Genomic DNA, 84,632 nt, shown 5'->3' with positions numbered 1-84,632 from the left:
CGTCGGCTGCGGCACCCCCGCTCCTCCCCCCCGGCCCGCGTCCGTACCCGGGGGGTACGCCCCCGTGGGGCCCCCCCCGGCGGCCGCGGGGGGGGCCACCTTTCGTCACGGAGCGATCAGGCCGGAGCGGGCGGCGTACCAGGCCAGCTGCATGCGGCTGTCGGTGCCGGACAGCTCCATCAGTCGCCGGATCCGGCGCTGGACAGTCCGCTCGCTGGTGCCGAGTCGGCCGGCTGCGGTCTTGTCCGGCATTCCGGACAGCAGGTAGGTCAGTAGTTTGATGTCGAAGTCGTCCCAGGCCGGACCGCCCTCGACCAGGCTGGCAGCGCTCAGCCGAAGCGGCGTCGCGACCTGCCAGACCCGTTCGAACAGGTCGACCAGCAAGCGGACCAGTGACTGGCCACGGACCAGCAGGAAGCCGGGGTCGATCCCGGTCTGGTCCGGCAGCATCGGCAGCAGCACGATTGTCCGGTCCATGATGATCATCTTGCTCGGCAGTTCGTTGACGATCCGGATCTGGTAGCCGCCGTCCAGGAACCGGCCGATCTCGGCCGGTGTCCGCGGATCGTCCAGAGCGGCCCGTTCGTACACATACCGGTACGACGGCACGTCGGTGGTGACCTCCAAGTCACCGTCCAGCACGTACGGCGGCCGGAAGAACGCCAGCAACTCGTGCTGGGCGCCCCGCTCGATGTTGTCCACCCAGGTGGCGAGCTCCTCCGGTGTCGTGAGCGCCTCCACCTCACTCATCGTCGACGCCGCGCCGGTGCGGTACACGTCCACCAGTTCGGTCAGCCGGTGCTGCACCTGTTGCAGCGTCGTCTGGTGCTGAACGATCAGCGTCCCGAGCCCGACGTCCGGAGGTACGGCGTTGTACTGGCCCGTCTCGTCACCCGTGACCAACCCGAACCCGGCGAGCCTGACGAGCGCACCGGTCACGGTCTCGGACGGTAACTGCACAGCCACGGTCAGATCGGTCACGGTAGCCCTGCGTCGGCGCAGCAGTTCCACGTAGACCATTTCGTCCTGCTGACCTATTCCGAGACCATGCAGCATCGCCACCCCTGCCCCTTGCCCTCACGAAGTCGTGGCTGGACGCTACCCCGGCCGGCGGGGGTGGTGACGAGTTGTCTCAGGCGTACGCACGGAGTCCGCTGAGCAGACCGCCATGGAACGGGTTGGCGTCGACCGCGTCGAACCATGCGGAGCCGGTGGTGAGTGGTTCGAGTGGCGGGATGGTGACCGGGATCGGGGTGGCGCCGGCAGTGCCGCGGCGGCGGACTTCGTCGTCGAGTTCGGGCGCCGGCATGTCCGGCAGCAGGACGAACGCGCCGGGCTGCGAGGCGGCGGCCGCGAAGCCGTCCGCGGTCCCAGCGGGGTCAGGGGTGAAAGCGGCGGGGAAAGCGGCGGCGAGCCTCGCGAAGGTCGCCGTGACGCGCGCCGAGGCGCCGGGCGGATCGGCGCGGACGTCTTCCAGGGCGGCGACGACGGAGTCCCACGTGACGGCCGGATCACCGTAGTCGATCACGCGGGACAGCCGGCCGACCTTGATTGGGGTGGCCAACGGAGCGAGTGGCTTCATCAAGGAGCGCACGCCGTAGCGGGCCTTGCCGCCGACGACGACCAGGCGTACGTCGGACTCGGTGGCGGTGATGATGCTCCGATAGACGTCCACGTCGGTGCGACGCAGTACGAGAAGGTCGGCGAGGGCACCGGGCTCCAGCCGGCCGACGGGACGCGGCCAGACCTCGGTCAATGCGTCGCCCGGGTTCGACGTCACCATCCGCACGAGTTCGGAGTCAGTGAAGACCGATTCCGTCCGGTTCCAGAGATCCGCGACCTTCAGTTCCCACAACACATTCCTGGTGCCGGACGGACCCCAGTCCGACCCGAGGCACAAGCGCACCCCGGTGGCCTGCGCGGTTTTCACGTCCGCGGTCGCGCCGTACAACCACAGGTTCGAGAACGGCGACCACACCAGCGTCGAATTCCCGGCCTTCATCGTCGCGAAATCGTCGGCATTCAGCGCCGCCCCGTGAATCGCGACGAGTTGCGGCGTCACCACTCCGACGTCGGCGAGCAACCGGAACTCGGCGCGCAGTCTCGGATCCGATCCTTCCGCCGAGTGCGCGATGAATCCCCGTCCGGCGGCAACCGCCGCCACATAAGGCGCCAGCGTATCCTTGCTATCGGCAACGAGTGTGCTGACCCGGATGAAATCCTCGGGCGTCCCGAGTTTCTCCGAGTCGACGTTCCGGATCAGCTCGTTGTCCGGCGGTACGGCGCCCCGCGGGTTGCCCTGGATGGACGTCGTACCGCCGACGATCGCCCGCGTCTCGACGTACCTCAGGAGTGCTCGTCCCGCGGCGGCGCCGAGGAGGCGGGCCGGTTGACTGATCTGCGCGCTGTACGTCGGTGCGCGTCCCCACTGGTTGTGCGACGTCCACGGAACGGCGCGCGAAGGCTCCGTCCACAACGGCAGGCTGTTGTACATCAAATGATTGTGTAGATCGATCAGCCCGGGACAGATCAATCCGCCGGCGGAGATGCGCGGCGCGTTCTCGAATCCCGGCGGTACGGCGTCCAGCGGGGTGACCGCGGCGATCAACCCGTCGTCGCCGACATAGACCGCGGCGCCCGGAAGAATCTCCCCACCCGGTCGCATCGTGACCACGGTTCCACGCAGTACAAACATGGCATTGCCTCCCGTAGAATTCCCCGTGCCGCCCCTGGTCACGAGCGTAAGGTCGTGGATCGTCGAGGGGGAGGACTTCGATGGCCGATTTCGATCCCGGTCCGCCGGCCACGGTGGCGCGGCACTTCGCGAAAGTGCCGAGTTACGTGGAGCTGAAGGAATTGTTCTGGTACGACTGGGGTCCGGTGTTCTACCGCGGCCGGCTGAACCGCACGGCCCGGCTGCTCGCGGTCGCGTCCGACCCCGGACCGACCGAACGCATCGCCGGCCGCACGCTGGTCGGCGACGCCGGTCAACGGGTGCAGGGCTTCCTGACGAAGCTCGGCCTGACGCGCAGCTACGCGCTCGTCAACGCATACGCCTACGGACTCATCCCGGCCTGCGCCCAGCAGGCGGTTCCGTTGCTCTCCAGGCCCGATCAACTGACCTGGCGCAACACGCTGCTCGAATTGATCACCGGTCCGCCGTTGCAGGCGATCGTGGCGTTCGGCGTCCAGGCACGGTCCGCCGTCGAGCTGTGGACGGGCAAGCCGAACGTGCCGGTGTTCGAGGTGCCGCATCCGTCGAGCCACCAGCCGAAGGTGCTGATCGACAGCTGGCGCGCCGCGATCACCGAGTTGCGGGCGATCGTGACTCCGGACCCGGACGGTGACGCGACGGGGCCCAACTACGGCCCGAAGTTCCTCGAGACCGATTACGCGCCGATCCCGCCGCGCGACCTGCCGTTCGGCGTACCGGCGTGGCTGGGTGACGACGCGTGGGGGCGGCATGACAAACCCCGCCACAATAACAGCGTCGACCGCCCGGACACCGACGTCCTGAACACTCTGGTCTGGCGGGCACCCAAGCTCGGCTGAAATGGTCCCCGGCGGGGGCTACCTTGGTCGGATGCGAGTGGCGACGTGGAATGTGAACTCGGTCAAGCAGCGGATGCCGCGGTTGCTCGACTGGCTCGACGAGCGGCAGCCGGATGTCGTGTGCCTGCAGGAGACCAAGCTCGCCGACGACGCGTTCACCACGCTGCTCGGCGCCGAGTTGACCGGCCGCGGCTACGAGATCGGCCTGTACGGCGAACCGCAGTGGAACGGGGTGGCCCTGCTCTCGAAGGTCGGCCTCGAGGACGTGGTGACCGGCGTCGCCGGCGCGCCCGGCTTCCCGAATCCGGAGGCGCGCGCGGTGGCCGCGACCTGTGGCGGCATCCGGATCCATTCGCTCTACGTGCCGAACGGCCGCACTCCCGACTCCGATCACTACCACTACAAGCTCGCCTGGCTTGCGGCGCTCACGAAGGTCGTCGCAGACGGGCCGGCCGACCAGATCGTCTGCGGTGACATGAACATCGCCCCGACCGACGCCGACGTCTTCGACCCGGCGGCGTACGTCGGTCAGACGCACGTGACCCCACCGGAACGGCAGGCGCTGGCCGAGCTGATGGCCGCGAAGGGCCTGCACGACGTGGTCCGCGACCGCTGGCCGGACAACCGCGTCTTCAGCTACTGGGACTACCGCGCCGGCATGTTCCATCAGGACCTCGGCATGCGCATCGACCTGATGCTCGCGACCGACTCGGTCGCAGAGCGCGTCAAGGCCGCGTGGATCGACCGCAAGGCGCGCAAGGGCACCGGACCGAGTGACCACGCGCCGGTGATGATCGATCTCGACACCGCACCGGACGGCGACATCGGTCCGATGGTCCCACCGCCCTCCGCGCCGCGGACCGGGCGGAAGAAGACGACCAAGCTCCCGCAGAGCCGCTGAGATGCGCCGCCGCACTGCGATCGCGATCCTCTTGCTCGCGACCCTCGCCGCCTGCAGTGACGACGCCAAGCCGCAAACGGTCGCGTGGACCAAGGTCGACACCCCGGCCGAGCCCGTCACCTTGACCGCGCACGACGACCAGCTGCTGATCGGCCTTCGCCATCGCGGCGCCAAGGTCGTGCCGGAGCTGCAGCTCCTCGACGGCAGCGGCAAGCGCACCTCGATCACCGTCAAGCCCAACCCCGCCAGCCCGTACGCGTTCGAAGCCATCTGGTACTCGATCGCGTACGACGGCAAGCAACTGCTTGCTCTCGGCGGCGCCGCCGGTGGCGCGCACTCGAACACCCGCTGGACGGTCTGGAGCGGCACCCCGCAGACCGGTCTGATCGAACGCCCGCAGGACTTCTTCACGTTCGGCGGCCAAACCGCCGGCGACCTCTACAGCGCCGTCATCACGCCGAGCGGCCGGGCGCTGCTCGGTTCATGGGGCGGTGTGCAGACCGGCAACGACGCGATGGTCTGGCTGCCCGAAGGCAACAAGTGGACCCGTCAGGACCCGACCAAGACCGTCCTGCAGAGTACGCCGTCCCTCCTCGTCGGCCCCGGCTTCGGTACGACGCTCGGCGAGCGCATCGTGATCGTCGGTTCGCAGGTGCGGCTCGCACCCAACGTGGTCGCCCAGGAGGCCGCCGTCTGGCGCTCCACCAAGCTCAACTCGGGCTGGACCCGGATCGTCCTGCCCGAGCCGGGCAACCGCAGCCAGGCCAACACTGCCACCTGCGCCAAGGACTGCGTGATCTCCGGGTACGTCGACGGCCAACTCGCGATGTGGCAGCTCGACGCCGACGGGACGGCGAAACGCCTGCACGGACTCCCGTCGGTCCCGGTGGGGGACAAGGACAAACTGCCACCGCCCGTGCGCGACGGTGACACGATCGTCCAGGTCGTTGCTCAGGACAACAAGGTGAAGGTGATCAGCGGTCAGGACGGTCACTGGACCGTCCGCGACTCCCAGGGGCCGGAGGGATCACCAACGGCCGCCGTGCTGATGCCGGACCACAAGCTCTACCTGATCGCCGGCACGTCCCTCTGGCAGACGACGCTCAGCTGAGCAGCCCCTTCACGTACGCCGCCTGGCCGGAGTGCTGGGCGCAGTCGTCGATGACGCTGACCAGCCGGACGCCGAGCGTGACCGGCGGTGTCCACCGGCGGTCGACGATCCGGTCCAGGCCCTCGTCGGTCACGGTGCTCAGGAACTCCGCGGTCCGCGCGTGCACGGCGTCGTAGTACCCGAGGAGTTGGTCTGCCGAGAGCTTGACCTGCGCGACCTGCTCCGACGTGTGCGCATACCCGGTGTCGGCCGCGTCGAGCGGCAGCGCGAGCCGCTCGAACCATCCGTCGGCCGTGTACACCTGCTCGTACCCACCCGCGTCGGCGAGGTGGTCGTCCTGGACCCGGGTCAGGTGCCAGACCAGCCAGGCGATGGAGTTGGCGGAATCACCCGGCCGGGTTGCGAGCGTCTTCTCGTCGAGCCCCTCTACGACGTCGTGCAGGACCTCGTGGACCCGGCTGTGTGCGTCGATCAGCAGTTCACTCGTCTTCATGACAGCCACCGTAGTCTGCCGTGGAGACAGTTCTGAGAAGGGACCAATGGTGGAATATCGCACTCTCGGCGCGAGCGGCGCCGTCGTCTCGACGTACGCGCTCGGCACCATGACGTTCGGCAACGAGACCGACGAGGCCGGTTCGCACGCGCAACTGGACCGGTACGTCGAGGCCGGCGGCAACTTCGTCGACACCGCGGACGTGTACACGGCCGGCGTGTCCGAGGAGATCGTCGGCCGCTGGCTGGCGAGGAGCTCCGCGCGCGACGGCGTCGTACTCGCGACCAAGGGCCGGTTCCCGACCGGTGACGGCCCGAACGACGTCGGCACCTCCCGCCGGCACCTGCGGCGCGCGCTCGACGCGTCGCTGCAGCGCCTCGGCGTCGATCACATCGACCTGTACCAACTGCACGCTTGGGACCCGGTCACCCCGCTCGAGGAGACCCTGAGCTTCCTCGAGGACGCCGTCCGGTCCGGCAAGATCGGGTACGGCGGCCTGTCGAACTTCACGGGATGGCAGCTGCAGAAGGCCTGTGACCTGATCGACCGGCGCGGCTGGTCGCGGCTCGTCACGCTGCAACCGCAGTACAACCTGCTGGTTCGCGAGATCGAGTGGGAGATCGTCCCGGCCGCCCAGGAGAACGGGCTCGGTCTGCTGCCGTGGTCGCCGCTCGGTGGCGGCTGGCTGACCGGGAAGTACTCGTTTGAAGACGAGCCGACCGGCAGCACCAGGCTCGGTGAGAACCCGGATCGCGGCGTCGAGTCGTGGTACCGGCGCAGTACGAACCAGCGGGTCCGGGACGTCGTCGGCGCGGTCCGGGAGATCGCCGAGGCCCGCGGGATCTCGATGGCCCAGGTCGCGCTCGCCTGGCTGGTCGACCGGCCGGCGATCACGTCGGTGATCCTCGGCGCCCGCACGCTCGAGCAGCTCGACGACAACCTCGCCGCGGCGGACCTGCACCTCACCGCGGACGAGACGGCGAAGCTCGACGAAGCGAGCGACCCAGGGGCGGCCGACTATCCGTACGGCGGTCCCGGCGTGGCGCAACGCGGGCGCCCGATCGCCGGCGGACGCGCCTAGAGCTCCACGGCGGCGCGGAGGGCGGTGTACGAGGCGACCAGGGCCTGTCGTTCCGCCGCCAGCAGTGGGTCGTCGCGATCGCAACCGGCCTGGACCCACTGGTCCGAAAGGTTCATCGCGTCGACCCGCTTCTGCGCGGCCGGCTCGAGCGCGCCGCGGTCCGCGCAGAACACGTACGCGTACAGGTCGACGAGTGCGGAGACCAGCTGCGGCTCGGTGACATCGTCCGAATGCTGATGCACTCGGTGAACGCGCCACCACTCGACCTCCAGCCGGGCGGCCTCGACCGGCTCGAAGGCCAGCGCGCCGGACAGGACGACGAGTTCGTAGAAGCGGCGCATGTAGGCGCGGGCCGCGTCCGGCTGGTTGTCCGGGTAGGGCGACCACACCTGGTTCGCTCGGAGTACACACCATGCTCCGAGGAGTGTTCGATGCGGTGGCATACCGAAGCCGGCCGACACCATGCCGACGGCGGCCGTGAGAAACGTGCGCCATTCGTGGCGGTAATACGCGGCCCAGGCATCGGCCTCACGGTTGCCGACGAGCACCGGGTCGAAGGACAGTGGTCCTGATCTGGCGTACATGATCCCTCCCCCTGCGGAGATCCGATGAAAGATGGTAGACCGATCGCGGACGTGGTTTCTCGGATGCGGCTGCGCCTCGACGACGTGCCGCCCGAGCTTGCGCACCGGAAATACTTCCTCGGGACCTATCTGCGGACCACCGAGGCAGTCGGGCGAGCGATCGACCAGGCGCGGTTCGAGGACCCCCGCTGGGTCGAGGTGTGGGACGTGAGATTCGCCGAGCTCTACCTGCAGGCGCACGACGGCGACCGGGTGGCGCGGCCCTGGCGGCTGGCGTTCGATGCGCCGGAGAATCTGCCGCCGCTGGTACACGTCCTGCTCGGGATCAACGCGCATGTGAACTACGACCTGCCGCAGGCCCTGCTCGCGGTGATCAGCGACGACGACTTCCTCGACCGGCACCTGATGGATCGGCGGCGCCGGGATCACGAACGGATCGACGGTGTGCTCGCGGAGCGGGTCGGGGCCGAGGACGACGAACTCGCGGCGACCGGTCCGCGCAGTCTGGTCGATCGCGTCCTCACACCGTTCAACCGGTTGGCCTCACAACGCTTCCTGCGCGAGTCGCGGCAGAAGGTCTGGCACAACACCGCCGAGCTGCAGCAGGCGCGCCTCGACGGCAGCTATGAGAAGCGGCTGGCCGAGCTGGAGGTGCTGAGTGCGGCCAAGGTGGCTGACCTGCTGCGGCCGGGACAAGTACTGCTACGGCTCGCAGTGACCGGCTTCGGCGTCATGCTGCCGCCGCCTGCCTAGCTCGGCAGTACGCCGGACCACACGACACCGATCGCCAGACAGCCGAGGGTCACCAGCCCGAACACGCCGACCCACATCAGTGCCGGCACGCCAGTGAGGCGGCGCAGTTGGTCGGCGTCCGACGTACGACCTTGGCCGCGGCGGCGCGAGTGCTGGAGTTCGATGACCGCTCGCGGCGCGGCGAGCAGCAGGAACCACGTGAGCAGGTGTGCGAACGCGGACTGTACCGACGGCGAGCCCCACCACGACACGCCGAAGACGAGGGCACCGAACACCAGCACCGACCAGAGACCGTAGAGGTTGCGGATCTGCAGCAGCAGGATCACCAGCGCGAGCAGCAGTCCCCACAGCAGCGCGACGGCGTACCCGCGGCTCAGGACGAACGCGGCGGCGAGGCCGAACAGAGCGGGGCCCGGGTAACCAGCCAGCAGTACGGCGATCATGCCCGCGCCGGTCGGGCGTCCGCGGGACACCGTCACGCCAGAAGTGTCCGAGTGCAGGCGGATCCCGGACAGCTTCCGTCCGACCAGTGCGGCGATCAGACCGTGCGCGCCTTCGTGCGCGATCGTCACGACCTGCCGGGTGAACTGCCAGAACGGCCGCCACGCGATCAGCAGCAGCGCGACCACACCGGTCCCGATCACCAACCGCAGGGACGGCTCGGGCTGGACGGACGTGACGCTGTCCCAGAACTCACTCACCCGCCCATCCTTGCAGGCGGGTGGTCAACCCTCAGGGAAACGGGATGTGGACGGTCACCCGCTCCCTGAGTTGCTCGCTGATCAGCCACAGCTCCTTGGTCGCCGGCCAGTAGGACAGGTTCTCGGTGTTCTTCGGCGCTTGGGTCCACGCCGTTGTCGACTCGCCGCCGATGCCACGGTGCAGACAGCTCGGGTAGTCGACGCCGTCGCCGATGTTCCCGGCGTACTCCGGACACACGCCGGAGATCACGAAGTTGTTGTTGTCGGAGACAGCGCCCTGCATGCCCCACACGGGCGAGTCGAACGCCTCGACCGCATGGACGACGCCGTCGGCGCCCGCGCGCGGCAATCCGGTCGACTCGTCGAGCGGCCAGCGCACGATGCGGCCACCGCCGCGCTCGGTGTGCTCGGCCGCGACGAAGGAGCCCGCCCCGCCGTGGTCGATACCGAGCGACGCGAAGCACGGCTTGGTCCCGGTCGTGTTCGCGCAGCCGCCACCGGCGTACCAGTAGGCGCCGATCTGGGGGAGCGCGAACGCGTGCCAGAGTGCGTGATATTTGCCGTCGACACCTAGCCCCACCTCTCCGGTGGAGGTGTCGGTGCGCCAGATGTGCCGGAGGTCGAACACCCGCAGTACCGATCCGCTGGTCGCCACCACCAACAGGTTGCCCGACCAGAACAGCCCGTGGCCGTGTCCGGCGATCGCCTGGAAGTTCCCGTCCGCGGTCGGCTCGACGAGCAGCACGTGCCGGTACTTGTTCGTCGCCAGGTCGAGGAACGACACGCGGATCGCCGTGTCGTCGGTGTTGTGCCAGCTCGCGACCGCGACCCGCCGCGCGCCCCCGGCCGGCTGCGCGTCGCCGGAGCCACTGACGCCTTGCGGGATCCACACGTTCTCGTCGTCGTCCTCCCCGTCCTGCCAGCAGAACCCCTGTGGATTCAGGGCAGCGTTGAGGTACGTCGAGTGGCACAGCGCCCGCCCGGTCCGGTTGGACGCCGCGAGTACTTCGGTGACGCCGACCGGTGCGAGCTGGGGTTTCGTCTCGAGCTGCGCGACACGTTCGCCGTACGTCGTGAACGTGTCGCCGGAGACCAGCTGGAAGCCGGTCGCGTCGATGCGTGGGAACGCGGCCGCGGCCTGGGCGGACGGCGCGGGCAGGACGCCGATCAGGAGGGCCGCCGTTAACAACAAACGACTGATCCGCATAACTTCGATAGTGATTGACAACGCGTCCGGCTGTCCTGGCGGAACGGCGTGGCGGGCCCGTTGACATCGTTCGGGGCGCGGACGACCGTGGAGGGATTCGTGGCCCTGGGGAGGGTCCGCCGCAATGGGGGAACCATGTCGCAACCACGCACGATGAAGAGCACGGGGAAGCTGACCGCTGCGCAGAAGACCGCAGCGAAGAAGGCCACGGCGAAGAAGCTCGCAGCACGGAAGACCGCAGTACGGCGGAGCACTTCTGCCGCTGTGCACGAGGCGGCGGCGCCGCGGCCGACCGCCGCGGTGCCGGTCGCCGCTGTTCCGCTCGCCGACTTTCTCGACTCGGCCGGAACGCTGACCCTCGACCAGCGCCGGCTCCTGGTGGACCAGGCGCTGCTGCTGTTGAGCGAGAACTACGTGCACCTGCCGCTGAAGATCGCGATGCACGCCGTCAACCCGCTGCAACGGCTGCGCGTCATGCGCGCCCGATTGGCCCGCCAGACGCCCGACACGATGGAGGCCGAGTGGCTGTTCCATCGCGAGATGTCGAGCACCTTCCACTCGGTCCGCGACCTGCACACCAACTACCTGCTGCCGGTCCCGTTCGCCGGCATGGTCGCCTACCTGCCGTTCCTGATCGAGAAGTGCTACGACGAGACCGGCGGCGAGCACTACCTCGTCACGCGTACGGTCACCGGTTACCAGGCGCCGCACTTCGGAGCGGGCGCCGAGGTGACGCACTGGAACGGTACGCCGATCGCTCGCGCGGTCGCCCTCAACGGCGCCGTCTTCGCGGGCAGCAACCAGGCGGCCAACCTCGCCCGCGGTCTGGAGTCGCTCACGCTCCGGCCGCTGATCATCCAGTCCCCGCCCGACGAGGACTGGGTGACACTGACGTACGTCGGCCTCGACGGCTCGAACCAGGAGCTCCGCGAGCAGTGGAAGGTCACCGCGAACCTGCCACCGATGACGGACCTGGACGCGGTCAGCGTGGCCTCGGCGTCGATGGGTCTCGACCTCGACTCCGACGAGAAGTCCCGCGCGAAGAAGGCGCTGTACGTCCGGGACGTCGTCGACCTCGAACGCGGCCGGAGCTCGGTCGAACTCGCCACGCCGGCCGCGGTCGAGGGCGCGGACCTGCCGACCACGATGCCCGGCGTGTTCCGGGCGCGCGAGGTCTCCACGCCGTACGGGACCTTCGGGCATCTGCGGATCTTCACGTTCAGCGTCCAGGACCCGGTCGCGTTCCGGGACGAGTTCGTCCGGCTGACCACCGCGCTGCCGCAGAACGGCCTGATCGTCGACGTCCGCGACAACGGCGGCGGGCACATCTACGCCAGCGAGTTCACCCTGCAGACGATGACGCCGCGGCGCGTCGCGCCGGAGCCGGTCCAGTTCATCAGTACGCCGCTCAACCTGCGGATCTGCCGGCGGCACAAGGACAACCCGTCCGGGATCGACCTCGGCCCATGGTTCGACTCGCTCGACCTCGCGATCGAGACCGGCGCGCAGTACTCAGCTGCGAAGCCGATCACGCCCGAGGACGGCGCGAACGACCTCGGTCAGACCTACCACGGCCCGGTGGTGCTGATCACCGACGCCCGCGTCTACTCGGCCACCGACATCTTCTGCGCCGGCTTCGCCGACCACGAGATCGGGACCATCCTCGGCGTCGACGACAACACCGGAGCGGGCGGCGCGAACGTCTGGACGCATGGTCTGCTCGCGCAGTTGCTGAACGAACCGCCGCCACCCGACGAGACCTCGCCGTACGTCGCGCTGCCGAACGGCGCGAACCTGCGGGTCGCGATCCGGCGTACCCTGCGGGTCGGCAAGCTGGCCGGGACGCCGGTCGAGGACCTCGGCGTCAAACCGCAGGAGACCCACCGGATGACCAGGGCCGACCTGCTCGAGGGCAATGTCGACCTGCTGAACAAGGCCGGCGCGCTGCTCGCGGCGATGCCGGTCGGCCGGCTCGACCTAAAGACCTCGCTCGACGGTACGACGCTCACCGTCGCGATCGATGTGCAGGGCATCAATCGCGTCGACGTCTACCTCGACGACCGGCCGATCAGCTCCGAGGACCTCGGCGCGCCGGTCAGCATCGACATCCTGGACGTCACCCCGGGCCAACTCCTGCGCGCCGACGGCTATCAATCGGGCGTCCTGGTCGCGTCGCGACGGCAGACGGTCTAGGACCGCGGACCGCCAGCACTCACCAACCTCGCCAATCGCGCCGGTCGTCAGCGGTGCTGTGCGTGACGGTGCCGCGCCCAGCGTGGTTGATGAGTGCTGCAGGTCCGCTAGTTTCGAGGTATGCAGAGTCTCCACCTGACCGCCGACGAGCAGGCGATGCTCGGCGGTCGGGACGGGGACGGCGTGGCGCTCGCGATGCGGGTGATCGTCGGTCAGGCGCGGATCTCGGAGGCGCCGCGGCTCGTCGAGATCACTTCGGCGCACGTCGACTCCTGCCTGTACCACGGTCAGGTCAGTCTCGACTTCGCGCAGCGTCTGGTCGAGCTGGGCGCGACGGTGCGCGTCCCGACCACGTTGAACGTCGGCTCGATGGACCTCATCCATCCAGGGCTCGTTCGCGATCAGGAGCTCGCCGCGGCGGGCCGGGAACTGATGGCGGCGTACGTCGCACTCGGCTGCACGCCGACGTTCACCTGCGCGCCGTACCAGCTGCCGAATCGCCCAGCGTTCGGCGAGCACATCGCCTGGGCGGAGTCCAACGCGATCGTGTTCGCGAACTCGGTGCTCGGCGCGCGGACGGATCGGTACGGCGACTTTCTCGACGTCTGCGCGGCGATCACCGGACGAGCGCCGTACGCCGGGTTGCAGACGACCGAGGCGCGCCGCGGGACCGTGGTGTTCGACTGCCGACGGCTCGGTGACTTCCTGCGGTCCGAACTCGCGTACCCGCTGCTCGGACACCACATCGGGTCGGTGGTCGGGGCCGAGATCCCCGTACTGGTTGGCATCCCCAACGATGTCGGCGAGGACGCGTTGAAGGCCCTCGGCGCGGCCGCCGCGTCGGCCGGGGGAGTCGCGCTGTTCCATGTGGTCGGGGTGACGCCGGAAGCGCCGGCGTCTGTTGATGGGCTGCCGGTGCGCGTGGTGTCGGTGGAGACGTTGCAGCGCGTACGGCGAGAGTTGTCGGCGGTCGGAACCGAGCTCGATGCGGTGAGTGTCGGCACGCCACATGCGTCGTACGACGAGTGCGTTCGGCTGGCCGAGTTGGTGGTGGGGCCACCGTTGAAGGTGCCGTTCTACTTGTCGACTTCTCGCGTGACGCGGGACCGTCTGATCGCGGACGGCGTACTGCGGGTGCTGGAGAGTGCCGGCGTGACAGTGGTCGTCGACACCTGCACCTATGTCACCGCGATTCTGTCGCCCGACTGGAAGCACGTGATGACGAACTCGGCGAAGTGGGCGCACTACGCTCCCGGGAACATCAACGTGTCCGCGGTGCTCGGATCGCTGACCGAGTGCGTCGCTTCGGCTCGCGCCGGCCGCGTGGTGCTCGCATGATCGTTGGTCGCACCCTGCACCCCGGCACCGCGACCGGCGTTCCCATCCGACTCACCGCCCCGCTGTCGTTCTGGGGCGGCACCGACAACCAGGGCCGCATCGTCGACGCGCATCATCCGCAGTGCGGCGCGATCCTCACCGGACGCGTTCTGCTGATGGAGTCCGGCCGCGGTTCAAGCTCCGCCTCCAGCGTCCTCGCCGAACAGATCCGTGCGCACACGGCCCCCGCCGCCATCATCCTGACCCGCCCGGACACGATCATCCCGCTCGGGGCCCTGATCGCCGCCGAACTCTACGACCTGCACCTGCCGGTCGCGGTCGCGTCGTACGACGCAATTCCCGACGGCGCGCAAGTGGACGTCACCGCCGACCCGGCCCGGACCACCATCACCTGGTGACAGCCTCTTCCCGGGTCGGGAACCGCATGAGTACGGCGGTCGCCGCGAAGAGGACCGCGCACCCCGTGAGGGCCAACGACACCGAGGTGAGTCCGGCGAGCGTGGAGATCGTGACGCCGCAGACGATCTCGCCCAAGTACTCGAGTTGCGCGAGGAACGAGTGCGTCGTGGCTCGGATGTCCGCCGTGACGACCAGGCCGGTGGCGGCACCGGTCAGTTGGGCCCGGGCGGCGCGGGCCAGCACACCGTTGATCCGGTCCGGCCCGTCGAGTTCGTCGGTGATCAGCGCGACGTCGGAGCCGCTTGCGAAAGTCCACGAGATTCCCCAGAGCACCTGGGTCGCGAGCAACGCCGGGAACGACTCGAAGAGCCCGGTCGCGAGCATCGCCGTACCCATCAGGACCTGGGAGATCACCAGTGACCACTTGCGGCTGATGGTGTCCGCGACGACGCCCGCCGGGATCTCGAAGACCAGCGCGAACGCGCTCTGCACCGACCCGATCAGCACCAGTTGGGCGGGGGACAGGCCGGCGTCGACGACCAGGTAGACGCTGGTGACCAGCCACCATCCGTTGTGCAGGACCGCGCGCATCCAGGTCCACCGGATGAACACGCTCACCATGCCCGCACCACGCCACCTCCGTCTTGATCGGTACGCCGATCCTTCCGGCCGCGGGACGACCATCGCCACCGAGTTTTCTCGCGATGTGAGTAGCTTCATATTCTTCGCAACTATCAGCATATTGCGATAATTTGAAATGGTGCCAAGGGTCACATCGGAAAACGAATGACCGTTCTTGATCTGCGGGCGATCCCAGGCGCAGGGTGGATTTTCAGAGAACGAGCGTTCGGTTTGAGCTGGGGGTCGGCATGGCGCAGGTGACTCTGGACCGGGTGGGGCAACCCACGCTCCCGGAACTGGGCCAGAGACAAGGTGGGCACAACGGGTTCTGGCGGATCGTCCGTGAGATCGCGCTGCTCGCACTGCTCTTCGGCGTCTACAACCTGGGCCGGTTCCTGTCGGCAGAGCATTCGGGTACGGCGTTCAAGCACGCGCACGAACTGATCCGGTGGGAAGCCTGGCTGGGATTGCCGAGCGAGGCGACGATCCAGCACCACGCGTTGCAGGTCGACGGACTCGCCCGGGTCGCCAACGTGTTCTACGCGAGCGTGCACTTCCCGCTGACCGCTGCGGTGTTGCTGTGGTTGATGATCCGACGCCCGGCCGCGTACGGGAAGGCGCGCTGGGCGCTCGCGTCACTCACCGGGCTGGCGTTGATCGGGCACATGTTCTTCCCGCTCGCCCCGCCGCGGATGATGCCGGGCTGGGTCGACACCGGCGTGCTGCTCGGTCAGTCGGTCTACGGACCGAGCACGCACTCCGGTGTCGCGAATCAGTTCGCCGCGATGCCGAGCCTGCACGTCGGCTGGTCGCTGATGATCGCGGTGTTCCTGATCCGGGCGACCAGGTCACGGTGGCGCTGGCTGTGGGTCGCACATCCGCTGCTCACCTTCACGGTCGTCGTGGTCACCGCCAACCACTACTGGCTGGACGGATTGGTGGCGATCGCGCTCGCCGTACCGTTGCTCCTGATCTTCGACAGTTCGTCGTCGGCGCGGACCAGGAAGGGCGGCCGGTCGACGACCAGCCGGGCCGCGGCGGCGCCGATGTCGAACCAGAGCCCGATCAGCTCGAGCCGGCCTTGATCCTCGGCCTTGCGGACACACTCGAAACTCCGCAGGTTCTCCAGCTGTACGGCGACATTCGCGACCGACAGCTTGTCCGCGGGCGACAGCTTCACGCCGCTCGCGGGGTCGACGACATCGGGCAGGGTGAAGGCTCGGCGTACCGATGGTTCGAGGTGCCGGAGCCAGCTCTGCAGACCCGAGCCCTCGGGAACGTCCGCCGCCAGCGCGGCCGCGGCGGCGCCACACGCGGAGTGCCCGCAGACCACGATCGATTTCACCCCGAGGACGTCGACGGCGTACTCGATCGCGGCGTCGACGGAACTGCTGTTCGAGCCCTTGGCCGGCACCAGGTTGCCGATGTTCCGCACGCAGAACTGGTCACCCGGACCGCTGGTGGTGATCATCGTCGGCACGATCCGGGAGTCCGCGCAGGTGATGAACAGGTGCTCCGGTTGCTGTCCGTCGGCCGCGAGCTTCGCCAGCAGCGGGCGGATCTGATCAGCCGTCGCCTCGAACTCGCGGACGCCGTCCAGCATCGACACCTGCTGGCCCGAACCCGGCCGGTGCATCTCGACCGAACCGCCGCGCGCGATGTGCCCGCGTTGCCAGTCCTCGATCGCCTCGTGCGCCGCGTGGTCGAGATGATCGACGGTGAGCACCACCCGGACGTGCGCCCCGGCGGGGATCGACCGCAACGTGCGCACGAGCGATGCGACCCCGAGGAACACGAGCGCGCCACGGATCCGCACTGTCCACACGCCGTTCGACTCGGTCGCCGTGACGGTGGCTCGCGCGAGTCGGTAGAGCAGGCGGACGAGCGCCAGTACGAGGCCGAGCAGTACACCTTCGGCCAGTCCCAGCGCGGCGACGCCGACTGCGGTCACGACGTACACGAGTAGCTCGTCGTGGCGGCGGAGCGTGCGGATGTGGGCGAGCTGCACCAGTCGCAGACCGGTGACCAGCAGTACGCCGGCCAGCGCGGCCATCGGGATGAGTTCGAGCATCGATCCGGCCGCGAGTACGAAGGCCGCGATCCACAGACCGTGCATGATCGAGGAGGCCCGGGTGCGCGCGCCGGCCGCGACGTTGGTCGACGAGCGAACGATGACGCCGGTGACCGGCATCCCGCCGAGCGCGCCGGACACCGCGTTCGCGGCGCCCTGGCCGATCAGCTCGCGATCGAGGTTGCTCCGGTTGCCGCGATGAAGCTTGTCAACGGCAACGGCCGACAGTAGCGACTCGACGCTGGCGACCAGCGCCACGGTGAGCACCGCGGTGATGATCTCGACCGGAGTGCCCTCGGGCATCGCCGGCATGATCAGACTCTGCAACGGGTTGTCCGGCAGGTCGACGCGCGTCACATCAGGCATCGCGACCGCGGCCAGCGCGGTCACCGCGACGACGGCGACGAGTGGTGCGGGAACCGCTTTGACCTTGGGGATCCGCGGCCAGGCGAGCACGATCGCGACCGTCAGCACGCCGACCACGACCGAGTGCCCGTGGTGGGTGATCAGCTGTGCCGGGAGTTCGGCGACGTTCGCGATCAGGGAGCTCTGGGCCTTGCCGCCGAGGACGACGTGCAGTTGCTGGACGGCGATCGTGACGCCGATCCCGGCGAGCATGCCGTGCACGACGGCGGGTGAGAGGGAGAGCGCCAGCCGCCCGATGCGGGTGACGCCCAGCAGGATCTGCAGGAGGCCGGCGGCGCACGTGATGGCAGCGGTCGCGGCCCAGCCGAACTGGCTGACCAGTCCGGCGACGACGACCGTCAGACCGGCGGCCGGGCCGCTGACCTGGAGTGGGGAGCCGCCGAGCGCGCCGGCGACGACACCGCCGACGACAGCGGCCACCAGGCCGGCGATCAGCGGGGCGCCGGACGCGGCGGCGATCCCCAGCGACAGCGGTATCGCGATGAGAAACACCACCAGCGAAGCCGGCAGGTCGTGGTGGAGAATTGCCAAAGAATTCGTACGCAGCCAGGACGAACGTTCACTGGAAGCAGGTGGGGAATGGGTGGTCGGCACGGGAAAGTCCTCCGGCGTCGGTGCTCTGGGCAACAGCTCGGGCATCAGGCGTCGAAACAAAGAGTGTCGATCTGGTTACCCATCGTACTGATTCGTTCAAGGCCGGAACAGCGACAATTCCAATTCGTTGCCCGGGACATCGACGTCGAGGAGAAGTGAGTGGACCTGCAACTCTCGGGCAAGACGGCCGTGGTCACCGGTGCCAGCAAAGGCATCGGCCTCGCCTGTGTGGCGGCGCTCGCGCGGGAAGGCGCGATGGTGACCGGGCTCTCCCGTGACCCGGCCAACCTTGCGAAAGCGCAGCAGCAACTGCCGGACCTGACGTTCCAGGTCGAGGCGGTCGACCTGACCGACGCCGACGCCACCACGGCCGCTTTCGAGCGCATCGGCGTACCGGACATCCTGATCAACTGCGCCGGGGCGGCGCGACGGACGCCGGTCGACGAGCTGGACAGTACGGCGCTGCACGCGGCGATGGAGGCGAAGTACTTCACGTACATGCACGCGACCGAGGCCGTCATCCGTGGAATGGCGGAGCGCGGGAGCGGCGCGATCGTGAACGTCGTCGGCCAGGGTGGTCGCGCCGCGAACCCGTTGCACATCGGCGGCGGCGCGGCGAACGCGGCGCTGATGCTGGCGTCGGTCGGCTACGCGAAGGCGTACGCCGGGCAGGGCGTCCGGGTGAACGTGATCAACCCCGGCACGACCCGGACGACGCGCGTGGACGAAGGGCTCGAGGCCGCGGTCCGGGCGACCGGCCGGCCGAAGGAGGAGCTGCTCGCGGAGATGGTTCGCGACATCCCGATGGGTCGCGTCGGCGAACCCGAGGAGGTCGCGAACGTCGCGATCTTCCTCGCATCCCCACTCGCGAGCTACGTCACCGCGTCGATCATCACCATGGACGGCGCCACCACCGCGGGCATCTGATGCTCACGATCGGCGAGCTCGCCGCCCGCTGCGGGCTCGCCACCCACGTCCTGCGGCACTGGGAGGACGTGGGTCTGCTCGCTCCGTCCCGCGTCGCGGGTCGCCGGCAGTACGACGATTCGCAGGTCGCGCGCGTGGTGATGATCCAGCGCGCGAAGGCCGCCGGCCCGGGGCTCGCGCAGATCCGCCGGATGCTTGACGCGTCCGGCGGCGCGGAACGCCGGGCCGTGCTCGTCGAGCAGGACGCCTTGCTCGACGAGCAGATCCGGCAGGCACAGGAATCCAAGCGACTGCTCGATCACGCGTTGAGATGTGAGGCCCCGGACTTCACCGAGTGTCCACATTTCCATCGGTTGGTCGCTGACCTGGGTTCGAGAACGGTGTGACCGGCCGTTCCTGCGGTACGCCGTCCACGGTGATGTCGACGTTCTCGTTGAAGAACGCGATGTGGTTGGCGATCGGCAACAGGTTCGCGGTCGGGAAGTCGTACGACCAGGCGACATCGGGCACCGACGGCACCGACCAGTAGCCGGAGGTCCGGCCCTTGTACGGACACGCGGTGACGGTCTCGGTCTCGGTGAGGTGTTCGAGGTGGACGGCCGTCCGCGGGAAGTAGTAGCGCGGCGGCAGCCCGGTCTCGAAGACGATGACGACGGACGAGGAATCAGCCAGCAGTACGCCGTCGGAGGAGACCTGGTACTGCCGCGTCGACTTGATCGCGTCGACCCGCGAGTACGGGTTGCGGGGATGGACGAAGACTTCCTCGTCTTCCTCGAACCAGCTGTCGAGCGCGTCCCATTGGAACCGGACCCGGTCCTTTGCGACGCCGTCGTCGTACACCCAGGCCTTTCCCGTACCGGCCGTGTGGACGCGCGCGACGCCGTGCTCGAAGGTCCTGGTCTCGCCGGTGTCGGTCAGCACCCCGTCGGCGACGTCCGCGAGCGGGACGTAGTACTGCGGGTACGGCGGGAACTCCCAGAGGTAGATCGCGTCGGTGGTGTCCAGGACGACGCGGTCGTCGAGCAGTGCGCGGATCCGCCGGGGGACCGGTGCGGTGCCACCGGGCGGGATCAGTGGTTCGGGATAGGCGCTCATACGTCCAGTAAAACGCGGGACCGGCCCTGGTGGAGCCGGTCCCGCGGTCAGGTGGTTACACGGTGATCCAGTCGATGTCGGCGATGTAGCCGTTCGGGTTGCTGATCTTGAGGGAGTTGGATCCCGCGGTCAGCTTCACCGGGAGGTAGGTGACTTGCGGCGTACCCCAGTCGTTGTCGCCGAGGCCGTGGTAGTTCACCCAGTAGCTGTCGGCGCCGTTGACCGTCAGCATGCTCTGCCGGCTGGTGTCGCCGTCGGTGTACGCGATCTTCACCAGGTACGTGCCGGTCGCCGGCACCGTGATGCCGTTCAGCGTCACCGTCGATCCGTACCCGATGTTGCCGATCTTCGCGCCACCCGAACACAGGCTGCAGTCCGAGACGCCCGCGTCCCCGGTCCGGGTACTCGTCGGTGCCTCCGCTTCGTACCGCACCGGTCCGCCTGCCTTCGCGGTGTACTTCGTCACGCCGGCACTCGGCTCCGACGTACGACCGCCCTTCACACCCTTGACCGTGAAGGTGTACTGCGTCTGCGCCGCGAGACCACCGACCACTGCGTTCGGCTTCGTGGTCGTCGCCACCTGCTTGCCATTGGCAAACACCTGGTACGACGTGGCGCCCGCGCTCGGCCGCCAGTTCAGCGACACCGTCGTCCGGCTTGCATCGGTCGCCGTCACGTCCGCCGGGATGCTCACCGGAACGTTGCCCGGCGTGATCTTGTACAGCTTCGACCCGTGCGCGGGCAGCTCGGCGCTCACCGAACCGCTGACGTCCCGCGTGTTCTGGTTCGCCCAGATGTCGCGCACGGTCGCCTTGCCGCCGATCCCGAGCTGGTCGAAGTTGCCGGTCACCGTGGCGGGGGAGTCCGCCAGGTTGAACAGCGCGACCGTGGTGCTGCCGTCGGCGTTCTGCGCGTACCAGACCTGCTGCAGCTGGTCCTGGTTCAGCGGTCGCGCCGGGTTGCCGGACTGGTTGATCGCGATGACCTCGCGGTTCGTGAGCAGCTTGAGGCCGTACGCGTCGAGCTTGGTCAGGTCGTCACCGGCGAACAGCGGTGCCGAGTTGATCGCCCAGAACGTCATGTAGCTCTGGCGTTCCGCGTCGGTCAAGCCGTCCATCGCGCCGACACCGACGTTCAGGGCGTCGAGGTTGTTCCAGTGGCCGGGGCCGGCGTCGTCGATCCACTGCGGTAGATCCCACCAGCGGGCCTTCACCGAGCTGTCCCACTTGACGATCGTGTCGCAGTAGCACTCGACGTCGGTGTCGATCCGCCAGCCGTTCGAGTTCGCCTTCCACACGTCGGCGTACCGGTGGCTGAGTGACCAGGACAGCGTGTACATCATCGGGCGGCCGGCGTTCTGGACCGCGCGCCACCACGCCTCGATGTCCTCGGTGTTGTTGTGGTTGGGGTCGTCCGGCGCGCCCTTCCAGGAGCCGGGGCCGACACCGTCCATCTTGATGAAGTCGACGCCCCAGGACGCGAACAGCTTGGCGATCGAGTCGGCGTACTTCTGGGCGCAGGGGCTCGCGTAGTTGATCTTGTACGCCGCGTCCCAGCCGTTGGTCTTGCGCAGGTCCGGGTAGACGATGTCGCGGGTGAAGCAGCCGGGCGCGTCGAAGATCGGGGTGTTGCCGTCGCGGTACACATCCGTGCCGAGGCCGACGACGGTGTAGATGCCGAACTTCAGGCCGAGCTTGTGGATGTCGTCGCCGACCGCCTTCATCCCGCGCGGGAACCGCTTCGCGTTGGCGACCGGACGGCCGTACTCGTCGCCGCCGTCCTGCCAGCCGGCGTCGACGTTGATGTACTCGTAGCCGTACGGCTTGAGCTTCGTGGCCAGGGCGTTCGCCTGGGTGAGGATGTTCTTCTCGCTGATGAAGCTGCCCGGGCCGTCGGGGTTCACACCCGGGTAGTTGGTCGACTGCAGACTCCAGCTGCTCCAGCCCATGTAGGGCTTGGCAGCGATTTGCTGGTTGATCTGTGGGGCGGATGGCGGGGTCTTGGCCTGGACCGCATCGGCCGGGGCGGTGGCGGCTGCGGTCGACACCAGGGCGACGGCGGCCAGCACGAACGTGGTGCGGCGTCTCAAGGACATGTGATGGTCCTCCGGGGGAGGAGTGAGCGGACCTCGCCGAGCCTAGGTGTGCTTAATTTACGCAGTCAAGTATTCAGCCACGGTGACTTTTTCCCTGACCTCCCGTGACAGGACTGCCATGGAACCTTGATCAACTTCGGTCCGCCGCCGAGTCGTCGTACCAGCAAGAGGCCGGCTCGTGAGGACGCCGGCGGGTGCAGGAGGGGGTTTCATCATCGTGAAGGCATACAGACTCGGCCGGACGGCGGTCGCCGTGGCAGGGGCAGCGGGACTGGTCGCACTCGCGGCCACCGGCGCATCGGCGGCCACCAGCGGCCGGTCGGGTACGACGGTCGCGCGGCCGCCACTGAAGTTGGTTGCCGGAAGCATCGACGTGACACTGACCGATGTCCAGGACTACGGCGTCGATCTTGATCTCGGTACCCATGTGGTGGCGGGTAATGCACCGATCGAGGTGCGCGCGACGCGGGCGTCGTACGCGTCGCCTGTGGTCGCGACGCAGTACGTGCACGGCAAGGCGGTGCGGCAGTTGCCGAAGGGGCTGGTCACGGACTTCTCCGGGCTCGGGAAGTTCCTGCACATCACGTTGACCAATGCGGCGGGCAAGAAGGTCGTGGACAAGGACCAGACGGTCTGCCTGAACGGTGACGGGTCCCGGACCCGCCCGGATGCGCCGGCGACGTCGCCGTACCCGGACGGCTGTACGGCGAATCCGTTCACGCAGGGGGCGGTCTGGGGGCTACAGACCGGTTGGTCGGCGCAGACTTTCACCGATGGGGCTCCGGCGAAGCTTGCTCTAGGCAAGTACAAGGCGGTCGTCTCGGTGAACAAGGCGTACCGGGACTTCTTCAAGATCTCTGCGAAGGACTCGACGGTCGCTCTGAACGTGACTGTGCAGAAGGGTGACAGCGTCGGCGGTCGGAAGGCGGCTGCTGCGACTTCGGTGGCGCTGAAGCCGAACGCGGCTCGACCGACGGGCAAGGCTGGTATACCGAACGGCCCGAAGCCGGACCTCCGGCCGGTGCCCGCGTGGGGGATCGAGGTCGCGCCGGGTGACGCCGGTACGCCGGATGCGAACAAGGACTTCCTGCAGTTCTCGGCGACCGTGTGGAACGCGGGCCCATCGCCGCTGGTGCTGGACGGGTTCCGGCGGCAGGGCAAGGACCTGATGGACGCGTACCAGTACTTCTACGACGCCCGCGGCAAGCAGGTCGGGTACCAGAACACCGGCACGCTGGAGTGGGACGGCCGGGAGGGCCACAATCACTGGCACTTCACCGACTTCGCCCGCTACAGCTTGCTGAACGCGCGGCAGACCGAGGTGGTCCGCAGCCAGAAGGAGGCGTTCTGTCTGGCCGCGACGGACTCGATCGACTACACGGTCAAGAACGCGAACTGGCACCCGGACAACACCGACCTGCACACCGCGTGCGGCGACCACAGCTCGCTGTCGGTCCGCGAAGTCCTGGACGTCGGCTCCGGCGACACCTACGTGCAGACCTTGCCGGGTCAGTCGTTCGACATCACCAACCTGGCCAACGGCACGTACTACGTCCAGGTGACCGCCAACCCCGAGCACCGGCTTTACGAGTCGAGCACGAAGAACAACGTCGCGCTCCGGCAGGTCGTACTCGGCGGCACCAAGCACCACCGCACCGTCAAGGTGCTCCCGGTCGGCGTCATCACCGCTCCCTGACGACGCTTCTCAGCCTGTTCCAAGCTCCGCCCTCCTACCCTCGAAATGGCGAGAGGAGGGGGCTGTGCGCGCAGGAATCCTTGCTGTCATGGTCTCGTTGTCGACGATTCTGGTGTCCGGGTGCCAGGCGACCCCGAAGCACTCGGCCGCCGCGGCGGCCGGCACCACCCCAGGTCCGGTCGAGATCAGCCGATCTGGCTCGACCAGCTGGGTCATCAGAACGAGCCGGATGGCCGGTCCCGCCGACCTGGCCGGCTACGCTGATCACACCAGCGTCCGGAGCGGTGAGCCCTTCAAACTCTTCGTCTCCTCGTCCGACGGCAACTTCACCGTCCAGTCCTACCGGCTCGGCTGGTACGGCGGAACGGGCGCGCGACTCGTCTGGACATCACCCGTCGTACGGGGCGTGAAGCAAGCGGCGCCGGCGCTGACGAAGCTGCGGATGGTGACGACGAACTGGCAGCCGTCCCTGACGGTCCGCACGACCGGCTGGGTGCCCGGCGCGTACCTGCTCCTGCTGCGCGCGGCCGACGGCAAGGAGAAGTACGTGCCGATCGTGGTGCGGTCGGACTCCGCCCGGGACGCGGTGCTGATCGTCGACGCGGTCAACACCGAGGAGGCGTACAACGCCTGGGGCGGCTACTCGCTCTACCACGGTCCGCACGAACTGTCCGCGCAGCGTTCGCTCGAGGTGACGTTCGACCGGCCGTACGACGACGGCGGCGCGCGCGGGTTGATGGACTTCGCGATGCCTGTGATCCAGCAGGCCGAGCAGAGCGGCGTACGACTGGCTTATGCGACAAGTGCGGATCTCGACGCGGATCCGGGGCTGCTCGCCGGGGCGCGCGGGATCGTGTTCGGTGGGCACGACGAGTACTGGACGCCCGGGATGCGGAACGCGGTGACGAAGGCGCGTGACGCTGGGACCAACCTGGCGTTCCTCGGCGCGAACTCGGTGTTCTGGCGGGTTCGGTACGCGGCCAGTCGGCTCGGTCCGCGGCGCGTGCTGATCGGGTACAAGGACGCGCGGCTGGATCCGTTGAAGAACCAGCCGGACACGACGGTGCGCTGGCGGAGCAACCCGTTCCCGGATCCGGAGAACAATCTGATCGGGATGCTGTACGAATGCTTCCCGGCGGTTGGTGCGTTCACGATCCGAGACCCGGGGTTCTTCCTGTTCGCGGGTACGGGAGCGCGGGCGGGGACGTCGTACCCCGGGCTGATCGGGGACGAGGCGGACCGGGCGTATCCGATCGCGGGGACGCCGGCGGACCTGCAGGTGGTCGCGCATTCGCCGACGACCTGTGGTCCCGCCCGGCACACGTTCTCGGACGCGTCGTACTACACCGCGAAGTCGGGGGCGGGCGTGTTCACCACCGGCTCGATCGAGTGGGTACGCGCGTTGGCGGGACCGGACCCGAAGGCGGGTGTGGGTCCGGCGGCGGTGGCGTTCGCGCGGAAGGTGACGGTCACCGTGTTCCGGGCGCTGGCGGGAGGCCCGCTGGGGCGGACGCATCCCGCGCTCGGCGACCTGTCGACGCTGCGCGAATCGCCGTCGCAGATGAGCGGAACCGGCGGGCCGGTGGGGTCTATGACGCAGCACCCGCCGTTGCATGCGAGAGACTGACCGTATGCGCCGATGGCTGGTGGTGGGGGTAGTCGTGCTGTTGACGGCGGCGGGGTGCCGCGCGAGCCCGCCTGCCGCGGACCCGTCACCAACCACCGACGGGCCGTCGACTAGCCAGCCATCGTCCGGTCAGCCATCCACGGGTAAGCCGTCGACCGCCGCGCCGGTGGCCGAGAACGCGAAGCCGGGGACGACGGCCTGGCGGATCCCGGTGAACCGGATCGCCGGGCCGATGGAGCTCGCCGGGTACGCCGACCACGTCAGCGTCCGCAGCGGACAACCCTTCCGCCTGTTCGTCACCTCGACTGCAGGCGCCTTCACGGTGCGGGCCTTCCGCGTTGGCTGGTACGGCGGAACCGGTGCGAGGCTGGTCTGGACGTCGTCAACGATCCCCGGTCGCGCGCAACCCGCCCCGACCGTGCGGCCGGCGGACCGGATGGTCAGTACGAAATGGCAACCGTCCCTCACCGTGGCGACGACCGGCTGGCCGGCCGGCGCGTACCTGCTGCTCGTCACCGGGGCGAACGGCAAGCAGAAGTACGTCCCGATGACCGTCCGCTCGGAGTCGACCCGCGGCGCGGTCGCGATCGTGAACGCGGTGAACACGTACCAGGCCTACAACCAGTGGGGCGGGTACTCGCTCTACAACGGGCCCGACAAGTCGTTCGCGAGTCGCGCCCATCGCGTCACGTTCGACCGCCCGTACGACGGGAACGGCGCGCGCACGTTGGTGCAGTCCGAGATGCCGCTGATCCAGTTGGCCGAGCGGAGCGGCGTACCCCTGGCTTATTTGACGAGTGTGGATCTTGCGACCGCGCCGGACGCGTTGGCCGGGGCGCGCGGGGTGGTGTCACTGGGGCATGACGAGTACTGGACCGTTGCCATGCGCGACGCGGTGACGAAGGCTCGGGACGCGGGGACGAACGTGGCGTTCCTCGGGGCGAACGCCGTCTACTGGCGGGTCCGGTACGAGAACAGTCCGCTCGGGGCGTCCCGGGTCGTGGTCGGGTACAAGGACGCGAATGCCGACCCGGTGAAGAACCGGCCGGACACGACCGCGAAATGGCGCAGCAAGCCGGATCCGCGCCCCGAGAACTCGTTGACCGGGATGCTCTACGAATGCTTCCCGGCGGTCGGTGCGTTCACGGTGCACGATCGCGACTTCTTCTTGTTCAGCGGGACGCGAGGTACGTCGTTCCCAGGGCTCACCTCGACCGAGGTCGACCGGGCGTATCCGGTCGCGGGAACGCCGGCCAACCTGCAGGTGGTGGCGCACTCGGCGGTGAGCTGCGGCGCGGGAGTGCACACGTTCTCGGACGCGACGTACTACACGGTCGCGTCCGGAGCCGGGGTCTTCGACACCGGTTCGATGGAGTGGGTCCCGGCACTGCGCGCGCCGAACTCGAAGCTCTCACTCACCGCGGCCGGGGTGGCGTTCACGCGGACGGTCACGCTGAACCTGCTCCGGGCGATGGCCGCAGGTCCGATGGGCCGCACCCATCCGGCCCGCGGAAACCTAGCCACCCTCGGCGCTTCCCCGTCCACCTCCACCGGCTCCGGCGGCAAGGTCGGCTGACTTTGTGCTCCCACCAACCATTGTGAGGCGGCCGAAATGGTTGGTGGGGGCTCAAGGTGTGGCCCGGGGCAGGGGCGAGGTGGAAGGCAGCCGCTCGGCCCTGCCCCGGGAACTCGGGAGTTGAACTCAGTGGTGTTGCGGGCGGCGGCGGGAGCGGACCCGGCCGACGTGTGAGTCCATCCGCGCGTGCTGCCGGCGGCCGAGGGCGAACGGGCGGGACGTGCGGTTCCAGAGCGGGGTGCTCTGCGGAGCCGCCAGGTGGATCTCGGTCTGCCGCAGGTTGAGCCGGAGCGGAACCTGGTGCCACGGGGACCGGGTCCGGACGAGGACCAGTCGGAACTTGCCGTCCCGGCGGAGCCGCAGACCGATCGCGATCGTCGCGATCGCCGGTACCAGCCCGGCGAGCGCCAGCGCCGAGCGCGCCCCGAAGTGCTGGGCGAGGTACCCGACCGTCGGCCCGCCGATCGCGCCGCCCCCGATGAAGACCAGGTTGTAGATCCCGGAGACCCGGCCGCGCAGGCCGTCCGGAGTGGTCAGCTGGACCATCGACTGGGCCGCGGTCAGGAACATCAGCGTCGCCATCCCCATCGTGGCCAGCACCGGGATGAACGTCCACAGCGACGGCTGGATCGCCGCGAGCACCTCGGTGATCGTCAGCAGGCAGGCGATCCCGATCAGGTTCCGCAGCCGGGTCGGCCGGACCCGGCGGGCCGAGAGCAGCGCACCACCGAGCGCTCCGAACGCGACGACCGAGTTCAGTACGCCGTACCCCGAGGCGCCGGTGTGGAAGACCCGGTCGGCGAACGCGGTCAGGGTCACCGGCAGGCTGATGCAGAACATGCCGTAGATGCCGACCAGCGCGATCGCCCAGCGGACGGCCGGCTCGTGGAACGCGTACCGGACGCCGTCGCGCAGCCCGTCGCGGATCCGCAGTCCCGCGCTCGCCTTGCGGGCGGCGTGGAACCCGGGCATCTCGCTCTCGCGCATCCGCAGCAGCGCGCTGATCGAGGCGAAGAAGGTCAGGCCGTTGAGCGCGAAGGCCCAGCCGGCGCCGATCGTGCCGAGCAGGACGCCGCCGAGCGCGGGACCGATCAGGCTGCCGAGCTGGAACGTCGACGACACCATGCTGATCGCGTTCCGCACCGTCTCGCGGGGGACCAGTTCGGTGACGAACGACTGCCGGGTCGGGTTGTCGACGGCGGTGGCCAGGCCGAGTACGAACGCCATCGTGTAGACGTGCCAGACCTGCACCGAACCGGTGAAGGCGGTCAGCGCGAGGATGCCGGCGCAGGTACCCATCGTGATCTGGGTGACGAGCAGGATCTTCCGCTTCGGGAAGCGGTCCGCGATCACGCCGCCGAACAGGCCGAGCACGAGGGTGGGGAGGAACTGCAGCGCGGTCGTGATGCCGACCGCGGTGGCGCTGCCGGTGAGCGTGAGCACCAGCCAGTCCTGGGCGATGCGCTGGATCCAGCCGCCGGTCGAACTGACCAGCAGACCGCTGACCAGGAGGCGGAAGTTACGGACCCGCAGCGCGCTGAAGGTGTCCTTGAAACCGGGCCGGCGCGCCTGCGTTTCCCGGAGTTTCGTCGAGTCGGTGGTGCGGTGGAGGTGGAAGTCGGTGGACGGGACAGTACCGGTGGCCCGGGAGGTCAAGAGCGATCCCTACGCGATTGGACTGGTCAGGGGAGGACCCCTCCATCCTCAGGGGTGGACGCTGGATTCCCCCAACGAATTACTCCTATTAGTCTTATTGCGTGACGTAATGGGAGGTGCATCGATGTACGACCCGGACCAGCTCCGGACGTTCCTCGCGGTCGCGCAGTCGCTCAGCTTCACCCAGGCAGCAGAGCGGCTGGGCATCCGGCAACCGACGGTGAGTCAACATGTCCGCAAACTCGAGACGGCGGTTGGGCGACCCTTGTTCGTCCGTGACACCCGCACTGTCACGCTGACCGCGGACGGCGAGGCGATGGCCGGTTTCGCCCGCACCATCCTGGCCGCGCACGAGGAGGCCGCCGGCTACTTCACCGGCTCGGAGCTCCGCGGCCGGCTGCGGTTCGGCGTCACCGACGACCTGGCGCTGACGCCGCTGCCGAAGATCTTGCGGGACTTCCGGCAGCTGTACCCGCGGATCGACCTCGAGCTGACCGTCGCCCAGAGCCCCAACCTGCTCCGCCGGGTCGAGTCCGGTCACCTCGACCTCGCCTACGTCAAGCACGGCGCCGGCGGCGGCTACGAGCCGAACGGCCGGCTGGTACGCCGTGACTCGCTCGTCTGGGCCGGCATCTCGGGCACCCGGATCGCGGCCGACGGGCCAGTCCCGCTGGTCACGTACCAGGCGCCGTCGCTGAGCCGCTCGCTCGGTGTGCAGTCGCTCGAGCAGGCCGGTCGCACCTGCCGGATCACGTGCATCGTGCGCGGCGTCAACGGCGTACTGGCTGCGGTTCGGGCCGGGCTCGGGATCGCGATCTTCGCTCGGTCGCTGATGCCCGCGGACCTGGTCGAGCCGCCGCCGAGCGCCGGGCTGCCGGAGCTGCCGCCGATCGACCTGGTGCTGATCACCAACCCGCGCGCCGCCAAGGAGCCGGCCGAGGCGCTGACGGCCGCGATCCTCGGCAGCAACGCCCCGCTGAAGCCCGACGCGGCCTAGGCGCCGGCCTTCCAGCAGGCCGCTCCGCCCTTGCACGCCTTGAGCGCCTTGACCTTGGCGTGCAGTGCGGCGCGCTGGCTGGTGGAGAGCGAGGACGCCGTGTTGTTCAGCTGGAGCGGGTCCTTCGAGCGGTCGTAGTACTCGATGGTCCCGTCCGAGTACTCGACGTACGTCGCGGTCGCGGTGCGCAGGGCCTCGTACGACGTGGGGTTGCCGCTGCCCTTTTCCGGGTGATCAGGGTCCTTCGGGTCGGTGTCCGGGCCGTGGTGCTCGACGAGGCTCGTCGTACGCCAGTCCTTGGGCGCCGTACCGCCGAGCAGCGGGGTCAGCGTGTGGCCGTCGACGTCCGGTGCGGGGGTGAGTCCGCCGAGGGTCTCGAAGGTCGGCGCGAGGTCGATGTTCTGCGCGGGCTGTTGCACCGTGCTGCCGGCCTTGAGCCCCGGACCGGCCATCACCAGCGGCACGTGGATGTCGGTCTCGAACGCGGTCTGCTTGCCCGCGGTCAGGCTGTGCTCGCCGAGGTGGTACCCGTTGTCGGAGCTGAATACGACGACGGTGTTGTCGGCGACACCCTTCTTCTCCAGCGTGTCCCGCAGCGAGCCGATCATCCGGTCCACCGACTGCACGGCCTGCGCCCGCTTGCGGAACGCCTGGTCCAGCGCGGTCTGCTGCTTCGGGGTCAGCGGCGGGTGCTTCGCGAGCCACGGCGGCGCGTTCGCGGGCAGCTTGCCGTACGAACCGTCGCGCGGAGCCTTCAGCCCGGGGAACTTGTCCTTGTCCTGCGGCGCGGGCGTGTACGGACCGTGCGGCGAGAAGGTCGACACCTCGAGGAAGAACGGCTGCTTCGCGTCGGCCGACGTACTGATCACGTCCCGCGCCTTTCCGGCGAGTACGTCGGTCAGGTAGTCGCTCGGCTCCTTGCCATGCTTCTCGAGCTTGTGGTTCACGTTCAGCGTGTAGTTGTACTCGTTGTACCCGGCACCTGCGACCGCCCAGTCGTCCCAGCCCGGGGGCACGTAGTTGTCCTGTCCGTCGACCTTGCCGTCCGGCTGGTAGCCGTTCAGGTACTTGCCCATCATCGCGGTGTGGTAGCCGGCCTTCTGCAACGCGGTCGCGAACGTCGAGTCCTCGTTCTCGCGCTTGTGGAAGGTCTTGAACCCGCCGTCCTTGCCGCCGTTGGTGAACACCCCGGTGTCGTGCGGGAACTTGCCGGTGAAGATCGACGACCGCGACGGGCAGCACAGCGAGTCCGTGACGGAGTAGTTCGCGAACGACGCGCCGTCCTTGGCCAGCTTCTGTACCTGGGGAATATACGGCAACAGGTTCATCGACAGGTCGTCGGTGAGTACGAACACCATGTTGGGGTGGTCGGGCTCACCGGCGCTGGTGTTGACCGAGGTCGGCTGTTGATCGGCCCGGGAACATCCGGCCAGCGCGACCACGAGAGCTAGCACGACAGCGAACGTTCGTCGGAAGAGCATGTGTTCCACCGTAAACACGAAGCGACGATCCGCACCTGAAGAGTCGCTGAAGGTCAGACGAGGGCGTCTCCGCGCAGGACCAGCGAGATCACGCCGACCGCGGCGATCGCGATCGTGATCAGGAACGGGGCGTCCCGCCAGAGCAGGATCGTGGCGAGCAGCGCGGCGACCAGTGCCAGCGCGATCCAGCCGATCACACCGATCGGGCCGGCCGGGGCGATCACCAGCAGCCCGGTCGCGAGGGCGAGCGGGAGCGGGGCGAGCAGGCGGGCGTAGCGGCCCAGTCGCTGCGGCCAGCCGCGGACGCCGGTCGCGAGATCGTCGTCCAGATCGGGTACGACATTCGCCAAATGGGCACCGATACCCAGGAGAGCACCCGCCGCGGTGGCCCACCACGGTGCCCAGACGTCCGCGGTGCCGAGCGTTACGAACGAGGGCAGTGCGCCGAACGCGACGGCGTACGGGAGCCAGGAGATCGCGGTGGATTTGAGACCCAAGTTGTACGCCCAGGCACAGCCGACGAACAGCAGATGAACCAGTCCGGCCGCGATTCCGTTGGCCAAGGAGACGGGGATGGTGACCACCAGCATGACGCCGGCAGCGATCGCGAGTGTCCGCCGACTCACCAGTCCACGGACCACGGGCTTGTCCTGGCGGTTCACAATGGTGTCGCGGGCGGCATCTATCGCGTCATTGCTCCAGCCGATCGAGAGGTGGCCGGTGAGGATCGTTGCTGCGACGAGGAGACACCCGGCCGGACTGCGCCCGGCCGACCATGCGACGGCCGTGACCAGTGCGGTGACGGCAACGGTGGGACCGGGGTGGCAGGCGAGTGCCAGTCCGCGAAGCGTCTTGAGGATCCCCACCCACGTAACGATGCCACGATGACGCGGGTCGCAGCGGTCCGGCCCGCGCTCCCGCCGTACCGCTATCCGCAGTCGGAGCTGACCGAGGCGTTCGCCTCGATGTGTCTTCCGGACGGAGCGGGTACGGCGTTGTTGCGCCGGCTGCACGCCAACGCGGGGGTGTCGTACCGGCATCTGGCCCTGCCGCTGGAGGAGTACGCCGTCCTCAAGGACTTCGGTGCGGCGAACGACGCGTGGATCGAGACGGCCGTGGACCTCGGCGCCGAGGCGGTCGCGGGAGCGGTGCGCGACGCCGGGCTGACGCTGGCCGATGTCGACGTACTGATGTTCACGACGGTGACCGGAGTGGCGGCGCCGTCGATCGACGCGCGGGTGGCGTTGCGGCTCGGACTGCGCGAGGACGTGAAACGGCTGCCGCTGTTCGGACTCGGGTGTGTCGGTGGAGCGGCGGGGATCGCTCGGCTGCACGACTATCTGACGGCGTGGCCGACGCAGGTCGCCGTACTGCTGTCGGTCGAGTTGTGTTCGCTGACACTGCAGCGGGACGACGCTTCGTTGCCGAATCTGGTGGGTGGGGCGCTGTTCGGGGACGGCGCGGCGGCAGTGGTGCTGACCGGGTCCGAGCATCCGCTGGCGTCGGGTCCTTCGGTGGTGGCGACGCGCAGCCGGTTGTATCCGGACTCGGAGCGGGTGATGGGGTGGGACGTCGGGTCCGGCGGGTTCCGGATCGTGCTCGGGGCCGACGTACCCGACGTGGTGCGGACCTATCTGGGCGGCGATGTCCGCGGGTTCCTGGGGGAGCACGCGTTGACAGTGCCGGACATCGGGACCTGGGTGAGTCATCCGGGTGGGCCGAAGGTGCTCGAGGCGGTCGCGGAGACGCTGGCGCTGCGGCCCGGCGCGCTGGACCTGACGTGGCAGTCGCTCGATGCGGTCGGCAACCTGTCGTCGTCCTCGGTGCTGCACGTGCTCGGTGACACTCTCGAGTTGGATCCTGCTCCCCAGGGACCTGGTGTGTTGCTGGCGATGGGGCCTGGGTTCTGTTCCGAGCTTGTGCTGATGGAGTGGTGATGTACGGCTGGTATGTGGGACTGGTGCTGCTCGTCGCTGCAGAGCGCGTGGCGGAGCTCGTGGTGTCGTTGCGCAACGCGAAGTGGAGCTTCGCGCACGGCGGCGTGGAGTCGGGGCGGGGGCACTACCCGTTCATGGTCGCGCTGCACACCGGGCTGCTCGCGGCGTGCCTGATCGAGGCGATGCATCGGCCGTTCATCCCGTGGTTGGGGTGGACGATGTTCGCGGTCGTGCTGCTCGCGCAGGGGCTGCGGTGGTGGTGCATCACGGTGCTCGGGCATCAGTGGAACACCCGCGTGATCGTCGTACCCGGGCTCAAGCTGGTTGCTCGGGGCCCGTATCGGTTCCTGCGGCATCCGAACTACGTGGCGGTCGTCGCGGAGGGGATCGCGCTGCCGCTCGTGCACACCGCGTGGATCACCGCGCTGGTCTTCACCGTCCTGAACATTCCGCTGCTGGCCGTCCGGATCCGGTGCGAAGAGACGGCACTGAAGTCGGCGCTGGTGACGTGATCGACCTGCTGGTCGCCGGAGCGGGACCGGCCGGTTCCGCCACTGCCATCCGGGCTGCCATGGCCGGTCTGTCGGTCGTGGTGGTCGAGCCGCGCTCCGCTCCGATCGACAAGGCGTGTGGTGAGGGCATCGCCCACAGCGCGGCGTCGTACCTCTCCCGCCTGGGCGTGGAACTCACCGGCCGTCCGTTCCACGGCATCCGGTACCTCGACGGGACGCACTCCGTTGACGCCCGTTTCGCCGCGGGCCCTGGGCTTGGAGTACGCCGCACCACTCTGCAGGCAGGTCTGGTCTCGCGCTTGGCTGCTCTCGACATCCCTGTCATCCGTGATCGGGTCGGGCCGATCACTCAGAACACGACCTCGGTCACCGCTGCCGGCATCACTGCGCGGTATCTGGCGGCAGCCGACGGCCTTCATTCACCGATCCGTCGCCAACTCGGTCTCTGCTCCGAGAACCCCAGCGAAGTCCGCCGCGGTCTGCGACAGCATTTCCACGTCGCACCGTGGACCGATCTCGTAGAGGTCTACTGGTCTCCTCTCGGCGAGGCCTACGTCACCCCGGTCGCCGACGATCTGGTCGGCGTCGCCGTCCTCACCTCGGCTCGCGGCACCTTCGACTCGCACCTCGACGCCTTCCCGCTACTGAAACGCCGCCTCCGCGACGCTGAAACGGCCAGTGCCGTAATGGGCGCCGGACCGCTGCGTCAACGCGTCCGCGCCCGTACCGCCGGCCGCGTCCTGCTCGTCGGCGACGCCGCCGGGTACGTCGACGCGCTGACCGGCGAAGGCATCGCGGTAGCACTTCGTACGTCGGCCGAACTCGTCGACTGCGTCCGCGCCGACCGCCCGCAGGACTACGAGGCCGCCTGGCGCCGGGTCTCCTGGGAGTGCCGCCTGCTGACCGCGACATTGCTCTGGGCCCGCAACCGCTCCGTGCTCGCGCCGCGGATCGTGCCTGCGGCGACACGGCTGCCGGGCGTGTACTCGGCCATCGTCAACCGGTTGTCGTAGGCAACATCGGCCCGGAAATGCCGTTGGCCCGGCGATCGCTCAGACAATCGCCGGGCCCACGGTGGGCCGAGCTTCCTGGTGAAAAGCTCGGACCTTGGTCCGCCGTTCCGGCCTCCTGGTGAAAGGCCGGACCGGCTGACAAGGAAGACTCTGTCAGCCGGATGTTGCTCAACAGTTGCCGGAATGTGAAGCCTTGTTACATGGGGCTGTGGCGAAGATCTCAGTGCCGGTTTCAGTGCTCGGTGCGGACCGCCGCGATCTGTAGTTGCAGGGCCAGACGCTGCCGCGGATCGGACAGGTCGAGGTGCGCGATCTCGCCGATTCGCTTCATCCGGTGCCGCAACGTGTTCGTGTGCAGGTGCAGTGCGCGCGCCGCCCGCTGCGGTTGCCCCGGATAGTCGAGCCAGGCCTGCAACGTCTCCACGAATCCCGTGTCGTGCTCGATGTCGTGCCGCAGCAGCGTTGCGAGCGGACCATCCATCTTGGTGGTATCAAGCGAGGTGACGGCCCGATGCACCGTCAGCAGGTGCCAGGCGTCCTCCACCCGAAGTGCGGGGCCGGGCGCGAGTCCCCGACGTACCAGACCGAGGAGTTCGACGGCCTCGGCTCGGGACATCGGGAGATCGGCTGGTCCGCGGGCCGGACCACCGGCCGCGGCGTACGTGCCGGGTGCTTGCTCGATGACGAGTTTCTGCAGCCAGATCCACGACCCTGGTCCGTCCGTGTCGGTGACCACGGCCAGCACCGTTCCGTCGAGGTCCGCGAGCTGCGGTTCGCTCCAGCCGTGCCGACGACCGGTCGACTCCCACAGGTCGAGCTGCTGAGGTACGTCGTACCCCTCGGGTGAGCCGAGCGCCACCACGCGCCAGGGCTGACGTGGAAGCCGTACGTCGACCGGGTTGTCCGGAGAGAACTGCCGCAGGATCGTCCGCAGCCGGTCGATCGCACTCCGCCGCGCTACGTCGGCCTGAGCCCGCAGCCGCAACAGGTGCAACGCTAGGACCGACGCGGCGTTGCTGAGCTCCGCAGTGACCGCATCACTCACCGGACCGTCGACAACAGCCCAGATAGACCCCAGCCACTCACCGCCGGCCCGCACTGGTACGACGAGACGCGGGCGGATGCCGTTCGGTCCGGTAGGTACCAGGAACGGCTCACTGGACCGGGCCAGGCGCCGAAAGATGCCACGGGCCCTGAAGTGCGCGATCACCTCGGCCGGGACGCGGCGTCCGACAATCGTCGACACACGGGTCGGGTCGGTGAAGTCCTGACCGGAGGAGTACGCCAGAACCCTGGACTGGTTGTCCTCGATCGTCACTGGCGCGTCGACGATGGCAGCAGCGGCATCGGCCAGTGCGAACAGCTCCTGGTGCACACCGGCGTCTCCAGCGGCGGGCGAGTCCGGTGCGGCGGCTCGGTCGAGTACGCCGCGCAGCAGCCAGACGACGTGCGCCCAGGTGACGCTGGGCTGCAGTGCGACGAGTGCGAGCACCTCCCGCTCCGCTGCGGCCGCCACGGTCGGCTCGTGCGCCAGCGTCGTACGGAGAACGACTCCTGAGGCGTTGCCGGCCGCGCAGCGCTCGACCAGCTCGACAGCGTCCTCTGCGTCGCGCAGACCGAGTCCGAGCACCAGATCGCCGGGCTGACCGGTCGCAGGCTCCTGCGGATCGGCCAGGAAGACGTCCCGGACCTCACTGTCGCCCTTGCCCGCCGCCACCACCTCGAACAGCGCTGGGCCGACGGCAGCGGTCAGGTCAGACACGGAGATCATGAGGTTATTGTGCGCTGAGCACAGTCATTTGTCCCGTCAATGGTGTGATCGCACCATGACAGCGGCGCGGGGCGGCCGCACCATCGATACATGACCACAGCTGGTTCCGTACCTGGTGCAAGCCACATCGTCCCCGACCGCGTCGCCGTCGTCGGCGCGGGCATGGTCGGCCTGGCCACCGCCTGGTTCCTCCAGGAGGCCAGCGTCGAGGTGACGGTGCTCGATCGCGAAGGTGTCGCCGCAGGCGCGTCCTGGGGCAACGCGGGTTGGCTGACCCCCGGCCTGGCCACCCCGCTGCCCGAACCAGCGGTCCTCAAGTACGGCGTCCGCGCGGTGCTGAGCCCTGCCTCACCGGTGTACGTTCCACCGACCGCGAGCCCGCGGCTCCTCAAGTTCCTCACCCGCTTCGCTCGCAACAGCACCGCCGGACGCTGGAAGACCGCCATGGAGGCGCTGGTTCCGATCAACCGGCAGTCCCTGAGCGCGTTCGACTTCCTGGCCAAGGCCGGCGTCGAGGCGCAGACCTACGAGGCCAAGTCGTTCCTGGCCGCGTACCGCACCGTCGAGGAGCGCAAGGTGCTGCTCGAGGAGATCGAGCAGATCCACGCCGCCGGTCAGGGCATCGAGTTCGAGGCGATCAGCGGCGACGACGCCCGTGAGATCGAGCCGTCGCTGTCCGACGAGATCGGCGCGGCGATCCGGCTGCACGGGCAGCGCTTCATCAACCCCGGTGAGTACGTCCGGCTGCTCGCCGACTCCGTGATCGCCCGCGGCGGGCAGATCATCAGTGGCGTGGTGGTCAAGGACATCGTCGACGAAATCCGCGGCGTCCGGCTGATCACCGGGGACGGCGAGACCGACCCGTTCGACGCGGTGGTGATGGCAACCGGCGCGTGGCTCGGCGACCTGGCGCGGCAGTTCGGCGTGAAGACCGTCGTACAGGCCGGGCGTGGGTACAGCTTCAGCGTGCCGATGGCGCACGTGCCGGCCGGCCCGGTGTACTTCCCGGCGCAGCGGATCGCCTGCACGCCGCTGGGGGACCGGCTCCGGGTCGCCGGGATGATGGAGTTCCGCAAGCCCGACGCGAAGCTCGACCCGCGGCGGATCGACGCGATCGTCGACGCCGCCCGGCCGCTGCTGCGGGACGCCGACCTGGACGCCCGGACGTTCGAGTGGGTCGGCCCGCGGCCGTGCACCCCGGACGGGCTGCCGCTGATCGGCGCGACCGCGTCGCCGCGGGTGTACGCCGCCGGTGGGCACGGGATGTGGGGGATCACGCTCGGCCCGGTCACCGGCCAGTTGCTCGCGGAGACCATCACCACCGGCCGTGCGCCCGCGGAGCTGCGTCCGTTCAACCCACTTCGCTGACGACGGCTTGGAGGGGCTCCAACGACGTGGCCCCTCCATCCCGCTGACCGTCATCTCGAGCAGCCCTTTCGGTGACCCTCCTCGGGCAGCGCCTCATCTGCCCGCGCCTCCTCAGGCCACCACGTTGCCGCTCCGGTCAGCACCGAGAGCGGGCCCTGGCTGACATCCCCTGCCCAGGGCCCGCTCTCTGTTTTGTCGGTGTCGCGTGCAACCATCTGCTCTCCGACGTTCTGGGGAGGATCTGTCATGGTGCTGCGCTGGTACACGGTCGTGATCGACTGTCACGACGTCCGAAAGCAGGCGGCCTGGTGGGCCGAGGCCTTCGGCTGGAAGACGATCCACGAGAGCGACGACGAGTGCGTGAACGTCCCCGCCTGGGTCGAGCTCGAGACCGTCGAGGACACCCCCTGGGAGCGCATCGGCCCCGGCATGGTCTTCGTCCCGGTCCCGGAGGGCAAGTCGGTCAAGAACCGCCTGCACCTCGACTTCGCACCACACACCAGCCAGGACCGCGACGCCGAGATCGCCCGCCTGGAAGCCCTCGGCGCCCGCCGCGCCGACATCGGCCAGCCCACCGACGCGACCTTCACCGTCCTCACCGACCCCGAAGGCAACGAATTCTGCGTCCTCAGCTCCAGAGACTCCTAGATCCACGAGCTGACGGCCGGTGTGCCGGGTGCATCGGCTGACCGCTTGCTGATTGCTGATCAAGGCGGGCACGATCAGGACACCGGGTTGCGACGGACGGAGGCGGGGCGTGATGTCGAACGTGAACGGACCACCGCCACCACCTGCGCCGCGGCGTGTGGGCGGCACGGGTGCGCCCGCGTGGGCGGCGAAGGCTCGGCCGGTGGTGGACGTGGTGGCGCGGATTCTGTGCCTGCTGCTGGGTGGCGCCTTGCTTGTCGCCGGCATCGTCGGGCTGTTCACCGGCGTCAGCGAAGGGCAGTTGGTGACGGTGCTCGCTGCCGGCCTGCTGCTCCTGGTGATGCCGTCGATCGTCGACCGGATCCGGACGATGAAACTCGGCTCGTTCGAAGTGGATCTGCTGCGCCAGATGGCGGAGACCGCGAAGAAGACGGCCGAAACGCTGGAGCGGCTCGGGATGGGGCCCGAGCTCTCGGCGTACGCGACGATCTACTCCGAGCTTCGTGAGGAGCAGCTCACCCCGTTGCGCGGCCTGATCATGGACCGGATTCTCCAGCGGGTCGCGAACGCGGCCGCGGTGGAGAAGTTCGACAAGGACGAAGTACGGGACTTGTTCGTCACCGGCTCACCGGTGGTCCGGGTGCTCGCCCTCGGTCTGATGGAGGGCGACCGTTCGCTGATCGACAGCGACGTACTGCTCGAGGCGATCCGCGGACCGCTGACCGCCAACGAGCAGTACCACGCGTTGAAGCTGGTGCAGAGCGGCTGGGGACGGCTCACGCCCGGCGAGCGCAATCAGCTGCTGGCCGCGCTCGACCACAACCCGAAGCTCCAGATGGGCCCGGACCGGATCGCCCTGGCACAACAGATCCGGGAGCTCGATGCGAACTCCCGGATCCGTTGAAGCGTTTGACCTGCTTGTAGATCAGTGCGTGTGCGGCTCGGTGCCGTGCTCCGCCTCGTGGGCGGCGATCTGGGCCTTGACCTCTTCCATGTCCACCGCGCGCAGCTGCCCGATCAGGTCCTCCAGGCTCGCCGCCGGCAGCGCACCGGCCTGCGAGTACAGGACGACGCCGTCGCGAACCGCCATCAGGGTCGGAATGGACGCGATCTGGAAGGCCTGCGCCAGCTCGGCCTGAGCCTCGGTGTCGACCTTGCCGAAGGTGATGTCCTCGTGCGTCTCGGACGACTTCTCGAAAACCGGTCCGAACATCTTGCACGGGCCACACCACTCGGCCCAGAAATCCACGAGTACGAGACCGTCGCCACCGACCACCTCGTTGAAGTTGTCCTGGGTCAGCTCGACCGTTGCCACTACGACCTCCGAAAGTAGATGAGTACACCGCAGTCAACACCGAGCGGGGTCTCGGTTGTTCCCGGACCCCGCACGTGTCTCATCCGGGCATGCCGACAGAAAGTCGTACGCCGTACGACCTGACCGGAATCCGGAGTCTCGAATGTGACCTGGGCCACTCTCCTAGATCGGAATGTCCACGAAGGGTGACGCGTAGTCCTGGACCTCTTGCAGGATCGATGCGGCCGCTTCCGGAGAGAGATCGGCCCGCTCGCGTTCCGCGACGATCATCTGCTGCAGTAGCCGGGTCTCACCTGCGGTAGCCAGGCCGGTGATCTCCGGATGCCCGTTCAGCAGCCAGGCGGTGGCGGCCGTGATGTAACGCTGCTCGTCGAACGGTCGGTACCAGGTGTCGTACGTCTTCTGCTCGCCGTCGGCCCAGTTCCGCCGGGCGATCATCTTGATCGTCATCAGGGCCGCGTCCGAGGCCTTCACGGCCTCGACCAGGGCCGCGTAGTCGGCGGCGTACTGCGGGTCCGTGGACAGCTTGTAGTTGAGCGGCGTCAGCACGCTGTCGAAGTCGAACCGGCGCAGGCCCTCGGTGTGCACCGACGGCGCCTGCGCGGTGTGGCCGGTGATGCCGATCGCCCGGACCATGCCCTCGTCCTTGGCCCGGACCGCCGCCTCCAGCGAACCGCCCTTGCCGGTGACGAGATCCAGGTTCTCCAGATCGCAGACCGCGTGCATCTGAATCAGATCGACGTGGTCGGTCTGCAGCCGCTCCAGGGACCGGTTGATCTCGCTCCAGGCCTCCTCGAAGGTCCGGCGACCGGTCTTGGTGGCGAGGAAGATGCGGTCCCTGATCTCCGGCATCCGGGGCCCGAGCCGCAGCTCGGCGTCGCCGTAGTCGGCGGCGACGTCGAAATGGTTGATGCCGGCATCGAGGGCCTCCTGGATCGAGGCGTCGGCGCGGTCCTGGTCGACACCGCCGAGCGATGCGGCGCCGTAGATGAGTACCGAGCTCTCGTGGCCGAGACGGCCCAGTCGGCGAGTTTCCATCCTGGTCCTCCAGGGGGTAGCAGGGGTCACTCCGACCTTATGCCCGGAAGTCCTGCTGGCAAGCGGTTGTCCGAAGCCGATTTTGACCCCTCGCCACGGGAGAGTTTTCCACAGGCGGGCCCGCTCGATCGGTTACTATGCGTGATCAGGTGATGCGTTCTTTCACCCTGTTCTTCGCACGGATTTTCGAACCTGTCCGCGGCGTGTGGCATGGTGTGCGCTGCTTGCTCGGACCCCGAGTAGGCATGAGAGAGGAGCTATGACGACGGTACCGAAGGTGTCGCGGCTTGCCGTTCAGGGTGACACCGCCCGCGAGTCGGGTAACAGTATGGCTGCGGGGAGCGATGGAGCATCCGGATGCCGGGCTCAGGCCTCCCGGAGGATGGTTGCGTGCCGTATCCTCGCGGCTACTGTCCGCGTAACTGCTGTCTGAGGGGCGGGTAGGGATGAGTTGGTGGCGAACGTTACTGAACCTGCCGCCACAAGGTGAGCACTGGTCGGACCAGCGCCGGACGAAGAAACCGGGCAAGGGACGCCCGCAGAGCACCGCGCCGGAGTGGTGGGACCACCCCGGTGGTCCGGTGTCACCCGGTCCTCGCCAGGCGCAGGGCGTGGCCGCGCAGTACTCCGCTCCGCAGGGCAAGACCCCGCCGCCACCCGGCGGTGTGATGGCTCCGCCCCGTCGTCCCGCCGCTCGCGGCCAGGACGGCGCGCCGCAGGACCCTGAACACCGCTCACCCGAGCGTTTGAAGCAGCGTTCTCCGCATGGCGCACAGGGCGCCCACGCCGCGCCGGGCCAGGCCCGCGAGGTGATGGGGCCCGGACAGGCGCCTTGGTCGACCGAGCCGGAGTCGTCGTTCTCCACCTGGGCCCGGCGGTTCTTTCGCGGGCTCGTGGTCGTCGTACTGCTGCTGGCCGCGATCAGCGGTATCCGCTCCTGGGTCAGCCCGAACCGGACGCAGCAACCGGTGGTCAGTGGGCAGAGCAGCTTCCCGGCCGACGAGGCCCGCGCGGTCGCGACGCGGTACGCCGTCTCGTACCTGACCTGGGACGAGAACGCACCCGACGCCCGCCCGGCCCAGATCGGCCTCGACCTCGCGGCCGGCCTGGACAGCCGCGCGGGCTGGAACGGTCGCGGCAAGCAGACTGCCGACGTGGCCTACCCGGGGGAGGTCAAGACCGACTCCAACGGCCTCACAGGCACCGTCGACGTACGAGTGCGCGTGCACTCCTTCACCAAACAAGGCAGGGGCTGGGCGGCCGGTCCGGTCTCCTGGGACCGCGTATCGGTCCCAGTGGTCCGGACGGCGGCGCGCGTGGTGGTCAGCGGACCGCCGACGTTCGTGCCGGACGTCCGGGCTCCGCTGCCGGACAACATGCCGGGCGCGGGGGCGCCCGACGACGACCTGACCGCGGCGACGCTGAAGGACGCGGAAGCGTTCTTCAGCGCGTACGCCGAGTCGGACAACAAGGTGTCGGCCGTGACCTCGCCCGGCTCGACGATCCGCAGCCTGAACGGTGCGGTGAAGTTCGGGGCGCTGAAGGACTGGCAGGTCTACACCGGCAACGACGACGAACGGCGGGCGACCGCCGCCGTCACCTGGGACGGCGTGGGTGACACCACGTTGGACCAGACCTACACGCTCACGCTGAGGCGTACTGTCGCCACGGACGGAGCACAGCGATGGCAAGTGGCTGCCGTCGGATGAATCCAGCGACTGGCCATCGGATGACCGAGGCAACAAGGGAGACACCTCAATGACGACGCACGAACTGGCTGCGAGCGTGGTTCAGCTTGCCGTGCCGATGGCCGACCCGAACGTCCCCACCGGTGCGGACTTCAAGGACTGGGTCCTTGTCATCGCGGGGAACATCTTCATCGCCATCCTCGTACTGCGGGCCATCGGCCACTACTTCAAGCGCGAGTGGGGCGAACTGTTCGGCCACATCGCGGCCGGGGTGCTGGTCGGCGGGCTGATCTACGCCAACAACCAGACCATCAACGTGCTCAAGGGCTTTTGGGGATTGCTGTCCGGGGGTAATTGATGCGCGTCGGCCGTACCCTTACCCACCACTTCGAGATCGAGACCCGGCAGTACGACCTGCTCGGTATCGACCTCGGAGAAGGCGCCCGGCGCCGGATGATCATCTTCGGTGCGGTGATCATCGTGCTCTGGGTCGCGCTGCTGTTCCCGTTCATCGGCGTACCGCAGAAACCCACCGTCAGTCTGTACGTCGTGCCGCCGTTCGTGATCACCGCGTTCGGCTGGCGACCGGGCAAGTTCCACGAACGCCGCCGCCGGGTGACCGAGTGGGCGCTCGCCGTGCGCTACGCGTTGCGGGCGCACCGGCCGATCATCGGTCTCGGTGCCCGGGCGGCCGACAAGTCGGAGTACCTGCCCTGGCGTGAGCGCGTCTCGACCCGGAAGGTCGCGGACCTGGCCAAGGCGCGGGTCACGCCGGAGTGGGAGCGCGAGGTCGTGGTGGAGCTCGACCCGATGGTCCGCGCGGGTGCGGACATCACCGTCAACCAGCGGGCCCGCCTGCTGGGTTCGGATCACGTACAACGGGTCAGTCGCAGGACGTCATCAGGGAAGAGGCCTGGATGAAGATCGCTGACAAGCTCCTGAACCTGGTGGGGGTCGGTCGCGAGCGCGGCCTGCCTCCACCTCGTCTGGTGGCCATCGCCGACGGTCTGCTGGTCACCGAGCGAAGTGCCGAGGCGTGGTTCCTGATCTCGGTGGCGAACACCGACCTCGCCACCGAGGCCGAACAGGACGCCGCCCTCGACGCGGCGGTCAGCGCGGCCGCGACGATCCTCGGTGACCGGCTCAGCCACCTCAAGGTGGTCTGGGGCCGTTCGACCGGTCAGGACTACATCGACTCCGTCTCCGGTCACTACCGGCTCGGCGACCACGAGGCGTGGGCGCAGACCCGGGCCGACCGCATCGACGAGATGCGGATGCCGGAGCGGTACGTCGCCCTCGGCGTACACCTCAGCGACCGGGACCCGCGGGCGACCGCGCAGGTCCGCGGCTCGATCAGTGACGCGTTGGGTACGACGTCGTGGCGGGTCAGTGCGCGAGAGCTCGCGCACCTCGACGAGCGGGTGCGCAAGCTCGCTCGCCAGCTCGGCTCGACGGTCTGGCGGGCGCACACCGCGCCGGCCGAGGTGATCTCGTGGCTGATCAGCCGTGAGATGCACCGTGGCGCCGTCGCGGCGCCGCGCCGTGGTCTCATCACCGGCGCCGCGCTGGCCCGGCTGACATCGGGCCGCGTGGTCCCGTACACCGACCATCTGCGCATCTACGACACCCGCGGCCAGATCGCGGCGTACACGACCGTGCTGGCGATGACGGACTTCCCCGAAGAGCTCGAGACGCCGGGCGCGGGGGAGTGGCTGCGGACGCTGTCCGAGATCAAGGCGATCGACGACGACGGCGACGAGATCGACGTCACCGTGGAGGCGTCGGTCCGCTTCCGGGTACTGACGAAGAAGACCGCGCGCCACCTGGTCGACGAGACCCGGAAGAGCGCGAAGGAACAACGCCGATCGGCCGCGAAGGGCACCGCGGAGGAGACCGCCGACGAGATCGTCGAGACCGAGCGCGTCATGCGCGAGGTCAAACGCGACATCAACCGGAGCGGTCTGACCCTGGTCGAGGATCACCCACGGCTGCTGGTCAGCGCGGACACCCGCGAGGACCTCGAGGCGTACGTCGACGCGGTCATCGCGCACTATGCGGATCGCGGCATCACGGTTGCCGCCGGCGCCGACGAGCAGCGCGACCTGTGGCTGGAGTCGTTGCCGGGCGACCAGTTGCGCGTGCCTGACCTCGGGCATGTGCGCGAGTCGACGGCGTTCTTCGGCTCCTGGTTCTGGGGCGGTGCGTCCATTGGTGACGCCACCGGTCCGGCGATTGGGTATCTGACGGGGTCGACGCCTGGTCTGGTGCGTTTCGACGCGGCCGCAGGTTCTGCGCTTGGTGACGCGACGACGACGCTCTTCCTGGGGCGGTCGGGTCGAGGGAAGACGACTGCCGCGATGATGGGCGGTCTCGATTCCGCGTTCGCCGGTGCATGGGTTCCGTTGCTGGACCTGAAGGGCGACGCCGCCGGTGTGTCCGCGGTCGCCGCCGAATACGGCGTACCCACTGCTGTCATCGAGATCACGGCACAGTTCTCCGGCGCCGCGGACCTGCTCCGCGTGCTGCCTGTCGACGATGCGTTGCTGCAGGCACCTTCGCAGCTGATGCTTCTGCTGCCGCCGCACCTGCGCGGCGCGGCTGAGGCGCCGGTCGTCGCCGCCACCCGTGCGGAGATCCAGTCACCGGATCCGTCCTCGTGGGGCGTGATCCAGCGACTGTGCAACTCCGAACAGGAAACCATCCGTACGGTCGGTTTCGCGTTGCGCGACCTGGTCGAGACCGGCCTCGGCTCGGTCGTCGCCGGACCGCCGTCCGGCCTCTCCTCGCTGACCACGAACCCAGGCCTCTGGGTCGTCCAGATGCCAGGCCTCACGCTGCCCTCACCCGAGGCGGCCCCCGAGTCCTGGTCCCCGATCGAACGTGTCGGCATGGCCTGCCTGCGCGGCTGCCTCGCCTGGATGGTCCGCACGACCGGCCGCCGCGAGTTCCGCGGCCGCTCGAAGGTCGTCATCGTCCCCGAGGTCCACCTGCTGACGAAGACCCCTGACGGCGCGTCCTTCCTCGACTACATCGCCCGCGTCGGCCGTGCCCTGGGCGCATCGCTGGTCCTCGACACCCAGGACCCCGCGTCGATCCTGAAGCTCCCGGGTCTGGTCGAGCAGATCACCACCCTGTTCGCGTTCAGCCTTCGCTCCCGCGAGCAGGTCGACTCCCTGCTGGAGCTCCTCGGTCGCCCGCAAACCCCGCCGTACCAGACCCTTGTCCGCGGCATCAACACCGCCGCCAACGGCAAATCCATCCGCCACGGCCACTGCATCATGCGCGACCGCTGGGACGAAGTAGCCACCGTCCAGATCGACATCCCCAGCCAACAGGTCGCCGCCCTCCTCCGCACCACCCCGGAGTCCGAACACTCCAAGGACACGAGCGACCCAGTGGCCACGGCGCCCGAGCCCGAAGACCCCTTCGCCGACGACGAAGAAGACCTCGAGCCCGCCGCCACCGCCCAAGCCCGCACACCCTCGGCACCGACCTCCAACGAGCCCACCGCGCCTCCGACCGCCTCGGCTCGGGCTGCCTCAGCTGGTTCGCCCACGCCCACCAACGGCACCCACGGGTCGACAACGCCTACCGCGTCCGCCCGCCCTCAGGGCGCCGCCCTGCCGCCGACCCAAAACGCCCCGCAGCCAGCTGTACAAGACCGTCCCCAGCCAGCTGCCAACAACGGCCAGGCGTTAGCCCCCCACAACAGCCAGCCGATCCCTCACGGCCAACCGTCAAACGGCCAGCCGACCTCTCACGGCCAACCGCCGAACGGCCAGCCGACCTCTCACGGCCAACCGCCGAACGGCCAGCCGACCTCTCACGGCCAACCGCCGAACGGCCAGCCAACCTCTCACGGCCAACCGCCGAACGGCCAGCCTGGCTACGCCCAGACCCCGCCGGCACCGACCGGAGACAACGGTAGGTCGACAGCCGCACAGCACGCATCGCAGGCAACAGCGGAGGCACCGGGCACACCGGTGGCCCAGCAAAACGGCCATCCCCCCACGCCCCCCAACGAGAACCACCACCCCCTCCGCCACGACTCCCCGATCGGCCCCGACGAGGTCTACGACCAAGAAGCCGACGAAGCGGCCTACAACGAGGCCATGTACCCGGCCTACGAAGACCCCGACAACCCCCAAAACGCCAACCGCCCCGGCGGCAAGGAGCAGGTCGCATGAGGTGGCAACGCCGCGCTCGCACGGCGTTGACCGTTCTCGCGATCTCGTTGATCGTCACCACTCAGATCGCGCTCGCAGCCGATCCGAAGCAGCCGACGGCTCCAGCAGGATTTGGTGATCTGCTGCCGACTCCTGACCTGACGCACGGTGACACCAGGACGCTCTTCGAGCAGTACAACCCGATGGCGTACAGCCTCGACTACGAAGGCAGCCTGAGAGATCCGCTCAGGCCGATTTTCAACTCGTTCGCACAGCTCCTGATGCTGTTCATCGTGGCTGCGACGCGTGCGGGGATCTCGATCGGGTGGTGGTTGTTCTCCTTCACTGACATCCAGCCTCTGATGAACGCGACGGCCGGAGCCATCGGCGGGATCAGCAGCCAGCTCACGGGGTGGTTGCTTCCATCGGCGCTTGCGTTCGGAGCTGTCGCGGCCTATGTCCACCGTCGATCCACCGGCACGGCCTTCGGGCAATTGGTCTGGGTCTTCGCTGCTGGCCTGCTCGCGGTCAGCTTGGCCTTTGGTGCCGCCACCTGGCTGAAGGGCGTGGATGGTGCCCGACAAGTTGGTGCGCAGACAGTGATGGGAGCCTCGGACCAGATCCTGGGCAAGCCGATGAAGACACCCATCGAGATGCCCGAGCCGGCCTTTCCCGGCTCTTCCAGAGACACGATGCTGCGCAAGTCCGGAGATGCCGCCTGGAGAGGCTTCGCTGCGACACCATGGTGTGTCGCGGAGTTCGGGTCGATCGAGGCGTGCAAGCGCTACGGCAAAGGCATGCTCGATACCGGCATCGATTCCGACAAGCGCCTCGACTACATCAAGAACCAGGTGGCCGAGGGCGAGGGCAGTGGCGACGCGCCGACCGTCAAGTGGGCCAAAGGCGAGAACCCGTTCGGTCGAGTCGGCGTTCTTGTCGTGGCGTCGGTAGCCGCCGGTATGTTCGCGTTCTTGATCATTGCGTTGGCAGCGACAGCCTTGATGGCGTTCGTCGGCTGTCTGCTGCTGCTGGTTGTCGGTGTGGTCTTCGCCTGCTTGTTCATCATTCCCGGTCGATCACGACAATGGGGGATGAACTGGCTGGAGTCGTTGCTGGGGCTGGTTCTGCAGTCGGTTGCGGCGATGTTGATCTTTGGCATCGCGCTGTCGATGTTGACGGCTGTCTTCACCCTGAGCGAGAGCCTGGGGTGGTTGCCCGTCACCTGCTTGGCCCTTGTCGTGCTCGTTGCCGCCTTCAGGCTCCGGAGACTGCTCGAGGGGTTGACCACGATGATGCGGCCGGGTGTCGGCAGCATGATGATGGGTTCGTTCGCGCGCCGTGGCGCCGTGCAAGCCGTTCGACGTGTCGTTACAGCTCTCCGCGGCCGCGGTGCGGCCCCCACCCCGGAGCGAGCGAAGGCGGGTGCCGGCGGCCGTACGTCGGGTAGTGCACCCGGGGAGGAGCGCGCGGAGAGCAGCCGCACGTACCGAACCATGCCGCCGGCGGGTACTCGGCAGCCTGCCGGTGCCGGTGACGAACGCGCGTCACAGGGCGACGAACCCTCCACCGAAGCCGGGCGCTCGCGGTTCGGCGGTTCCAAGCGGCGGCCGGATGCGATGCGCCCTGGCCTTGGCCGTCCGGGATCCGTCACGCCCAAGGCAGGTGGTGTCATTGCTGCATCGACGGGAGACGTCAAGCCCGGCAAGCGGGACGATGCGGGTTCACGTCGCCGTACGAAGGACACGATCTATCAAGGCGGCTCGGTCGAGCACAGCAAGTCGGTCAGCGGCGCAACTCGTGGATCCAGCGACCTGAGCTCCGGCCGTCATATGAAGCCGTCCGCCGCTGCTGCGCAGCTCAGGCACAGCGGGTACGAGCCGAGGCGAGTGATCGTGCAGTCGGCGAGCCTCCGTGAAGGCCCGCCGAAGGCCAGCCGCGTCGTCCGGAAGGCCTCGACGTCGTCGACACGGCACTTTCGTGAGTACTCGGCAGCGCGTGGCAGTGGCCCGACGAGCCGCCGCGTGGGTGGGCGGTGATCCACCGTGGCATTCCGTGGCAAGCGGGAGAACGAGAACTCCACCGTTGACAGGGCATGGGAATCTTCGGACTCGTCGGGTGAACCCCCGCCGACCGGAGGCCGACGTCAGCGCCGCCGGGAAGACATCGCCGCGCAGCGTGCCTTGCTGCGTGATCGGCGCCGTAACGAGCCCGCGAGCCCGGCCGGAGTCATTGCTGTCATCGTACTGCTCGCCGTCATCGTCCTCGGAGTTGGTGGTGGGCTTCCGCGTCTGTTCGGACGCTCGGACGAGCAAGGCCCCAGTGGATTGCTGACACCTGGTAACACATCGAGCGCCACCTCGGGATCGGATGAGACGACGGTGCCGGAATCCACGGTCGGGACGTCTACCAGCTTGTCGACCCCGCCGCCGCAAACGCAGCGCCCAGGCGCCGAGGTGACTGCGGCGGCAGACCAGGTGACAAGGAACTGGGCAAACCTGTTCTACAAGCGCACTCCGGTAACGGAGACCTATGCCCAACTGGTTGATCGGGCGGCGCAGTTCACGACGCCCGAACTGGCAGACAGCTTCACGAACGCGGGCGATGCGACGTACGACGCTCTGCGGACCAGCGGCGGCGCGTCGAAGGTTCTTTCCGTGACGGTTGCGAAGCCCATGCCCGACAGCGCCCCGGTCGACACACCGAGCAGAATCACCCGACTCGTGACGATCAATGTCGAGACGACCGGAAAGAACGCCGGGCGGTTCGCGGTGCCGTTGCTGGTGACCATAGTTCCCGACGGGACGCGGTGGCTCGTCAGCGCAGTTGACGGCGGGACCGGACCGTGATCGGGCACAAGGTCGGCCTCGATGTTTAGCGGCAAGGACCTCGCCGCGGCAGTTGGGATCGCCGGCGCGAAGAGCATTGGCCCGAAGCTTGCCGCTGCCGGTGCGGTGCTCGCCCTGACCGCGGTGGTGATCCTCATGCCGTTCAGTGCTGGAGGCAACCAGGTCAGCGCAGCTTGCCCGCCGGGTGCCCCTGGTGGCGCCGATGATCCGCAGGTTCGCGGACCGCTACGTGCAGTCCAGGTGGCGTACGCGAAGATCATCGATGGTGTAGCCGTCCGGCGCGGTTTGCCGGGTCAGGCAACTCTGGTCGCTCTCATGACCGCCTTGCAGGAGTCGCAGCTGCAAAATCTCACCTATGGTGACCGTGATTCGGTTGGCCTGTTCCAACAGCGACCGTCAGCAGGGTGGGGATCGATTCGGCAGATCATGAATCCCGTCTACTCAGCGGAAGCCTTCTTCGGCGGAGCGAGTCCCCCGAGCCCGCGTGGCCTGGTCGATATCAACGGTTGGGCGTCCTTGCCGTACACGGTCGCCGCTCAGTCAGTACAGGTCTCTGCCTTTCCCGACGCCTACGCGCGACAGGAGAACACGGCCCGAGCGATCGCGGAGGAGGCCGGCATCGACCTCAACCGTCCAGGCGACCCGTACGCCGGACGCGTCGGCATTCGGCCGGTGACATCGGGCACACCGTCGGCGGGCACCCAAGCCGATGACCAATGTGGTGGTGGACTGGTCAATGGCCGTCCGATCGCGGGACAGTGGCCGGCCGAGGTCCAAAGCGTTCCAGATCCCACCGGTACGGGCGGTCTCCTCACACCACGAATGGCCGCCTGGGTACAAGGAGCGCGTGCGGCGCTGAACAACCCGAGCATGTCCTGCTGGGACGCGCACGCTTGGAACCCCACAAGTGACCATCCAAAGGGAAAGGCGTGCGACGTCTTCGTTGGGGGCGACGCCCGGAAGTCACCGGCCGAGCGCACCAAGGGCGACGGATACGCGAACTGGACGATCCAAACCGCTGCGAAGACCGGGGTGCGGTATGTGATCTGGTACGGGAAGATTTGGAGTGCGCGGACTGGGCAGTGGCGCCCGTACAACGGTGGCGGTGTCTACAATCCGACCGACGCGACCGGCGGGCACTACGACCACGTCCATGTGTCGATGTATTGAGTCGGCCTGCCAGGCTGGATCACAGCGGTTGGACGCTTCGAAGGGATACTGAACGTGGATTGGTCGGTCAAGGTGGAGGTGCCCGATGAGTGGTCCTAACGACCACGATCGTCCGGGCTCGTTCTCTGCGGACGACTGGGAGCCCACGGGTCCGTCGAATCGCGGAGGCAAGGCGCCGGACGCACCCAAGAGCGCGCCAGGATCCTTCGGTCCTGGGAATCAGCTCCCACCCGCTGGGCCTGCATCGCAGCCGGTGCGGTTCTCGGTGCCCTCCGCGGCCGAGCTTCTGCTCGGACTCCCTTGGGCAATCTGGAGTCTCAGCGTCGTTTCGACAGTATCGGCCTGGATCTTCGATGGCTTCGTGGACGTTCTGGTCGTGACGTTCTGGGTTCTGTCCGGCGCACTGATCCTGTTGCCCGCGGCCGAGGACTACGTCGTCAAGTACCTCTGCCGATTGCGCAAGCCGACGCTCCTGGAGCAGCAGAAACTCGACATTGCCTGGCGGGCCGTCTGCACGCGCGCCGGCGTCGAACCTAGCTACTACAAGCTTTGGGTAGAGGAGTCCGACAGCGTCAATGGCGCATCGGTAGCCGGTCGGTCAGTCGCCGTGACCAGATGGGCATTGAACAACCTCCCACCGCGCCAGTTGCAGGCAGTCCTCGCTCATGAGTTGGGGCACCACCGCGGTGGTAACCCGTGGGCCACTTTGCTGGTCTTCTGGTACGCCCAGCCCGCCCGGTTGATGCTTGCCTTGATTCAGTCGATGACGCGGTTGGGATCGCAGATCACCGCGCTTGGTTGCTTGCTCACGGTCTTCGTCGCCCTGGCCCTGGGCGGCTTGCTGCTGCATTCGTTGATCTGGGGTGGATGGGGCTGGGCCTTCTACGCTCTCCTTCCCTTCCTCGTGCCGGTACCGCTCGCATGGTTCAGCCGTCGCTCCGAACTGATGGCCGACCGTGTGGCCGCGGACCTTGGATATGCCCGGGACACCATCGCGTTCTTCTACGATCTGCAGGCGCAAGGTGAAGACGTAGCGCGGCGTGCCGCTGGCTGGCGGGGTGCGGTCTATGCCACGCATCCACCAATCGCCGACCGGATCCGGACGCTCGAGCGGTATGTGCAGGTGACGGGCGCATGAACAAGCGACGCGAGCACCTTCAATCTCTCAAGGAGAAGTTGGCGGCCATCGCAGCAGCCGTCAGTGGCCCGCCTGCGCCTGCACCCCCGCGCGAGGAACCGCGGCCGAGCGTGCAGCCATGGGAGCCGATCCGCGAGTCACATGCGCAGCTTGCCAACCAGCTTGACGAATTGGCGCATTCTGCTGACTTCAGCGATGTGGATCGCGCTCGCATCGCGCACATCATCGAGCGTTCGGGAGCGAATCCGCAGGATCTCGACGAGCTGACCCTTGCCGTCGATCGTGACAGCAGCGCCGCGCTGGTGCACCCATCGCAGCAGCGAAATCTGCCCGGTGCGCGGTTCGCCCGGCACAACCTGCTGGCTGGACAGGTGAGGCTCGGCCAAGTCGTCGTCGATCATCGAAGCGACTTCGAGATCACAGGGGATTTCGGCATCGATCTGGACGTGTTGCGGACCTCCCTGCTGGTGATCGGTCCGCCCGGTTCCGGCAAGACGCGGGGTATCGCGACGCCGATTGTCGAGCATCTCTCGTTGGCAGCTCTGACCGGCAAGGCGAGCATGGTGGTCGTCGATCCGAAGTCGACAGACTTCGCGTACGACGGCTGGTTCGATGTCACGATCGATCCGCTCAATCCGACGTGCGGCTTCAGCCTCTTCGGTGGATCCCGTACGGCGGATGTCGCGGCCGATCGGTTGGCATCTGCGCTCCTCCCGCCACGAGTGAGTGACGACAAGGCCTACTTCATCGATGCGTCGAAGAACGCTCTGTACGCGTGTCTGGCGCCCTTCGAGGCGGCGTACCAGCGGTGGCCAACAGTGCCTGAGCTGCTTGGTCTTCTCCGGGCCGAGCAATCCTCGATGGACAGGGTGAAGGAGCGGCTCAAAGGTCCGGGATCGAAAGAACTGAAGGCGTTGCTCGACAGCCGCAAGGCGCAGACCCAGCGCACTGCTGATCCCGCTGCCAGTCTGGTCGAGCGCTTCGCCCTCCTCGACCGTCCCTCGTTGCGGAACCTGTTCGACCACCCCGGGCCGACATTCCAGATGCGAGATCTGAACCGCCCGGTGCGTGTACGTGTCGCCCTACCTGAAGCGGAGTACCCGGATGCTTCGCGGATTCTGGCCCGGTTGGTGGTCTCGCAGTTCGTACAGATCACCTCGTCGTCCGAGACCGACAGGTCGCTTTTCAAAGCGCTCGTGATCGACGAGGCGGGCAGATTCGTCGACGACTATGTGGCCAGAGGCGTACAGAAGCTGCGTTCGAACAACGCCGGCCTGGTGCTGTTGTCACAGACGATGTCGGATTTCCCGCCGGAGGTTCGCGCGACAGTCTTCGGCTCGACCGGTTGCAAGGCCGTTTTCGGCGGCATCGACCCTCACGACGCCGATGTCTTCTCCCGGTGGTTCGGCGAGCAGTACGTCACCGAGACGACGATCAACCGGAGCGCGACCTCTGGGGTTCAGTACGACCAGTTCGGCTCTGTTGGCGGGCGCTCGGAGAGCAGGACCTCCGGTTACAGCGCTCGTAGGGTCGAGCGTGCACGCTGGACGGTCTCAGACATCATCACGGGAGTCCCGACAGGTCACGCTCTGGTTTCCCTGGCGCGCTCGAACGGTGTTCGGGTTGGGCCAGTCCTGATCGACCTCCGCGCATAAGCAGACCGCGGCGCACGGAGTCGGATCCGATTGATGCGCCGCGGTCTGATCAGCATCAACGGTGTTAGCGCACCTCCGCCGACAGCAAGAACGATACCGGATGCTTCGTCGCTGCCCGCCACGGCTGTGGCGGTGGGAGGCTTCGGGTTGCTAACCTTTGAATCAAAGACAGAAGTGCCACGTGGTGCTTTCGTTCACTTTGTGATCGATTCGCCATGTGGTTGTTAGCGCAGCCTTGGCGATCTTTCACCTTATACAGGAGTCGGATCCTATGGCTGTCTCTAATGCCCGTCGCAAGTGCACAGCTTTCCAAAAGAAAGTTGAGCGTTGGAACGCTAATCTGGTTGCGTTGACCTCATTGATGGTGGCTCTGGCAAGTCTGCTTCGGCAGATCGCTCGAGTCGTCCTGATCGTGGTTGCCGTCGTCGCGGTGTTCTATCCGGGGCTTTTGCCGCTCGTGGCTGCGGTGCCGGCTCTGCTGATGCAGATTCGACGCTCGTAAGCGCGAGACACAACAACCTGACCCTTGTGGTCGGGTTGTTGTGCGTTATCGCTCGGTTCGTTTGATTTCGTGGGTTGCGTTGGGGTTGGTGAAGGCTAGGACGTTTTGGGCTTCGGATTCGATGGTGGTCCAGGCTTCGGGGGTGAGGGTGGTGAAGGGGGCTATTTCCAGGGTGGCCTGGGTTTTGGTTTTGGTTAGTTTCCAGAGGGCTTTGGGGTGGCCGTCGTGGAGGACTGAGCCTTTGGTCAGGACTTCTTGGAGGGTCAGGCGTTGACGGGTGGCGGTGTCAAGCCAGCGGGTGCGGTCGGCGTGGGATAGGAGGAGGTTGTCGTATTCGGGGAGGAAGCGGGTGGGGGCTTCGGTGTCTTCGGCGGGGAGGGCGAGGTCGGGGAGGTCGTAGAGGGTGCGGCCGGAGTCGAGGTCGGTGTAGGTGCGGAGGTCGAGGCGGTCGAAGATCTCGTTGAGGCGGGTGAGGCCGGACCAGGTTTGGGCGTCGGCGACGGAGGCGGGGCCGTAGGCGGCGAGGTAGCGGAGGACCATGGTGTCGACCGATGGGGTGGCGTCGACGGGGGAGTCGAGCCAGAGTTCGGCGGTGGACATGGTGGGGTTGCCGCCCTTGTTCCAAATGCCGCGCGGCGGCACCTGGATGGTGGGGAGTAGGCAGCGGACGGCGTGCGCCAGGGCGGCGGGCTCGCGGTCGGGGTAGAGCTTGGCCAGGTGGTCGCGGAGTTGGACGGCGGTGGCGGGGCTCTCGGTCATGCGGGCGATGCCGGCGGCCAGTACGGCGTCCATGTCCAGGCCCTCGAGGCGATGCCGGCCGTACGTGATGTTCTGGTAGACCTCGCGCTCCAGACGCGGCTGGATGAGCGGGCGGAAGGCCAGGAAGTCGCGGCTCGACACCAGGTGGATCGTTGCCCGCATCATCGAACCGCGGACGGCTTCGCGGTTCTCGAGGAGCGTGACCAGGTCGGCCGGGTCGAAGTTCGTGAGCCGGGTCCACAGACCGACGTACGGCGCTTGCGGGGACTGGGCCTGCATGCCGACGAGATGTTCGATCGCCTCGAGCGCGGTCGCGTCGTGGCGTTCGAGGAGCCACTGGCGGTGCAACGTGGCGCGGTTGAGGGCTTGCAGGCTCAGCTTGGACATGGCGGGATCCTCTCCTGGGTACGGCTCCAAAGGTAAGAGGAGAAGCGGTCAGCTTCAGTCCGCGACCAGGCCGGCCAGGAACGCGGTGAGGAGCTGACGGCCGCTGGTCCACAAGCCCAAGTTGCTGTCGCTGTTGATGTGACCGAGTCCGTCGAGCGTGATCAGCGGTGCCGCCCAGCCTGCGCCGAGGCGGGCGGCGGCATCCACGGTGCAGTACGGGTCGTTCGTGCTCGCGACCAGTACGGCGGGAACGCCGAGCGCCCGTACCGGCAGCGAGGTGAACGACGGCAGCCGGTCGGCGGGGAAGGTGGCGGCGAGTGGATCCGGCGGCGCGACCAGGAATGCGCCGCGGACCCGGGAGGTGCAGTTGCCAGTCAGCCAGTCAGCCAGTGCGCAAGGGCGTGGCAACCGAGGCTGTGCGTGATGAACACGATGGCGCCGGGCGCCTTCTCGACGGCGCGGGTGATCGCGTCCGACCAGTCGGCGAGGTCCGGGGCCGACCAGGACGCCGGCTGGATCCGTACGGCGTCCGCGAGCCAATCGGACTCCCACCGGGACTGCCAGTGGCGCTCGTCGGAACCGTCGAGGCCGGGGATGATGACGAAGGTCATGGACACTCCTGATCGTTCGGGTCGCTGCCATCATGGACGAGTCATCGCCGTACGGCGCCCCGAACTGATGAAATGGAGGTCGATGAGCGAGGCAACGACTGGTTCATTGGACGCGATCGACCGGGAGATCCTGGCGATCCTCCAGACTGAGGGCAGACTGAGCGGCTCGGACATCGGCAGGCGGGTGAACCTGTCGCAGCCCGCGGTCTCCGCACGGATCCAGCGGCTCGAACGGTCCGGCGTGATCACCGGGTACCGGGCCCTCGTCGAGCCGACGCGGGTCGGCCTGAACATTCACGCGGTGGTGCGGGTCCGGACGTCGCATGCCCGGATCCCCGAGGCGCTCGAGCTGTTCGCGACGCGGCCCGAGATCGTCACGACGTACCGGCTGACCGGCGAGGACTGCTTCCTGCTCGATGTGCACACCGCCGACGCAGGACGGCTCGAGCAGATCGTCGACGCGATCGGCCGGCTGGGTGTGGTCAGCACCTCGCTGGTACTGCGTGAGTACCCGGCGAAACCTCTCGCGGTCGGTTGACAGGATTTCCCTTGCCGCCGGGAATCCCGCGGCGATCGCTTCCCACGGTGCTCCGCCCCGAACTAGGGTTCGACGGATCGTAGTGATTGCGTTACGCACCATGAGCGTGGGAGGGAACGTATGAGGAGACGCCGCAAGGCGCTGATGGCCGTGACCGCCGGAGTGGCGACGATGTCGCTCGGGTTGTCCTTCACCAGCGCGGCGGGGGCCGCGCCGCAGGCAGCGACGGCGAACCCGGACGGGCTGCAGCTGATCAAGACCAAGACGTCGCTGCTCGGCAAGCACTATTGGTACCAGCAGACCTTCAAGGGGCTGCCGGTGATCAACGGGTACTACGCCAAGCACGTCGCGAAGGACGGCTCGGTGGAGGTCGCCGACGGACGCGACGCCGTACCGGCGAATCTGGACGTCAGCGCGACGGTCGCTCCGGCGTCCGCGACGCAGAGCGCGAACGCCACGGTCACCGCGCGGGCGAATCGGTCCCGATCGGGTGAGCCGGGCAAGAGCTTCGTCAAGCAGCCGGCCGCGACGAGCGGTGCCGCGCAGCTCGCGGTGATCGGCGGACCGAACGCCCGCCTGGTCTGGAACGTCACCAGCCGTTCGACCGAGGGTGTCAGCCGGTCGCTGGTCGACGCCAAGAGCGGCAGTGTTGTCGAGTCGAAGGTGATCAGCGACAACATCGACGGGCGCGGCTCGGTGTTCGACCCGAACCCGGTGGTCAGTGAGCAGAACGAGAAGCTGACCGATCAGAACGACAAGAACCAGGACGCGCTGTTCCTGGCGCAGAAGAACGTGATCCTGCGCAACCTGGACGGCTCCGGCAAGCTCAACGGCAGCTACGTCAACATCAAGGAAGCCAAGGGCGGTCTCGCGCAGAGCAAGACCAACACCTTCGTGTACCAGCGGCAGAACGACAAGTTCGAGCAGGTCATGTCGTACTACCACATCAACCAGGCGCAGGAGTACATCCAGCAACTGGGCTTCACCGAGGTGAACAACGAGTCCCAGGACGTGTCCGTCGACACCTACGCCGACGACAACTCGTTCTACGACCCGTCGACCGACATGATCACGTACGGCGAAGGCGGTGTCGACGACGCTGAGGACGCCGAGGTGATCTGGCACGAGTACGGTCACGCGATCCAGGACGACGTGGTGCCGGGCTTCGGTGAGTCGGAGCAGGGCGGTGCGATCGGCGAGGGCTTCGGTGACTACTGGGCCGTGACGATGTCAGTGCCGGTCAGCAAGGGGTTCAACCTGCCGTGCGTGATGGACTGGGACGCCACGTCGTACACGACGGACGAGCCGCACTGCCTGCGTCGTACGGACGGCACCAAGACCACCGACGACATCGACGGTGAGGTGCACGACGACGGCGAGATCTGGTCGCGGGCCCTGTGGGACATCCACCAGGCGCTCGGCCGGACCAAGGCGAACAAGCTGATCCTCGAGGCGACGTTCTTCTACGACCCCGACACCTCGTTCGCCGCCGCGGCCCAGGACACCGTCCAGGCGGCCCGGCTGCTCTACGGCAAGGCCGCGGCCACTCAGGTCACCAAGGCCTTCCAGGACCGCAAGATCCTCAAGTAGCACCACTAGGTCATGCGCCCAGCACTACTGTTGGGCGCATGACTGTATTCATGCCACGCCTCCGGCGCGGCGGGTCATGGGGCTTTGACTCCCGGCCTTCCCTCGTCTCTCCGGTCGCTTCGCTCCCTGCGTTCCTCAGTCCAGGCCGGGAGGCCCCATGACCTGGAGTACGGCGGACATTCCTGACCTGACCGGACGACGGGCGCTCGTTACCGGCGCCACGAGTGGGCTCGGGTACGAGACCGCGCTGGAGCTGCTCAGGCGCGGGGCGGATGTGCTCGTTGCCGCGCGCAACCCGGAGAAGGCGGCGCAGGCGGCGGAGCGACTGACGAACACGGCCGGGCGGGCGCCGACGGTGCTCGAACTCGACCTGGCCGATCTCGCGAGTGTCGCTCGGGCGGCCGACGAGGTCGTCAAGACATCCGACCGGCTGGATCTGCTGATCAACAACGCCGGCGTGATGGCATCGCCGTACCGGCAGACGATCGACGGGTTCGAGCTGCAGCTCGGGACCAACCATCTCGGGCACTTCGCGCTCACCGGGCGGCTGATGCCGTTGCTGCTCAAGACGCCGGCAAGCCGCGTCGTGACGGTCAGCTCGTTCATGCACAAGACCGTTCGGGGCATCAGCCAGGACGACCTGCGGCGGCCGGCGGGCAGCTACCGGAAGTGGGAGTCGTACGGGAAGTCGAAGCTCGCCAACCTGCTCTTCATGCTCGAGCTCGACCGGAGGCTTCGCGCTGCCGGGGCCGATGTGTTGAGCGTGGGGGCGCACCCTGGGTACGCCTCGACGCATTTGCAGGCCGCTGGGCCGGAGCTCGCCGGGCGGGTCTTCCAGGCGCAGGTCATGGCGACGGCCACTCGACTCGTCGCGCAGTCGGCGGCGGCCGGCGCGTGGCCGAGCCTGTACGCCGCGACGTACCCGGATCTGCGGCCGGGGTCGTTCGTCGGGCCGAGCTTCTTCGAGTACCGCGGAACGCCGAAGGTCGTGCTGCCGACGCGGACCGCGCAGGACCCGGAGCTGGCGAAGAGGCTCTGGGCGTGGTCGGTCGACGCGACCGGAGTGGATCCGGCACTCACCGTGCTGAAGTAGTGACACAGCGGCAACTTTCTGGTTACCCTCCGGTAGTTCCCAACGCCGGAGGCCCCTGTGCGCAGACTTGCTGCCGCCCTCGCAGTCGCCCTGACCCTGATCACGCTGACCCTGGTCAGGGTCGGGTCGTCCGCTGAAGCCAGTCAGGCCGCGGCGGGCTTCAGTACGGCATACCAGCGCATTCCCGGCGCCGGTGGGATCGAGATCGGCGCTGTCGTGCTCACGCCGACCGGGCAGGGTTCTGGTCCGTTCCCGCTCGTGGTGATGCCGTCGAGCTGGGGTATACCAAACGCGGAGTACGTCGGGCAGGGCGCGAAGCTGGCCTCGGCAGGGTTCCAGGTGATCTCGTACTCGAGTCGCGGCTTCTGGGACACCGGCGGCGGGATCGACATCGCCGGTCCGCCCACCGTCGCGGACGTCAGCAAGGTGATCGACTGGGCCGGCCGCCACACGCCGGCGGACACCAGCCGGGTCGCGGCGGTTGGGATCTCGTACGGCGCGGGCGTGTCGCTGCTCGCTTCGGCGCAGGATCCGCGGATCAAGGCGGTCGGGGCGCTCAGCGGATGGGCCGATCTGATCCGGTCGCTGGATCCGAACGACACGGTCGCCCTGCAGGCCGTGGCCGGTCTTCTTGCCTTGGGCAACGTCACTGGACGGCCGGGGCCGGAGATGGCGGCGCTACAGACGAAGTTCGTCACCGGTGACTTCGACGGGGCGATCGCGGAGGCGAGGCAACTGTCTCCAGTCCGATCGGCGGCGACGATGGTAGACCAAATCAACGCGCGGCATCCGGCGGTGTTCCTCGCGAACGCGTTCGAGGACTCGATCTTCCCGCCGTCGCAGTACACCGACTTCTTCACCCGGCTGACCGGTCCGAAGCGGCTGCTGCTCGCACACGGCGATCACGCGACGCCGGAGGCCGGCGGTGCGGTTGGTCTACCAAACGAGACGTGGGACGAGCTGGCCGGCTGGTTGCGGCATTACCTGACCGGTGCGGACAACGGCGCGGACGCCGAGGCCCCGGTGGAGTTGAAGTCGCAGCGTGGTGTGTGGCGTGGGTATCCCGATTGGGCCGCGGTCGGGTCCGAGCGGACGTCGTACCTCACGAAGGGCGGCGCGTTGCAGGGCTCGGCGTCGACTGGGTGGAGCCGGGCGATCGGCGCTGGTATACCAACCGTCGCGGACAGTGGGGTCGCCCTGGTGTCGGGAGCGCTGCAAGGTTTGCTGTCGATCCCGACGGGGGTCGCGACGCCGTTGGTGGACAGGTCGTTCGCGGGCCTTTGGTCGGGGCCGGTGTGCAGTGGTGGCGCGGTGGTCAATGGGGCGCCGAAGGTGCATGTGACCGTGAAACCCTCGGCAGCCGACACCTCGCTGTTCGCCTATCTGTACGACGTTGACGCGCTCGGGGTCGGGTCGTTGATCTCACACAAGCCGTACACGCTGCGCGGGGCGACACCCGGCAAGGCGGTGCCGCTCGACGTGACGTTGGAGGCGACGAGCTGGGAGGTGCCGGCGGGGCATCACCTCGTACTGGTCGTGGACACGGTGGACCCGCGGTACCTCGGGCGAAGCGCGGTGGGGTCGACGGTGACATTCAGTTCCCCGGCGGGGGATCCGTCGTGGATCCGCGTCCTGGTGGCGTCGTGAGGGTCAGTCGCCGAGGGTCTCTCGGCTTCACCGCGGCCGCGCTTGCCCCGATCCACCAGGCCGCCAGCCGCGAGACACCGGGGCCTGGCGATCCTGCCAGCACCCCAGCTGCCCGCACCCCAGCTGCCCGCACCCCAGCCGCCCCCGCGTCCAGCACTCCGGTCGGTCGTGGGGACGGCAACACGTTGTATCTCGGGACGTACGGCGACGGCATCGGGATCGCGACGTACGACGACAAGGGCAAGATCACCGCGACGGGGACGATCGCCGGCGTCGCGGATCCGTCGTTTGTCATCCGGTCTGGCAGCTTTCTGTATGCCGTCAACGAGCAAGACACCGGCGCGGTCACCGCGATCGATATCGCTGGTATACCAAAGGTCCTGAATCGCCAATCCAACAAGGGATCCGGGCCCTGCCATCTCGCCAAGATCGGCGACCACCTGCTCAGCGCGAACTACGGCTCCGGTGACATCGCCGTACACCCGATCAATCCTGATGGGAGCCTCGGGCAACAAACCGATCTGGTCAAGCACGAGGGTTCCGAGCCGCATGCGCACCAGGTGGTGCAGGCGGGGGACTACGTCCTGGCGGTCGACCTCGGTACCGACTCGATCTACACCTACACCCTCGCGGCCGGGAAGCTGACCCTGCAGCACCAGGCGAAGGTGAAGACCGGCGCCGGCCCGCGACATTTGGTATTCCATCCATCCGGGCGGTACGCCTACGTCGCCGACGAGCTCGACAGCACGGTCACCGTCTGCGGCTACGAGGACGGTGTCGTCACCCCGCTCTCGAGTCAGCCCACCGCACCCGCCGGGGCACAGAACTACCCGGGCGAGGTCGTCGTGTCGGCGGACAGAGCCTTCGTCTACGTGACCAACCGCGGGCACAACAGCATCGCGATCTTCAGGACCAACGGCGCCGAGCTCGAGCCCGTTGGTACGCCAAGTTGCGGGGGCGACTGGCCGCGGCACTGCGCGTTCGACCCGAGCGGCCGGCTGCTGTTCGTCGCGAACCAGAAGTCGAACAACATCACGACGTTTTTGGTAGACCAAACGAGTGGCGGGCTGACCCAGGTCAGTGACTTCAGTACCCCGAGTCCGGTCTGCGTGAATGTTTGATCGTGCGCGAGCTCTTGCGGTTTTGTGGTGAGAGCGTTGTCATGGGATCGCCTTTCTCCGCCCCGAGAGGAGCCTCCCGCCCATGCTCAAAGTCCTCGCCGCGGCCGTCCTCGCAGCGTCGGTCACCCTCGTCCCAACAGCCTCAATTCCCCAAGCGGCCACCCAGACCACCACCGACTGGCACGCAGGAACCCCACCCCTCACCACCCCCTGGACCGCCGACGTCTCCCCGACGAACGCGCTCCCGGACTACCCCCGCCCGCAGCTCACCCGCCCCGACTGGCGCAACCTCAACGGCCTCTGGGAATGGTCCGCCGCAACCCCCAGCGAGCAACCACCCTTCGGCCGCACACTCACCGAGCAGGTCCTCGTCCCGTACCCGATCGAGTCCGCGCTCTCCGGCCTGCAGAAGCACGAGGACCGGATGTGGTACCGCCGCACCTTCACCGTCCCGGACAACTGGAAGGGCAAGCAGCTCCTGCTGCACTTCGGCGCGGTCGACTACGACGCCAAGGTCTGGGTCAACGGCCGGCAGGTCGCCACGCACCGCGGCGGGTACGACGGCTTCGACGTCGACGTCACCTCCGCGCTGCACGCCAAAGGCCCGCAGGAGCTGATCGTCTGGGCCGAGGACCTGACCGACGAGACGTACCAGCCGATCGGCAAGCAGCGTGAGGTCAGCGACCACGGCATCTTCTACCAGGGCAGCTCCGGCATCTGGCGGACCGTCTGGATGGAGCCGGTCAACGCCTCCTCGATCAGCCGCCTCCAGCTGACGCCCGACCTCCCGAACCAGTCCCTGAAGGTCACCGTCGAGACGACCGGTCCCGCAGGCCTCGACGTCGAAGTCACGGCGTACGACGGCCGCAAGGTCGCCGGTCAGGTGCGGGGCAAGGCGAACACCGAGCTCCGGCTGCCGATCCCGCACCCGAAGACCTGGTCGCCGGACAACCCGTTCCTCTACGACCTGAAGGTCCGGCTCGTCGATCGCGGCAAAATGGTAGACCAAATCGGTTCGTACGCCGGGATGCGGTCGGTCGGCCTGCAGAAAGGTGCCGACGGCAAGCTTCGGATGGCGCTGAACGGGAAGATCCTGTTCAACCTGTCAACACTCGACCAGGGGTTCTGGCCGGACGGCCTGAACACGGCGCCGACCGACGCGGCGCTCCGGTTCGATCTCGAGCAGCACAAGCGGCTCGGGTTCAACACGGTGCGCAAACACATCAAGGTCGAGCCGGATCGCTGGTACTACTGGGCCGACAAGCTGGGTCTGATGGTCTGGCAGGACATGCCGGCGTCGAAGACCGACCCGATGCCCGAGCCGTGGCGGACGCAGTTCAAGTCCGAGCTGCGCGAGATGGTCGAGGAGCACAAGAGCTTCACCTCGATCACCGTCTGGGTCCCGTTCAACGAGGGCTGGGGCGAGTGGGACCAGGCCGAGACCGGCCGGATCGCCGACTCCGTCAAGGCGCAGGACCCGTCCCGGTTGGTCAACGCGCACAGCGGCGTCAACTGCTGCAACTCCCACGGTGACTCCGGCCGCGGCGACCTGATCGACAACCATGCCTACCTCGGCCCGGCGACGACAGCACCGGCGGGTGAGAGAGCGGCGGTGGACGGCGAGCACGGCGGGTTCGGGTTGAAGGTGCCCGACCACATGTGGTTCGGCGACGGGTCGGCGTACGAGATGGAGCCTGACTCGGCGACGCTTACGCGACGGTACGTCGAGAACCAGAACGACGTCCTCAGGTCGGCTCGGCAGTGTGGGATCAGCGGATCGGTGTACACCCAGATCACCGATGTCGAAGGGGAGCTGAACGGCTTCTTCACCTACGACCGGCGGATCCCGAAGATGGACTTCGCCCAGGTCCGGACCGTCAACCAGGCGATCATCGCGGGCGCCGACGGAACCGGGACCGGCGTACCGAACCCAGGCCCGGGAACCCCTGGCGCCGACGGCATTCACTTCTATCCGCTGAACGGAACCGGAGAAGATGCCGTAGGCAACAACGACGCCACGCTCCAAGGTGGCGCAGTATTTGCCGAGGGCAAGAACGGCCAAGGCGTCGCACTCAACGGCGACAATCAGTTTGTCGACACCGGCGCCGCACTGCTCGACACGAGCGGTAACTACTCGGCCAGTGCGTGGGTGAAACTCGACAAGGTGGACGGCTCGTTCCAGACGTTCGTCAGCCAGGACGGCGCGCGGGACAGCGCGTTCTTCCTGCAGTACTCCGGCCAGGACCAGCGGTTCGCGATGAGCTTCCCGGGCATTCGGGCACTGGCGCCGACCAAGCCGAACCCGGGCCAGTGGTACCACGTCACTGGCGTCCGCGACGTCGTGAAGGGCGAACTGCGGCTGTACGTCGACGGCGCCCTGGTCGCCACCAAGGCCGCCTGCAGCCTGGACTCCGGTTCGACCGGCAACACGGTGATCGGACGGGCGAAGTTCGGCGGCAACCAGGTCGACTTCCTGGACGGAACGGTCGACCAGGTGCACCTGTACGACCGCGCTCTCACGGACGCGGAGGTGCGCACACTCTACGAATCCGGATCCTAGTTTCGAGATGCGAAAGTCTCGTAGAGAGCCGATCCTGTAGGTACCCAAGCCGACCAGCGGAGGTGAGTGCGATGCCCGCACCCAGCCAGGTGCTCGCGCCCCGCTCGACGGTCAGGTTCCGGCCACCACGCTTCGGGCTCGGTGGTTCGCATCTCGGCGAACCCCCGGGCGCGGACGGTGACGCGGCAGCGGTCGCCACCGTGGACGCGGCCTACCAGGCCGGTATCCGCTTCTTCGACAGCTCACCGGCGTACGGCGACTCCGAGCGGCGACTCGGTACGGCGTTGCAGCAGCGGCCACGTGGCGAGTTCCTGGTCTCGACCAAGGTGCCCGCCGGGGCCGATCCGGAGGCATCGGTGCGCGCGAGCTCCGAGCGGCTCGGGCTCGCGGTCGATCTGGTGTTCGCCGAGGACGAGACGGCGTACCCGGTGCTCGATCGGATGCGGCGCGACGGTGCGATCAAAGCGGTCGGGACGGTGTCGGGGGAGTGGCGCGAGCTGGATCAGTTGGTGCGTGACGTCGAGCTGGACTGCGTGCTGCTGACCGCGCAGTACTCGCTGCTCGACCGCTCCGCGACGCCGCTACTGGACCGCTGCCTCGCACGCGGAGTGTCGGTGATCGTGTCCGGCGTCCTCAGCCCGCAGGTCATGCAGGCAGAGACGCTCAGCGACCCGCTGGCGATCCAGGCCCGCCGGATCTCGGCGGTCTGCGAGCGGTACGGCGTCTCGCTGCCGCAGGCCGCGCTGGCGTACCCGAGCAGGCACTCCGCCGTGACCTCGGTGCTGATCGCGGCCTCGTCGCCGGCGGAGATCCGGGCCGACGCGGCGCTCGTCCGGCAGCCCGTACCGGAGCGGCTGTGGAACGACCCGGACTTCGTGCGCTTGCTAGACTCGGAGTAGGAGTTCGCCATTCCGCGGCTCCCCGGACGAGCGGCGCCGTACCCGGTCTGACAAGACGGCGCCTCACCCTCTTGGAAGGGGTTCGTCCTCATGCACGTTCTGGATGTTCTCGAGATCGTTGGCGCGCTCACGATTCTGGTCGCCTTCGCGGCGGCCCAGGCCGGTCGGTTGCAGCAGCGCACTGTCACCTATCAGCTGCTGAACCTGCTCGGCTCAGGAGTCCTCGCGGCGATCGCGGCCGTACAGCTGTCCTGGGGCTTCCTGCTGCTGGAGGGCAGCTGGGCAGTCATCAGCCTGATTGGGCTGATCGGCCTGCGCCGCGGACGCCCAGCCGCGGCACCGCAGCATTAGGAACCGCTAGTTCGAGCAGCGGCCCCGCAGCACGAGGAACCGCTAGAACTTGTCGCCAGGGTTCGTCGCCGTGGGCGGCGAACCCGTCGGTACCTCCGTCGGAGGAGTGCCGCCGGGGCTCGGCGATACCGTCGACGGGCCGCCGGTGCTCGGGCTCACGGACCCGGTGCCGGGCGGCGGTGTCGTCGGCGTGACCGTGACGGTCGTCGTGCCGGTCGGGGTCGGGATCACCGGCTCCGGCTCGAGCGGCTGGGCGTGCCGGAACAGCAGCCACGCCAGGAACACCGCGAGAGCCATGATCACGGCCATCGTCAACAGCGCCAGCGCCAGCGCCCACCGGGACGCCGGGCGCAGCGCCTCCGGCCATGGCAGCGGCCAGATGCGGAACAGGCCGGGGCGGCGGCGGTTCTCCCAGTAGTGCCGGAAATCCGGCCCACGCAGCTTCCCGATCTGGGGGACCCGGTCCATCAGTACCGAGGACAGGACGTCCTCGCCGCGGCGCTCGGCCAGCAGCCGCTCGTCGGACACGGCGCTCGACCCGTCGTCCTCCCGGATCGGGCCGACCGCGACCCACAGTGCGAGGTCGTCGTCATCGGAGTCGTTGTGTGCGAGGACGGCGTCTTCGGGGAGGTCGTCGACGGCATGCACGAACCGTTCCCGAGCCGCGGCGTCGTCGGCGGAGCCTTCGGCCATCATCGCGACCACGGCGGAGCGGCCGGAATCGTCCGTGGCGGCGTACAGGAATCCGGCAGCGTTGGCGCCGAGGCGGCCGCGGAGCCAGAACTCGCCGACCCGCGGCGGGTCCTCGGGCTGCAGCGGCAGGGCGTCCGGAATCTCCAGCGCAGGCCGCTCCTCCGGCGCATCCGCCGGCTGCACCTCAGGCTGGGAATCGGTCGCAGTCATCACCCCAATCCCACCACATCCCTGGTAGCACTGTCGCCACGGCCGCCACCGAGTTCCTTGAGCACCCACCAACCACGGATCCGGCACGGAGGTGGTCGGTGGGTGCTCAAAGTGCGCAGACCGGGCGGGATTTGGGTGGGCGGGGGAGGATTGGGAGGGATCCGGTGGGCCCTGCGGGTGCTGAACCCGGGGATCTGATGGAATGGCCGGTGTTGCGAAGTGGGGATTGACGGTGTTTGACATGGTCCGTGCGCGGGCCCCGGAAGGACAGGCATGACCGAAACCACGGTGCCGGCGGGAACGGTGGCCCAGCAGTCCCGGCTGATCGGCGAGGCCGTCGGCGAGGTCAAGCGGGTGATCGTCGGCCAGGAGCACATGGTCGAGACGCTGATGGTGTCACTGCTGGCCAAGGGTCACTGCCTGCTCGAGGGTGTTCCGGGCGTCGCCAAGACGCTCGCCGTGCGCACCTTCGCGAGCGTGGTCGGCGGCACGTTCGCCCGGATCCAGTTCACCCCCGACCTGGTCCCGTCCGACATCGTCGGCACCCGGATCTACCGGCAGACCCGTGAGACGTTCGACATCGAGCTCGGCCCGACGTTCGTGAACTTCGTGCTCGCCGACGAGGTCAACCGCGCGCCCGCCAAGGTGCAGTCCGCGATGCTGGAGCTGATGGCCGAGCGGCAGGTGTCGATCGGCGGCCAGACGTTCCCGATGCCGAAGCCGTTCATCGTGATCGCGACCCAGAACCCGATCGAGTCCGAAGGCGTGTACCCGCTGCCCGAGGCGCAGCGGGACCGGTTCCTGGTGAAGATCGACGTACCGCATCCGCGGGGGCACGAGGAGTTCGAGATCCTCCGCCGGATGAGTGTCGACCCGCCGGAGCCGCGGCAGGTGCTGAAGCCGGAGACGATCCTCGAGCTGCAGCGGTCCGCCGAGCAGGTCTTCGTGCACAACCTGGTCGCGGAGTACGCCGTACGCCTCGTCATGGCGACCCGGACGCCGACCGACTTCCACCTGCCTGACCTCGAACCGATCATCGAGCTCGGTGTCAGCCCGCGCGCCACGCTCGGCCTGATCTCGGCCGGTCGCGCACTCGCGTTGATCCACGGCCGCGACTACCTGCTGCCGAGCGACATCCAGACCGTCGCGCTGGACGTGATGGGCCACCGCCTCGGCCTGACCTTCGACGCGGTCGCGGACAACATCGACCCGCGGGCCGTGATCGAGCGCATCCTGGCGACCGTCCCGCCGCCCCAGCCGGTCTGGCGCGACGGCGCCGACGGCACCGGCCGCCCGGAGTTCGTCTAGTGCTCCGGGCCCGGGAGTGCTTGGTGCTTGCGACGCCCAGGCACGCACCTCACGGCACTAGCCGAGCATCCACGATGCTCCGCATCGAGGACGCTCGCCTAGCACCGCGATGCACGCACCTGACCGCCGCAACCACTCAAGCACTCCCAGGCCCGGAGCACTGATGCCAAACCGTCCCGATCCGCGAGTTGCGATGACGATCTCGCAGCTCGCTCCCGAGCGTGCGTTGCGGCGGCTGGAGCTGACCGTCGTACGGCGCCTCGAGGGCTACCTGCACGGGGAACATCTGGGCCTGCTCCCCGGGCCCGGGACCGAGCTCGCCGAGGCCCGTGAGTACCAGGTCGGTGACGACGTCCGGCGGATGGACTGGGCGGTCACCGCCCGGACCACGGTCCCGCACGTCCGCGACCTGATCGCGGACCGGGAGCTGGAGACCTGGGCGCTGGTCGACCTGTCCGGCTCAATGGACTTCGGTACGTCGACCCTCGAGAAGCGCGAGCTCGCGGTCGCGGCCGTCGCGACGGTCGGGTTCCTCACCCACCGGCTCGGCGACCGCTTCGGCGGGCTGATGCTCCGCGACTCGGCGCTGCGCCGCTGGCCGGCCCGGTCCGGGCGGCTCGCGCTCTACGGACTGCTGCGCGCGTTGCTCGCCGAACAGTTCGGCACCGACCAGGAGGCGCACCGTAGCGATCTGGCCGCGGCGCTGGAGTCGATGGCGCGGACGCAGCGCAAGCGCGGACTGCGGGTCATCGTCTCCGACTTCCTCACCCCCGAGGACGGCGAGGTGGCCAGCGGGATCGAGCCGTCCTGGGAGCGCGCGATGCGGAAGCTGACCGCGCAGCACCAGGTGCTGGCGGTCGAGATCGTCGACCCGCGCGAGCTCGAACTGCCGAACATCGGTGTGGTCACGATCGGTGACCCGGAGACCGGCGAGGTCCGCGAGATCGACACCCGGCGGCGCAAGGTCCGGGAGGCGTTCGGAGTGGCCGCGCTGGCGCAGCGGGAACGAACCAGGGCCGCCCTGCGTAGGGTAGGTGCGGGTCATCTCGTGCTGCGCACCGACCGTGACTGGGTCGCGGACACGGTGCGTTTCGTGCTCGCCTACCGGCACGTGGCGTCCCGCCTGCACCAACCGCCGAAGGGAGTGGCTCGCTGATGGAGTTCCTGTCTCCGGGGCGGTTGTGGTTCCTGTTACTTATCCCGCTGATCATCGCGGGATACATCTTTCTCCAGCACCGGCGCTCGCAGTACGCGCTGCGCTTCACCAACATCGCGCTGCTGGACCGGGTCGCGCCGCGGCGGCCGCAGTGGCGGCGGCATCTCGCGGTCGGGCTGGCGCTGGTGGCCGCGTTCACCTGCATCGTGGCGTTCGCGCAGCCGAAGGACAAGGTCAAGGTGCCGCGCGAGCGGGCCACGATCGTGGTCGCGATCGACGTCTCGCTGTCGATGATGGCCACCGACATCGACCCGAACCGGCTGGAGGCGGCGAAGAAGTCGGCGAAGAACTTCGTCAATCAGCTGCCGGGCAAGTTCAACGTCGCGCTGGTCAACTTCGCCGGTACGGCGTCGATCATCGTGCCGCCGACCACCGACCGGGCGACGGTACTGCGCTCGATCGACGGGCTCGAACTGGCCGAGTCGACCGCGACCGGTGAGGGCATCTTCACCTCGCTGCAGGCACTCACCCAGGTCCCGCCGGACCCCGAGCACCCGAACGAGCCCGCCCCGGCGCGGATCGTGCTGCTGTCCGACGGGAAGCGGACAGTCGGCCGGACCGCCCAGGAGGGCGCGCAGGCGGCGAAGGCGAAGAACACCCCGGTGTACACGATCTGCTTCGGTACCGACTCCGGCTTCATCGAGATGGACGGCATCCGGCAGCGCGTCCCACCGGACCGCACCGAACTGCGCTCGGTCGCCGAGATCAGCGGCGGCAAGGCGTACACCGCGGAGTCGGCCGGCGAGCTCGAGGACGTCTACAAGGACATCGGCTCCTCGGTCGGGTACGACGAGGTGGACAAGGAAGTCACCGCTCGGTACGCCGGGATCGCGATGCTCTTCACGCTCGCCGCGGCCGGCGCCTGTATTGCGCTCGCCACCCGGTTCCCGTGAGCCGATAAGTAGACAGGCTACCCTTGGCGGCATGGGACTTCTCGGAACCGCCAAGGCAGTAGCCGCTGTTCCCTTCGAGCAGGTCGAGCCGCTGCTCACGGAGGACCGCTGCAAGGTGCTGCTCGGCCTCGACGGGGGGAACCCGGCGGGCGTCTCGGTGGACGCCGACCCGGCGGCCGCCACGATCGGCCTGCAGGGCCAGTTCTGGTATCGCGGCGAGTACACCTTCGCGCCGCACGCCGGCGGCACCGAGGTCACGTATCGCCTCGAGAACGTCTCCAGTTGGCCGGACCCCGTCATCGCCCTCTGGCAGCGCAAGACGGTCAAAGCCGTGCAGCGGGCCGCAGACTCGTACGCCGCCGCCCTGCCGGGCCGCGTCACCTGACCCCCGGTCGCGACACGACAGTGATGTGGTTGACACGGCGAGGTTACTGGTGTTTGTGGTAACAGTGGTGCAAGATGGTCAAGTGTTTCGCGGGTCATCTTGTGGTGCCCTGAGAGACTGAAGTAGAGAAACCAGTACGCCGAGATCGACGGACTGTTCGAGAACGCTGGGGAAGGCGCAGCTCGAGCACAGGAGGTCCCGGTGGCGACAACTCGTGGCGTTCTGTACGTCCACACGGTGCCGTCAGCGTTGTGCCCGCATGTCGAGTGGGCCGCGGGCGGCATCCTTGGCGTGCCCGTGAAACTGGACTGGACGCCGCAACCAGCGGCCCAGGGCACGTACCGGGCCGAACTGTCCTGGCAGGCTGAGGCCGGTACGGCGGCCAAGCTGGCGTCCGCGCTGCGCGGATGGCAGAAGCTGCGGTTCGAGGTCACCGAGGAGCCGAGCAACGGCGCCGAGGGCGAGCGGTACTCGTTCACCCCCGACCTCGGGATCTTCCACGCGACCACCGGCGTCCACGGCGACATCATGGTCCCGGAGGACCGGCTGAAGGCCGCGATGCTGAAGGCGGCCAGTGGCGAGGCCGACCTGACCGAAGAGGTCGAGCGGCTGCTCGGGCGTCCGTGGGACGACGAGCTGGAGCCGTTCCGGTACGCCGGTGACGGTGCGCCGGTGCGGTGGCTGCATCAGGTTGTCTGAGGCGATCCTGAGAACTTCAGAAGAAACCTATGAAGTCCGGAGACTTCCCCGAACTTTTCGATGAGACTGAGCATCAGACGTTGCACAGGGTGGGAGGGGCCGTGGCCGCTGGGCCACCGGGTGTCGGGACACCCCCGGTGGTTGTGAACAACAGCGGCCGCACCACGTGAAGGGGGGGGCGCCACCCCGGTGGGGCCGCGCGCGGTGTGGGGGGGCGCGGGGGGGGTGAGGGGCGGGCCGCCGCGGGGGGCGGGGCGGGGGGGCCGCGGCCCCGCGGGGGTGTTTCCCACCCCCGCGCCCGCCGCGCCCGCGCCGCGCCCCCCCCCCCGCGCCCCCCCCCCCTTCGTGATGTCCGGCTAGAGCGGGATGTTCCCGTGCTGCCCGCGGGTCGGGCCGTCCGCTTCGGCCTTCGCCAGCGCGGTGGCCAGTGCGGTGCGGGTGCTGGTGGGTTCGACGACCTCGTCGACGACGCCGATCTCGCGGGCCCGATCGATGCCACCGGCAATCTTCTCGTGTTCGGCGGCGAGCTCGGCCTCGACCTGCGGGCGGAGCTCCGGGTCGACGTCGGCGAGCTTGCGCCGGTGCAGGACGCGGACGGCGGCGACCGCGCCCATCACGGCGACCTCGGCGCGCGGCCAAGCGAACACCCGCGTGGCTCCGAGCGACCGCGCATTCATCGCGATGTACGCCCCGCCGTACGTCTTCCGGGTCACCAGCGTCACCCGCGGTACGACGGCCTCCGCGAACGCGTGCAGCAGTTTGGCGCCCCGTCGTACGACGCCGTCCCACTCCTGACCGACACCCGGCAGATAGCCCGGTACGTCGACCAGCACGACCAAGGGAACGCCGAACGCGTCGCACATCCGGACGAAGCGGGAAGCCTTCTCCGCCGACAGTGCGTCCAGGCAGCCGCCGAGCCGGAGCGGGTTGTTGGCGATCACGCCGACTGTGCGCCCGCCGAGCCGGCCGAGCGTGGTGACGATGTTCGGCGCCCACCGCTGGTGCAGCTCGACGCCAGACTCTGCGTCGAGCACACCGCCGACCAGCGGATGCACGTCGTACGCGCGTTTCGCCGACTCCGGCAGGAACCCGGAGAGGTCGGTGTCCGGGATATCGGTCGAGATCGTGCCCTGGTTGGCGAGCAGGTCGGCCAGCCGGCGCGCCTGCTCGAGCGCGGCCGCCTCGGAGTCGGTGGTGATGTGGACGACGCCGGACCGCCGGCCGTGCGGCTCGGGGCCACCGAGGCGCAGCATGTCGACGTCCTCGCCGGTGACCGAGCGGACCACGTCCGGCCCGGTGACGAAGATCCGGCCCTCCGGCCCGAGGACGACAACGTCAGTCAACGCGGGACCGTACGCCGCTCCGCCCGCCGCCGGCCCGAGCACGACGGAGATCTGCGGGATCTTCCCGGAGGCCTGTGTCATCGCGTAGAAGATCTTGCCGACCGCGTGCAGACTCAGCACGCCCTCGGCCAGCCGGGCGCCGCCGGAGTGCCACAGGCCGATGATCGGCACCTGCTCGGCGCGCGCGACGTCGTACGCCTCGACGACGACGTCGCAGCCCTCGTCGCCCATCGCGCCGCCCATCACGGTCGCGTCGGAGCAGAAGGCGATGACCGTCGCCCCGGCGATCGTCCCGCGAGCGGCGACCATCCCGGACAGGTTGTCCGGGGTGATCAGTTCCAGGCTGTCCGGGTCGAGCAGGTTGCGGAGCCGGGTGACCGGGTTGCGCGGGTCCTGCTCACGGGGGAGCTTGGCGGGTTTCGCCGGGGCGACGGTCATGGTGTCCTCCGAGGGTGGTGAAGGAACTGCACCGATGAAACGTGGTGAAGGAACTACACCGACTTGAACGCGATGGCGGCGTTGTGCCCGCCGAAGCCGAACGAGTTGTTCAGTGCCGCGATGTCGCCCTCGGGCAGCTTGCGCTGCTCGGTCGCGACGTCGAGGTCGATCTGGTCGTCGAGCTTGTCCACGTTGATGGTGGGCGGCGACACCCGGTGGTGCAGGGCCAGCACCGTGGCGACCGACTCGACCGCGCCGGCGCCGCCGAGCAGGTGGCCGATCATCGACTTCGGCGCGGTCGCGATCGCGTGGTCCGCGTCCTTGCCGAGCGCCTGCCGGATCGCCAGTGACTCCGCGATGTCGCCCTGCGGGGTCGAGGTGGCGTGCGCGTTGATGTGGAAGATGTCGGCCGGGGTGAGGTCGCCCTCGGACAACGCCCGCTCCATCGCTCGCCGGGCACCCGAACCGGTCGGGTCGGGCTGTGCGATGTCGTGACCGTCGGCGGAGATCCCCGCGCCGGCGAGCTCGGCGTAGATCTTCGCGCCACGCGCCTTGGCGTGCTCGTACGACTCCAGGATCAGGACCCCGGCGCCCTCACCGAGCAGGAAGCCGTCGCGGTCCACGTCCCACGGACGCGACGCCCGCTCCGGCTCGTCGTTGCGCTTGCTGAGCGCCTGCATCATGCCGAACGCGGCCAGCGGCAGCGCCATGATCGCGCCCTCGGCGCCACCGGCGATGATCACGTCCGCGCGGCCGAGCCGGATCTGGTCAAGCCCCAGCCAGATCGCTTCGTTGCCGGAGGCACACGCCGACACCGGGGTGTGGACGGCGGCCTTCGCCCCGAACTCCAGGCCGACGTACGCCGCCGACGAGTTCGGCATCAGCATCGGGATCGCCAGCGGCGAGACCCGGCGCGGGTTGCTCTTCAGGGCGTCGTAGTTCGACAGGGTGGTGTGCAGGCCGCCGATCCCGGACGCGACCGCGACACCGAGGCGCTCCTTGTCCAGCCCGGAGTCCTCCAGGCCGGAGTCGGCCCAGGCCTCGCGGGCGGCGACCACGGCGAGTTGCGCCGTACGGTCGAGGCGGCGGGCCTTCACCCGCTCGATGACCTCGGTCGGGTCCACCGCGGCCGGTGCGGCGATCTGCACCGCCAGGGGCTGCACCCACTCGTCGGTCAGCCGCTTGGCACCGGAGCGCCCCGCCAGCAGACCTTCCCAGGAGCTGGCCACGTCGCCCCCGAGCGGGGTCGTGGCTCCGAGCCCAGTAATGACGACTCGGGTCTTCGACATGGTTACCTCATCCTTCACAAGAGCGATCTGCGGTTGGGAGCGAGGGGTGGGTACTGCGGGGTGCCGGTCTGGTGCTCATCGGACCGCCTCGCGCGAACGGGGGACCGATGAGCACCGGCCAGCACGGTGACGGGTCCGTCAGCCGTTCTGGGCGCGCTCGATGAACGCGACCGCGTCGCCGACGGTCTTCAGGTTCTTGACCTCGTCGTCGGGGATCTTCACGTCGAACTTCTCCTCGGCCGCGACCACGACCTCCACCATGGAGAGCGAGTCGACGTCGAGGTCGTCGGTGAAGGACTTGTCCAGCTGGACGTCCTCGACCGGGATGCCGGCGATCTCGTTCACGATCTCGGCGAGGTTGGAACGGATCTCTTCGGTGCTGGCCATTCTCTGGTTCCCTTTCGGATTTCTGCTGGCTCGTGACAGCCGGGTGCAGCCACCTGAGCTGCCCCGGACAACTATGGACTACTGCTTGTTACGGCAGCCGGATCACCTGGGCGGCGTACACCAGCCCGGCGCCGAAGCCGATGATCAGTGCGAGGTCGCCACTCTTGGCCTCGCCGTTGTCGCGCATGGCACTGATCGCGAGCGGGATCGACGCCGCCGAGGTGTTCCCCTGGCGCTCGATGTCGCGTGCGACCTTGACGTGTTCGGGCAGCTTGAGCGCCCGGCGCATCGCGTCGGTGATCCGCATGTTCGCCTGGTGCGGCACGAACAGGTCGAGCTGCTCCGCCTTCACGCCGGCGACGTCCAGCGCCTGCTGCGCGGTCTTGGCCATCTCGAACGACGCCCACCGGAACACCGGGTTGCCGTCCATCGTCAGGTGCGGCCAGTTGTAGGTGCCGAACACCTCCTGCCAGGACTCGCGCTGGCTGATCACCTGGTGCTGCGTGCCGTCCGAACCCCACACCACCGGGCCGATCCCCGGCTCGTCGGTCGGACCGACCACCGCTGCACCGGCGCCGTCGGCGAAGATGAACGCCGTACCGCGGTCGGTCCGGTCGGTGATGTCGCTGAGTCGCTCGACGCCGATCGCCAGTACGTACTTCGCGCTGCCGCCGCGGACCAGGTCGTTGGCCATCGCGATCCCGTAGCAGAAGCCCGCGCAGGCCGCCGAGATGTCGAACGCGGCCGCCGTCGGGGCGCCGACCTGGACGGCGATCTGGGTCGCGATCGCCGGCGTCTGGTACAGGTGCGTGACGGTGGCGACGATCACGCAGCCGATGTCGGCCGGGTCGATACCGGACTCCGCGAGCGCTTCCTTCGCGGCGTTCACCGACATCATCAGCACGGTCTCGTCGTCGTCGGCCCAGCGGCGTTCCTTGATCCCGGACCGGGTCTGGATCCACTCGTCGCTGGAGTCGATCTGCTCGAGGATCTCCGAGTTCGGTACGACGCGCCGCGGTCGGTACGACCCGATCCCGAGAATCCCGGCGTACTGCGCACCTGTCGACGGTGTGATCATGCGGTTCCTCCGGCGGGGTGCAGGCGGACGAGCGGCTGGCCCGGGGCGACCGGGTCGCCTTCTTCGACGAGCCATTCGACGACGATGCCGCCGTGCGGCGCGGTGACCGCGACCTCGTCACGCAGGCTCGCCACCTTCGCGACGACCTCGCCCGCGGCGACGGTGTCACCGGAGTCCCGGCGTACGTCGACCTCGCGGGTGAAGGTGCCCTTGATCGGGGCGACCAGCAGCCGCCACGTGGGGGAGGCGTCGATCTCGGACGGGCTGCCGTGCTTCTCGGCGAACGCGCGGGCGTCGTCGAGCTGGTCCGGCGTCTTCAGCGCGAACGTCTCGACACCCTTCAGGGCGCGCCGCGCGATCCCGGTCAGGGTGCCGGCCGGCGGCAGTTCGAGGATGCCGGTGACCTCGAGGTCGGACATCGTCTGCATGCACAGGTCCCAGCGGACCGGGGCGTTCACCTGGTTGACGAGCCGCTGCAGGACCTCGCGGCCGTCGTGGACGACGTGGCCGTCCCGGTTCGAGATCAGGCGGGTCCGCGGGTCGTGAGTGCTGATCGCGGTCGCGTACTTCGCGAGCGTCTGGACCGCGGGCTCCATGTGGCTGGTGTGGAACGCGCCGGCGACCGACAGCGGGATCAGCCGGGCCTTGGCCGGCGGGTCGGCGGCCAGCGCCTCGAGCTGCTCGACGGTGCCGGCGGCAACGATCTGGCCGGGGCCGTTGTCGTTGGCCGGGGTCAGGCCGTGCTCGGCGAGCTTGGCGAGGACCTCCTCGCGGTCGCCGCCGAGGACGGCGGTCATCGAGGTCGGCGTCAGCGCGGCCGCGGCGGCCATCGCCTTGCCGCGCTCACGGACCATGACCATCGCCTGCTCGGCGGTCAGTACGCCGGTGCCGGCCGCGGCGGCGAGCTCACCGACGCTGTGACCGGCGACCGCGCCGACCTGGGCGAAGGCGTCGGCCGGGTGCGGGAACACCGCCAGCGCGGCCAGCATGCTGGACGCGACCAGCAGCGGCTGCGCGATCGCGGTGTCGCGGATCGTGTCCGCGTCGGCCTGGGTGCCGTAGTGGGCGAGGTCGAGACCGGCGACCGCGGAGAGCCAGTTCAGCCGGCTCTCGAACACGGGATCCGCCAGCCACGGCTCGAGGAATCCTGGAGTCTGGGCACCCTGACCGGGCGCGGCGATGACGAGCACGTGACAACTCTCCCTCAGCCGGACCCGCCGTGAGCCGAAGGGCGAGCACGAATTCTTCGGGGCCGGTTTGTAGAGATCCTACAAAACCGTGCTGCCCGGCTCGGGATTGAGCAGGCGACCCAAGGTCAGTGCGACACGGACTGTGAAAGCGTCGCGGGGATCCAGCGGGTTGTACCCCGTGAGGTCCGCCACACGCTTCAGCCGGTACCGCACGGTGTTGGCGTGGATGAACATCGCCCGGGCCGTCGCCTCGATCGAACCACCCGAGTCCAGGTACGCCGAGACCGTGTCCAGGAGCACGCCATCGCCCACGGTGAGCGGGCCGTAGACCTCTGTCGCGAGCTGCCGACGAGCGTGACCGTCTCCGGAGAGTGACCGCTCGGGAAGTAGTTCGTCGGCCTGTACCGGCCGCGGGGCACCCGGCCACGCGGCCGCCGCTCGCAGACCCGCGACGGCGGCCCGCGCCGAGGTCACGGCCGACATCAGGTCCTTCACGACCGGTCCGACGACGATCGGACCGGGTCCGAACCAGCGCGCGAGCTTTTGTACGATCTCGACAGGTTTGCTCGTACCGCCGAGTACCACGACCAGGCGGTCGCCCTGAATCGCGCACAGAGCGTCAGCACCCGCCTCCCGCGCGGCGTGCCGGACCATGTCCGCCACGTTCGAGGTGTTGTTGCCGGTTTGCGGGACCTCCGCGGCTTGGGCCCGCCCGACGACCACGGCGACCTCCGCGGATCCCGTCGTACCGGCGGCTCCGGTCCAGCCGAGGGCGGAGGCCCGCGAGCGGACCGATTCGTCGGCCTCGCCGCGGATCACCGAGTCGACGAGCAGCGCCTCAAGACGGGCGTCCCAAGCGCCGCGCATCTCGGCGGCCTGCGCGTAGACGGTCGCGGCGGCGAACGCGACCTCGCGCGCGTAGCGCTGCATCGCCTCGTGCACGACCGGTACGTCGTCCGGCGGTAGCAGGGTGCCGATGGTGTTCTCGATGGTCTCGATCGTGGTGCGGACCAGGTCGACGGTCTGGTGCAGCGAGATCACCCGGGTGAACTCGCGCGGCGCGGAGCCGAAGATCCGGGTCGGCATCGAGGAGTGCGCCTCGGGGTCGCGGAACCACTCGACGAACGCCGAGATCCCGGACTGCGCGACCAGTCCGATCCAGGACCGGTCCTGCGCGGACAGCTGGGCGAACCACGGGAGCTTGGCGTCCATCGCCGCCATCGCGGCCGTGGCCAGCGCACCGGTCGCGCCCTGCAACCGCTCCGCCCGCGCCAGATGCTCCTTGGTCGCCACGTCCAGACCATAAACCCCGGATCCCCAGGCCATCACAATCGCCGGTTCCCGGCGGGTCCCCGCGGACGCCGGGTTCGCCGGCCGGATTGTGATGGCCGGGGGGTCCGCGCTGCCATGATGGGCGTATGACCGACAAGGCGGGTGTGGACGACGCCATCGCGGCGCTGCGGGCGATCGGGTACTACCTCGAGCGCGACCAGCAGCCGACGCACCGGGTGAAGGCGTACCGGCGCGCGGCCGACACCATCGCTGCCCTGCCGCCGACCGAGGTGCGGGCGCGGCGCCGGGCCGGGACGTTGACGGAGCTCGCCGGGATCGGGCCGAAGACCGAGGCGGTCATCGTCGAGGCGATGGACGGCGCGACACCGTCGTACCTGGTGAAGCTGGAGGAGGCGGCGGGGGCGCTGACGACGGCCGGCCAGGAGTTGCGGGGCGCGTTGCGGGCGGATCTGCATCTGCACTCGGAGTGGTCCGACGGCGGCAGCCCGATCGAGGAGATGGCGCGGACGGCGCACCGGCTCGGGCACCAGTACATCGCGCTCACCGATCACTCGCCGCGGCTGACCGTCGCGAACGGGTTGTCGCGGGAGCGGCGGCTGCAGCAGATCGAGGTCGTTGCCGAACTCAACAAGAAGCTGAATGACGAGCTGGACGGTTTCACGATCCTGAACGGGATCGAGGTCGACATTAACGAGGACGGCACGCTGGACTGCGACACCGAGATCGTGGCCCGGCTCGACGTGGTGGTCGCGAGCGTGCACTCCAAGCTGCGGATGGCCTCCGAACCGATGACCGAACGGATGGTCCGCGCGATCGCGAACCCGCACGTGGACATCCTCGGCCACTGCACCGGCCGCCTGATCACCGGCGGTCGCGGCACCCGGCCCGAGTCCGAGTTCGACCCCGAGGTGGTGTTCGAGGCCTGCCGCCAGTTCGGTACGGCGGTCGAGATCAACTCCCGCCCCGAACGCCTGGACCCACCGAAGCGCCTGCTGGCGATGGCCGTGGAGATGGACTGCCTGTTCTCCATCGACACCGACGCCCACGCCCCCGGCCAACTCGACTGGCAGGTCTACGGCTGCGAACGCGCCGAAGACCGCGGCGTCACCCCGGACCGGGTCATCAACACCTGGGACCAGCAACAACTCCTGGAATGGACGTCATCGTGAGCGATCTGGACAAGCACCCGGCGGAAGTTGTCGGTACTGGGGACTGTGAAGGGCCCGCGCTGGAGATGCTCGAGGGGCGGGAGGTTGTGCTGGGGCGGTCGACGACTGTGCGGCGGTTGTTGCCGAACAAGGATCGGCGGATGGTCGGTGCGTGGTGCTTCGTGGATCACTACGGACCGGACGACCTGACCCGGCGGGTCGACTCGTACGGCGTACCGGGGGCGAGCGGGATGCTTGTTCCGCCGCACCCGCACACGAGCCTGCAGACCGTGAGTTGGTTGTTCGAGGGGGAGATCGAGCACCGGGACAGCGTCGGCTCGCATGCTCTCGTCCGGCCGGGGGAGCTCAACATCATGACGGCAGGCCCCGGGATCGCGCACTCCGAGGTCTCCACGCCGGACGCCCCGCCGATGCTGCACGGCGCGCAACTGTGGGTCGCTCTCCCGGACGACGTCCGTACGACGACCCCGCCCGCCTTCAACGCGTACGCCGACCTGCCGAAGCTCGACCTCGACGGCGCGAAGGTGACGGTGATGATCGGCACCGTCGCCGGGGTCACGTCGCCCGCACCGGCGTACACGCCGCTGGTCGGCGCCGACGTCACCGTCGAAGCCGGCCGCACCCTGACGCTCCCGTTGATCCCGTCCAACGAGTACGCCGTCCTCGTGGTCGACGGATCGTTGCGCGTCGGAGACCTGACGCCGGGGTTCGGCGAGATGGCCTACCTCGGCGCCGGCCGGGACGCGATCGATCTGGTTGCCTCGGACAACGGTGTGCGGTTCCTGCTGCTCGGCGGTGAACCGTTCGAGGAAGAGCTCGTGATGTGGTGGAACTTCATCGGCCGCAGTCACGAGGAGATCGTCGCCGCGCGGGACGCCTGGCAGGCCGCGATCGCCGCTGAGGGGAACGACCGTTTCCCGATGGTCCCGGGCTACGACGGCGACCCGCTCCCGGCGCCGCCGCTGCCGGCGACCACGCTCAGACCCCGGCCACGCTCTCGGTGACGGGTTGGAGTGACACACCGCGGCGGCGGTAGTACGCCCAGGTGAGGACGAGCAGCGCCGGGCCCCAGAGGTTCAGGGGTGCGTAGCAGGCGAACATCAGTACCTTCCATCCCGTGCCGGCGAACGGGATGAACTGGTCGGTCCAGGCGTCCCGGAACCCGTACGTCCAGATCGCGATCAGCGACAGCGCGCCCAGGGTGGCAGGCACGATCGCCGCGTAGGGGTGGACGCGGCGGCCGCCGATGAACGGGATCCAGCGTGGAGCGACCTCGCCCCAGCGGCTGACCAGACCCAGCGCGGTGAGGGCGACGAGTTCGGAGAAGATCGTCAGCGAGACGACGTACACCTTGGCGCCCACCCCGCCGAGGTCGGCGGGGTTGCCGTTGTCGTCGAGCATGCCCATCGACGAACCGAAGACCAGCCCGAGTCGCCACAGGCCGGACGGCAGGGTCAGGAACGGGATGACATGAGCCAGGCGGTACGCCCAGCGGGGGACAGGACGCTCGGTGGTAGTCACCCCAAGAGCATCCGGTCACGCGACCCCGCCGCACCTCACCCGCAGGAGTGAACCCGCTCCCTCCGGAGAGCGTTCAGCTCCGCGGCACCGCCATCAGTGCGGGTCCGTCCTTCTCCGCGGACAGCACGACCTTGCGCAGCAGCTTCGTCAGCGTCTCGCGTTCGCGCTCAGACAGCGGCTGCAGCAGTGTGTGCTCGGCGTCGGCCTGCGAATCGATCGCCGCCTCCCAGACCCGTTGGCCCTCGGGGGTCAGGACGACGACCACGCTGCGCCGGTCGGTCACGTCGCGGCTGCGCTCGACCAGGCCGGCGCGGGTCAGCCGATCGAGACGGTTGGTGAGTGTCGCCGGATGGGTGTCGAGCGCGATCGCCAACGCGGTCGGCGCCACCCGGTACGGCGGCCCGGCTGCTCGCAGCTGCCACAGGACGTTGTACTCCCAGGCGCGCAGGCCGTGCTCCTCGAGTGCCTCGGCCCGCCGATGCTGCAGATGCCGGACCAGCATCTGCATCCGGGTCACGATGCCCTCGACGCTGTCGTCGAGGTCGGGTACTTCGGCCCGCCAGTACGCGATGTGCCGATCGATCGAGTCCTCCGCCACGAGCAGGAGACTACTACGAATCCATATACTATGGTTTCGTAGTAAATGAGGAGGCGATGCCATGCTCGAGCTGACCGGCCGGATCGACGAGGGAGTGGTCGACAGCCAGGTGCTGCGCGGCAATCCACTGAACGATCCGCACCAGCGACCGATCTGGGTCCAGACCCCGCCCGGGTACGACGGCAGCACCCGGCGCTACCCGGTCGTCTACCTGCTCCTCGGGTACGGCGGAACGCTGCCGCTGTGGCGCAACCGGATGCCGTTCCGGCGACCGGTCCCCGAACTGATCGACTCTCTCTTCAGCAGTGGCGGGGCCCCGCCGATGATCGTGGTCTACGTCGACGCGTTCACGAAGTACGGCGGGAGTCAGTACGTCGATTCGCCGGGCACCGGCCGCTATCACTCGTACCTGTGCGACGAGGTGGTCCCGTGGGTCGACGCCCGCTACCGGACGCTTGCCGACCGCAACTATCGGGCGATCGCCGGCAAGTCGAGCGGCGGGCTCGGCGCGATGATCACGCCGATGCTCCGGCCGGACCTGTTCGGCGCCTTCGCGTCGCATTCGGGTGACGCGCTGTCCGAGGCGCAGTACATCCCGCACTTTCTCTGGGCGGCTCGCCAGTTGCGGGCCTACGACGGGGACATCATGCGCTGGTGGTCGGACTTCACCGAGCGGGTCGCGTTCACCAAGGCCGAGGACGAGCGGCTGCTGGAGCTGCTCGGCGTCTCGGCCTGCTTCTCACCCGACCCGGACGGTACGCCGCGGCTGCCGTTCGACCCCCAGACCGGCGCGCTCCGGCCGGAGGTCTGGGCGCGCTGGCTGCGGTGGGACCCGGTCCGGATGGCGCCGGATCACGCCGAGGCCCTGTGTTCCCAGCGGGCGATCTGGATCGACGCGGGGACGAGCGACGAGTGGTTCCTGGACCTCGGTGCTGAGGCGTTCCGCCGAACGCTGACCGACGTCGGTGTCTCCGCCGACGCCGTCCATTTCGAGCGTTTCGACGGCGGTCATCGCGCCGTCGAGTATCGCCACCCGCTCGCGATCGCCTGGCTGGCCGACCGCCTCACGGACTAGATCAGAGCAGGTTGTGATCGTGGGCGTACGCCACGGCGGCCGTTCGGGACGGTACGTCGAGTTTCGCGAAGATGTCGGTGGGGCCGCGTCGGACAGAATGCGCAACTCGCCCCAGGGCGCGACTACGAGGTTTGTCGTACGTCGGTGTGCCGGCGGATCCACGGCGCGAACGCATACACGGCGACCGCGACCACGATCGTGACGATCGCCAGCCCGCCGAAGTACGCGGTCTCGGAGGCGCCATCGGTGGCTTGCACGAGCTGGGCGGTGATCGCCTGACCGGCGGCCGGCGCGAGGAACCAGAGAGCCATCATCTGGCTGAGGAACGCCCGCGGCGCCAGCACCGTGGTCGCGGCGAGCCCGACGGGGGACAGGAACAGCTCGCCGAGGGTCTGGATCACGTACACGCCGACCAGCCACAGCGGTGACGCGAGGTTGTCCCCGGCGACCGACGACGCGAGCGCCATCACCGCGAACGAGATCCCGGCGAGCAGCAGGCCGGTGGCGAACTTCTGCCCGATCGACGGGCCCCGGTCGCCGAGTTTGATCCAGATCACCGCGAACACCGGCGCCAGCACGATGATCGAGAACGGGTTCACCGACTGGAAGAACTCCGGCGAGATCTCGATCCCGAACAGGTGCAGGTCGGTCCGGTCGGCGGCGAACGAGGTCAGCGTCGTCGCCGCCTGCTCGAACAGCATGAAGAACAGCATCGCGGCGATGAACAGCGGGATGTACGCGCGCACCCGCTGCTTCTCCACCGGTGTCACCAGCGGGCTCCGGAGCAGCATCACGAAGTACGCGATCGGGGCCAGGAAGCACAGGTACGAGATCGCGTCCACGACCGGCTTCGGGCCGATGCCGCCGGAGCGCCAGGCCGACCACGCGAACACCACCGCGAGCAGCGCCAGTACCGCGACCGTGACCCGCACCATCGTTGGCCGGTCCTCGGCAGTCAGTGGGTTCGGCGGGGTGTCGCCGCGTCCGTGCAGCGTCCGCCGGCCGAGCAGGTAGGCGATCAGCGCGAGCGTCATCCCGACCGCGGCGGCCGCGAACGCGACGTGGAACCCGAATTCGCGGCGCAAGAACCCGACCACGAACGGCGCCGTGAACGACCCGATGTTGATCCCCATGTAGAAGATCGAGAACGCCGAGTCGCGGCGCTTGTCGCCGTCTTCGTACAGCGTGCCGACCATCGTCGACACGTTGGGCTTCAGCAGACCCGTGCCAAGGGCAACCAACGCGATCCCGGCGTACGCCGGTCCGGTGGCGGGCAGCGCGAGACACACGTGGCCGGCGACGATCACGGACCCGCCGTACAGGACCGTGCGGCGGGCGCCGAAGACGCGGTCGGCGAACCAGCCGCCGAGCACCGAGAGCAGGTAAACCGACGCGCCGTAGATCGACACCACGGCTTGGCCGAGCGACTCGCCGAGGCCGAGACCGTGCGCCTTGTCGGTCAGGTACAGCAGCAGGATCGCGCGCATCCCGTAGTAGCTGAACCGCTCCCACAGCTCGGTGGTGAACAGCGTCATCAAGCCGCGCGGATGACCGAGGAAGGTCTTCTCCCCGCTGGTCTGTTGCGATACGGACACGCTCGACTACTCCCCGTGAGATCGGACTGCCGGTCCGACCGTAGCAACAGAAGGTCACGCCAGAAGGTCACGCCGACGTGTAGACCCCATCCAGCGGGTGATTCAGAGGGTGATCCAGTACCTGCGGGCGCGGCCCAGCCAGGTGTCCCGGACGTCCTCGAGCACCCCGCCGTTGCGCTCGATCGTCCGCGCTGACGCGACGTTGGTGTCGTCGCACGTCACCAGCACGCGGTCCATCCCGCGCGCCCGCGCCCGCTCCACCGCGGCCCCCAGCGCCCACGTCGCCACCCCGCGACCACGAGCCGACGGGCGGACGCCGTACCCGATGTGCCCGCCGCCCTCGAGCAGGCGGTCGTTGAGCCGGTGCCGGAGACTGATCGCGCCGAGGTACGTCCCGCCCTCGACGACCCACCAGTACGACGCGTGCACCCGGCCGGCCTCGATCTCGCGGGTCTCGTCGGACTGCTCGCGCAACCGCCCGACCCACGTCGCGAAACCGTCGAGCGTGCTCAGGTCGCTCGCCTCCCACACCCCGGCGCCGTCCTGGTGGACGCCGTCCCACTCGGCCGCCGACTCCAGCCAGGAGTCCCGCAGGTCAACGGTCGGATCGATCAGTTCGAACATGTCGCCGAGCCTAGAACGGCCCCCGGGCGGCCCCCCCGGGGGGTGAGGGCCCGGGGCGGCGGGCGACGCGGGGGGCGGCCCCGCGGCCCCCCGCGGGACACCCCGGGCGCCCGGGGGGGGGGGGGGTGGG

76 protein-coding genes, 1 pseudogene and 1 riboswitch are annotated in these 84,632 nt (G+C 68.5%); of the genes and pseudogenes, 47 read left to right on the top strand and 30 right to left on the bottom strand.

All coding sequences use genetic code 11. From position 1 onward, the window contains the following. Positions 1-105: 105 nt before the first annotated feature. Positions 106-1,056 carry a helix-turn-helix domain-containing protein gene (locus ACWGID_RS18895; RefSeq protein WP_452198251.1) on the bottom strand — a complete coding sequence of 317 codons (951 nt, stop codon included), beginning with the start codon at positions 1,054-1,056 and terminating at the stop codon, positions 106-108. Between the two features lie 76 nt (positions 1,057-1,132). Then, the gene (locus ACWGID_RS18890; RefSeq protein WP_452198147.1) at positions 1,133-2,695 is read right to left on the bottom strand and encodes an amidohydrolase family protein; all 1,563 of its coding nucleotides are present in this window, start codon (positions 2,693-2,695) and stop codon (positions 1,133-1,135) included. A gap of 80 nt (positions 2,696-2,775) precedes the next feature. On the opposite strand from ACWGID_RS18890, the gene ACWGID_RS18885 reads away from it, so the two are divergent. From ACWGID_RS18885 to ACWGID_RS18875, 3 genes are read left to right on the top strand one after another with little or no spacing between them, the layout of a single operon-like run. Further along, positions 2,776-3,552, top strand: coding sequence for a hypothetical protein (locus tag ACWGID_RS18885; RefSeq protein ID WP_452198145.1), 777 nt, complete (start codon positions 2,776-2,778; stop codon positions 3,550-3,552). Positions 3,553-3,583: 31 nt separating this feature from the next. After that, positions 3,584-4,453, top strand: a complete 870-nt coding sequence (locus tag ACWGID_RS18880) for an exodeoxyribonuclease III (RefSeq protein WP_452198143.1) — start codon at positions 3,584-3,586, stop codon at positions 4,451-4,453. Between the two features lies 1 nt (position 4,454). Then, positions 4,455-5,564 (top strand): hypothetical protein, encoded by a 1,110-nt coding sequence (locus tag ACWGID_RS18875; RefSeq protein ID WP_452198141.1) that lies wholly within the window; start codon positions 4,455-4,457, stop codon positions 5,562-5,564. Here ACWGID_RS18875 and ACWGID_RS18870 read toward each other — a convergent pair. Beyond that, the gene (locus ACWGID_RS18870) at positions 5,557-6,057 is read right to left on the bottom strand and encodes a mycothiol transferase (RefSeq protein ID WP_452198139.1); all 501 of its coding nucleotides are present in this window, start codon (positions 6,055-6,057) and stop codon (positions 5,557-5,559) included. The two genes, ACWGID_RS18875 and ACWGID_RS18870, sit on opposite strands and share 8 nt — an antisense overlap. A 46-nt stretch (positions 6,058-6,103) precedes the next feature. Between ACWGID_RS18870 and ACWGID_RS18865 the strand changes: the two genes are divergently transcribed. Beyond that, a complete protein-coding gene (locus tag ACWGID_RS18865) occupies positions 6,104-7,138 on the top strand; it encodes an aldo/keto reductase (RefSeq protein ID WP_452198137.1) in 1,035 nt (344 codons plus the stop codon). Here the strand turns inward: ACWGID_RS18865 and ACWGID_RS18860 are convergent. Next, the gene (locus ACWGID_RS18860; RefSeq protein WP_452198135.1) at positions 7,135-7,722 is read right to left on the bottom strand and encodes a hypothetical protein; all 588 of its coding nucleotides are present in this window, start codon (positions 7,720-7,722) and stop codon (positions 7,135-7,137) included. The two genes, ACWGID_RS18865 and ACWGID_RS18860, sit on opposite strands and share 4 nt — an antisense overlap. A gap of 24 nt (positions 7,723-7,746) precedes the next feature. On the opposite strand from ACWGID_RS18860, the gene ACWGID_RS18855 reads away from it, so the two are divergent. Next, a complete protein-coding gene (locus ACWGID_RS18855; protein WP_452198133.1) occupies positions 7,747-8,475 on the top strand; it encodes a DUF5995 family protein in 729 nt (242 codons plus the stop codon). Here ACWGID_RS18855 and ACWGID_RS18850 read toward each other — a convergent pair. Together ACWGID_RS18850 and ACWGID_RS18845 are read right to left on the bottom strand one after the other, a co-directional pair. Further along, positions 8,472-9,176: a M50 family metallopeptidase gene (locus tag ACWGID_RS18850; protein WP_452198131.1), complete on the bottom strand. Its 705-nt coding sequence runs from the start codon at positions 9,174-9,176 to the stop codon at positions 8,472-8,474. The two genes, ACWGID_RS18855 and ACWGID_RS18850, sit on opposite strands and share 4 nt — an antisense overlap. Before the next feature lie 31 nt (positions 9,177-9,207). After that, positions 9,208-10,383 carry a hypothetical protein gene (locus tag ACWGID_RS18845; protein WP_452198130.1) on the bottom strand — a complete coding sequence of 392 codons (1,176 nt, stop codon included), beginning with the start codon at positions 10,381-10,383 and terminating at the stop codon, positions 9,208-9,210. A 153-nt stretch (positions 10,384-10,536) separates the two neighbouring features. On the opposite strand from ACWGID_RS18845, the gene ACWGID_RS18840 reads away from it, so the two are divergent. The 3 genes from ACWGID_RS18840 to ACWGID_RS18830 all read left to right on the top strand — a co-directional run bounded on the left by ACWGID_RS18840 (position 10,537) and on the right by ACWGID_RS18830 (position 14,312). Beyond that, on the top strand, positions 10,537-12,576 hold the full coding sequence (locus tag ACWGID_RS18840; protein ID WP_452198128.1) for a S41 family peptidase: 2,040 nt from the start codon (positions 10,537-10,539) through the stop codon (positions 12,574-12,576). Between the two features lie 120 nt (positions 12,577-12,696). Next, entirely contained in the window at positions 12,697-13,914 is a 1,218-nt protein-coding gene (locus ACWGID_RS18835) for an aconitase X (RefSeq protein ID WP_452198126.1), read from the top strand. Next, positions 13,911-14,312: an aconitase X swivel domain-containing protein gene (locus tag ACWGID_RS18830; protein ID WP_452198124.1), complete on the top strand. Its 402-nt coding sequence runs from the start codon at positions 13,911-13,913 to the stop codon at positions 14,310-14,312. The genes ACWGID_RS18835 and ACWGID_RS18830 overlap by 4 nt, the downstream gene beginning before the upstream one ends. On the opposite strand, the gene ACWGID_RS18825 is transcribed toward ACWGID_RS18830, so the two are convergent. Beyond that, entirely contained in the window at positions 14,302-14,934 is a 633-nt protein-coding gene (locus ACWGID_RS18825) for a hypothetical protein (protein ID WP_452198123.1), read from the bottom strand. The genes ACWGID_RS18830 and ACWGID_RS18825 overlap by 11 nt on opposite strands. Before the next feature lie 248 nt (positions 14,935-15,182). Here ACWGID_RS18825 and ACWGID_RS18820 point away from each other — a divergent pair, with 248 nt between their 5' ends. Next, entirely contained in the window at positions 15,183-16,019 is an 837-nt protein-coding gene (locus ACWGID_RS18820) for a phosphatase PAP2 family protein (RefSeq protein ID WP_452198121.1), read from the top strand. 14 nt (positions 16,020-16,033) lie between these two features. Here ACWGID_RS18820 and ACWGID_RS18815 read toward each other — a convergent pair. Beyond that, positions 16,034-18,070 (bottom strand): annotated as a pseudogene (locus tag ACWGID_RS18815) (SulP family inorganic anion transporter); the annotation flags it as partial. A gap of 114 nt (positions 18,071-18,184) precedes the next feature. On the opposite strand from ACWGID_RS18815, the gene ACWGID_RS18810 reads away from it, so the two are divergent. After that, positions 18,185-18,952, top strand: coding sequence for an SDR family oxidoreductase (locus ACWGID_RS18810; protein WP_452198119.1), 768 nt, complete (start codon positions 18,185-18,187; stop codon positions 18,950-18,952). After that, positions 18,952-19,338: a MerR family transcriptional regulator gene (locus ACWGID_RS18805; RefSeq protein WP_452198117.1), complete on the top strand. Its 387-nt coding sequence runs from the start codon at positions 18,952-18,954 to the stop codon at positions 19,336-19,338. Before ACWGID_RS18810 ends, ACWGID_RS18805 begins: the two co-directional genes overlap by 1 nt. Here ACWGID_RS18805 and ACWGID_RS18800 read toward each other — a convergent pair. Both ACWGID_RS18800 and ACWGID_RS18795 read right to left on the bottom strand, forming a co-directional pair. Further along, positions 19,280-20,047, bottom strand: a complete 768-nt coding sequence (locus ACWGID_RS18800; RefSeq protein ID WP_452198116.1) for a DUF427 domain-containing protein — start codon at positions 20,045-20,047, stop codon at positions 19,280-19,282. The two genes, ACWGID_RS18805 and ACWGID_RS18800, sit on opposite strands and share 59 nt — an antisense overlap. Before the next feature lie 55 nt (positions 20,048-20,102). Beyond that, a complete protein-coding gene (locus tag ACWGID_RS18795) occupies positions 20,103-22,142 on the bottom strand; it encodes a fibronectin type III domain-containing protein (RefSeq protein ID WP_452198114.1) in 2,040 nt (679 codons plus the stop codon). Between the two features lie 217 nt (positions 22,143-22,359). Here ACWGID_RS18795 and ACWGID_RS18790 point away from each other — a divergent pair, with 217 nt between their 5' ends. The 3 genes from ACWGID_RS18790 to ACWGID_RS18780 all read left to right on the top strand — a co-directional run bounded on the left by ACWGID_RS18790 (position 22,360) and on the right by ACWGID_RS18780 (position 27,041). Then, a complete protein-coding gene (locus ACWGID_RS18790) occupies positions 22,360-23,838 on the top strand; it encodes a lysyl oxidase family protein (RefSeq protein ID WP_452198113.1) in 1,479 nt (492 codons plus the stop codon). 64 nt (positions 23,839-23,902) lie between these two features. Next, on the top strand, positions 23,903-25,465 hold the full coding sequence (locus tag ACWGID_RS18785; RefSeq protein ID WP_452198111.1) for a N,N-dimethylformamidase beta subunit family domain-containing protein: 1,563 nt from the start codon (positions 23,903-23,905) through the stop codon (positions 25,463-25,465). 4 nt (positions 25,466-25,469) lie between these two features. Then, positions 25,470-27,041, top strand: coding sequence for a N,N-dimethylformamidase beta subunit family domain-containing protein (locus ACWGID_RS18780; RefSeq protein WP_452198109.1), 1,572 nt, complete (start codon positions 25,470-25,472; stop codon positions 27,039-27,041). A gap of 126 nt (positions 27,042-27,167) precedes the next feature. Here the strand turns inward: ACWGID_RS18780 and ACWGID_RS18775 are convergent, their stop codons facing one another. Next, the gene (locus ACWGID_RS18775) at positions 27,168-28,697 is read right to left on the bottom strand and encodes an MFS transporter (RefSeq protein WP_452198107.1); all 1,530 of its coding nucleotides are present in this window, start codon (positions 28,695-28,697) and stop codon (positions 27,168-27,170) included. A 124-nt stretch (positions 28,698-28,821) separates the two neighbouring features. Here ACWGID_RS18775 and ACWGID_RS18770 point away from each other — a divergent pair, with 124 nt between their 5' ends. Further along, the gene (locus ACWGID_RS18770) at positions 28,822-29,694 is read left to right on the top strand and encodes a LysR family transcriptional regulator (RefSeq protein ID WP_452198105.1); all 873 of its coding nucleotides are present in this window, start codon (positions 28,822-28,824) and stop codon (positions 29,692-29,694) included. On the opposite strand, the gene ACWGID_RS18765 is transcribed toward ACWGID_RS18770, so the two are convergent. Further along, positions 29,691-31,175 carry a sulfatase family protein gene (locus ACWGID_RS18765; protein ID WP_452198103.1) on the bottom strand — a complete coding sequence of 495 codons (1,485 nt, stop codon included), beginning with the start codon at positions 31,173-31,175 and terminating at the stop codon, positions 29,691-29,693. The genes ACWGID_RS18770 and ACWGID_RS18765 overlap by 4 nt on opposite strands. A gap of 53 nt (positions 31,176-31,228) precedes the next feature. Beyond that, the gene (locus ACWGID_RS18760; protein ID WP_452198101.1) at positions 31,229-32,041 is read right to left on the bottom strand and encodes a UbiA family prenyltransferase; all 813 of its coding nucleotides are present in this window, start codon (positions 32,039-32,041) and stop codon (positions 31,229-31,231) included. An 18-nt stretch (positions 32,042-32,059) separates the two neighbouring features. Here ACWGID_RS18760 and ACWGID_RS18755 point away from each other — a divergent pair, with 18 nt between their 5' ends. The 3 genes from ACWGID_RS18755 to ACWGID_RS18745 are packed head-to-tail and all read left to right on the top strand — an operon-like array spanning position 32,060 to position 34,637. Beyond that, complete coding sequence (locus tag ACWGID_RS18755) at positions 32,060-33,112, top strand: type III polyketide synthase (RefSeq protein WP_452198099.1); 1,053 nt, start codon at positions 32,060-32,062, stop codon at positions 33,110-33,112. After that, positions 33,112-33,624, top strand: a complete 513-nt coding sequence (locus ACWGID_RS18750) for an isoprenylcysteine carboxyl methyltransferase family protein (protein WP_452198097.1) — start codon at positions 33,112-33,114, stop codon at positions 33,622-33,624. The genes ACWGID_RS18755 and ACWGID_RS18750 overlap by 1 nt, the downstream gene beginning before the upstream one ends. Further along, positions 33,621-34,637 carry an NAD(P)/FAD-dependent oxidoreductase gene (locus ACWGID_RS18745; RefSeq protein WP_452198095.1) on the top strand — a complete coding sequence of 339 codons (1,017 nt, stop codon included), beginning with the start codon at positions 33,621-33,623 and terminating at the stop codon, positions 34,635-34,637. Before ACWGID_RS18750 ends, ACWGID_RS18745 begins: the two co-directional genes overlap by 4 nt. Before the next feature lie 232 nt (positions 34,638-34,869). Here ACWGID_RS18745 and ACWGID_RS18740 read toward each other — a convergent pair whose 3' ends face one another. Then, the gene (locus ACWGID_RS18740; protein WP_452198093.1) at positions 34,870-36,408 is read right to left on the bottom strand and encodes a helix-turn-helix domain-containing protein; all 1,539 of its coding nucleotides are present in this window, start codon (positions 36,406-36,408) and stop codon (positions 34,870-34,872) included. Positions 36,409-36,498: 90 nt separating this feature from the next. Between ACWGID_RS18740 and ACWGID_RS18735 the strand changes: the two genes are divergently transcribed. From ACWGID_RS18735 to ACWGID_RS18725, 3 genes are all read left to right on the top strand, one after another. Next, positions 36,499-37,776, top strand: a complete 1,278-nt coding sequence (locus ACWGID_RS18735) for an NAD(P)/FAD-dependent oxidoreductase (protein ID WP_452198091.1) — start codon at positions 36,499-36,501, stop codon at positions 37,774-37,776. A 246-nt stretch (positions 37,777-38,022) separates the two neighbouring features. Then, positions 38,023-38,424: a VOC family protein gene (locus tag ACWGID_RS18730; protein WP_452198089.1), complete on the top strand. Its 402-nt coding sequence runs from the start codon at positions 38,023-38,025 to the stop codon at positions 38,422-38,424. Between the two features lie 109 nt (positions 38,425-38,533). Continuing rightward, positions 38,534-39,328: a hypothetical protein gene (locus tag ACWGID_RS18725; protein ID WP_452198087.1), complete on the top strand. Its 795-nt coding sequence runs from the start codon at positions 38,534-38,536 to the stop codon at positions 39,326-39,328. Between the two features lie 21 nt (positions 39,329-39,349). On the opposite strand, the gene trxA is transcribed toward ACWGID_RS18725, so the two are convergent. Beyond that, positions 39,350-39,739 (bottom strand): thioredoxin, encoded by a 390-nt coding sequence (gene trxA, locus ACWGID_RS18720; RefSeq protein WP_452198085.1) that lies wholly within the window; start codon positions 39,737-39,739, stop codon positions 39,350-39,352. A 162-nt stretch (positions 39,740-39,901) separates the two neighbouring features. Next, the gene (locus ACWGID_RS18715; protein WP_452198083.1) at positions 39,902-40,777 is read right to left on the bottom strand and encodes an aldo/keto reductase; all 876 of its coding nucleotides are present in this window, start codon (positions 40,775-40,777) and stop codon (positions 39,902-39,904) included. 446 nt (positions 40,778-41,223) lie between these two features. Here ACWGID_RS18715 and ACWGID_RS18710 point away from each other — a divergent pair, with 446 nt between their 5' ends. From ACWGID_RS18710 to ACWGID_RS18665, 10 genes are all read left to right on the top strand, one after another. Next, entirely contained in the window at positions 41,224-42,486 is a 1,263-nt protein-coding gene (locus tag ACWGID_RS18710) for a hypothetical protein (protein ID WP_452198081.1), read from the top strand. A gap of 49 nt (positions 42,487-42,535) precedes the next feature. Beyond that, positions 42,536-42,823: a hypothetical protein gene (locus ACWGID_RS18705; protein ID WP_134118528.1), complete on the top strand. Its 288-nt coding sequence runs from the start codon at positions 42,536-42,538 to the stop codon at positions 42,821-42,823. Further along, complete coding sequence (locus ACWGID_RS18700; RefSeq protein WP_452198079.1) at positions 42,823-43,386, top strand: hypothetical protein; 564 nt, start codon at positions 42,823-42,825, stop codon at positions 43,384-43,386. Before ACWGID_RS18705 ends, ACWGID_RS18700 begins: the two co-directional genes overlap by 1 nt. Then, entirely contained in the window at positions 43,383-46,652 is a 3,270-nt protein-coding gene (locus tag ACWGID_RS18695; protein ID WP_452198077.1) for an ATP-binding protein, read from the top strand. The genes ACWGID_RS18700 and ACWGID_RS18695 overlap by 4 nt, the downstream gene beginning before the upstream one ends. Then, positions 46,649-48,667: a type IV secretion system protein gene (locus ACWGID_RS18690; protein ID WP_452198075.1), complete on the top strand. Its 2,019-nt coding sequence runs from the start codon at positions 46,649-46,651 to the stop codon at positions 48,665-48,667. Before ACWGID_RS18695 ends, ACWGID_RS18690 begins: the two co-directional genes overlap by 4 nt. 6 nt (positions 48,668-48,673) lie before the next feature. Next, a complete protein-coding gene (locus tag ACWGID_RS18685; protein ID WP_452198074.1) occupies positions 48,674-49,477 on the top strand; it encodes a hypothetical protein in 804 nt (267 codons plus the stop codon). A 21-nt stretch (positions 49,478-49,498) separates the two neighbouring features. Beyond that, the gene (locus tag ACWGID_RS18680; protein WP_452198072.1) at positions 49,499-50,647 is read left to right on the top strand and encodes a hypothetical protein; all 1,149 of its coding nucleotides are present in this window, start codon (positions 49,499-49,501) and stop codon (positions 50,645-50,647) included. Positions 50,648-51,008: 361 nt separating this feature from the next. Continuing rightward, positions 51,009-51,785 carry a M48 family metalloprotease gene (locus tag ACWGID_RS18675; RefSeq protein WP_452198070.1) on the top strand — a complete coding sequence of 259 codons (777 nt, stop codon included), beginning with the start codon at positions 51,009-51,011 and terminating at the stop codon, positions 51,783-51,785. Then, on the top strand, positions 51,782-53,440 hold the full coding sequence (locus tag ACWGID_RS18670; RefSeq protein ID WP_452198068.1) for a type IV secretory system conjugative DNA transfer family protein: 1,659 nt from the start codon (positions 51,782-51,784) through the stop codon (positions 53,438-53,440). Before ACWGID_RS18675 ends, ACWGID_RS18670 begins: the two co-directional genes overlap by 4 nt. Before the next feature lie 271 nt (positions 53,441-53,711). Continuing rightward, entirely contained in the window at positions 53,712-53,942 is a 231-nt protein-coding gene (locus ACWGID_RS18665; protein WP_452198066.1) for a hypothetical protein, read from the top strand. Between the two features lie 45 nt (positions 53,943-53,987). Here ACWGID_RS18665 and ACWGID_RS18660 read toward each other — a convergent pair whose 3' ends face one another. Genes ACWGID_RS18660 through ACWGID_RS18650 form a run of 3 tightly spaced genes read right to left on the bottom strand, consistent with a single transcriptional unit; the run spans position 53,988 to position 55,699 of the window. Continuing rightward, positions 53,988-55,118, bottom strand: a complete 1,131-nt coding sequence (locus tag ACWGID_RS18660; protein ID WP_452198064.1) for a winged helix DNA-binding domain-containing protein — start codon at positions 55,116-55,118, stop codon at positions 53,988-53,990. A gap of 24 nt (positions 55,119-55,142) precedes the next feature. Further along, positions 55,143-55,496: an RBBP9/YdeN family alpha/beta hydrolase gene (locus ACWGID_RS18655; protein WP_452198062.1), complete on the bottom strand. Its 354-nt coding sequence runs from the start codon at positions 55,494-55,496 to the stop codon at positions 55,143-55,145. After that, complete coding sequence (locus ACWGID_RS18650; RefSeq protein ID WP_452198060.1) at positions 55,463-55,699, bottom strand: RBBP9/YdeN family alpha/beta hydrolase; 237 nt, start codon at positions 55,697-55,699, stop codon at positions 55,463-55,465. Before ACWGID_RS18650 ends, ACWGID_RS18655 begins: the two co-directional genes overlap by 34 nt. A gap of 82 nt (positions 55,700-55,781) precedes the next feature. On the opposite strand from ACWGID_RS18650, the gene ACWGID_RS18645 reads away from it, so the two are divergent. The 8 genes from ACWGID_RS18645 (at position 55,782) to ACWGID_RS18610 (ending at position 65,498) form a co-directional block, all read left to right on the top strand. Beyond that, entirely contained in the window at positions 55,782-56,237 is a 456-nt protein-coding gene (locus tag ACWGID_RS18645) for an Lrp/AsnC family transcriptional regulator (protein WP_452198058.1), read from the top strand. Positions 56,238-56,357: 120 nt separating this feature from the next. After that, on the top strand, positions 56,358-57,827 hold the full coding sequence (locus tag ACWGID_RS18640; protein WP_452198056.1) for a M4 family metallopeptidase: 1,470 nt from the start codon (positions 56,358-56,360) through the stop codon (positions 57,825-57,827). Positions 57,828-57,984: 157 nt separating this feature from the next. Beyond that, positions 57,985-58,920: an oxidoreductase gene (locus ACWGID_RS18635; RefSeq protein ID WP_452198054.1), complete on the top strand. Its 936-nt coding sequence runs from the start codon at positions 57,985-57,987 to the stop codon at positions 58,918-58,920. A 57-nt stretch (positions 58,921-58,977) separates the two neighbouring features. Next, a complete protein-coding gene (locus tag ACWGID_RS18630) occupies positions 58,978-60,567 on the top strand; it encodes a CocE/NonD family hydrolase (protein WP_452198052.1) in 1,590 nt (529 codons plus the stop codon). After that, complete coding sequence (locus tag ACWGID_RS18625; protein WP_452198051.1) at positions 60,564-61,688, top strand: lactonase family protein; 1,125 nt, start codon at positions 60,564-60,566, stop codon at positions 61,686-61,688. The genes ACWGID_RS18630 and ACWGID_RS18625 overlap by 4 nt, the downstream gene beginning before the upstream one ends. Positions 61,689-61,770: 82 nt before the next feature. Then, positions 61,771-64,248: a LamG-like jellyroll fold domain-containing protein gene (locus ACWGID_RS18620; RefSeq protein ID WP_452198049.1), complete on the top strand. Its 2,478-nt coding sequence runs from the start codon at positions 61,771-61,773 to the stop codon at positions 64,246-64,248. 71 nt (positions 64,249-64,319) lie between these two features. Beyond that, the gene (locus ACWGID_RS18615) at positions 64,320-65,147 is read left to right on the top strand and encodes an aldo/keto reductase (RefSeq protein ID WP_452198048.1); all 828 of its coding nucleotides are present in this window, start codon (positions 64,320-64,322) and stop codon (positions 65,145-65,147) included. 1 nt (position 65,148) lies between these two features. Continuing rightward, a riboswitch (guanidine-III (ykkC-III) riboswitch) is annotated at positions 65,149-65,212 on the top strand. A 25-nt stretch (positions 65,213-65,237) separates the two neighbouring features. Beyond that, entirely contained in the window at positions 65,238-65,498 is a 261-nt protein-coding gene (locus tag ACWGID_RS18610; protein WP_452198046.1) for a CBU_0592 family membrane protein, read from the top strand. Between the two features lie 42 nt (positions 65,499-65,540). On the opposite strand, the gene ACWGID_RS18605 is transcribed toward ACWGID_RS18610, so the two are convergent. Beyond that, entirely contained in the window at positions 65,541-66,401 is an 861-nt protein-coding gene (locus ACWGID_RS18605) for a hypothetical protein (protein ID WP_452198045.1), read from the bottom strand. 273 nt (positions 66,402-66,674) lie between these two features. Here ACWGID_RS18605 and ACWGID_RS18600 point away from each other — a divergent pair, with 273 nt between their 5' ends. From ACWGID_RS18600 to ACWGID_RS18580, 5 genes are all read left to right on the top strand, one after another. Then, positions 66,675-67,709 carry an AAA family ATPase gene (locus ACWGID_RS18600; protein WP_452198043.1) on the top strand — a complete coding sequence of 345 codons (1,035 nt, stop codon included), beginning with the start codon at positions 66,675-66,677 and terminating at the stop codon, positions 67,707-67,709. A 193-nt stretch (positions 67,710-67,902) separates the two neighbouring features. Next, complete coding sequence (locus tag ACWGID_RS18595) at positions 67,903-68,865, top strand: DUF58 domain-containing protein (RefSeq protein WP_387784583.1); 963 nt, start codon at positions 67,903-67,905, stop codon at positions 68,863-68,865. Beyond that, on the top strand, positions 68,865-69,818 hold the full coding sequence (locus ACWGID_RS18590; protein WP_452198041.1) for a VWA domain-containing protein: 954 nt from the start codon (positions 68,865-68,867) through the stop codon (positions 69,816-69,818). Before ACWGID_RS18595 ends, ACWGID_RS18590 begins: the two co-directional genes overlap by 1 nt. A 31-nt stretch (positions 69,819-69,849) precedes the next feature. After that, positions 69,850-70,203: a hypothetical protein gene (locus ACWGID_RS18585; protein WP_452198039.1), complete on the top strand. Its 354-nt coding sequence runs from the start codon at positions 69,850-69,852 to the stop codon at positions 70,201-70,203. Between the two features lie 201 nt (positions 70,204-70,404). Beyond that, the gene (locus tag ACWGID_RS18580) at positions 70,405-70,902 is read left to right on the top strand and encodes a DUF3145 domain-containing protein (RefSeq protein ID WP_452198037.1); all 498 of its coding nucleotides are present in this window, start codon (positions 70,405-70,407) and stop codon (positions 70,900-70,902) included. A gap of 356 nt (positions 70,903-71,258) precedes the next feature. On the opposite strand, the gene ACWGID_RS18575 is transcribed toward ACWGID_RS18580, so the two are convergent. From ACWGID_RS18575 to ACWGID_RS18550, 6 genes are all read right to left on the bottom strand, one after another. Beyond that, positions 71,259-72,683 (bottom strand): carboxyl transferase domain-containing protein, encoded by a 1,425-nt coding sequence (locus ACWGID_RS18575; protein ID WP_452198035.1) that lies wholly within the window; start codon positions 72,681-72,683, stop codon positions 71,259-71,261. Positions 72,684-72,736: 53 nt separating this feature from the next. Beyond that, on the bottom strand, positions 72,737-73,972 hold the full coding sequence (gene fabF / locus ACWGID_RS18570; RefSeq protein WP_452198033.1) for a beta-ketoacyl-ACP synthase II: 1,236 nt from the start codon (positions 73,970-73,972) through the stop codon (positions 72,737-72,739). A 138-nt stretch (positions 73,973-74,110) separates the two neighbouring features. After that, positions 74,111-74,359, bottom strand: coding sequence for an acyl carrier protein (locus ACWGID_RS18565; protein WP_130446978.1), 249 nt, complete (start codon positions 74,357-74,359; stop codon positions 74,111-74,113). Between the two features lie 88 nt (positions 74,360-74,447). Next, positions 74,448-75,437 (bottom strand): beta-ketoacyl-ACP synthase III, encoded by a 990-nt coding sequence (locus tag ACWGID_RS18560; RefSeq protein ID WP_452198030.1) that lies wholly within the window; start codon positions 75,435-75,437, stop codon positions 74,448-74,450. Beyond that, positions 75,434-76,627, bottom strand: coding sequence for an acyltransferase domain-containing protein (locus tag ACWGID_RS18555; RefSeq protein ID WP_452198028.1), 1,194 nt, complete (start codon positions 76,625-76,627; stop codon positions 75,434-75,436). The genes ACWGID_RS18560 and ACWGID_RS18555 overlap by 4 nt, the downstream gene beginning before the upstream one ends. A gap of 78 nt (positions 76,628-76,705) precedes the next feature. Next, positions 76,706-77,953 carry a PucR family transcriptional regulator gene (locus ACWGID_RS18550; RefSeq protein WP_452198026.1) on the bottom strand — a complete coding sequence of 416 codons (1,248 nt, stop codon included), beginning with the start codon at positions 77,951-77,953 and terminating at the stop codon, positions 76,706-76,708. Positions 77,954-78,045: 92 nt separating this feature from the next. On the opposite strand from ACWGID_RS18550, the gene ACWGID_RS18545 reads away from it, so the two are divergent. Together ACWGID_RS18545 and ACWGID_RS18540 are read left to right on the top strand one after the other, a co-directional pair. Next, the gene (locus ACWGID_RS18545; protein WP_452198024.1) at positions 78,046-79,089 is read left to right on the top strand and encodes a PHP domain-containing protein; all 1,044 of its coding nucleotides are present in this window, start codon (positions 78,046-78,048) and stop codon (positions 79,087-79,089) included. Next, positions 79,086-80,093, top strand: coding sequence for a pirin family protein (locus ACWGID_RS18540; protein WP_452198022.1), 1,008 nt, complete (start codon positions 79,086-79,088; stop codon positions 80,091-80,093). The genes ACWGID_RS18545 and ACWGID_RS18540 overlap by 4 nt, the downstream gene beginning before the upstream one ends. Here ACWGID_RS18540 and ACWGID_RS18535 read toward each other — a convergent pair. After that, positions 80,068-80,610, bottom strand: coding sequence for a hypothetical protein (locus tag ACWGID_RS18535; RefSeq protein ID WP_452198021.1), 543 nt, complete (start codon positions 80,608-80,610; stop codon positions 80,068-80,070). The genes ACWGID_RS18540 and ACWGID_RS18535 overlap by 26 nt on opposite strands. A gap of 73 nt (positions 80,611-80,683) precedes the next feature. After that, positions 80,684-81,208 (bottom strand): MarR family winged helix-turn-helix transcriptional regulator, encoded by a 525-nt coding sequence (locus tag ACWGID_RS18530; protein ID WP_452198019.1) that lies wholly within the window; start codon positions 81,206-81,208, stop codon positions 80,684-80,686. Positions 81,209-81,269: 61 nt separating this feature from the next. Here ACWGID_RS18530 and ACWGID_RS18525 point away from each other — a divergent pair, with 61 nt between their 5' ends. Further along, the gene (locus tag ACWGID_RS18525; RefSeq protein WP_452198017.1) at positions 81,270-82,283 is read left to right on the top strand and encodes an alpha/beta hydrolase-fold protein; all 1,014 of its coding nucleotides are present in this window, start codon (positions 81,270-81,272) and stop codon (positions 82,281-82,283) included. A 122-nt stretch (positions 82,284-82,405) separates the two neighbouring features. Here the strand turns inward: ACWGID_RS18525 and ACWGID_RS18520 are convergent, their stop codons facing one another. Both ACWGID_RS18520 and ACWGID_RS18515 read right to left on the bottom strand, forming a co-directional pair. Then, positions 82,406-83,878 carry a peptide MFS transporter gene (locus tag ACWGID_RS18520; RefSeq protein ID WP_452198015.1) on the bottom strand — a complete coding sequence of 491 codons (1,473 nt, stop codon included), beginning with the start codon at positions 83,876-83,878 and terminating at the stop codon, positions 82,406-82,408. A gap of 102 nt (positions 83,879-83,980) precedes the next feature. Beyond that, positions 83,981-84,502 (bottom strand): GNAT family N-acetyltransferase, encoded by a 522-nt coding sequence (locus tag ACWGID_RS18515; protein ID WP_452198013.1) that lies wholly within the window; start codon positions 84,500-84,502, stop codon positions 83,981-83,983. Between the last annotated feature and the right edge of the window lie 130 nt (positions 84,503-84,632).

This window comes from Kribbella sp. NPDC054772 (assembly GCF_053611945.1).
The sequence above is the reverse complement of the archived record's forward strand: the minus strand, read 5'-3'. Positions and strand labels throughout refer to the sequence as shown.

Bases quoted from the DNA above. Each gene is read 5' to 3' on its own strand.
- ACWGID_RS18895 (WP_452198251.1), bottom strand. From the start codon at position 1,056: ATGCTGCATGGTCTCGGAATAGGTCAGCAGGACGAAATGGTCTACGTG.
- ACWGID_RS18890 (WP_452198147.1), bottom strand. From the start codon at position 2,695: ATGTTTGTACTGCGTGGAACCGTGGTCACGATGCGACCGGGTGGGGAG.
- ACWGID_RS18885 (WP_452198145.1), top strand. From the start codon at position 2,776: ATGGCCGATTTCGATCCCGGTCCGCCGGCCACGGTGGCGCGGCACTTC.
- ACWGID_RS18880 (WP_452198143.1), top strand. From the start codon at position 3,584: ATGCGAGTGGCGACGTGGAATGTGAACTCGGTCAAGCAGCGGATGCCG.
- ACWGID_RS18875 (WP_452198141.1), top strand. From the start codon at position 4,455: ATGCGCCGCCGCACTGCGATCGCGATCCTCTTGCTCGCGACCCTCGCC.
- ACWGID_RS18870 (WP_452198139.1), bottom strand. From the start codon at position 6,057: ATGAAGACGAGTGAACTGCTGATCGACGCACACAGCCGGGTCCACGAG.
- ACWGID_RS18865 (WP_452198137.1), top strand. From the start codon at position 6,104: ATGGTGGAATATCGCACTCTCGGCGCGAGCGGCGCCGTCGTCTCGACG.
- ACWGID_RS18860 (WP_452198135.1), bottom strand. From the start codon at position 7,722: ATGTACGCCAGATCAGGACCACTGTCCTTCGACCCGGTGCTCGTCGGC.
- ACWGID_RS18855 (WP_452198133.1), top strand. From the start codon at position 7,747: ATGAAAGATGGTAGACCGATCGCGGACGTGGTTTCTCGGATGCGGCTG.
- ACWGID_RS18845 (WP_452198130.1), bottom strand. From the start codon at position 10,383: ATGCGGATCAGTCGTTTGTTGTTAACGGCGGCCCTCCTGATCGGCGTC.
- ACWGID_RS18840 (WP_452198128.1), top strand. From the start codon at position 10,537: ATGAAGAGCACGGGGAAGCTGACCGCTGCGCAGAAGACCGCAGCGAAG.
- ACWGID_RS18835 (WP_452198126.1), top strand. From the start codon at position 12,697: ATGCAGAGTCTCCACCTGACCGCCGACGAGCAGGCGATGCTCGGCGGT.
- ACWGID_RS18830 (WP_452198124.1), top strand. From the start codon at position 13,911: ATGATCGTTGGTCGCACCCTGCACCCCGGCACCGCGACCGGCGTTCCC.
- ACWGID_RS18825 (WP_452198123.1), bottom strand. From the start codon at position 14,934: ATGGTGAGCGTGTTCATCCGGTGGACCTGGATGCGCGCGGTCCTGCAC.
- ACWGID_RS18820 (WP_452198121.1), top strand. From the start codon at position 15,183: ATGGCGCAGGTGACTCTGGACCGGGTGGGGCAACCCACGCTCCCGGAA.
- ACWGID_RS18805 (WP_452198117.1), top strand. From the start codon at position 18,952: ATGCTCACGATCGGCGAGCTCGCCGCCCGCTGCGGGCTCGCCACCCAC.
- ACWGID_RS18800 (WP_452198116.1), bottom strand. From the start codon at position 20,047: ATGAGCGCCTATCCCGAACCACTGATCCCGCCCGGTGGCACCGCACCG.
- ACWGID_RS18795 (WP_452198114.1), bottom strand. From the start codon at position 22,142: ATGTCCTTGAGACGCCGCACCACGTTCGTGCTGGCCGCCGTCGCCCTG.
- ACWGID_RS18780 (WP_452198109.1), top strand. From the start codon at position 25,470: ATGCGCCGATGGCTGGTGGTGGGGGTAGTCGTGCTGTTGACGGCGGCG.
- ACWGID_RS18770 (WP_452198105.1), top strand. From the start codon at position 28,822: ATGTACGACCCGGACCAGCTCCGGACGTTCCTCGCGGTCGCGCAGTCG.
- ACWGID_RS18765 (WP_452198103.1), bottom strand. From the start codon at position 31,175: ATGCTCTTCCGACGAACGTTCGCTGTCGTGCTAGCTCTCGTGGTCGCG.
- ACWGID_RS18755 (WP_452198099.1), top strand. From the start codon at position 32,060: ATGACGCGGGTCGCAGCGGTCCGGCCCGCGCTCCCGCCGTACCGCTAT.
- ACWGID_RS18750 (WP_452198097.1), top strand. From the start codon at position 33,112: ATGTACGGCTGGTATGTGGGACTGGTGCTGCTCGTCGCTGCAGAGCGC.
- ACWGID_RS18740 (WP_452198093.1), bottom strand. From the start codon at position 36,408: ATGATCTCCGTGTCTGACCTGACCGCTGCCGTCGGCCCAGCGCTGTTC.
- ACWGID_RS18735 (WP_452198091.1), top strand. From the start codon at position 36,499: ATGACCACAGCTGGTTCCGTACCTGGTGCAAGCCACATCGTCCCCGAC.
- ACWGID_RS18730 (WP_452198089.1), top strand. From the start codon at position 38,023: ATGGTGCTGCGCTGGTACACGGTCGTGATCGACTGTCACGACGTCCGA.
- ACWGID_RS18715 (WP_452198083.1), bottom strand. From the start codon at position 40,777: ATGGAAACTCGCCGACTGGGCCGTCTCGGCCACGAGAGCTCGGTACTC.
- ACWGID_RS18710 (WP_452198081.1), top strand. From the start codon at position 41,224: ATGAGTTGGTGGCGAACGTTACTGAACCTGCCGCCACAAGGTGAGCAC.
- ACWGID_RS18705 (WP_134118528.1), top strand. From the start codon at position 42,536: ATGACGACGCACGAACTGGCTGCGAGCGTGGTTCAGCTTGCCGTGCCG.
- ACWGID_RS18700 (WP_452198079.1), top strand. From the start codon at position 42,823: ATGCGCGTCGGCCGTACCCTTACCCACCACTTCGAGATCGAGACCCGG.
- ACWGID_RS18695 (WP_452198077.1), top strand. From the start codon at position 43,383: ATGAAGATCGCTGACAAGCTCCTGAACCTGGTGGGGGTCGGTCGCGAG.
- ACWGID_RS18690 (WP_452198075.1), top strand. From the start codon at position 46,649: ATGAGGTGGCAACGCCGCGCTCGCACGGCGTTGACCGTTCTCGCGATC.
- ACWGID_RS18680 (WP_452198072.1), top strand. From the start codon at position 49,499: ATGTTTAGCGGCAAGGACCTCGCCGCGGCAGTTGGGATCGCCGGCGCG.
- ACWGID_RS18670 (WP_452198068.1), top strand. From the start codon at position 51,782: ATGAACAAGCGACGCGAGCACCTTCAATCTCTCAAGGAGAAGTTGGCG.
- ACWGID_RS18665 (WP_452198066.1), top strand. From the start codon at position 53,712: ATGGCTGTCTCTAATGCCCGTCGCAAGTGCACAGCTTTCCAAAAGAAA.
- ACWGID_RS18650 (WP_452198060.1), bottom strand. From the start codon at position 55,699: ATGACCTTCGTCATCATCCCCGGCCTCGACGGTTCCGACGAGCGCCAC.
- ACWGID_RS18645 (WP_452198058.1), top strand. From the start codon at position 55,782: ATGAGCGAGGCAACGACTGGTTCATTGGACGCGATCGACCGGGAGATC.
- ACWGID_RS18640 (WP_452198056.1), top strand. From the start codon at position 56,358: ATGAGGAGACGCCGCAAGGCGCTGATGGCCGTGACCGCCGGAGTGGCG.
- ACWGID_RS18635 (WP_452198054.1), top strand. From the start codon at position 57,985: ATGACCTGGAGTACGGCGGACATTCCTGACCTGACCGGACGACGGGCG.
- ACWGID_RS18620 (WP_452198049.1), top strand. From the start codon at position 61,771: ATGCTCAAAGTCCTCGCCGCGGCCGTCCTCGCAGCGTCGGTCACCCTC.
- ACWGID_RS18615 (WP_452198048.1), top strand. From the start codon at position 64,320: ATGCCCGCACCCAGCCAGGTGCTCGCGCCCCGCTCGACGGTCAGGTTC.
- ACWGID_RS18610 (WP_452198046.1), top strand. From the start codon at position 65,238: ATGCACGTTCTGGATGTTCTCGAGATCGTTGGCGCGCTCACGATTCTG.
- ACWGID_RS18605 (WP_452198045.1), bottom strand. From the start codon at position 66,401: ATGACTGCGACCGATTCCCAGCCTGAGGTGCAGCCGGCGGATGCGCCG.
- ACWGID_RS18600 (WP_452198043.1), top strand. From the start codon at position 66,675: ATGACCGAAACCACGGTGCCGGCGGGAACGGTGGCCCAGCAGTCCCGG.
- ACWGID_RS18595 (WP_387784583.1), top strand. From the start codon at position 67,903: ATGACGATCTCGCAGCTCGCTCCCGAGCGTGCGTTGCGGCGGCTGGAG.
- ACWGID_RS18590 (WP_452198041.1), top strand. From the start codon at position 68,865: ATGGAGTTCCTGTCTCCGGGGCGGTTGTGGTTCCTGTTACTTATCCCG.
- ACWGID_RS18585 (WP_452198039.1), top strand. From the start codon at position 69,850: ATGGGACTTCTCGGAACCGCCAAGGCAGTAGCCGCTGTTCCCTTCGAG.
- ACWGID_RS18575 (WP_452198035.1), bottom strand. From the start codon at position 72,683: ATGACCGTCGCCCCGGCGAAACCCGCCAAGCTCCCCCGTGAGCAGGAC.
- fabF (WP_452198033.1), bottom strand. From the start codon at position 73,972: ATGTCGAAGACCCGAGTCGTCATTACTGGGCTCGGAGCCACGACCCCG.
- ACWGID_RS18565 (WP_130446978.1), bottom strand. From the start codon at position 74,359: ATGGCCAGCACCGAAGAGATCCGTTCCAACCTCGCCGAGATCGTGAAC.
- ACWGID_RS18560 (WP_452198030.1), bottom strand. From the start codon at position 75,437: ATGATCACACCGTCGACAGGTGCGCAGTACGCCGGGATTCTCGGGATC.
- ACWGID_RS18550 (WP_452198026.1), bottom strand. From the start codon at position 77,953: ATGGCCTGGGGATCCGGGGTTTATGGTCTGGACGTGGCGACCAAGGAG.
- ACWGID_RS18545 (WP_452198024.1), top strand. From the start codon at position 78,046: ATGACCGACAAGGCGGGTGTGGACGACGCCATCGCGGCGCTGCGGGCG.
- ACWGID_RS18525 (WP_452198017.1), top strand. From the start codon at position 81,270: ATGCTCGAGCTGACCGGCCGGATCGACGAGGGAGTGGTCGACAGCCAG.
- ACWGID_RS18515 (WP_452198013.1), bottom strand. From the start codon at position 84,502: ATGTTCGAACTGATCGATCCGACCGTTGACCTGCGGGACTCCTGGCTG.